Raw genomic sequence first — 98,425 nt, 5'->3', positions numbered from 1 at the left:
TCGTCGGCGGTCTCGCCGTCGTTCGTGCCGTCCTCGACACCCTGATCGTCGGCGGTCTCGCCGTCGTTCGTACCGTCCTCGACGGCGGGATTGGAGGATGCGGGTGCGGGCGAGACCACCGATGTGGTGGCGGCCGATGCGGGCAGGGCCATGGCGGCGACCCCTCCTGCGCTGAACAGGACGAGCGTTGCGACGCCGAGTCCGGCGCCCACCCCCTTGCGTTTGACAGTGCTCATGTCGTTCCCTTCTGCGACTCTCGGTGAGCCCTGAAGAGATGGTCCCTGGCGGCCTCTAAGAAACCGCGAAGGCTCAGAACTGCCCCACGCGCGGCGCTTCTGTGTGATTTCTTAGAGCGCACGAGGCAGGCTCGACCGAGTCAACGACCGTACTTCCGTTGACGTCCAACGCTCACGAAAAGCCAGAGTGCGACGCGATTGAGGGCGCCGACGAGGGAGAGACAGAATGGCCGACACGGTAGCGACAGCGCCGACACAACCCCGCCTTCTGCTGATCGAAGATGATCCCCAGCTCGGCCCTTTGATGGCGCAGGTCCTTGCGGAGGTTTACGACGTGACGCTCTGTGCAGATGGCGGCGAAGCATTCGATATCGCCATGGAACAGTCATTCGATGCGATGGTGGTCGATCGCCGGCTGCCCACTGTCGACGGGCTCACCCTCGTTGAGTCCCTCCGCAGAGCAGGGTCACAGGTGCCGATGCTCATCCTCACGGCCATGGGAACCGTACAGGACAAAGTCAGAGGACTGGACGCCGGAGCCGCTGACTACCTGGTTAAGCCGTTCGAGTTCGACGAATTGTTCGCCCGGCTCCGCGCCATCAGGCGCGTCACCAACGGAGAAGGCCCGTTCGTTCGCATCGGCGAATGGGAGTTCTATCCGGACTCACGCGCGGTCTACTCGCCCTACGACGGCCGCACCATCCTTACGGAACGGGAAAGTGCGCTCCTGCGATTATTAGCAACAAACCCGCAGCAAACCTTCACTCGCGCTGCAATCCTTCGAGCCGTTTTCTCTTCCGACGACACTCCGGGGACCGTCGACACGTACGTGCATTATCTGGCTCTTCGCAGTTGAGGGTGTAGCCCGGGACCGCCGGCTGGTTCGCGGATGGGCGTCGAGGTCTTCCAGGATGGAAGTTCTCACGCTCACCATCCGCCGGAAGACCTCGACTTGCACCACCCTACGTTCGCGACCCCTGACCTGACCACGTTCTGCCGTCTTGACGAGCTCGGCCTTCAAGCCGTCGGGCAGCTGCTCGAGCCTGATCGGGCGGTGCTGGAGTGCCGCGTCGTCGAGGACGACCCGTGGTGTCGGAAGTGCGGCGCGGAGGGCGTGCCGCGTGACACGGTGACGCGGCCGCTGGCGCATGAGCCGTTCGGGCATCGGCCGACGACGCTGCTGGTCCGGGTGCGCCGCTACCGGTGCACGCACTGCCGCCGGACCTGGCGGCAGGACACGTCGAAGGCGGCGGCGCCGAGGGCGAAGATCTCCCGCGGCGGGATCGGGTGGGCACTCACGGCGATCGTGGTCGACCACCTCACCGTCTCCCGCGCCGCAGCAGGGCTCGGGGTGTCGTGGCATACCGCGAACACCGCGATCATCGCCGAAGGCAAGCGTCGCCTGATCGACGACCCGGCGAGGTTCGACGGGGTCACCACGATCGGTGTCGACGAGCACGTCTGGCGTCACACACGGTTTGGCGAGAAGTACGTGACCGTGATCATCGACCTCACCCCCGCGAGGAACAAGACGGGCCCGGCCAGGCTGCTGGACATGGTCGAGGGCCGCTCGAAGCAGGTGTTCAAGGAGTGGCTCGCCGCCCGGCCTGCGGAGTGGTCGAGCCGGATCGAGGTGGTCGCGATGGACGGGTTCTCCGGGTTCAAGACCGCCGCGGCCGAAGAGCTCCCCGACGCGGTCCCGGTGATGGACCCGTTCCATGTCGTCCGTCTCGCGGGCGACGCGCTGGACCGCTGCCGGCAGAGGGTTCAGCAGGACACTCTCGGGCACCGCGGTCACGCCGGCGACCCGCTCTACGGGGTCCGCCGCACCCTCCACACCGGCGCGAGCTTCCTCACCGAGAAGCAGACCGCGCGGCTCGACGCGGTGTTCGCCGCCGAGGAGCACGTCGAGGTCGAAGCGACCTGGGGCATCTACCAGCGCATCGTCGCCGCCTACCGCGAACCCGACAAGAACAAGGCGAAGGAGATGATGCGGGCGGTGATTGACTCTGTCAGCAACGGCGTTCCCGCGCTGCTCAAAGAGGTCCGTCGCCTCGGCCGCACGCTGAAGCAGCGCGCCGCGGACATCCTCGCGTTCTTCGACCGCCCCGGAACGAGCAACGGCCCAACGGAGGCCATCAACGGCCGGCTCGAGCACCTTCGCGGCTCCGCCCTCGGCTTCCGCAACCTCACCCACTACATCGCGAGATCACTGCTCGAAGCCGGAGGCTTCAGACCCGCGCTACACCCCTAATTCCGAAGAGCCCATTATCTGCGGAAGAAGACCGAGCCAAGCATCGTCCAAACAATCCACGGCCGCGGCTACCGGCTGGGCCTGGTGTGATGATCAGACGACGCCCCACGCAAGACCCAGACGCGCAGCTCATCCGCTCCGCCGCGCGACGGGTCGCCCTCACCATCTCTCTGGCAGTTTCCGCACTCGTCGTTGCCGTCCTAATCGCAGCATTCGCCGTTGTCTTCACCCAGATCCCCCTGCCCGACCTGCTCAACCCGCAGCAGAAAGAAACAGTCGTGGATATTCAGGGTCTCGACATCATCGTGGGTGGAGTCAGCATCGGTCTCATCGCGATCGCCCTCGCCGGCCTCTTGGGATGGCTCGTCACGCGCCGGGCAGTCCGGCCTTTGGTGGATGCCCTCAGACGACAGAGGCAATTCGTTGCCGACGCTTCACACGAACTTCGAACGCCGCTGGCTGTATTGGATGCACGTATCCAATTGCTGCAACGCAGCTCGCGCGCATCAGATCCCCACCAGGAACTCGTGACACAACTCCGCCACGACACCCTATCCGTCATCGGAGTCGTCTCTGACCTCCTGCACGCGGCCGAAGTCCCCACAGAATCAGAGGCAGAACCAACCCCCGTGGCAACATGCGTCGCATCAGCGATATCGGCCATGTCCATCCTCGCGCGCGAACGACGCGTGCGCTTGATGGGCGCCCACATCGCACCCGACTTGTCTGCCTCGATCCCTCACACAAGCCTGCGGCGAAGCCTCATCGCCCTTCTCGACAATGCGATCAAACACTCCCCGGTGGGAACAGTCGTCACCGTAAGGGCGAGCCAGGTGGGCCGTCGGGTTCATATCAGTGTGACCGATCAAGGTCCCGGTATCCGAGGCATCGAACCGAGTCGTGTCTTCGACAGATTCGCTCGGTCCGCGGATGCCGTTGATGGCGGTGGCTCATCAAGAACCGGGTTTGGAATTGGATTGTCGCTCGTACAGGACACGGTGAGCCGCTACGGCGGGTTGGCGCGGGTGTCGTCATCGACCAACGAGGGAACCACGATGACGCTCATAATCCCAATGCCTCGGCGACGAGCTGAGATCCACTCCCGTCCTGCCTGAGACGTGGCTGGGCCTCTGCGCCGACATGCCGCACACAGCGGAAACAACCGCCGATCGGAGCAAGCTTGAGGTACCGCCCTTCCCTTCGTGTGGCTGGCCCACCTGCGGCGCGATAAGGGCGACATTTATCGCCGCAGTTCACAGCCAGGACCTCGGCAACGTCGGAGAAGCCCTGCCACGTCCTCTTCTCGGGCGCGTCCAGCCTAGAGCCGGACGGGCGGACGCGCCCCCGCGGCCTGCCGCGCGTGCGATCAGGGCGCGACGGCCCCCCTCACCGGGAGTCGTGGCGCGCGACGGGCAGGGCGTCGCCCCGGGCATCCTTCCGCGTCTTCAGGAGGCTCGCGATCGTCGCGACGGCGACGGTGGCAGCGATGAACAGCAGCGACAGCCAGATGGGGATCTCGGGAATGAACGTCACGTGCTCGCCGCCGTTGATGAACGGGAGCTCGTTCTTGTGGAGCGCGTGGATGAGCAGCTTCACGCCGATGAACGCGAGGATCACGGCGAGTCCCTGGGCGAGGTACACGAGGCGCTCGAGAAGACCGCCGATGAGGAAGTAGAGCTGGCGCAGACCCATCAGTGCGAAGGCGTTCGCCGTGAAGACGAGGTAGGCCTCCTCGGTGAGCCCGTAGATCGCGGGGATCGAGTCGACGGCGAAGACGAGGTCGATGAAGCCGATCGCGACGATGACGAGGAGCATGGGGGTGACGAAGCGGCGACCGTCCTTCTTCACCGTGAGCCGGTCGCCGTCGTACTCGTCGCTGACCGGCAGCACGCGGCGCACGAGGCGCATGAACCAGCCGTCGGCGGGGTTGGACTCGCCGTGCGCGAACGCCTGTCGGTAGGCGAGGAACAGCAGCAGGGCGCCGAAGAGGTAGAACACCCACGAGAAGTTCTCGATCAGCGCCGCCCCGACGGCGATGAACGCACCGCGCATGATGAGGGCGATGACGATGCCGATCATCAGCACTTTCTGCTGGTACATCTTCGGCACCGCGAACCCGGTCATGACGATGAGGAACACGAACAGGTTGTCGATCGACAGGGCCTTCTCGGTGAGGTAGCCGGCGAAGTACTCCCCGCCGTATCCCCACCCCGAGAAGACGCCCACGCCGACACCGAACAGAAGCGCGAGACCGATGTAGAAGGCCGACCAGCGCGCGGACTCGCCGACAGTCGGCTCGTGCGGCTTGCGCACGTGCGCGAAGAACTCCCACACGAAGAAGGCGATGGTGACGGCGATCGTGATGATCCACACGAGGGGGGTGATGTTCACAGGAGGCTCCCGAAGAATGGCGTGACGTGGTCGACGCCAGAGTCTCCCCCATCCCTTGCGGGACCGGTCGGCCCGGGCCTCGATGCGACCGTATTGACGAGCCGTCCGTATCGGAGTACTCCCCCTGGACTGCTGACACAGTAGGGCAGCGAAGTGACGCGAAGCTGGGAAGTCGCCGGATGCCGCGGCATCCGGCCGCCGCCGGCGATCAGGATGCCGTGCGGATGCGCACTTCGCGCTCCATCCGCTTCTCGTGGCGGGCGCGTCCCTTGACCGCCTCGGCCTCACGGTTCTTCGGCGGTGCGGTCGTCACGAGCGCGTCGAGCAGGCGACGTGTGGCGGCAGCGACAGAGGTGGCGCCGCGCGCGGGCAGCCCGATCAGCCCTGCGCGGCCGAGCCGTAGGCGCCGGCGCGGATCTCCTCGAGCAGCGGCGGGCGGGCGGGTATCCAGCCGAGGGAGCGCGCCTTCTCGCCGCGTCCCTGCTGGTCGAGCATGAGCGCATCGGCGAAGGGGGCGCCCAGGCGTGCGCGCGAGGCCTCGACGCCCTCCGCAGCGACCGGACCGTCGGCGAGCGCTTCGCCGAGCTCGGTGACCGTCGCGTTGTGGCCGCTGAGACCCAGCACGCGTCCGACCGGCGCGGAGCGCTCGATCACCCGCACGTACAGTTCGGCGAGGTCGTCGACGTGCACGGTCGCCCAGTGCGGGGTGCCGTCACCGATGACGGTGAGGCGACCCTCGGCGTCGCGCGGAGCGGAGCCCAGCATGGCGGGGATGCCGGCACCGTGACCGTGGACGATCCCGGGTTCGACGATCGTGAGCGCGAGATCGGCGGCGGCGAGCCGGGACTCCACTCCCTCACGCCAGGCGACGATCGCGGGCGGGTGGAACGGGGTCTGCTCGGTGAGGTCGTCGGACGGGCCGTGGATCCACAGGCCGCCGGTGTGGATGTAGGGCTTGCCGGTGCCGCTGAACGCCGCGATGACGGCTTCGGCGACCGCAGCGTCGAACTGCGGCGCGGTGCCGTCACTCGGTGCGGCGGTGTGGATCGCGGCATCCACTCCCTCGAGGAGCGGAGTGAACCAAGCGACGTCGGTGATGTCGCCGACGACGGCGGTCGCACCGGTCGCCGTGGCCTTCTGCGCGGCGTGTGCACTGCGCACCGGCGCGACGACGTCGTGACCGTGGGCGCGCAGAACGTTGAGGACGGACGAGCCGATGTAGCCGGTGGCGCCGGTGAGGAGGATCTTCATTCCGTCATCGTAGGCACGCCGCCGGGGGGCGAGGGCGGTCTCGGAAAGCTCGTCAACCCCGAGATCGGATGCCGCGCCCTCCGTATGCTGGCCGCAGGCGACGGCGCGACGGGGGACCCCGGACGCGTCCGACGACGAGAGGCGGAGCGGCGATGCACGACGTGGTGGTGATCGGGGCGGGACTTGCCGGCCTGCGGTGCGCTGCGGTGCTAGCGGCGCGCGGTCTCGAGGTCGTCGTGCTCGAGGCGGCGGACGAGGTCGGCGGCCGCCAGCGCACCGACATCGTCGACGGCTTCCGCCTCGATCGGGGCTTCCAGGTGCTGAACCCCGCCTACCCCGCGCTCCGGCGCAGTGTCGATCTCGATGCCCTCGCGCTGCGATCGTTCCCGGTCGGCGTGCAGGTGCGCACCGATCGCGGGGTGGCCGCGGTGCGGCATCCGCTACGCCATCCGTCGTCGATCGCGAGCACGCTCCGCAGCGGGCTGGTGAGCGCCGCGGATGCCGTGGCGTTCGCGCGCTGGCTCGCACCGGCGTTCACGCGGCGACTGTCAGACCGCGCGCGCGATGACCGCCCGCTGCGCGAGGCGTGGGATGCCGCGGGCCTGCGCGGACCGCTGCGCACGGCCGTGCTCGAGCCGTTCCTTGCCGGTGTCGTCGCCGAGGCCGATGGGGTGACCTCGAACGCGTTCGTGCAGGAGTTGGTGCGGTACTTCGCGCGAGGGCGGCCGGGGCTTCCCGCACAGGGGATCGCGGCGGTGCCGGCGCAGCTGGCCGCGCGGGCGCGTGCCGCGGGAGCGGAGATCCGGCTCGGGGCGCGGGCGGAGCGCGTGGAGAGGGACGGCCCGATCGTCGAGGTCGGTGTCGCGGGCGGCGAGGCCCTCCGCGCCGGGCGGGTCGTGGTGGCCGTCGGGCCCGAGACGGTGGCAGAGCTGGCGCCGGTGCCGCGACCGGCGACCAACGGACTGCAGACGTGGTGGTTCGCGGCGACGCACGCGCCCTCGGCATCCGCTCTGCTGCGCGTGGACGGACGCGGCGCCGCCCGCCGCGGACCGGTCGTGAACACGGCGGTCGTGTCGCACACCGTGCCGTCGTACGCACCGGCGGGCCGTCACCTGATCGAGGCGACCTGCCTGCTGCCGCGGGGCGTTGCGACCGCCGGCGAGGACGAGGTGCGCCGGCACCTCACCGAGCTCTGGGATGCCGAGGTCACGGACTGGCAGCTGCTGCGCCGCGACGACATCCCCGATGCGCTGCCCACACAGCCGTCGCCGCTGCGCGCACCCCGCCGGCCGCGCGTGGCTGACCGGGTGTACGTCGCGGGCGACCACCGCGATGCGGCGTCGATCCAGGGTGCGCTGGCGTCGGGCGAGCGCGCCGCTCGCGCGGTGCTCGTGGACGCGGGGGTGTGATGGGCGCCGCGGAGCCGCTGCGGTCGGCGGGGCTCATGGTGCTGCAGGTGATCGTCTCATTCATCGCGTACGCAATGGTGGTGATGCAGACATTCAGCATCGATGGCTGCGGCGACCGGTGCGACTTCACCCTCGTGACCGTGGCGTCTCGCGGCGCGCTGGTCGTGTCTGTCGTCGCGGCGCTGGTGAGCGCGGTGATCGTGGTGGCGCGCGGCTTCCGCCCGAGCTGGTGGGCGCCGGTCGGCGGGATGGCGCTGGTGGTCGTGACCACAGTCATCGCGATGTACGCGATTCGCGTCGCGACGCAGTGACGTGCGCCCCTGGACCTCGCTCCCCCACCGGTAACCGGGTGCGCACCGCACACCGGCGCGGTCCGGAGGCCGAGCAGACCATCCCCGTGGCTCATCGCTGTGAGAATGGCACCGTGAAAGCCGTCCGACACGTCGTGCTGGTCGTTGCGCTCCTCAACCTCGCCTTCTTCCTCGTCGAGTTCACCGTCGCACTCACCATTGGGGCTGTGTCGCTGTTCGCGGACAGTGTCGACTTCCTCGAAGACGCGCTCATCAACCTGTTGATCTTCGCGGCGCTGCCATGGACCGCGGCGCGCCGGCGGACCGTGGGTTCTGCGCTGGCATTCGTGATCTTGATTCCGGCGATCGCGACGATCTGGATGGCCGTCGCGAAGGCATTCGACCCCGTGCCCCCGCCGCCGGGAGCTCTCACGATCACCGCCATCGGAGCCCTCCTCGTCAACCTCACCGCGGCATTCCTGCTCGTGCGTCACCGCCACCACCGCGGCAGCCTCACGAAGGCGGCATGGCTCTCCGCCCGCAACGACGCCCTCGCCAATCTGGCGATCATCGCCGTCGGCATCCTCACGTTCTGGTTCGCCACCGGCTGGCTCGACATCATCGTGGGCGCTGGCATCGGCCTCCTCAACGCCGATGCCGCCCGAGCTGTCTGGATGGCCGCCCGCGCCGAAACCGACCCCACGCTCTGACGGGCACGAGCACCGTGCGCCCGCAGGTCATCGTGCAGCGGCCGATGAGCTTCGAACGCTGATCAGGAACTCGTCGACGTGGGGCAGGTGCGCGCGGATGCTTGCCTCGGCGAGGCCGCCGATCTCGGTGCGCTCCGGGTCGGCGGTGACGATCGCGTCGCCTTCGAGGCGATGACCGACCCACCGTAGCCGGATGCGCTCCACGCTATCGATGCCGTCGACGTGGGCGAGAGCGTGCTCGGCGCGTTCGAGAAGCTCTGGTTCGATCGCGTCCATGAGTCGGCGTCCAATCGAGCCGATCGTGCCGAGCAGCAGGACGAAGATCGCGATGGAGATGATGATGCCGACGATCGGGTCCGCGAGGGGAAAGCCGAGCAGCACTCCGGCACCGCCGATGACCACGGCGAGAGAGGTGAAGCCATCGGTACGCGCGTGGACGCCGTCCGCGACCAGAGCTGCCGACCCGATTCGTCTCCCGATGCGGATCCGGTAGATCGCGACAAGCTCGTTGCCGGCGAAGCCGATCACACCGGCGACGACCACCCACCAGACGTTCTGCAACGGTTGCGGGTGCAGGAGCCGGTCGATCGACTGCCACGCCGCAACAACCGCAGACAGGGCAACGACCACGACGATGAAGAGGCCAGCGAGATCTTCCGCGCGACCGAACCCGTACGTGTACCGGCGGTTCGCGGCACGCCGACCGAGGATGAACGCGACCCACAGCGGGATCGCGGTGAGAGCATCCGAGAAGTTGTGCACGGTGTCGGCCAACAAGGCCACCGAGCCGCTGAACAGGAACACGACGGCCTGCAGAATCGTCGTCACCAACAGGATCACGACGCTGATCACTAACGCGCGCACACCCTCGTGGCTAGCCTCCATCGCATCATCGATCGAGTCGGCCGCGTCGTGGGTATGCGGCACGAACAAGCCGCGCAAGAAGCCCTTCAGCCCCGAGGGGTGATCGTGGTCATGGAGATGCGCGCCACCGTCACTATGCAAGGCGTGGTCATGGTCATGGTGCGAGGAATGCACGTGCGACGGCGTCATCGGGCTTCGTCCTCGGCGTGATGGTGACGGGGGGTCCCGCCAAGCGAGTGCTCGGCTTGGAAGATCGCGTCGGCGACGAGCTGAGACGCGTGCTCATTCTCGAGTCGGTAGAACACACGCTGCCCCTCCTGGCGGGTCCCGACGATCCGGGCGAGCCGCAGCTTCGCGAGATGCTGAGACACCGCAGCGGGCGACTTGTCGACGATGTCGGCGATGTGATTCACCGAGAGTTCCCCGGCCGCGTCCAGCGCGAGAATGATTCGTACCCGCGTGGCGTCGGCAAGCATTCCGAAGACCTCGACCGCAAGCTCCACGTACGGGCTCTCGACCGAAAATCCGCATTGCTGCTTATCTGCACTCATACGCAGATACGTTACTTCATCGCGGGAGGCCACTCGCACCCTTCGGTGACGCCGGATGCCGCAGGCACGTCCCCTCCCTCACTCCCAGGTGGCGGTGTCGGGGTCGATGCCCGCGGCGCGCGCGCTCTCGTCGATCGCCCGGCTCAGCCACGCCGCCATCCCCGGCCGCACCGCGTCGTAGTGCGCCGTGAACCGCGGGTCGGCGACGTACATCCGCCCGAGGCACACCTGCATCTGCCGCGTGACCGGGAAGAAGTGCGACAACAGAGCGCGGTGCCGCTCGACGAGGCCGTCCGCCACGGCATCCCCGGGTGTCGCTCCGCCGTCGACCGCGGCGCCCATCTCGAGCTCGAACGCGGTCATCGCCTCGGTCACCGCCGCCCAGTCGCCGGCCGAGCGCGACGCCGCACGCTCGGCGTACTGCTGCCACTGCGTCGACTGCCCGTAGGCCTCGCGCGCCTGCGCGGGCCAGTCGGTGTTCCAGTCAGGGCCGAAGATCTCGCGCTGCTCGTCGTCGGAGAGCAGGATGCCGCGCTCCTGCGCCTCGATCATGCGCGCGAGGTCGTCATCGAGGTCGTTCAGCTGGGCGATCCGCTGCGCGAGCTGCGCCCGCTGCACCCGCAGCTGGTCGGCGACATCGCCCCCCGGCTCATCGAGGATGGCCCGGATCGCCTCGAGGTCGAGCCCGAGCTCGCGGTACACGACGATGCGCCGGAGGCGTTCGAGGTCGGCATCCGTGTACAGCCGGTAGCCGGCCCGCGATCTCGCTGCAGGGCTCGCGAGGCCGATCTCGTCCCAGTGGTGGAGCGTCCGCACGGTGAGGCCGAGGCGCGCAGCCGTCTCGCCCACCGGCAGTCCCTCGTCAGACATGGGACTCATTGTCGTCGGTGCCGATGCCGACCGCACGGAGGGTGCGGCCCTCGACGCTGTCGGGGTCGAACACCTTGGCCGCCGTGAAGATCACGCGGGTGTTCTCGGGGGTGATGACCTCGATGTCGCGGGTGTTCCACATCGTGTCGCGCGGGTGGGCGTCGACGCCGAGGGCGCGCAGGGCCTCGGCGATCGGATCGATCTGGTCGAGCACGCAGGCGAAGCTCACGCTCGCAGCCGGGGCGGTGTCGTCCGGTGTGCCGGCGACGAGCAGGACGTCCTGGAACGCCCACCGGCGCAGGTGCGTCATCTGCTCCGGAATGCCGAACAGCTCGAAGAAGCCGAGGCCGCGGGTCCAGAAGTCGATGGATGCCGCGAGATCGGCCGTCGGGATCGTCACGAACATGGGCATGCCGTAAATGCCGCGGAACAGGGGCGGGGCGACGGCGTCGGGTCCCGGGGCAGGGACGGGGCTGATGTCGAAGGCGTCGGGAAGGTCGGTCATGAGACCACGATCGAGCCTCACGTCGCGTGAGGGTCAAGCCCGGGATGCGATCCGTGTCTGCAGCGTGCGGATGGTCGATCCCAGGATGCCGCGGGCCAGCAATCCACCGGCGCCGAACGGACCCGCGGCATCCTCGCCGACCGATGGAAGCTGACGGAGGGCGGCACGGACCGCCGGGGTCATGCGCTGCAGTTGCCATTCGATCTCGGCATCCACGTCGTCGGGCCGGGCGGTGCTGACGGCCTTCACGGCGTAGGCGGCGGCGCCCAGGGCGTGCGCGCCCATGTGCGCGACGCCCGAGGCCTGCGCCGCCGACCGGGCCGCCGCGATCGCGGCGGATGAGGTGACCGAGGCGGCGGCGCGGCCCGCAACGAACCGGCGGCGGATCTCGCCCGCCGAGTCGAGCTCGCCGCGGGCGTACGCGCGGGCTCTCGCGATGGCGTCACGCGGGCGATCGTCGTCGGGAGCCTCGCGTTCGAACAGAGGGAGCACGCGGTCGGCGCAGTCCGCGGCCCACGCGGCGACGAGGCGCCGGTCGGGCTCGCTCAGGGATTGCGGGGAGAGCATCTGCCCATGCTGTCACCGGAGTTCTTCGCGCGGCGGCCCCGGGCGGCGGCGCGCCGGGGAGAATGGCGGGATGACACGTCGCGCGAAGAGGCCCGCCGCCACCGTTCCCTGGATCGTGATGGTGCCGTTCGCGGTGTCGGGCGTCATCCACCTCGTGCGACCGGGCGTGTTCACGCCGATCATCCCGCGGGCGCTGCGCCGGTGGGATCGGCCGCTGGTGGTCGCATCGGGCATTGCGGAGCTGGCATGCGCGGCGGGGCTGGTCGCGCCCTCGACGCGAGCCGCCGCCGGGCGAGCGAGCGCGGTGGTGCTGGCCGCGGTCTGGCCCGCGAACATGCAGATGAGCATCGACCTCGGGCGTCGGGCGGCGCGCCGTCGCACGCCGAAGGCATGGGCCGCGTTCGTGGTGTCGCTGGTGCGGCTGCCGCTTCAGGTCACGTTGATCCGGCGGGCGCTGGGGAGTTCACGCTGATCCTGGTCTTCGTCGCGGCGCCGACGCGATGCGCGGTCAGACCCAGACGAGGAATCCGAGGATCGCGACTGCGACGGCCAGCAGCAGCAGAACCAGATTCATCGGCACCACCCGGGCTTCGCCTCGACGCAGGTGGAAGATGACGGCGCCCAGCTGCACGAGCGCGAGCCCGATGGCGGCGACGGGCCCCAGCACCGGAGCGATGCCCGTGAGCGGCGGCAGGATCAGACCGAGCGCTCCCAGCACCTCGACCACACCGATGACGCGGACGAGCGGCAGCGATACGTCCTTCGCCCAGGCGATGCCCCCGGCGACAAGGGCATCGGGAGAGCGGAAGGCCTTCATACCCCCGGCGGTGAGGTAGGCCAGGGCGAGCAGACCGGCGATGATCCAGTAGGCGATCGACATGAGTGAGTCCTTCGGTTGTGGTGTGGTGATGACGGGTGGAACAGTGGGCAGCGCGGCGCCCGCGCGTTCCAGATCAGCGACGCCTGGCGCAGCCAGGTGTCGTCCTCCAGGGAGTCGAGAAGGAACCCGGCGACGTCGGCGCGGCTGATGGTGAAGCCCGGCTTCGCCTGCTCCACCTGAGCGGCGCGCACCGGCCCGCGAGGGGTGGCATCAGACAGTGCGACGGAGCGGACCATGACCCACTCGGCATCCGAAGCACGAACGACGGCGTCGACGCCGTGGTGGTCGTTGTAGCCGTGGCGAATGCCGGAGCTCTTGATCAACGCTTTGAACAGCGGGTTGAACGAAGCCCAGGAGTCGCCGGCGCCCATGGTGGAGGCGACGGCGATGCGACGGATGCCCTTCTCTCTCATGACCGCGAGGGTGTCGCGGGTGGCATCCGTCATGAAGCTCGGCGGGCTCACCGCCTTGGACCAGGGGTTGTCGCTCGCGCGTGAGTTGTTGAGCGCACTCACGACCGCATCGGCGCCCTCTGCCGCCGAGAACGAGGACGGTGGTCACAGAAGAGTCCCTTCGGGACATACGCACTGATGGTGTGGCAACATATCTTTCAGTCGGTAATCAGGAGCGGCGGGGGCGAAAGATGGCGTCAGCGAGGACGATCAGCGGTCCGTGCCGGGCATGGCCGGCCGAGAGCGACTTCATCCGCGAGGTGCTCGACCGTATCGGCGACAAGTGGACAGTGCTGGTGGTGAGCACACTCGGCGGCGGACCATTGCGCTATTCGGATCTGCAGGCGAGCATTCCGGGCATCTCGCAGCGGATGCTGACCGTCACACTCAAGGCCCTTGAGCGTGACGGCCTGCTCACCCGCACGGCCTACCCCGAGGTGCCGCCGCGGGTGGAGTACGAGCTGACAGATCTGGGGCGGTCGCTGCTGGACGCCGTCATGGCGCTGGCCGGCTGGGCGGCCGCCCACCACGAGACCGTGGCGGCGAACCGCCGCGATCACGAGGTCACGGGTGTCGGCCGCGTTGGGGCGCATGCCATTCTCGCTTCCGTCGGCCAATAGCGCTCGCTCTACTTCTTGACGACCAGCTCGTGCACCGCGCGAGTGTGATGCATGTCCCAGTACAGGGGGGCGATGTCGGCAGCGGGGAGGAAGTCGAGTCCGGGCGCGGGTGCGTGCTCGGCGATCATGAGCGCGATGGCGACATGGGCGACATGGACGCCGCTGCCGGCGAGGGCCTGACCGAGGTTGAGCGCCCAGTTGCGCAGTGCCGCACCACCGGCGGTGACGTTGCCGTACTGGGCAACCGGGTACATCGATCCGGCGCCCGTGGTGAACAGCAGCGTGCCGGCACCGATCGCGAGCATCTCGGGCAGAACGACGTCGGCTGCCGTCATGGCGCCGTACAGGTAGTACTCGATCTGCGGCTGCACGTTCTCCGGGGTGGCTTCACGGATGTCGACGGGAGCCAGGGGACCTGCCGACGCGTCGGCCGGCGAGTACTCCAGCACGTCGATGCCGCCGAAGTGCGCCGTTGCGGCGGTCAGCGCTGCGCGGAGGGTGGGCCGGTCGAGCACGTCGGCGGCGAAGCCGGCGGCAGTGATCCCGTCGGCGGCGAGTTGGGCGACCAGGCTGTCGAGCTTCGCCTGGTTGCGGGAGATGAGCGCGACGTCGAATCCCTGGGCACCGAAGCTGCGCGCGATAGCGAGTCCCAGGCCGGGGCCGGCTCCGATGATGGCGATGGTGGGCACAGTCTTCCTCAGATTCGTCAGTGTGTGGGGGTCGGTGGGTTACGGGCGGGTGGCTGTGGGCAGGGCGCACGCTTCACCGTTGGGATCGCACGCGGCCGCGGCGGGGTCGCCGAAGGTGAGCAGGACGGGCTTCGCGGTGTCGTCGGTGCTCATGCCACACCGTCCGTGGCGTCTGTCACGAGGTTGTCGAGCACCTGCCCGTATGCCTCGACGGACTGGGCGCCCGACGCGGCGAAGCGGCGGTCGAAGACGGTGAAGGGCATGCCTTGGATGCCGAGTGCTTGACCTTCATGGGTGTCGGCGCGCACGGCATCGGCGTATTCGTCGCTGGTCAGCACCGTGCGAACGCGGTCTGCCGACAGCCCCACCTCTGCGGCGACCTGTGCGAGCACCTCGGCATCGAAGGGGTTGATCTCTCCGGCGAAGAATCGGTCTTGCACTCGGGAGAAGAACTCGAGGCCCTTGCCCGCCTCCTCGGCGTAGTGCACGACGCGATGGAAGTCGAAGGTGTTGGCGTTGAGCCGGTCGAGCGAGAAGGGCAGACCCTCGCGCTGCGAGAGCGCCTGAATCTGACGCTCGGCTTGAAGGACGACGTTCGCGTTGCCGCCGTGCGAGCGGATGAAGGCGCTCTCGATGGTCTCCGGTGTGTGCGGCGCGTTCGGGTTGAGCTCGAACGAGCGCAGCTTCACCTGGAACCGATCGGCATCCGCGCGGGAATCAATGGCTCGCTGCAGTCGATGCTTACCGACGTAGCACCACGGGCAGCTGAGATCCGCCCACACCTCGATGACGATCGGGGCCGCCGCATTGGTCTCCTTGGACGACATGATCATTACCTCACTTCTGATTCGTAACCACATTGTGAGTGAGTAAGGTGAGGCCTACAAAAGGCACTTCGAGGTGCGTTTCGTGAGGGCTCAGAGTCGCCGCCCGCTCCTGCGGCGGTGGTCCCTGGCTATGCGATACTTCCCGCATGTCGACACCGCCGCCGGACTTCCCTTCGTCTGTGGCTCCGGGCGCTCAGGCACCCGTGAGGCCACCCACATCGGGTGCTCGCATCGCCGACGTGATCTCCTCGGTGATCCTCATGGTCGCCGGCTTCCTCGGCTTCGCGGTGCTCGCGTTCATGTCGCTTTTTCTCGTCATGATGTCGGACGGGTGCTTCGGTGACCGGTGCAACACCGGCCTCATGTCGGTGGGCTGGCTGATCGCTCTCGGCGTGCCTCCCGTCGTGTTCCTCGCCGCGGCGGTGTGGGCGATCATCCGCCTCGTCCGCCGCAAGATCAGCTGGTGGGTTGCGGCGGTCGGCGCGGCGTCGGGAGTAGCGATCTGGTTCGCGGGTGTAGGCATCATGAACGCGAGCCTCGGTCGCTGACCCTCGAGGCTCGAACTACCCCTCGGGAGCAGTTCACGTGGCGACGGATCCCGACGTCTTCACGTGGAACCTGAATGCGACTCCTACTGTAGGAACCGCTCGGAGATGTCCATATGAGGCCCCAGCCGCGGGCATCTCGCGGCGGAAATGTCCCTCGCCCCCTCACTGCCCTGGGTCAGGACTTGTCCTCCCAAGCATTCCAAGGCGGGTTGCGGTTTGCCACTGCTCGGGCCGACGTTGCGTCCTGCAGGACGGGACAGTACCTGGCTTCGAGGAAGGATGCTCCGTACACGTGACCTTCGATGAAGAGCGCCTCGACTCTCAAGCAGAAGCGACTCGAACCAGCGCAAAGCTGGTCTTACCTGCGCAAGCGATCCCTACGACGTTGTCGAGCTCGAGGACTCTAGTCGGTGTGTGGCGATCTAGTTGCGTCCCATCGCCAAGCTGGCCATGATCGTTTCGGCCCAGTAGTGCCCCTTAAGGTGGTGTAGCCCACGGTGGCCGGCTCGTCGTTCACGACGTAGGCGCGGTCACCGTGTGATCCTTCGAGGAAACTCTCACATCCCACTCGAAAGGCATCATCACGATGACCGCACTTCATATTGTCGACCCTGCGAGCGTGCTCGCTGAAGCCTTGACCGACGCGTCGCCGGATCTGATGCGCAGCCTGCTGCAGACCACGATCAACGCGCTCCTCTCCGCTGACGCGGATGCCGTCGTGGGCGCGGAATGGGGAAAGCCCAGTCCCGACCGGACCGCGCAACGCAACGGTTACCGGCACCGCGACCTCGACACCCGTGTCGGGACGATCGACGTAGCGATCCCGAAGCTCCGCCAGGGCACGTACTTCCCGGAATGGCTGCTTGAGCGCCGCAAGCGGGCCGAGACCGCGCTGATCACCGTCGTCGCGGATTGCTATCTCGCCGGCGTCTCGACCCGCCGGATGGACAAGCTCGTGAAGACCCTCGGGATCCATAGCTTGTCGAAGTCTCAGGTCTCACGGATGGCCGCAGACCTCGACGAGCACGTCGACCAGTTCCGGCACCGCCCCCTGGGTGACGCGGGGCCGTTCACGTTCGTCGCCGCCGACGCCCTCACGATGAAGGTCCGTGAGGGCGGGCGGGTGATCAACGCGGTCGTGCTCGTCGCGACCGGCGTCAACGGCGACGGGCACCGGGAAGTCCTCGGCCTCCGGGTCGCGACCAGCGAGACGGGGGCCGCCTGGAACTCGTTCTTCGCTGACCTGGTCGCCCGCGGTCTCGGCGGGGTCCGCCTCGTCACCAGCGACGCCCATGCCGGGCTCGTGGACGCGATCGCGGCGAACCTGCCCGGCGCGGTCTGGCAACGCTGCAGAACCCACTACGCAGCGAACCTGATGAGTGTCTGCCCGAAGAGCATGTGGCCGGCCGTTAAGGCGATGCTGCACTCCGTCTACGACCAACCCGACGCCGACGCCGTCAACGCGCAGTTCGACAGGCTCCTGGACTACGTCGAGGAGAAGCTCCCCGACGCGTTCGAGCACCTCGACAACGCCCGCGCGGACATCCTCGCGTTCACGGGGTTCCCCGACGGGCTCTGGCAGTAGATCTGGTCCAATAACCCCAACGAGCGGTTGAACAGGGAGATCCGCCGCCGCACCGACTCCGTGGGCATCTTCCCCAACCGCGACGCGATCATCCGCCTCGTCGGCGCCGTCCTCGCCGAGCAAACCGACGAATGGGTCGAAGGCCGCCGCTACCTTGGCCTCGAGATCCTCACCAAGAGCCGCCTCGCCCTCGTCCCCGACACCGGAAGCGAGGTGAACACCGACACCGTCCTCGAACTCAGCGCCTAACCGAAAACAACAGCAGAAGGATCACCGACCGCTACACCACGTACTGGGGCTTGACCTTCGGCCCCAACCCCAGACGGACCCATCGCGCGCGACGGCAAACGTGGATTCGCCGCTGGTTGCAATGAGGCCCACCTCGCCGAGACCCTTCACCCGAGCCGGTAGCCCTCTGGACGCTTCAAGCTCGCCGTTTGCGAGTTGCCCGAACTCGTTGCTTCCCCACGCCCACACTGCTCCATCACGTGTAAGAGCAAAGGCACTCGAACCTCCCGCGCAAATCGAGACGACGGGACTGCTGCACGGATAGGTGACAGGTTGTAGTCACGCCGCCAGTGCGACGGTCGTGTTCATGATGGTCTCGAACTCGATGGGCGTCAAACGGCCCAGGCGGGCCTGCCGTCGTCGGCGGTGGTAGGTGCGCTCGATCCAGGTCACCATCGCGATGCGCAGCTGCTCGCGGGTGGTCCAGGGGCGGCGGTCGAGGACGTTCTTCTGAAGCAGCGCGAAGAACGATTCCATGGCGGCGTTGTCGCCGCTCGACCCGACTCTTCCCATGCTCCCGACCATGCGGTGTCGGCTGAGGGCGCGGAGCATCTTCCGGCTGCGGAATTGAGATCCCCTGTCCGAATGCACGACGCAGCCGGCGACGTCGCCGCGCATCAGGGCGGCGTTCTCGAGCGCCTGGACGACCAGACGGGACTTCATCCTCGAGTCGATCGAGTACCCCACGATCCGGCCGGAGTAGACGTCCTTGATCGCGCAGAGGTAGAGCTTGCCCTCGGCGGTCTTGTGCTCGGTGATATCCGTCAACCAGAGCTGGTTCGGGGCGTCGGCGGTGAACACGTGCCGGGTTCGGCCGTGCTCGTCGATGACGGCGCAGCGGTCGTCGTGGACGGGCGGGCCGGGCCGGCGGGCCTTGCTCCGCTTGGGCTTGCCGAACGCGCTGAACCAGCCGTTGCTGGAGGCGATCCGCCACGCGGTCCGGTCCGCCATCGCCTCCCCGTTGTCGCGGGCCTCGTCGGCGAGGAGCCGATGGCCGAACTCGGGGTCGTCCTGGTGGGCGTCGAACAGCGCGTTCGCGCGATACGCCTCGACCACCTCACTTGGGGTGATGGGGTTCGTCAGCCACCGGTAGTAGGGCTGGCGGGAGAGCTTGAGCACCCGACACGTCACCGTCACAGGGATCCCTGCGTCGGCGAGCTCGCTCACGAGCGGGTAGAGCCTTTTCCCGGCAGGTTCGCCTGCGACAGATACGCCGCCGCGCGGCGGAGGACCTCGTTCTCCTGCTCGAGCAGACGGTTCCGCTTCTTCAGCTCACGGATCTCCGCCGCCTCGGTCCGGGACTGGCCGGGCTTCGCACCTGCGTCGATGTCGGCGCGACGCATCCACTTCTGCAGCGTCATCGGGTGAACACCGAAGTCTTTCGCGATCTGCTCGATCGTCACTCCGGGCTCACGGTTACTCGCGACGCGCACGACGTCGTCACGGAACTCGGACGGGTAGGGCTTGGGCACAGCAACATCCTTCCAGGCCCACCCCCGCGGGCAAGCCAGATCAGATGTCACCTATTCGTGCAGCAGTCCCGACTTCAGACAGCGACGCGATGGGTGCGGGCGACAAGCCGTGGCTGTCGAAAGTGGACAGCTCGCGCCGTGCGCCGTTTCCGAGTTGCCCCGACTCGTTGTTTCCCCACGCCCAGACAGTGCCATCCCTTTGCAGTGCATACGCGGTGTGGTCACCCGCGGCTATCGCCACGGTGCCAAACGGCACCTGTGTGCGTGTTGGCACAAGGCGTTGCGCGACCATTCCCGACAGCGATGGGCCGGGGACGAGGATCGTGCCATCACCTATCTCATTTCGCTGACTATCCCCCCAGGCCCATACGGAACCATCTTCTCGCAGCGCAAACTTGGTACGACGGCAAGCCGCAACTGCCGTCACGTCTGCAAGCTCGCCGACACGGAGGGGTCGAGACTCGTCTGCGTTGCCAGAACCTGTTTCCCAGACCGCGCCGTCACGGGTGACAGTCACGGTGATTCCCGAACCTGATGCCGTCGATACAACATCGCGAAGCGCAAAGAGGTTGTCCCAGACGACTTCTGATTCCTCCTCGCGTGTGAGAGCAAGTTTGTTGAACTCGTTGCTTCCCCACGCCGACAGAGATCCATCCGACCTGATCGCGAACGAGGTGTCATGGCCCGCGATCAGGCCAGCGGCATTGCCGACCGCGTCTATGACAGCGGGCACGAGTCGGTGTCTACCGTCTCCGCTTCCGAGTTGCCCGCGCGACCCCGCTCCCCACGCCCAGACCGAGCCGTCCTCGCAGACGGCGAAGTAGGTTCCAAGCGAGTTGCACACGCTGGTAGCTCCGCTGACAACTTCCACGCGCTCGGCGGTGCGAGAGTACCTGCTCCCGAGCTTTGTTGGCTCCCAGCCCCACATCCACACCGACCCGTCGCTGCGGAGGGCGATACTTCGTCGACCAGCCGCGACCGCGATGGTGTCGTCGAGACCCGAAACCAGAGCGGGCGAACTCGGAGTCAAGGAACCGGCGTCCCAGTTCCACACGGCACCTCCGGCCGTCAACGCGAGCACACACCCCTCTGCGATCGAGATTGAACGGACGCCACTAAGGTCTGCCATCGGCTCCGGCACGGCGATCCCGCTCTGAGTCGGACGCCAACGCCAGACCGCACCCGCCTCCGTGATCGCGTACATCCACGGCCAGATGTTGCTGGCCATCCTGGGTTCCGCGACCAAGCTCACGATGCCGGAGAGTCCACCGAGCTGCGCGGGTCTGCTCCGAACTTCCGTGGAGCCGTCACCGAGCTGGCCAGCGTTGTTCGCACCCCAACCCCAGACGGATCCGTCCTTGCGGAGGGCGTAGACGGAAATGGGATGATACCCCCCACCACCACTGATCACGACGTCCACCACGTCGGACAGAGGCCTCTCGACTTCGCTTAGCTTTCCGAACCACGAGCGCTTCTCGGCGAGTATTGTCACTGCGGTCGGAACACTCGGGTCGGCGTCTGTCTTTCCGTACCCACTTCTCGTTCCATTGCCAATTTGGCCGTATTGATTGCGCCCCCAACTCCGGACCGTGCCGTCGCGCAGAAGTGCAAAGTAGGTGTGACTCGCCCCGGCGTGTCCGGAGACAGGATTCCTTGGAAGGATCTGTCTCATGGGACGTCCCAGTAAGTACCCGCGCGAGCTTCGTGAGCGCGCTGTCCGTATGGTCGCCGAGGTGCGATCCGACTATCCGAGCGAGTACGCCGCGATGACCGCTGTCGCGCAGATGCTCGGCGTCGGGTCGCCAGAAACGATCCGCACCTGGATCCGCAGGCAGCAGGTCGACGCGGGCGACCGGCCCGGAGTCACGACCGACGCCGCGGTGGAGATCAAGCGACTAAAGCGGGAGAACGCGGAACTGCGGCGGGCGAACGAGATCTTGAAGGCGGCCTCGGCTTTCTTCGCGGCCGAACTCGACCGGCCACACAAGCGATAGTCGGCTTCATCGACGCGCACAAGGACCGCGCCGACGGAGGGCTCCGATGGGGTGTCGAGTCGATCTGCGCCGTGCTCACCCAGCACGGCGTGAAGATCGCCCCATCGACCTACTACGACGCGAGAGATCGCGGTCCGTCACCGCGGATCGTGTCGGACGAGAGGTGGAAGCCGATCATCCTGACCACGTGGCAGACGCACCGGAAGGTGCTCGGGGCCCGGAAGCTCTGGCTGCGGTTGCGTCGCGACGGGCACGACATCGCCCGCTGCACGGTCCAACGCCTCATGCGCGAGCTCGGGATCGCCGGTGTCGTCCGCGGAAAACGGAAGCGTCCCGTGGATGCGGATCTGCGGGAGACCAGGCCCGCCGACCTCGTCGACCGGCACTTCGCCCGGTTCCGCACGAACCAGCTCTGGGTCGCCGACTTCACCTACGTCTGGACGTGGTCCGGATGGGTCTACGTCGCGTTCGTGTTCGACGCGCACTCCCGCCGCATCATCGGGTGGAGAGCGGCGACCTCGATGACAACTCCGCTCGTGCTCGACTGCCTCGACATGGCTCTGTTCACCCGCCGCCGCGAAGGCGTCACCGGGTTCGCCGGGCTCACGCACCACACCGACGCCGGCAGCGTCTACACCTCGATTGCCTTCACGGACCGGCTCGTCGACGAAGGCATCGACCCCTCGGTCGGGTCCGTCGGCGACGCCTACGACAACTCCCTCGCGGAATCGCAGATCGGGCTCTACAAGTCCGAGCTCATCCACCACGACGGGCCCTGGCGCGACATCGACCAGGTCGAGGCGGCAACCGCGTCCTGGGTGCTGTGGTTCAACACGGAGCGCACCCACGGCTCCATCGACGACCTCACACCCCTTGAGGTCGAGCAGCTCGACTACGCTCGCAACGAACCGGTCGGAAAAGCCGGCTGACACCAGTAAAACGCTCTCCGGACACGCCGGGGCGAGTCAGTGTGATCGTCGTGCTCGACGCGTACGACACCGCCCAGCAAGCCCGGGTGAACCAATTTGGGCTCACCGTCGACGGCGTCCTCCCACGACCACACCGCGCCATTCTCAGACACGGCCATCGGCCCTCGCGTTATCGCCGTGATACCTCGCAAAGATGGGATCCTCGTCGGCGCATACCGGTCAGTACGAGTTCCGTCGCAGAGTTGACCTTTGTCGTTTCCGCCCCAGCCCAAGACGGTCCCGTCGAAGCGAAGCGCAAAGACAGTGTTCTGAAGAGTGACGACTCGTGATACGTGGTCGACGCCCGGAACTCTGACCGGAACAGCACTACTCAGTTTGGGGACGAAGGCCAGTAGACCGTCATCGGTGCTACCCCATCCCCAAACGGAGCCCGCGGGCAATCGCGGCGGCTCGGCATCACTCTGTCGGCGCGGCTCTTCCACGAATGAGTGGGCAGCTGATCGATCGGGAACTGAGGTCTGCCAATGGTCATTTCGGCCCCACGCCAAGACGCGACCGTCGTTCGTCAGGACCACGTTATGCTCGCCACCTGCTGCGACTGCTCGCGCCTCCGCGCCGGCAACCCACGACGGCACGTCATTCTGGCGAAACTCGTCGTCGCCCCATGCAAGTACCTGTCCGCCTTCGGCTAGCGCCAAGCCGTGCCAGTAGCCGCCGGATACAGCGACGATGTCATGGCGCTCAGGCAAGCTTGTCTGGCCGTTCTCACCCTCACCCCAGGCGACCAACTCACCATTTCGCCTCAACGCGAACCCTTGCCAAGCGCCGGCGCTGATTGCTACTACGTCTCCGAGATCCTCGGGCACGTCGCACTGTCCTTTGTCGTTGCTTCCCCAAGCGACGACGGTTCCGCTCTTCAGGAGGGCGAGACTGTGTTCATAGCCCGCATCGATCGCCACCACGCCTTCGAGTCCCTCGGGGACCGTCGCCGCACCCCAACTATCCCGTCCCCACGCCACGACGGTGCCGTCCTCGCGAAGCGCGAGATTGTGCCAATGGCCCGCGGCGATGGACGTCACGGAAACAGCAATCGCGGGAACTTCGCTCTGCCGGAAGATATTGCCGCCCCAAGCAGCGACGGTGCCATCCTCACGGAGGGCGAGACTGTGAAACCCTCCAGCCGAGATCCCTTTCACACCACTTAGCTGCCTCGGGACGTCGCACTGGCCATCTTCGTTGTTACCGAACGAAAGCACGGCTCCGTCGTCATAGAGCACCAGTGAGTGGTCCTTACCCGCGGCAACCGCTACCGCGTCGACTCTGAGGACCCCGGGCGACTCCTGCGGTGTGTTCACGGGTTCAATCTAGTGATCACTGACCATCGCTTTGTGCGGCGGTCGAATTCGTGTCGAGGTGGCACGCGCGCGACATCCACCCAACCACGGTCTACTCCCACTACTCCGAGACGCCGCTCGCGTGAGCACTTCCCGCGGCGCCGGGCGCGTGCTCGGGACCACCCTGCTCGCTCCTCAAAGCGTGGTAGTACGGAGTGAATGCGAGCAGGAACGCGAGCCACCATGCGTAGAGCGCCGCGTCACCGCAGGACTCAGCCTCACCTAGGAGACCGTGCGCGACCCGGTTGCGCAGGTTCGGGCCAGTCGGCCCACAGAAGAGCGCCCGAATGTTCCACGCAAGATCTACGCCGAGAACCTCATCCGCCTCCGGGAGCTCCAGGAGTGCGCTCAGTCCCGGCTCGATCTCCGTGTCATTGGTCTTCACGTTGCGCGTCTCAACCGCGCTCGCCTGGAGGGCGCTCCTCACGCAGGCCTCGATCGTGGGAGCGAGTATGAACAGTGACTCGGTCACTCGCCCGTAGTAGCCGTGATGGAGTCCGCGCGCATAGAGACTCTTGCGATCCGCCGGTACGAATCCTGATGCAGAGACGATCACCTCGAAGTCTCGGATGTCGAGGCGATAGTTCGTCGAGAACTGCATGAGTGCTGGCCGAATGTGCCCGGTTGCGATCGCCGTGATATGGAGTGAGTAGTTCTTCACCATCCGTGCCCAACGACTCGGGTCGACACCCGAGCGAAGTCTGTCCTCGTCCGTGCTGTGGACCTTTCTGGCATCGTCCGTGATTGTCGAAGTCGTCACTAGGCTGAGCAGCCCACTCTGATCGGCGGACTGGAGCGCATCTTCGAAGGTCTGGAGCGGGGCCGCCGAGAACCATCTCGCCAGACCCCGGATGACGTCCGTGTCGTTCGCGATCGCTTCCGCCTGCTCAACGATGGGCGACAAATCGATCGGACCGCCGCGGACCTTCTGCATCTCGCCCAGCGCGCTCTCGCCAGCTACTCGGATCAGCCTTGGGAGCTTCCCGACTCGCTTCCGAGTGCGCTCACTGCGGAGATGCCGCGGCACGGCGCGGTAAGCACTGTACGCATTACCCAAGAAGTTTCGCGCGACGAGACTCGAGTCTTTCCGTTGCTTCGCTTCTTGCCACCACGCGTCACCGATCGCCTCTCGACTCGGAGCCGCCCGCTCTTCGGCGTCGCTACCTCGTCGCCACCGGATCGACTCTTCCAGGAGCTGAACCTTCGCATGAGCATTGGGCTCGGCGCTTGCCAATGCATTGAGCCTCTCGGCTATCTCCGTGGAATGGCCACCGAAGTATCGTGCGCGGCGCATCGCCTGCGCCACGTGCCAAGCGACCGTTGGCGTGCCACCTCGAAAGCCTTCGAGGGCCCGAGCGGTAAGCGCCTGAACGCCGTCATCGAGGCGGTAGCGACCAGCGATCTCAGCGGCTCGGATCCATGTCTGAATGGATTCGTCGTCGGGATCAGGGAGCAGCGAGAGTTCGGCGACGATATCGGTGTGCCGCTTGGCGAGTGCGTACCGCGAAGCTCGCTCAGTTTCACGAACGAACAAGATGTCACACATGCGTGCCGCGAGCCCGGACGAAGGAACCTCATCCAGCAATAGGCGAAAGAAGCCGAGCGCTTCGTCGTCCAGGTCGTCGGGCAACGCCGTGCGCTTGCCTCCGAGAGACATCAGCGGCGAGTAAGGACGGTCCCAGTCGGCACCGTCGAGCATCATTCCGGCTATCGCCGAGAGGTTTCGGTACGCGTGCGCCCCTGCGGACTCACCGTCGAACTCATCTGCAATTGACTGGAAGCGACTGTGCGCGTCGATGAGCGTTGCGTCACCCGCGATTACGTCCGGATCAATCGCCGCAAGCATGTCTTGCGCCGTCTTCGTCACCGGCCGAGCGTATCGAGTCTTCGCGACATCTCAGAGACGACTCTGTCGTAGCCGGTCAAGCCAGTTCGGGATGTCATCGAAGCCAGGAATCGAGATTGCCATACAGATTAGGCCATACCGAACCGACTACGCGATGACGCTGGGTCGGTGGCGAAGCGCACGAGACCCGAGGACGAGTCCTGGAGCGACTATGCGTCACAGATTGCCACGAACCTCCGGCGGCTCCGCGCTGAGGCGCGACTCAGCCAGGAAGACGTCGCCTACCGCTCCGGGCTGACGCGCTACACCTACCAGAAGTATGAGAAGGGCGAGTCGAAGCCGGGCACGCCGGCGAACCCGACGATCCGTACTCTGCTCGCGATGTCGCAGGCGCTGGGGGTCGAGCTCACTGAGATCCTTCCGGCGGACGCGCCGGATCTTCGGCTTCGCTGAACTCAAAGGCGCGCGCCAACTCGAGACGCACCTCAACGCCGAGCTCGGTGAGTGCCAGGGGCTGACCTCGAAACGCACGCTGGATCAGCGGGCCGCCGGCATCCACCCCGATGCGTCTCATCTGATTCGCCAGGATGCTGAGGGTCACGCCGATCTCGTGGGCGGCTGCCGTCATGGTGTCGTGACGGGCGACGATGAGGAACCGCTCTGCTCGCTGCGTGGCATCCTGGCCGACGAGAATGCGGCGCAAGAGCGGCGAGTCTCCGGCGCGCGGGTTGACGCGGATCGCTGTTGCTCGGCTCGCGCTCCCGCGAGCACGACGGGGGATACCGGCGGCCTCGAGGTGGCGATTGATGGTGGTCATCGTCACTCCAACCTCGGCCGCGATCTCGGGGATCGTGTGGCGGTCGACGATGTACCGCTCCCGCAGCCACTCCGGGTCGATCACAGTGCTTCTGCGACCGCGGCGCGTCTCCACTCCCTCGGCCGCCAGCACACGACCGACAGTCTGACGGGCGACACCGTGGTCGAACGCGATCTCGCTGACCGAGCGCCCTGCGGAGTAGGCCGCGACCGCACGAACCGAGTTCACCGCAGCCCGGGCGGGCCGGGCTTGCGGCCATCGTCCTTCATTCGGGCTGGCGACCTCGTCTGAGACCCCGACCACCTCCAGCTCCGGCACCCACGAGACGGGCTCGTCGACGCCGTGCAGCCTCAGGAAGTCAGCGCCAGCCGCGTCGAGTGCCGCCGCGACGGCAGCCGGCATGCCGGCTCGAAGTTCCCGTACCGCCGCGAAAGGAGGGATCCCGGGCTCGTCGGCGAACGGAGCCCGCGCCACCCTGTTGCCGCTGAGCAGCACGTAGAGGTGTGCTCGAGCGACCTGCCAACGGCGAACCCCACCCGGCAGCACGTTCCTGCTTCGGCAGATCTCGCGCCACTCGTCACGAGGCAGGATGCCGGAGTAGTCGATCGTCCGCCGGCGTGCGAAGTCGATCGGCGTCGAGGTTTCGTCGAGGAACGCAGCGAGCCGTGCGATCGCGCGGATCGTGTCGGCTTCGGGTGCATTGCGGCCAAGGGAGCGCATGACGTGGCTGACTTGACGTCCCTTGGCCTCCTGATCGAGGAGCTTGATCGCTGAACCGTGAGTGAGTCGCGTCCCGACGAAGACCGCCGCCGCCGCCAAAGCACCGCCGGCGATCTCAGCGTCGAGCCGCCGTGGTGCGAGCCGAGCGGCCCATTCGGGCCAGAGAACCGCTGGGAGCTTCGCAGCGCGAGCTTCCGGGTCGGTCGCCCACACCTTCACGGCCTGAAGGGTCGCGGTGGGGCGTCTCGTTCGGCCGAGCGCACGACTCACGTGGTCTCGCAGGGGTGGGGAGTAGTGGTCGAGTGCAGTGTGGATGCTGACGCGTCCGCGCAGCAGGTCGGTGATTCGTTCACCGGCCTGCAGCGCCTCGAAGGCGATGGTGTTGCCGAGCGCGACCTCTCGGGCGGTGCTTGGCCGCAGATCTACCTTTCCGGTACGTCGGTGGGACGTGATCGGGCTCGCGTCGGCCTGGCCTTCCGGCATCCACTCGAATCGCTCTCCGTCGACGAGCGCCTGTCGTCCCGCGCGAGACAGCAGCAGCATGTCGGACAGGACCTGGATCGTGCTCGGTCGACCGTCTGCGTAGATGCCGAACTCGCCGATGCCGGTGGCTACGACCCTCAAGATCAGTCGTTGCGCTTCGCGCGTCTCGGAGTGCGCCGCCACGAACTCTTCGCTCGAGGTCAGGTCCGCACCGCAACGCGCCCGCAACACGGTCGATTCGGTTGCTGGTCGGTTGTGGCAGCGTCCCGGCTCCGGGACAAGCGTGAGGGGATGTCCGATGAGCCGCGGAAGCTGGCCGCATCCCGGGCACGCGTCGACGAGGAGACGCTTGTGGCGGAGGCAGGCGAACCCGAACGGGAACTGCCAGGACAGGCGCCATCGACCTCCCGAGTCGGCGAGGCACTCCGGGCAGTACCGAGCAGCGACTCCCGTGGCCGGGCATGACGCGCTGATGCGCCCCTGAGGCGTGAGGCGGATGGCGTTCGCCGCGAACGTGGTGCGCGTCATCGCCCGATACTCATCGCCCGACCGCCCGGTCGTGAGTTCGAGGTTGCGGAGTTGCTGCGGTTCGAGCGCGGTGGACCACGCCCGTGAGGATTGCGCTCCCACGGCAGGGACCCCATTCCCACCGATCAGTCCCAGTGCTCGCGCCATCTCGCCGACAGTGGCCCCGTAGCTGTGGGCCATGAACTCGACCCACGAGTCGAGAGGTTCATCTGGAAGTGGCATGGCGACGTGCAGCAGGCGGCGGAGGCTCATGCGATGGCCCGCGTCGTGCTCCGCTTGGCCGCCGCACGCTTCATCTCCTCGAGCTCTTTCGCGACAATCTCCCGAGCGTCTTCGGCTGCGACATCGATGTCGATCTCGTCGAGCACCTCTCGAGTCAGCTCTTCGATGCCGTCCCGCATCGCATGCACCGCCCCGAGGGTGATCAGCTTGAAGAGCGAGCCGATCATGCCGGTCGAGCGCTCGTGGAGATAGTCCGCCTGTTCGCGCAGCATCCGGGGCTTTGCGTTGGCAAGCACGAGGTGGGTCTCGATCGTGCCGAGGAGCGAGAGCCAGGCTTTTCGGTGCTCATCAACGGGGTGCGCGAACGGGGGAAGGGCAAGCCTGGTCCAGCGTCGCGCGATCTGTGACATTGCCAGCTTCTTGGTGGTCTTGCTCTCGCTGAGCAGGCCCGTGTCGGTCATGTTGACGCCGGTGAACAGGAAGGTCGCGGGGTACTCGTTGGCGAGCCACTTCAGCTCGTTGGCCAGCGCGATTCCCTCGTCCGTGTGGATCTTCAAGAAGTGCACGTCATCGACGATGATCAACCGCGTGCCATGACGACGGACCGATTCCGCCGCGAGAGTAGCAAGGTTGCGGTTTCGCAGATGCCGAGTCTCCGCCGCGTCGGCGGAGGGGTGGTTGTAGAAGTTCAGGATTGCCTCGTTGAGCGCACGCGTGGTCGTGTGGCCCTTGAATGCAACGTGGCAGACCGGGATGTGGAGCGTCTGCCCGTCGTCGAAGTCACGCCCGTGCCTCAAGATCTGCCGTCGATGAAAGGCTCGCCCGAACGCGTCCACGGCAGTGGTCTTGCCCAGCCCTGGGGGCGAGTCGATGACCGCCGCCCCCTTGACTCGTGAAGGCCCCTGCTGGTTTGCGTCGAGAAGGTCCCACAAACGCACGTTGAGCCGCTTGACCTGAGGAGTCGTGACGAGGAAGTTCGCGTGATACCGCTCGCGCTGGTAGTCATAGGCGACCCGATCATCCTCCCCGAGCCTCTTGATCTGCTTCGCAGACAGATGCTCGGGCTTCTCGAGCGCCGGCCCCTCAGCGAAGTGTCGCCACCCCTCCCAGCGAGAGAGGAGTTCGTCGCGCTCGAGCGGAAGGATCACAGGTCCTCCAGGAGGTCGATGTCGTCGAGGTCCTCGTCGATGAGCTCGTCAGCGGTGAGGGCGAGAGGATCGTCGTTTCCGCTCGCCGGTGCTGGTGCGAGCGAGACCATGCCCAGCTCCTCGCTCAGATCCGGTCCAGCCATTTGCTGCGCGATCTGCTTGGCGATGTGCGGGAAGAACGGGCTGTCCGGGCCGTCCGCGGTCTCAGCGAGCTGGGCGGCAAGTCGCGCGCTGATGCGCTTCTCGGCGGGCGTGCTCGCACGACCGGCACCCCACCGTTCGAGGAGTTCACCGAGCACTTCGGACACATTCACACCGTTGCGACGGTCGAGAGCGATGCCCTTGGCGTACTCGAGGGCGTCGAAGCTGAACGGCACCGGGACCTTCGGCGCGTGCTCCCAGCGCAGCACGTGCCAGGAGTTGTCGTCGGGGTCGTTGAAGTAGATCTGCGAGAAGTCGTCGGGGTTCACCGAGAACTGCCACTTCCGCTTGCTCTTCGCCATCGCCCGCGATCGGTCGTAGTACTTCCCGACGATGTCACCGTTGTATCGGAGGGTGCCGACCTCGACGCCATAGTGGTTGAACTTGCGCTTCACGACGGGGAGCATCTCGAGTAGCAGGTCCGGGTTTGACGGCACACGGATGCGGCCGGCGACCGCGATCCCCTGCTCGAACTTCTGAGCGGGGCTCATCTTGGCCGCGGGCAGCTGCGAGTCGACAAGTCCGTCGTGCGGGCGAACGTGGTAAATCGTCGCGATCCACTCCCGCAGGATCTGCTCCAGTTGCGGGATCGTGTAGACGGCTTCCACCTCGGGCGCCTCACCCCTAGACGCGATGTCTGAGCCCTTGTAGCCGGGTAGCTCTTGCAGCACCTCGTTGATGGTGCGGAACCACCGTTCCACCCACGCCTTGTCGGTGCCGGTATAGACGTGCGCGGGCTGGATGGAGATCCCGAGTCGCTGGCACACGCTCGCGACGTGGATCGACATGAACGGCTTACCGTGATCGATGATGATCGTGTCGGGAAGGGTGCCGGGACGCCGGAACCGCAGCGCCTTGAGGTTCTCGACATCGATGACGATGTTCTCGGGTACGCCGTGGAACGGCCAGGTCGCTCGGTCGCCCCACTCCGCCGGCATCTCGCGCGGCATGAGCGCCTCCATCAGCACTCCCGCGACATCCACCGCCTTGGTCGAGACGGGCGCAAGGCGAAGCCCGAGGATCGACCGGTCGTAGAGGTCGAGGGCAACGGTCAGCTCGGCGCGCATCCACTTGCCGGTGACCGGCGCGACGCCGAAGACATTGAGGGGTGTGGTGTCGAGGACGACGTACTCACCGGGTCTTGTCGCAACCAACCGTCCGTACGGCACGGGCGGCCGTGTGTCGATGGATCGTTGCGCGCGCATGCTCGCGCCGAACGTCCCCTTGCCACGGGTGAGTTCGGCGACCGCGTCGCGAGCGGTCGACTCGGAGGGGATCCGCACATCGGCATCCGGGTACTCCCGGTTGACCCTTGCCAGCACGATCGCGAGCGTGGTCGTGACGCTGCGCTTGGCGCCGCGCACGTTCTCCTCGACGACGCGGCGGCACATGTCGACCCAGCGCGGATCGAGGCCGGAGAGCGCCGGCGTCCACGATGTCTTCCGGAAGTCGAGCAGCGCGAGCTCTTCACCTTCGTCGAACCGACCTTCCCAGCGCCTCAACGTCTTCGGACTGACACCGAGCTCGGCAGCCTTGGAACGGCGGCGCTCGTGGATAGTTGTGAGCTTCGGGTTGTACTCCGGTCGAGGCTCGTGCGGCTGAGCGAGCGTCGGTAGCCCCGACGCGAAGCCCGTGCGCATCTCGCGGATGTGCGCGGCCTTTCGTCGCGCCTCGTCGCGTTGAGCCTCCGTCGCGTCCGCCCAGATCAGCGCGAGTGGTGTGAGTGCGGCCTCCTCCGACGGCAACCCAAATGCGTCCGACGCGTCGCGAAGGAGTTCGACCAGTCGAACCCGCCGTGCCCTCTTGGCGGCATCGACGAGCACGACGGCATCACCGGCGATCTCGATAACCGTGCAGTGGCCGCCGTCGTACGAGACAGTGCTGCCGACGCGGATATCGAACGTATGGCTCATGGCTTCTCCAGCTGGGTGTGGTTGGAAAGGGCGGACGTGAGGTCGCAGAGAAGCGAGCGGCGCCAGAGCAGGTGAAGCACGACCGCTCGCGCATAGGGAGCGTCGTTCAAGACGGCGCCAGCACTCCGCAGACCCGCGCCGAGTGTGGGTGCCTCGCGAGTGGCTTCCTCGACCAGGTCGACGTCTCGCTGAGGGAACTGCCAGCGACGCCTGTAGCCCGCGAGGAACCGGATGTTGGAGAGCAGTGCAGGGGCGGGTTCTGTGACGATCCGGTATGCCCACCCGCGCGACTGGATGATGTCGCCCGCCCACCGGAGAGCACCCGCGATATCAGGATCCTCGAGCCGGCGCTTGGGCTTGACCTCGATGACCGTGAAACGGTGGTCGTCGTGCTCGATCAGATAGTCCGGCACGTAGCTTCGCTCGACGCCGTCGCGGTCGGCGATCAGCTCGAACGGCTGCGAGGCGATGCGAACGACTCGGTGGTCGAAGTCCTCGAGGAGCAGCGCCGCAAGTTCGAGGCGACTCTCGTATCCGACGAAACCGTCCGTCGTGGCGGACCAGTAGCGCCCTGGGTAATGGCGCTGGCCCCGATGCCAGCGGAACGTCCGCCGGGGTTTGGCCTCGAAGACATGGGGGGCGTCCAGGTCCGATAGCTCGCCCCGTTCGAGGTCATCCCGATCGAATCTCAGCGTGTAACGCGGCACCGCCTCGCCGAGTGCGCCGCGACGGAACGGCTCCTTGAAGGCGGTTGATCAGTGGACCCTCTCCGAGCTGATCGCCGTGAGCCGCGCGCTCGGAGTACTCAGCGAGGATGTCGCGCGGCACGCCGATCAGGTGAGGAACTTCCGGAACTACATCCATCCGCGTCAACAACTCCGAGAGAATTTCGAACCGCGCATGGAGACTGCCCGGATCGCTCAGCAGGTCCTCCGCGGAGCCCTCGTCGACCTGAACCACATCGCAACATCGAGCTGAACGGGTATCGTCCGGCAGAAGTTGCTTGCCTCGGCCGAGTCACGCCGAAATGTCCAAATGGACACGTGGTGGACATTTCGATTGCGAAATGGACAACTTCAAAAAAAACCTACACCTACCCGAAGTCCCCCGGCGCCATGTCGGTGAAGCGCGAGAAGTGGCCCTGGAAGGCGACGGTGATCGTGTCGGTGGGGCCGTTACGGTGCTTGGCGACGATCAGGTCGGCCTCGCCGGCGCGGGGGCTGTCCTTCTCGTAGGCGGCCTCGCGGTGCAGCAGCACCACCATGTCGGCATCCTGCTCGATTGAGCCCGACTCACGCAGGTCGCTCAGGGCGGGCTTCTTGTCGGCGCGCTGCTCAGGACCACGGTTCAGCTGCGACAGCGCTATGACCGGAACCTGCAGCTCCTTCGCGAGCAGCTTCAGCGCACGCGAGAACTCCGAGACTTCCTGCTGACGGCTCTCGACGCGCTTGCCCGACGTCATCAGCTGCAGGTAGTCGATGACCACCATCTTCAGACCCACCCGCTGCTTGAGCTTGCGGCACTTCGCGCGGATCTCGACCAGCGTCATGTTGGGGCTGTCGTCGATGTACAGCGGCGCGTCGTTGATGCGACCACGGGTGGCGGCGATCGTCGTCCAGTCGCGGGAGTCGAGCGTGCCCTTGCGCATGCTCTGCAGCGGAATCGCACCCTCGGCGCTCATCAGACGCATCGCGATCTCACTGCGCCCCATTTCGAGCGAGAAGACGATCGTCGGCTGCTGCGCCTTGATCGCCGCGGCCCGCGCGAAGTCGAGCGCGAGCGTCGACTTACCCATGGCGGGTCGCGCCGCGATGATGATCATCTGCCCGGGGTGCAGACCGTTGGTCAGCTGGTCGAGACCCGAGAAGCCCGTCGGGATGCCGGTCATCTGACCGTCGCGCCCGCGCGCGGCCTCGATCTCCTCGACGGCCGCGTTGACGGCGACCTCGAGCGGCACGTAGTCCTCGGCCTGCTCCGCACCGGTGACCGAGTAGATCTCCGCCTGCGCGTTGTTGACCAGGTCGAGCGCATCGCCCTGACCGTTGTAACCCATCTGCACGATGCGCGTTCCGGCCTCGACGAGCCGTCGCAGCAGCGCACGTTCGCGCACGATCGACGCGTAGTAGGCGGCGTTCGCCGCCGTCGGCACGATCGAGGTCAGCGAATGCAGATAGTCGGCGCCACCCGAACGCTGCAGGTCGCCAGTCTTGATCAGCTCATCGGTGACGGCGACCACGTCGGTGGGCTCGCCGTGCGAGTAGAGCGACAGGATCGCTTCGAAGATCAGCTCGTGCTTCGGCACGTAGAAGTCAGTGCCGCGGAGGGCCTCGATGACGTCGGCGACGGCATCGCTCGACAGCAGCATGCCGCCCAGGGTGCTCTGCTCGGCGAGGAGGTCATGCGGCGGCGTGCGCTCGGGCCCGCGGCTCTCCAGGGGTCCACCGAAGCGATCCTCGGAGATGTCCGCGATCGACATGCAGCCCCCTTCACACGCTCGATGACCGGTCCCGCCGCGAGACCACACGTCACGTTAGGCACGGGTTCCGACAGTCGCAAACAGGCCTGTGGATAACTCTGTGGATGATCTGCGCGAAACGCCGGGCTCCCTGTGCACAGTGCCTGTGGAAACACGCCGATCAACCTCAAGATCTGCTGTCGTAAACGAGTCTTGACCGGGGATTTCCTGATTCACACCCTGTGGATGCGCAATGTGGTTGAAGTTCCGCTTGAAGGTTGGCGCTGTGAGTGAGGGTTGGGGACAACCATGGGGATGGATGCGCCCTTGTCAAGTCGAGATGTCCGCTCTGGCGCGTCGTATCGCACGACGCGGGGGTCTGGACACGAGTGATATATCGGCGTATCTTCTGTCATCCAGGCACTCCATGGGTGTCGGCGTGCGCCGGCATCCCGACACATCGTCGTGGGAGGTGAACATGGCAACAATCGCAGTCCCCCCGCTGCGCCGCGGACGATCGACCACCGAGTCGACACGGCGATGGGCGGTGCTGGGCGCCCTCGGCGTCGGAGCCGCGTTCGCCTGGTTCACCATCTCCCTCTTCTCCGGTCCGTCCGCCCACGCCGCCGACGATACGAACAATCCGCTCGGCTCCCTCGTGAGCGGCGTTTCGAGCACGCTCGAGAAGGCCACCACCCCCGTCCTCGACCCGGTCGCAGAGATCCTCTCTCCCGTCGCCGAGACCGTCGCCCCCGTCGTCGAGAGCGCGTCTCCGCCGGTGGGCGGCATCGTCAGCTCCGTCGCTCCCGTTCTCGAGCCGCTCGCTCCGGTCGGCGAGGTCGTCGCCCCCATCGGCTCGGCGGTCGGCGAGGTCGTCAGCCCCCTCGCTCCTGTCATCGCGCCCGTGACCGGCGCGGTGAAACCTATCGTGGATGCCGCGGCCCCCGTTACCGACGCTGTGATCTCACTCCCGGTCGTCGGCGAGCTCGTGACCCCCATCACGAACGTCGTCGTCCCCCCTGGCGGGGCCCCGGCATCCTCCCTCCCTCCGTCCACCGACGCACTCGAGCCGACCGAGGCGGCACTGGCCGTGCTCTCGGCGACCTGGGACCAGGCGATGCACGGTGTCACGACGACCGCGAACGCGGCCGCGATGTCGCTCGGCACCGCTGTCAGTTCGTTCGTTCCGGGTGCGGGGGCTCTTGCCCGAAACGGGTCCGTCCCCACCGGCGCTCCCGGCGGCTGGGGACTTCTCGGTCCCACCCTGGACGCCACCTCGTTCTTCTCCAGCGGAGCTGGATTCTCGTTCGGCGCGGGCGCTGTGCTCGCCTTCGGTCTGTTCGCTGCACACCGTGCCTGGGTGCTGCGACGCCGACCGGAGGACGACTCTGCCCTCCCCGCGCCGGTGTTCGCCACCGACGTCTGCCCTGACTGACGGGGGTTCGGCCGCCTTCCGAGCGGCACGATCCCGCGCGCTGTGCGCGCATACCCCCCAACACTCTCAGGAGAGAAATCATCATGAACACCAACCTCAAGCGCGCCCTGTGGGGCACGCTCCTGGCCGGAGGCATCACGCTCTTCGGCGCAACGGTCGCCCAGGCGGCCGAGACAACGGGTGACGACGGTCTGCTGTCGGGCACCCAGGGGCTCATCTCCGTCGCGGTGCCCGTCACGGTCGCCGGCAACGGCATCTCGGTGCTCGGCGACGCCACCAGCACCGACGCCCAGACCTCCAGCCCGTCTCCGTCGGTCTCCGTCGGCGGCGGCGACGCCTCCACCAGCGGCTCCGACGGCACCGGCTCAGGCACGCAGGCGTTGGTCGATGTCGTACTGCCCGTGAACCTCGGCGGCAACGCCGTCTCGGTGCTCGGCGACGCTACCACCACGTCTGCCGCCACCTCCCAGCCCACCACGGCCGCCGCCCCGACGGCGGAGCCGTCCACCACCGCCGCCGCGTCCTCCACCGGGGGTGCTGACAGCATTCTGGGCGGTACGCAGGGCGTCGTGGATGCCGCGGCCCCGGTGACCGTGGGCGGCAACGCCGTCTCGGTGCTCGGCGACGCCGAGAGCACCAACGCCGCCACCGCCGCACCGGCCGACACGAGCGGCACCGCATCGTCGGGTGGCGCCACCACCGACGGCACGGACGGCATCCTCGGCGGCACGCAGCTGGGACTGCCGGTCAGCGCTCCGATCACGCTCGGCGGCAATGCCATCGCCGTCGCCGGCGACGCCACCACGACCCAGCCGGCCACCGGTGGCACCACCACACCCGGCACGACGGTCCCGGGCACCACCACACCCGGTACCACGACACCGGGCACCACGACCCCGGGCACCACGACACCGACGACCACGAACCCCGTCGCCGGCGGGAGCTCGGTGACAGGCATGGTCGCCGCCAGCGGCCCGGTGCGCACCCTCGCGAGCACCGGCGGCATGTTCGACATGCTCCCGCTGCTGGCCGGTCTCGCCGCGCTCACGCTGGGGGTGATGCTCACCGCACGCCGCCACAGCCGCACCGAATGAGCCCCGACGCGAGGGGCCGGCGACCGTGCCTGGCACCTGTCCCTCCGCCCCGGGACCGTAAACGACGGATGCCGTGACCTCACCTTGGGGGAGGTCACGGCATCCGTGCGGCGTTTCGACTCGGCGCTGCGCGCCTCGCTCAACGACCGGGAAACCCGGCGGGTCTTACTTGGCGGCGACCACCTGGAGGGTGATCACAGCGGTGAGGTCGTCGCGCAGACGCACGGTCGCCTCGTGCTCACCGACGGCCTTGATGGGCGCGGTGATGTGGATCTTGCGCTTGTCGAGGTCACCGAGACCGGCCGCCTTGACGGCGTCGGCCACATCGGCGGTCTTGACCGAACCGAAGAGGCGGCCTTCCTTGCCAGCCTTGACCGACAGCTTGACCTTGTTCGACTCAAGGGTGTCCTTGAGCGCGACGGCCTCTTCGTGGTCGTGGATCGCGCGCGACTCGCGGGCGGCGCGGATCGACGCCACCTGCTTCTCGCCACCGCGGGTCCACGCCACAGCGAAGCCCTGAGGGATGAGGTAGTTACGGGCGTACCCGTTCTTGACCTCGATGACGTCGCCGGCGCTTCCGAGCCCGGCAACCTCGTTCGTGAGAATCAGCTTTGCCATGATGGGTGCTCCTTAGCGGCCAGCGCCGGCGTAAGGCAGGAGCGCCATTTCGCGCGCGTTCTTGATCGCCTTGGCGATCAGACGCTGCTCCTGCACCGAGACACCGGTGATACGACGGGCGCGGATCTTGCCGCGCTCCGAGATGAACTTGCGAAGCGTTGCGACGTCCTTGTAGTCGATGACGCCGACGCGGATCGCCTTCGCGGGAGCGGCGTTCTTCGCGCCCTTCCGCGGCTTACGGCGATCGCCGGTAGCCTTTCCAGCCATTGTTTTCCTTAGGTGTGTGCGGATGCCGAGGCATCCAAGATTTTCTGCGTGAGGGTGTCGACTCGGCCCTGCGGGCCTCGCTCAACCCCCGGCGGCGACGATCAGAACGGAGTGTCGTCGCCGTAGGCGCCGGGTGCGCTCCAGGCGTCGGGGGCAGCAGAGCCGGGAGTGGCCCACGGCTCCTCCTGCTGCACCTGCTGCTGCGGACGCGACTGCTGGCCGCCTCCGAAGTTGCCTCCGCCGGACGCGGCACGCGTGACCTGAGCCGTGGCATACCGCAGCGAGGGGCCGATCTCGTCGACCTCCAGCTCGATCGCGGTCCGGTTGTTGCCCTCGCGGTCCTGGTAGGAACGCTGCTTCAACCGACCGGTCGCGATGACACGGGATCCCTTCGTCAGCGAACCGGCGACGTGCTCGGCGAACTCGCGCCACACCGACGCGCGGAGGAACAGCGCTTCGCCGTCCTTCCACTCGTTGGCCTGACGGTCGAAGTTACGCGGCGTCGACGCGATCGTGAAGTTCGCGACGGGCAGGCCGTTCTGCGTGTAGCGCAGCTCGGGGTCTGCCGTGAGGTTTCCCACGACGGTGATGACGGTCTCGCCGGCCATCGTCCTTACGCCTTCGCTGCCTTGCGGGCGGCCTTGGCCTCGGCGCGCTCCTTCTCGGCGGCGACCTGAGCGATCGCCTCCTCGGCACGCAGGACCTTGGTACGCATGATCTGCTCGTTCAGCTTGAGCTGACGGTCGAGCTCCTGCGTGGCCTCGCTCGTGGCGGTGAAGTTGACGACGGCGTAGATGCCCTCGTTCTTCTTCTGGATCTCGTACGCCAGGCGACGCTTGCCCCAGACGTCGACGTTCTCGATGGAGCCACCGTCTGCGGTGATCACCTTGAGGAACCCGTCGAGCTTGGGGGCGACCTGACGCTCGTCGATCTCGGGGTCGAGGATGACCATGAGCTCGTACTGGTGTGAGTGCGTCACTAACCCACCTCCTTCGGACTAGAACGGATGCCGGGCATTTCCCGGCATCAGGAGGGTTGATGCACGTGCCCGAGCGTTGTTCCGGAACGGAACGCAGACGGGCAACCACAACAGTCTACCCGACGACCGCTACGCTCTTGGACGACGGGGGCGACGGAAGGACGGTGGATGCCGGGCACGCACGTTCCCGCGCGCGCAGGCGTGGTCCTGACCGCGCTGCTGATGGCCGCAGCGGTCTGCAATCTGACCACCGGCGGCGCCAGCGTCGCCCTGCCCGACATCGCCGGCACCTTCGACGCCCCCCAGACGACACTCAACCTCGTCGCGCTCGGCACGGGCCTCGGCCTCGCGATGACCGTGCTGTACGCCGGCGCCCTCGGCGACCGCTACGGTCGGGTGCGGCTGCTGTGCATCGGGCTGATCGGCCTGCTCATCGCCGGCACCGCGGCAAGCCTCGCCCCGACGATCGAGTTCCTCATGGGCGCGCGCGTGCTCACCGGCATCGCGGCCGGCTGCGCGTTTCCGACGACCCTCGCCCTCATCACCGCCCTCTGGGCCGAGGGTCCGGCGCGCGTCCGCGCGATCGCCCTGTGGACGGCGACCGGCGCCGTCGCCACGGTCGCCGGTTCGGTGATCTCGGGTGCGCTCGTCGTCGCGTTCGGCTGGCGCATCGCCCTGCTGCTGCCCGTGCCGGTCGCCGCCGCCGCCCTTCTCATCGCCGCTCGGGCGATCCCCCGCGGTATGGAGGAGTCGGTCGAGCCGGTCGATCATCTCGGCGGCATCCTGTCGGTCGCCGCCGTGGCCGCACTGGTGCTCGGACTCGGGGTCGTCTTCGCCCCGGGGGAGACGGGCGCGGGGGCGGGCCTGCTCGTCGCGGCGGCGGTGCTGATCGCCGCTTTCGCGGCACGCCAACTGCGCGTCGCGGCACCCCTCTACGACCTGTCGATCGCGCGGCGGCGCCTGTTCTGGGTGCCGGCCGTCGCGGGAACCCTCGCATTCGGCGCGCTCGTGGGGGCGATGTTCGTGGGCCAGCAGTACCTGCAGAACATCCTCGGCTACGACGCGCTGCAGGCGGGCATCGCGCTCATCCCCGCCGCGATCGCGCTGCTCGTATGCGCACCGCTGGCAGCGATCCTCGTCGAACGCGGCACGCGGACGGCGATGATCGTCGGCTACATCGTGCTCATCGCCGCCTTCGGCACGATGCTCGCATGGAACGAGACCACGCCGCCGGTCGTCGTCGGCCTCGCGTTCGCCCTGGTCGGCGGGGGAGCCTCGTTCGTGATGACCGCGGCATCCCGCTCCCTGACCAGCAGCACCCCGGTGCGCCGCGCGGGCATGGCCTCGGCGACCAGCGACCTGCAGACCGACCTCGGCGGCGCCGTGATGCAGGCGCTGCTGGGCGCCGTTCTCGCCGGCGGGTTCTCCCACGTGTTCGCCGGCCTCATCGCCGCCTCTCCCGAGGCCGCGTCTGTCTCCGACGACGTCACCCGCGCCCTCCAGGCGTCGTACGCGTCGGCCGCCCACGTGGCCGCCAACAACCCCGCCTCCGCCGCGCAGATCCTCGAGGCGGCACGGTTGAGCTTCATCGACGGCGCCTGGGCGGCGTACCTCGTCGGGGGCGTCGCCCTCGTGCTGGGACTGATCGTGGTGGCCGTCGGGCTTCCAACCGTCGCCGTCGAGAAAGAGTTGCGAGGCCGTTATCGCGACGAGGACGCTCTGACGGCGCCCTGAAAGCTCGCCCGGGTAGCGTGACGATATGAGCACGCCCGCGGCATCCTCAGCCTTCGACGCGCGCCCGCTCATCGAGCCCGCCGACCCGGCGTCCGTGCGCGCATACGTGCGCGATCTGCGCGCGAGCGGGCGGGTACCGGCGTCGAACATCGCCTCGCGCGCCGTCTTCGCCGTGCTCGCCGTCGTGGCCGTGCTCTTCGTCTTCGGGTCGACGGTGATCGGTGTCGTGGGCGGCATGATGACGGCATCCGGGGGCGGGTTCTCGCCGTTCATGATCGCGCCGATCCTCGTGGCGGTCGGGGTCGTCGCGGTACTCGCGACCGCTCTGGTGCGCATGTTCGGCGCCCGCAGGGGCGAGCGGTGGTGGCGCCTCGACCGCTTCGCCCGGGCCAACGCCATGACCTGGTACCCGTCGGTGTCGAACCCGCCGCTGCCGGGAATGGTGTTCGGCATCGGACACGGCCGCGTCGCGAGCGACGTCGTCCGCGGCGAGAGGCCGCGCTTCGTCGAGTTCGGCAACTACGTGTACCGCACAGGGTCGGGCAAGAACGAGTCGACGCATCGGTGGGGCTACGTCGCCGTCAAGCTGTCGACCCCGCTGCCGAACATCGTGCTGGATGCCGTCGGCAACAACAGCCTGTTCGGCTCCAACCTGCCGGCGGCGCTCGAGGGGTCCCAGCGGCTGAGCCTGGAGGGCGACTTCGACCGTTCCTTCACCCTGTACTGCCCGTCCGGCTACGAGGCCGACGCGCTCTACCTCTTCACGCCCGACATCATGGCGCGATTCGTCGACCACGCTGCCGCCCTCGACGTCGAGATCGTCGACGACTGGCTCTTCCTCTACGCCCCGCGCGAGGCGTCGACGCTCGACCCCGCCACCTGGGCCTGGCTGTTCTCCGTCGTCGCGGCGCTGCTCGACAAGCTGGCGCAGTGGGAGCGCTGGCGCGACGAGCGCCTGGCCCCGTCCGCGCTCGACCCCGCCGCCGCCGTCGGCGACCCGGCGGGCGAGGCCGCGGGCTCGGCGACTCTGCCGTTCGCGGCACCGACGGCATCCCTCCGCCCGCCGCCCGGCGTCGCACCCGAGGGCCGGCGGCTGCGACGCCGGGTGCCGTGGGCCGCGATCATCGTGATCGGCGCCGCCCTGCTGCTGATGCTGTTCGGCCCGCTGGGCGTGTTCGCGTCGATCATCGAGAACCTGTCGAACTGACACTCGCCGTTGCACGTGAAACGGTGTGCGGCGCCGGTGAGGCGACGGCGAGGGCGGCATACGCGGCATCCACCTCTTCCGGGCAGCCCGCAGCGCAGCGCCGCGGGCCGCAGCGCAGCTCAGCCGCGGGCGGCGCGCCAGGCCTCGCGGCGCGCGGCCTGCTCCACCGGATCGGGCACCGGCAGCGACGCGATGAGCTTGCGGGTGTAGTCGTCCTGGGGGTCGCCGAGCACCTGCGCGGTCGGTCCGGTCTCGGCGATCGTGCCCTTGTGCAGCACCACGACCCGGTGGGCGAGCATGTCGACCACCGCGAGATCGTGGGTGATGAACAGGGTCGCGAACCCGAACCTCTCCTGCAGCTCGCCGAACAGTTCCAGCACGCGTGCCTGCACCGAAACGTCGAGCGCACTCGTGGGCTCGTCGGCGATGAGCAGCTTCGGGTCGAGGGCGAGGCCGCGCGCCAGCGAGGCGCGCTGGCGCTGTCCGCCCGACAGCTCGTGCGGGAAGCGGTCGCCGAACGCCTTCGGCAGCTGCACGGCCTCGAGCAGCTCGTCGACGCGGTCGCGCGCATCCGCGGCATCCCGAGCGCCGCCGTGCACGACCAACGGCTCGGCGACGTTCTGCGCGATCGTCAGCAGCGGGTTGAAGCTCGTCGCCGGATCCTGGAACACGAACCCGAGGTCCTTGCGGTGGGGCCGGAACGTGCTCTCCTTGACCCCGTTCATCTCGACGCCGAGCACCCGCAGCGAGCCGCCGGTCACGGGTGTGAGCCCGGCGATCGCCCGGCCGATCGTCGTCTTTCCCGATCCGCTCTCGCCGACCAGGCCCACGACCTCGCCCGGCGCGATCGAGAAGCTCACGCGGTCGACGGCACGGAAGCCGGCACGACGCAGACGCCCGGCGTACTCGATGACGAGATCCTCCGCCACCACGACCGGCGCCGCGTCGGCCACTCCCGCCGGCAGCTGCCGGTCGACGATCTCCAGGCGCGGCACGGCGGCCAGCAGGCGCTTCGTGTAGTCGTTCTGCGGGGCGGCGAACAGCTCCAGGGCGGGCGCCGTTTCGACGACCTCGCCATTCAGCATGACCCCGACGCGGTCGGCGAGGTCGGCCACGACGCCCATGTTGTGCGTGATCAGCACGATCGCGGTGCCGTCTTCGTCGCGCAGGCGCCGCAGCAGATCGAGGATCTCGGCCTGCACCGTGACGTCGAGTGCCGTGGTCGGCTCGTCGGCGATGATCACGGTCGGATCGAGCGCCAGCGCCGTGGCGATGACGATGCGCTGCTTCTGCCCGCCGGAGAACTGGTGCGGGTAGTCGTCGACGCGCCGCTCGGGATCGGGGATGCCGACGCGGCCGAGCATCTCGATCGCGCGCGCCCGCGCCTGCTTCTTCGTGTACGTCCCGTGGGCGCGCAGACCCTCGGCCAGCTGCCACCCCACGGTGAAGACCGGGTTCAGGGCGGTCGAGGGCTCCTGGAAGATCATCGCCGCTTTGGTGCCGCGCACCCGGCGCATCGCCTCGCGGTCGAGGCCGATGACATCGGTGCCGTCGAGCACGACGGCGCCCTGCGTGAGGGCGGTCTCGGGCAGCAGGCCCAGGATGCTGCGGGCGGTGACCGTCTTGCCGCTGCCCGACTCGCCGACGATCGCGAGCACCTCGCCGGGGCGCACGTCCAGGCTCACACCGCGCACGGCGTGCACGTCGCCACCGTCGGTCGCGAAGGTGACGTCCAGGTCACGGATGTCGACGGCGCGTGCGTCGGAAGAGGCCGCAGCCATCACTCCACCTCTCCCATCATCTCGCGGGACGCCGGCTGGCTCGCCGCGACGGCATCCGCCGGTGTCGGTGTCTTCTTCGCCGACCCTGCGCGGCGCCGCGCGCGCAGGCGCGGGTCGGCGAGGTCGTTGAGGCTCTCGCCGATCAGCGTGATACCCAGCACCGTCAGCACGATCGCGAGCCCCGGGGGAACCGCGGTCCACCAGATGCCCGCGGCGACGTCGCTGATCGACTTGTTGAGGTCGTAACCCCACTCGGCGGCGACGGTCGGCTGGATGCCGAAGCCGAGGAAGCCGAGAGCGGCGAGGGTGGCGATGGCCTCCGACGCGTTGAGGGTCACGATCAGCGGCAGCGTGCGCGTGGAGTTGCGCAGCACGTGGCGGAACATGATGCGCGGCGTCGAGGCACCGATCACCTTCGCCGATTCGACGAAGGCCTCCGTCTTGACCCGCACCACCTCGGCGCGCACGACCCGGAAGTACTGCGGGATGAACACGACGGTGATGGATGCCGCGGCCGCCATGATCCCGGGCCACAGCCCGGACTGTCCGTTGTTGATCGCGATGGCCACGACGATCGCGAGCAGCAGCGTCGGGAACACGTAGATCGCGTCGGCGACGACGACCAACGCACGGTCGACCCAGCCGCCGAGGTACCCGGAGACGAGACCCAGCAGGATGCCGACGAACACCGACATCGCGATCGCGACGATCACGACCATCAGCGCGGTCTGGGCGCCCCAGATGACGCGCGACAGCACGTCGTAGCCGCCGACCGTCGTGCCGAGCAGGTGCGCCGCGCTCGGCGGCTGCTGCGCGCCGAAGTTGCCGTCGGGTCCGTCGAGCTGGGCGTAGCCGTAGGGGGCGATGAGCGGCGCGAAGATCGCGCAGAACACGAAGATGCCGGTCAGCACGAGGCCGGCGACCAGCATGCCGCGCTGCAGGCCGACGCTCTGGCGCAGCTGATGGATGACCGGCATCCGGTCGATGAGGCGAGGCTTCGTCATGTCCGCATCCCTCCTCAGTACCGGACCCGCGGGTCGATGAACGCGGCGATGATGTCCACGGCGAAGTTGGTGACCGCGACGATGATGGCGATCATCGCGACGATCCCCTGCACGGCGACGAAGTCGCGCGAGCCGAGGTAGGCGGCCAGCTGGAAGCCGAGCCCCTTCCACTCGAAGGTCGTCTCGGTGAGCACGGCACCGCCGAGCATGAGCGCGATCTGCAGGCCGATGACCGTGATGATCGGGATGAGCGCAGGCTTGTACGCGTGCGTGCGCACCAGGCGTCCCTCCCGCACACCGCGCGAGCGGGCCGCGTCGATGTAGGGCATGTTGAAGGTGCCGATGACGTTCGTGCGCACCAGTCGCAGGAAGATGCCGGCGGTGAGCAGACCCAGCGTGAGAGCGGGGAGCACCGCGTGCAGCAGCACGTCCTGCACGTAGGCGGGGTTGCCGGAGGCGATCGCGTCGATGAGATAGATGCCGGTGCCGCCGTTGCGGCCGATGGCGAGCTCGGTGCGTACGCTCGCGCGTCCGGAGATGGGCAGCCAGCCGAGCCACACGCCGAAGACGAGCTTGGCGACCAGGCCCGCGAAGAAGACGGGCGTCGCGTAGAAGAGGATGGCGCTCACGCGCAGCAGCGCGTCGGGCCAACGGTCGCGCAGCGCCGCCGCGACCATGCCCAGCGGGATGCCGACGATGAACGCGATCACGAGCGAATAGAGCACGAGCTCGAGGGTCGCGGTGCCGTAGGTCGCGATGACCTGCACGACGGGCTGGTTGTCGGTGATGGTCGTGCCGAAGTCGAAGGTGAAGATGCGGCCGAGGTACTCGACGTACTGCACGAGGATCGGTCGGTCATAGCCGGCCTCGTGGATGCGCTCGGCCAGCTGATCGGCCGGCAGGCGTCCGCCGAGGGCGGCCGTGATCGGGTCGCCGGTGAGGCGGATGAGGAAGAAGACCAGCGTCACGAGGATCAGCACGGTCGGGAAGATCAGCAGGAACCGGATGAGGATGTACCGGCCCAGGGCTGAGCCGGATCCGGTCTTGCGGACCTCCAGCGCGGGAGGCGGCTCGGCGACGGAGGATGCCGTGGCGGTGCTGGTCATAGGTGCCTACTCTACGGATGACGGGCGTTTCGACTCGCTGCGCTCGCTCAACGACCGGGGGTGTGATCCCCCGGTCGTTGAGCGAGGAGCGCAGCGACGAGTCGAAACGCCCGGAACGCGTTACTTCGTGATCGGTGCGAAACGGAGCTTGAACGACGCGTCGAGCGTGACGCCCTTCACGTCGGCACCGGTCACCGCGACCTGAGCGCCCTGCAGCAGCGGGACGGTCGAGAGGTCCTTGGCCACGAGGTCCTGGATCTTCTCGATGTCGGACGTGCGCGTGGCGGCATCCGTTTCGACGGCCTGCTTGAGGATCAGGTCGTTGACCTCCTGGTTGACGTAGTGGTTGCCCAGGAAGTTCTTCTCCAGGAAGAACGGCGTCAGGTAGTTGTCGGCGTCGGAGTAGTCCGGGAACCAGCCGAGCTGGTAGGCCGGGTAGACGTCGGCGGTGCGGTCCTTGGAGTACTGCACCCACTCGGTCGACTGCAGGTCGACCTTGAAGAGGCCGTCCTTCTCGAGCTGCTGCTTGACCAGCGCGTACTCGTCACCCGACGACGGGCCGTAGTGGTCGGGGCTGTACTGCAGGTTCAGCGTGACGGGCGTCGTGACACCGGCCGCGGCCAGGGTCGCCTTCGCCTTGTCGGCGCTGGGGCCGCCGTTTCCATCGCCGTACAGGCCCTTCAGGGCGTCGGTCGCACCGGCGAACCCGGCCGGAACGTACGAGTACAGCGGGGTGTAGGTGCCCTTGTAGACCTGGTCGGAGATCGTCTTGCGGTCGATCAGATCGGCCACCGCCTGACGGACGGCGAGCGCCTTGGCCGGGTCGGCCTCCGTGGTCGTCGCACCGTACGGCTGGGTGTTGAAGTTGAAGACGATATAGCGGATCTCGCCACCGGGACCCTCGACGACTTTGACCTTGTCGTTGCCCGACAGGTCGGCCACGTCGGTGGAGGAGAGGCTGCGGTACGCCACGTCGACATCGCCCTGCTGGACGGCGAGCTTCAGGTTCGACGACTCGGCGAAGTAGCTGAGCACGGCGCCCGAGTTGCTGGGCGCCGCGAGCAGACCCTTGTAGTTCTTGTTGGGCGTGAACTCGACCGTCTTGTTGAAGTCCCACTTCGTGATCGAGTAGGGGCCGCCGAAGGCGTCGGCCTTCACGATGTCCTGGTCGGGCGTGACGGCATCGGCCGAGAACACCTCTTCGTCGACGATCGCGCCGGGGAAGGACGTGAGGATGAAGGGGAAGACCTGGTCGTTGTCGGTCTTGAGCTTGAAGACGACGGTCGTGGCATCCGGCGTGGAGACGCTGTCCAGGTTGTAGAGCAGGCTCGACGCACCGTTGGGGTCGGCGATCTTCAGGTTGCGGTCGAACGAGAACTTCACGTCCGACGAGGTCAGATCGTGGCCGTTGGCCCACTTCAGACCCGCGGGAAGCTTCACCGTGTACTCGTTGGGCGAGGTGAACTCGGCCGACGCGGCGAGGTCGGGAACGACCTCGTTGGAGTTGTAGTCGGTGTTCACCAGGTAGGGGAAGACCTGGGTCTGCACGGCGAGCGAGCCGTTGTCGTACGAGCCAGCCGGGTCGAGCGTGGTGACCTTGTCGGTCGTGCCGATGATGATGGGCCCGGATGCCGCGCCATCGGTCGACCCGCCCGTGGACCCTCCGCCGGCGCAGCCGGCCAGGAGCAGCGCGGAGACGGCGAGCGCGCCCGCTGCCAGAGCCGTGCGGGCGCGGGCGGAGCCCGGCGAACTGAAGTGCAGTGCCATATGTGAGTACCTCTGCTGTATGTCGGTCGGCTCCGCCGGACAGGCGAAGCTCAGGTCGCTATCCTGTCGTGCACTTCGCCGGCCTGCCTCGTGATCGCGCTTTTTGTAACAGGAATGAAACCCGGGACCACCCCGCGTGACGCGGGGTTTCGCCGGTCGGAACCGATCGCGACGTGTCAGTGATCGTGCGCGGCCGATGCTCCGGGCGGGAGCAGGCCGTCGTCGCGCGCGGCCTGGGCCAGCTCGGCTTTGGTGTGCACGGGACGACCGACGGCGGCGTACTTGGCCTTCACCCGGTTGAGGTACTTGCGGGCGGTGTCGCCCCGCACACCGAGGCGATCGGCGACCTCGCTGATCGTGTACCCGGCGGCGTAGAGGGTCACCAGACGCGTCTCCTGCGCACTCAGAGCGGGGCGCACGGCGAGCGCGTCGAGCTTCGCGCGTGTGTGGGGCGACCAGGCGCGCGCACCCCGGCGGACCGCATCGACGACCGCCAGCACGACACCTTCCGACTCCCGCGACGACACGATGCCCTCGACCCCGGCATCCATCAGCGCGCGAACGACGTGATCGGAGGCGCCGGCGGTGAGGGCGACCACACGCATCCCGGCGCATCGGTAGGCGGTGAGCGCCGACGGCTCGGGCTCGACACCGTCGGTCACGACCAGGAAGAGCAGCTGCGACGCACTCACGCCCGCCGCCGGCCGCACCACGATCTCGCCGAGCGTGGCGGCTTCGGCGACCACGCGCATGCCCAGCCGGCCCGCCAGCAGCTCGCGCGCGTGCGCCCTGCGGGCACGCGATGGGTCGACGATCGTCACGCGCCGCAGTGCCGCGCCTCCCGAAGCAGTCATGTCTCCTCCTTGCGCTCCACCGGTAGAGAGTGCGAAACCGGCGATTCGTCACGCGAGTACGCCGACGCTTTTTCGGCCGTGACGAATGTCATGGCGCAGTCGTGACGGCCGTGTGCGGTGCACAGGCCGGCACGCGGGCAGAGTCGGAGACATGGATGAGAACCAGGGACTGCTCGCGGTGGATGCCGCGGGCCTGCGCAAGAGCTTCGGCAGTGTCCGAGCGGTGGAGAGCGTCGATCTGCGGGTTCGCCCGGGCGAGATCGTCGCCTTCCTCGGCCCGAACGGCGCCGGCAAGACCACCACGATCGACATGCTGCTGGGCCTGTCGGACCCCGACGGGGGCGCGGTGCGCGTGTTCGGCGAGAGCCCGCGCGCGGCTATCTCGCACGGACTCGTCTCGGCGGTGTTGCAGACCGGCGGTCTGCTCAAGGACATCACCGTCAGCGAGACGCTCGCGCTCACGGCGAGCCTGTTCGCCGACACCCGCCCGGTGGAGGAGGTCATGCAGCGCGCCGGCATCAGCGAAATCGCGAACCGGCGCGTCGGGATGTGCTCCGGCGGCCAGCAGCAGAGGCTGCGCTTCGCGATGGCGCTGCTGAGCGACCCGGGTCTGCTGATTCTCGACGAGCCGACCACCGGGATGGACGTCGAGGGCCGCCGCGCGTTCTGGAGCGCGATCCGCGCCGACGCCGCGCGCGGACGTACCGTGCTCTTCGCCACGCACTACCTCGACGAGGCCGACGAGTACGCCGACCGCATCGTGCTCATGAGCCGAGGCCGCATCGTCGCCGACGGCTCCACCGCCGAGATCAAGAACCTCGTCTCCGGTCGCATCGTCCGCGCCACCCTGCCCGGCGCCGACCCGGCGCGGCTCGCCGGCCTTCCCGGCGTCGACGACGTCGAGTTCGCCGGCGACCGCATCAGCATCCACACGAAGGACTCGGATGCCGTCGCGCGCCACCTCCTCACCGAGACGGCGGCCCGCGACATCGAGATCACCTCCCAGAACCTCGAGAGCGTCTTCCTCGCCCTCACCTCCGAAGGAGCCTCCGCATGAGCACCGCATCCTCCGCGCCGTCGGCGCTGTCCGCCGATCGCGTCACCCTCGACCGGCGCGTCCCGCCGCTCGGCGGCTTCAACCTCACCTACCTCGGCATCGAGCTCAAGCGCCGCCTGCGCAATCGCCGCACCCTCTTCTTCACCATCGCGTTCCCGGTCGTGATGTACGTCATCATCGGTCTGCGTCTGCGCGATGAGCAGCTGACGGCGACGCCCGTCGCCGACGGCGGTGTCTCCGTCGCGGCCTACATCATGGTGTCGATGGCGATGTACGGCGCCATGATGTCGGCCACGCAGACCGGCGCTGCCGTCGCCCTGGAACGCACGCAGGGCTGGAGCCGGCAGCTGCGCCTCACCCCACTGAACCCGCTCGTCAACATCATCATCAAGATGATCGCGGGCATGGTGCTGGGCCTTCTCGCGGTCGTCGCCACATATGCAGCCGGCGCGATCAGCGGCATCCAGCTCAGCGTCGGTCAGTGGATCGGCACGGGGCTCGTCGGCTGGGTGCTCGCGAGCGCCGTGTTCACGACGCTCGGGCTGTTCGTCGGCTACCTCATGCCGAGCGAGAACGCCGCGCAGGTGACGAGCCTCGTCGTCGTGTTCCTGTCGTTCCTCGGCGGCCTCTTCTACCCGCTCAGCAGCATGCCCGACTTCATGCAGACCATCGCGAAGTTCACCCCGGTCTACGGCATCGGCGAGCTCGCCCGCTCACCGCTGACCGGCGAGAGCTTCGACGCGATGTGGCTGGTCAACGCGCTCGTCTGGCTCGTGCTGTTCGTCGCCGGCACGACGTGGGCGTTCCGGCGCGACACCAAGCGCGTCTGAGTCGGCGCGCCCTACAGTGAAGTCCGTGAGCGCGACACGAGACGATCTCGACGGGACCGGGTGGGACATCCCCCCGGTCCCCGCCTCGTCGACGACACCCACGGCGCGCAAGCTGCTGACCGCCCGCGCCGCCCGAGGCTGGTACGTCGGCGGCTCGATCTCGCTCATCTGGCTGTTCATCGTGGCCACCGAGGCCGTCGCCGCGGCGGACACCGCGGTCTCCAACGCCGTCGTGATCGCCCTGCTGGTGCTCTTCGCGGCATCCTTCCTCATCGCCATCCCCGTCTCTCGCCTTCTGCCCCTGCGCCTGCGACTGCTTCCGGCAGCCTGGCTGTTCCTCCTCTCCTTCACCCTCTTCCCGTGGATCGGGTGGGATGTCCGCGGCGTCTGGAGCTACGTGGGCGTCGCGATCGGCATGGCCGTGGTCCGACTGCGCACGACCTGGCTGCTGCTGATCGCCCTGGGAGCGGCCGCCCTCGTCACGGGGGTGCTCTCGGACGGGTGGACCGAAAGCGTGCTGTTCCTTCCCGCGATCATCATCTCGATCTCCGCGATGATGGCGGCGTTCGGACGCAACATCGCGGCCATGAACGCCCTGCGCGCGACGCGGGATCAGATGGCGCAGATGGCCGTCGAGCGCGAGCGCAGTCGGGTCGCCCGTGACCTGCACGACATCCTCGGCCACTCGCTGACGGTCATCACCGTGAAGTCGGAGCTGGCCGGACGGCTGATCGACGTCGATCCGGCGCGGGCACGGACAGAGATCGGCGAAGTGGAGGCTCTCGCGCGCGGCGCTCTGGCTGATGTGCGCACCACCGTCGCCGGCTATCGCGGCGTCACGGTCGCCGGCGAGCTCGCCGCGGCACGGGCGGCGCTGGATGCCGCGGGCATCGCGGCCGAGCTGCCCACCGCGACCGAGAACGTCCCCGCCGAGCGCCGCGAACTGGCCGGCTGGATCGTGCGGGAGGGAGTCACCAACGTGATCCGCCACGCACAGGCGTCGCGGTGTCGCGTGCGGCTGGGCCCCCGCAGCGTCAGCGTCGAAGACGACGGGGTGGGCCCGGCATCCGGCGCGGGGACGGCGGGCAGCGGACTGATCGGGTTGCGCGAGCGGGTGGAGGCGGCCGGCGGCCGACTGACCCTCGGGCGGAGCGAGCTCGGCGGATTCCTGTTGAAGGTCGCGTTGTGATCCGGCTGCTCATCGCCGACGACCAGGCGCTCGTGCGCGGCGCGCTCTCGGCCCTGCTCGGCCTCGAACCCGACATCGAGGTCGTCGCCGAGGTGGGTCGCGGCGATGAGGTCGTGGATGCCGCGGTTCGCACATCCGCCGACGTGGCGCTGCTCGACATCGAGATGCCCGGCAAGGACGGGATCGCGGCGGCATCCGCGCTGCGCAGCGCCCTGCCGACCTGCCGCGTGCTCATCGTGACCACGTTCGGGCGACCCGGGTACCTCACCCGCGCGATGCGAGCGGGGGCGGCCGGCTTCGTCGTGAAGGACACGCCCGCCGCGCAACTTGCCGACGCCGTGCGCCGCGTGGCGCAGGGGCTGCGGGTGGTCGATCCGGCGCTGGCGGCGGACTCGCTCGCCCAGGGCGAGTCGCCGTTGACGGGCCGCGAGACCGACGTGCTCGCCGTCGCACGCACGGGCGGCTCGATCGCGGATATCGCACAGATGCTGCACCTGAGCGAAGGCACGGTGCGCAACCACCTCTCCAGCGCGATCGGCAAGACCGGCGCCCGCAACCGCGCCGACGCCGTCCGCGTCGCCGACGAGAACGGCTGGCTCTAGCCCCGGCATCCGCCCCCTCCCCGACTCCCTGAACCTCGAGACACGCGCTGCGCACCGAGACACACGCTGTGCACCCGTGTCTCGGTGCGGGAGTGGTGTCTCGTGGACCGCGGCGCGACGCGGCCGGGGATGCCGCGCTCAGCGCAGGCCGAAGTGGTCGAGCTCGGCGTCGTCGAGCATCCGCGAGCGGATGAGGAAGCGCATCCCCGTCGGACCCTCCACGCTGAAGCCCGCCCCGCGGCCCGGGACGACGTCGATCGTGAGGTGCGTGTACTTCCAGTACGCGAACTGCGCCTCGGAGATGAAGACCTCGATCGGATCGTCGAGACCCACGTCGAGGTCGCCGAGTTTCACATCCGACGGCCCCGTCAGGAACATGCCCACGGGGTAGCACATCGGTGCGCTGCCGTCGCAGCATCCGCCGGACTGGTGGAACATGAGCTTCCCGTGCTGCGCCGTGAGCTGGCGCAGCAGGGATGCCGCGGCATCCGTGACCGCGACCCTGCTGAGTGTGGTGGTCATGACCGGACCCTTTCTCTGCCGAGACACGACCTGCCGTCCGAAACGCACGGGCGTCCGGGGCGGCAGGTCGTGTCTCGCCGTCGCGTGTCGGCTCAGAAGAAGCCCATCGCTCCTTCGGCATACGACACCAGCAGGTTCTTGGTCTGCTGGTAGTGGTCGAGCATCTTGAGGTGGTTCTCGCGGCCGATGCCCGACTGCTTGTATCCGCCGAACGCGGCGTGCGCCGGGTACTGGTGGTAGGTGTTCGTCCAGACGCGGCCCGCCTCGATGCTGCGCCCGGCGCGGTACATCGTGTCGGCCGAGCGGCTCCACACGCCCGCGCCCAGGCCGTACAGCGTGTCGTTGGCGGTGTGGATCGCGTCGTCGAAGCCGTCGAAGCTCGTCACCGAGACGACGGGACCGAAGATCTCCTCCTGGAAGATCCGCATGCTGTTCTGGCCCTCGAACACCGTCGGTGCCACGTAGTAGCCACCGCTGAGCTCGCCGCCGAGGTCCACCCGCTCCCCGCCGGCGAGCAGCTTCGCGCCCTCCGCCTTGCCGATCTCGATGTAGCTGAGGATCTTCTCCAGCTGGTCGTTCGAGGCCTGCGCGCCGATCATGGTGGCCGGGTCCAGCGGGTTTCCCTGGATGATCTTGCCGACCCGCTCCAGCCCGTCACCGAGGAACTGGTCGTAGATCGAACGCTGGATGAGCGCCCGCGACGGGCAGGTGCACACCTCGCCCTGGTTGAGCGCGAAGAAGGTGAAGCCCTCCAGCGCCTTGTCGTAGTACGCGTCGCGCTCGCGGGCGACGTCCTCGAAGAAGATGTTCGCGCTCTTGCCGCCGAGCTCCAGCGTCACCGGGATGAGGTTCTGCGACGCGTACTGCATGATCAGCCGACCGGTCGTGGTCTCTCCCGTGAACGCGACCTTGCGGATGCGCTTGTGCTGCGCGAGCGGTGCCCCCGCCTCGATGCCGAACCCGTTGACGATGTTCACGACACCGGCCGGCAGCAGGTCGCCGATGATGTCGAAGAGGAACAGGATGGATGCCGGGGTCTGCTCGGCCGGCTTCAGCACGACGCAGTTGCCGGCGGCGAGCGCCGGGGCGAGCTTCCACGTGGCCATGAGGATCGGGAAGTTCCACGGGATGATCTGGCCGACCACCCCGAGCGGCTCGTGGAAGTGGTACGCCACGGTGTCTTCGTCGATCTGGCTGAGCGTGCCCTCCTGGGCGCGCAGGACGCCGGCGAAGTAGCGGAAGTGGTCGATGGCCAGGGGGATGTCGGCGGCGAGCGTCTCGCGGACGGGCTTGCCGTTTTCCCACGTCTCGGCAACGGCGATCTTCTCGAGGTTCGCCTCCATGCGGTCGGCGATCTTGTTGAGGATGTTGGCGCGGTCGGCCGGCGTCGTCCGCTTCCACGATTCGAACGCCTTCCAGGCGACGTCGACGGCGCGGTCGATGTCCTCCGCGGTGCCGCGACCCACCTCGGTGAACGGCTTGCCGGTGACGGGCGTGATGTTCTCGAAGTACTGGCCCTTGATCGGCTCGACGAACTCGCCGCCGATGTAGTGCCCGTACCGCGGACGGTATTCGGCGACGGCGCCGCGCTGGCCCGGGGCGGCGTAGACGCTCGAGACGCCCTCTTCGACGATGGTCATGATGTCTCCTTCGACAGTGCATGGTCCGCGGCATCCCTCGCCGCGTTCGGATGCGCTGACGCTACGCACCGCAACGTTGCATCGCGTTGCGCGGGCGGCGGGCGCCGCGGCATCCGCGTGGCTTGCGCCGCGGCATCCGCCACGAGAAACACGTTGCGTGCCGAGAAACCCCTGCGTGGGGTGTTTCTCGGCGCGCGAGTGGTTTCTCGCGGCGGGGGCGGGGCGGGATGCCGGGGGTCAGTCGTGGGCGAGGGCGGCGAGCCAGCGGCGGGAGGCGTCGCGCAGGGCGTCGGCGTCGCCCGCAGGCAGGAGCGCGAGAAGGCGGTGCTCGTTGGCGAGGTGCGCCGTGAACGCACGGTCGATGAGGTCGACGCCCTCGGGGGTGAGGCGTACGAGGCGCCGACGGCGGTCGTCCTCGGCATCCGTGCGGACGACGAGGCCGCGGTCGATCAGGCGGTCGACACGCTTGGTGAGCCCGCCGGTGGTGACCATCGTGTGGTCGGCCAGTTCGCCCGCCGGCAGCTCGTACGGCGCACCGGCGCGGCGAAGGGATGCCAGGAGGTCGAACTCCGCCTCGCTGAGCCCGAACTGCGCGTAGACGGCAGTCAGCTCCGCCGTCAGCGCCGCGGCCAGGCGATGAAGACGGCCGATCACGCCCTGCGGCGACGGATCGAGATCGGGGCGTTCGCGGCGCCACTGCTCCTGGACGAGGTCGACGTGATCCTGCACGCCGTCGACTTTACCTTCCGCGGAAGCTATATTCTCTTCCGTGGAAGATAAAGGGCGTCGCTGGGTGCTCGTGACGGCGATCGCCCCCATCGCCTGGGGCAGCACGTACTTCGTGACGCGCCACCTACTCCCGCCCGATACGGCCCTGTGGGGGGCGGTCATCCGCTGTCTGCCGGCGGGTCTTCTCGTGCTGCTCGTCACGCGGCGCCTGCCGCGCGGCGCGTGGTGGTGGCGATCGTGCTGGGCACCCTCACCGTCGGCGGCCTCAACGTGCTCGTCTACGTCGCGGCGCAGCGACTCGCCACGAGCCTGGCGGCGACGATCATGTCCACGTCTGCGGCGGCGCTGCTCCTGCTCAGCTGGATGATGCTCCGCCAGCGTCCGACTCTTCGGGCCGCCGGCGGTGCCGTCCTCGGCATCGTCGGCGTGATCGTCATGCTCCAGCCCGGCGGCGGGGATGCCGACGGGTGGGGCATCGCGGCATCCGTCGTGGCGATGCTGTCGTCATCGCTCGGCTTCGTGCTGACGAGGCGATGGGGAGCCGACGTGCCACCGCTGACGATGACGGCGTGGCAGCTGATCGCCGGCTCGCTCGTCGTGATGCCGGTCGCGATCGTCGTGGAGGGTGCACCGCCGGCGCTCGACGGACCGGCGCTGCTCGGTTTCGCGTACATCATCCTCGTGGCGACGGCGGGCGCCTACGCCGCCTGGTTCACCGGTCTGTCGCGACTTCCCGGCGCCGTCGTCGGCGTGATCGGGCTGCTCAATCCCGTGACCGGTGTGCTCCTGGGCGTCGTCGTCGCGCACGAGCCGTTCGGTCCCGCGCAGATCGTCGGCCTCGCGCTCGTCGTGGTCGGGGTGCTCATCGGCACCCTCGCGCCCACCGCTCCGGGGCCTGGGCCGGCGCCCCAGCCGCTCGTCAGAGGTGGTCGTCGACGGCGCGCGTGAGCGCGTCGAACCGCGAGTTGTCCGCGAGCTCGTCCAGCAGCACCGCACGACCGTCCGGTCCCGCGAGCGGGATCTGCCAGTTGGGGTACTCGCGGTCGGTTCCGGGCTGGTTCTGCGCGCGGCGCTCCCCGACGGCATCCACCAGCGCCACCCCGAGCAGCTGCGAGGGGGATGCCGTGATCAGCACGTTGAGCGCCGCGATCACCTCCGCCTCGCTCGGGTCTGCGCCCAGCAGGCCGCGCTCCCGCAGCATTGCCAGCATGGTCGCCCGCTCGGCATCCGCGTCGGCCAGCTCCTCCTCGACCGGACGCGTCAGCAGACCGAGCCGTGCGCGGAGGGCGACGTGCTCGTCGGCCAGATACCCCGCGGTCGGCGGCAGGTCGTGCGTGTTCACGGTGGCCAGCAGCGCTCGGCGGTACTGCTCGGGCGGACGGAAACCGTCGCCCTCGCGCTCGAACCACAGCACCGAGGTGCCGAGCACGCCGCGCGCCGACAGGTACTCGCGCACCCACGGCTCGACGTTGCCGAGGTCCTCGCCGATGAGCACGGCCCCGGCGCGGTGGGCCTCGAGCAGCAGCACGCCGATCATCGCCTCGTGGTCGTAGCGGACGTACGTGCCGGCGGCGGGACTCAGCCCCTCGGGGATCCACCACAGGCGGAACAGCCCGATCACGTGGTCGATGCGCAGCGCGCCGGCGTGGCGCAGGAGCGTCCGGATCATGTCGCGCAGCGGGGCGTACCCGGCCTCGGCGAGCGCGCGCGGCAGCCACGGCGGCTGATTCCAGGTCTGGCCCTGCTGGTTGTACATGTCGGGCGGCGCGCCGACCGCCATGCCGGTCGCGTACATCTCCCGCAGCGACCACGCGTCCGACCCCTGCGGGTGCACCCCGACGGCCAGGTCGTGCATGACACCGATCGCCATGCCCGCCGCCTTGGCTGCGGCCTGCGCATCGGCGACCTGCTGGTCGGCGATCCACTGCAGCCACACGTGGAACGCGACGCGGTCGGCCAGGCGCGTGCGCAGCTCGGCGACCAGCGGGGAGCGGATGTCGTCGACCTCGGCCGGCCTCTCGCGACCGAGGTAGTGCTCCTCGAGCGCGCACCACAGGGCGAAGTCCTGCAGCGGCTGTCCCTCGCGCGCGGCGAAGGCATCGAGCTCGGCGCGACGCGACGGCGTCAGCGGCACCGCGAAGATCGCGTCGAGGCCGAGTCGTTTGGCGGCCCAGACCGCGTCGCGATCGATGCGGTCCGCGTCGTCGTCCATCGCTGCGACGGGGCCGCGGGCGGCCTCGACGACGGCGCGCTCGGTGGGCGTCAGGTAGGCGACCTCGCGGATGTCTTCGGGACGCACGTACAGCGGCGCCACGAAGCGGCGGGTCGCGGGGCGGTACGGCGACGGCTCGATCGGACTGGTCACCTCAGCCGCGTGCACGGGGTTGATCAGCAGGAAGTCGGCGCCGCGCTCGCCCGCGATCGCCGCGAGGTCGGCGAGATCGGCGAAGTCGCCGAGGCCCCACGATGCCCGGGAGCGCACGGAGTACAGCTGCGCCATGAGGCCCCAGCCGCGCGTACGCCCGCCACGGGCGGGCGGGTCGCCGAGGCGATCGGGCGTGATCACGAAGGGAGCGGATGCCGTGCGGTCGGCCTCGGCGCCGCCGAACGGGCGCTGCTCCGCGCGCACGGTGTGCCACCCCAGCGGCAGGTCGTCGGGCACCGGAATCTCGACCCGCCACCGCAGGATGCCGTCCACCAGCCGCGCTGCCGGGCGCTGCTCGGGGATCGTGAGCGCGCGCTCCGACCCCTCCTCGAGAGCCACCGTCACGGTCACGTCGTGCCCGTCGAAGACGTGCACCCACAGCACGCCGACGCCGGCGCGCGTCACGAACGAGGCGGGCAGCAGTTCGCGCCACACCCGCTCCTCCTCGGCGATGAGGGATGCCGTGACCGCGGCATCCGACGAGGCGTCGACGCGCATGGCCGCGAGCACCGCGCGGAGGGTGGATGCCGGGACCTGCACCCGGTCGCCGAAGAACGACCAGTACTCCGTCGCGATGCCGTGCACGGCGGCGAGCCGCACGAGGTCGGGGGTGGGCGCGTCGTCGGTCATGTCGATCCTCCCTCGGCGCCGGTGACGGCGTCTGCGCCCATCCTGGCATCCTCACCCGACCCTGTCGCGCCGGGGTCGGGTCGGACGCCGCCGCGCGCGCAACTCCGCCTCAACCAACCGCTCCGCGCCCCCAGCCCACCACCACCCGCGCTCAGGCGGAGTTACGAGCGCCGGCACCGAGCGCCGCGGGCGCTCAGGCCTCGAGCTTCTCGATCCGCGCGACGAGACCGGCGCGGCGGGGAGAGCGGGCCGGCAGCATCTCGAGGGCCAGACGCAGGACCTCGGCGTCGGCGGCTCCGTCATCGGTGTCGGCGTAGGCGAGCAGCACGTCGACCGATGCCTCCGTGAGCAGTGCGTCGCGCAGGGCGAGCCGCACCGAGTCGCGGAACTCCTCCACCCCCGGCGCGACCGAGTCGGGAAGCACCCGTCCGCGGTAGGCGGCGAGCGCCACCCGGTGGGCGCCGCGTCCGAGCAACGCGACCACCTGGTGGGCGTCGGTGTGCAGCTCTGCGGTGAGGCGGTAGGGCCGGGATGCCGGGACCAGGTGCGGCGCGACCCGCTCCAGCACTTTGCGGAGGCGGACGAGTTCCGGCCTCAGCGTTCCCTCCGCGGCATCCTCGCCGTAGACGAGCTGTCCGAGCCGCTCGGCCGACAGCCCCTCGCGGTGCACGGCGAGCATGAGGAGGATCTCGGCGTGCCGGGCCGACAACTCGGTCACCGTGGCGCTGTCGGGTCCGGCGACGTCGAGGAGCGCACGGTCGCGGCCGAGCACGCGCAGCATCGTCGTCGCGGTCGCCGCTGCCACCGCGGGCCGCTGCGTCCGCCGCGGCGCGGGAGGTTGGGCGCGGGCGCGGAGCCTGCCGACGAGCAGCTCGGATTCGACGGCGCGCGCCGTCGCGTCGACGAGCAGCTGCGCCTGCGGTGTGGCGGCATCGCTGTCGCCCGTGACATCGATGACGCCGAGTACCTGGCGCGTCTCGGGGTCGTAGACCGGCGCCGCCGTGCACGACCAGGGCTGCACGAGCCGGTTGTAGTGCTCGGCCCCGTGGATCTGCACGGAGCGTCCGAGGGCCAGCGCGGTGCCGGGCGCCGAGGTGCCCACCGCCTCCTCCGACCAGTTCGCGCCCGCGACGAAGCCCATGTCTCCCGTGAGGCTGCGCACCCGGCGGTCGCCCTCCACCCACAACAGACGGCCGACGGCATCCCCCACGGCGACCACGACTCCCGAGTCGCTCTCCCCACCCGGCAGCAGCAGGGCGCGGATCATGTCCATCGCCGCCGAGAGAGGATGCGCCCGCCGATACGCCTCGAGTTCGTCGTCACCCAGATCGAGCGGTGGCAGGCCCTCGGCGCCGACGAGGTGCGCGAGCGAGCGTCGCCAGGAGTCCTGCACGAGCGGGCGGATCTGATCGAGCCGCGGATCGCCGACGTTGCCCCCGACCAGCTCTTCGTGCGCGCGCTCGATCAGCAGACGCGACGTCTCTGGCGAGACCTCGCGGCGCGATGACCACGGCGAGGGCACGGCGACTCCGTTCGACGGTGAGGAGGTGCCGTCAGTCTAGATCGCGAGCCGCCAAGATTGCCCCGAGCCGCCAAGATTCGACGCGCCGGCGCATGGCGGCTCGGCACGAACGTGGCGGCTCGCGGAGGGGAAGAGGGGTCAGCGGGCGTCCCACCAGGCGCGCAGGCGCTGCTCGGCGGCATCCGCGCCGATCGGGCCCTCGTCCAGGCGCACCTCGAGCAGGAAGCGGTACGCCTCGCCGACCTCACGGCCGGGCGGGATGCCGAGGATCTCCTGGATCCGGTTGCCGTCGAGCTCGGGGCGGATGGCGGCGAGCTCCTCCTGCGAGGCGAGCTCGTCGATGCGCCACTCGATGTCGTCGTACGCCCGTCGCAGCCGCGTGGCCTTCTTCGCGTTGCGGGTGGTCACGTCGGCGCGGGTGAGGATGTGGAGCCGCTCGAGCTGATCCCCGGCATCCCGCACGTAGCGCCGCACCGCCGAGTCGGTCCAGGCGCCCTCGGCGTACCCGAAGAAGCGCAGGTGCTGCTCGATGAGCTGCGTGACCGCCGAGATCGTGTCACCGTCGAAGCGCAGCGCCTGCAGGCGCTTGCGCGCCAGGCGCGCACCCTTGACGTCGTGGTGGTGGAAGCTGACACCGCCGCCCGGCTCGAGCTTGCGCGTCGCGGGCTTGCCGATGTCATGCAGCAGGGCGGCCAGGCGCAGCGTCGTATCGGGCGCGGCTCCCGGATGCCGGGCGTGCTCCAGCTCGATGGCCTGGCGCAGGACCGTGAGCGAGTGCTCGTAGACGTCCTTGTGGTGGTGATGCTCGTCGACCTCGAGGCGCAGTGCGGGCACCTCGGGGAGGATCTCGCCCATCAGCCCCGTCTCGACGAGGATGCGGATGCCGCGCACCGGATCGTCGGTGGCGAGGAGCTTCACGAGCTCGGCCTGCACACGCTCGGGGCTGACGATCTCGATCGTCGCGCGCAGGCGCTCCATGGCCTCGAGGGTCGCCGGCGCGACCTCGAACTCGAGCTGACTGGCGAACCGGGCGGCGCGCAGCATGCGGAGGGGATCGTCGCCGAAGCTGACGTCGGGGTCGCCCGGGGTGCGCAGGACGCCCGCGATGAGATCCTCGACGCCGCCGGTCGGGTCGACCAGGGCGGGCACGGGCAGACGCAGCGCCATGGCGCCGACCGTGAAGTCGCGACGGGCGAGGTCGTCGTCGAGGCTGTCACCGAACGCGACGGTGGGCTTGCGTGTGAGCCCGTCGTAGCTGTCGGCGCGGTAGGTGGTGATCTCGACCTGCTCGGAGGTGCCGGCCGGGCCCGGCATCTTCGCGCCGATCGTGCCGAACGCCCGACCGATGTCCCACGTCGCGGTCGCGAGCGGCTTGACGATCCGCAGGATGTCGTCGGGGCGGGCATTGGTGGTGAGGTCGAGGTCGTGGGTCGGGCGACCCAGCAGCGCGTCGCGCACCGGACCGCCGACGATTGCCAGTTCGAACCCGGCCTGGGCGAACGCGGCGCCGAGGGTCGCCATGATCGGCGAGGTCGCGAGCGACCCGAGCCGGTCGAGGCCTTCGGCCATGTTGAGCATGGTTTCCAGCCTACCGGCGCACCCTCGCCGCCCCCGGGGTCACGCCAGCCGCAGCATCCCGATGAAGACGAGCTCGCGCACCCGCGGCAGCAGATCGGCGCGCAGGGCCGCGGCATCCACTTCGAGCAGCTCCGCGATCGCATCGGAGAGCTGGCCGACGGTGAGCTCACCGTCGGAGGCCCCGACGAGAGCGGCGAGGGCGGGGTCGACCTCGAGGGTGCGCCCGAGACCGCCGCCCTGGCGCAGTTCGATGACGCTCGGGGCTTCGGCGCCGGGCAGATGATGACGCGCCTCGGTGACGTCGTCGGCGACGATCGTGCGGGCGGCGGCGAGGGCCGCGTCGTCGAACTCCTCGAGAGCATCGAAGGCGGCGAGCGCGGCGCCCAGGTGCGCACCGAGGGCGCCGTCCTCGGGCAACGGGTGCGTGATGCGCTCGTAGCGGGCCAGCGCGGGAATCGCGGATGCCGGGCGCCGCAGCAGCAGGTAGCCGAACCCGACCGCATCGACCTCGCGGGCGGCGAAGTCGGCGAGCCACGCGTCGACGAGCGCGCCGTAGCCCGCCGTCCCCGGCGCGGTGCCGCCGTCGCGTACCCAGAGTTCGGCGTAGGCGAGAGGGTCGAGGCGCTCCCGCTCGATCACCCAGGCCTCCAGCGGCACCGGTGAGGCGGCGACCCACTCGCGCACGCGCTGCAGCCCATCCTGGCCCGCGCGGTACTCCCAGTTGCCCAGCAGCTGCGCGGTGCCGCCGGGTGCGAGCACCGCGCCGACCCCCGACACGAACGCCGCGACGAGGTCGTCGCCGGCGTATCCGGCGTCGCGGTACTCGTACTCCGGCACGCCCGCGACGCGCGGCGTGATGACGAACGGCGGGTTCGACACGACGCGGTCGAACTGCTCACCCGCGACGGGTTCGAAGAGACTGCCGAGGCGGGTCTCGATACCCTCCGCGTCGTTGAGGAGCGCGTTGATGCGGGTGAACAGGAGCGCACGGCCGGAGACGTCCGTGGCGACGATCGGCGCCTCGGCATCCGTCGGCGCCCCGCTGTGCGGGGCGGACGGGGCGGACAGGGCGAGGTGGGCGCGCAGGGCCTGGATGCCGCAGCCCGTGCCGACGTCGAGGACCCGGCGGGCCGGCGTCGTCAGCTGCAGACCGGCAAGGGTGAGGGAGGCGCCCCCCACACCCAGGACGTGGCCCGTGGGCAGCGCTCCGCCCAGTGCGGCCTCGTCGAGGTCGCTCGCGATCCACCAGCGGACCGTGTCGTGCGACGCACCCGCCGCGTCCTGAGGACGCACGAGCACCGACGGCACGACGGCATCCCCGTCGATGCGCGCGAAGCCGAGGTCGACCAGCCCGTGCGCCCCGAGCGTCGGCAGCACGCGTGCGACGGCGTCACGGTCGGTCCTTACCCCGAGGAACAGCAGGCGCGCGAGAGTGGCGAGCGCATCGGTGCGCGGGGCCAGGGCCGCCAGGGCGGGTCCGTGCAGGCCGTGGCCGACGGCGGTGTCGGCGACCGGGCCCCAGACCGAGCGCACGGCGTCGGCGCGGTAGCCGGCAGCGCTCAGGTCGCTGCGCAGCGCGGCGATGAGGGCGGGGTCGGGGTTCAGGGTGGGCTCCACAGCAACCCATCCTCACGCACGCCGGCGCGGTTCGCGGCAATCGGCGACGCGACGGATCGCGGCGATCGCGGCCGGTCACGGGATGCCCACAGCGCGAGGACCCTAGAATCACAGCTGATCGTGCGGTCAGGCATCGCACAGGAGCCGATTCCCGCTATGACTGTGTCTTTCCCCGCCGCCGCCCGCCGATCTCCCGACGGCGTGCGCGACCGCCGCCGCGCGCTCTCCGGCACGGCGCTGCGAAGCCTGCGGGCCGCCGCCGCGATCGCGGCCTCGGTCGGGATCGCGCTCGCGATCGTCGCCGCACCGGCTCCGGCCCCCGCGGATGCCGCGACCGGCGCCCCGGATGCCGGGAGCCTCTCGGTCGCGGTGGCTCCGGCCGGCAACGGCGTGGTCACCACGACGGTCGTCTCCGTCGCGGTCGCCGTCTCCAACACCGGCGACGCCGCCGCGGCGAGCGGAACGGTGAGCATCGCGCTGAGCCGGTCGCCGCTGACCACGAGCGCTGAGCTGACGGCCTGGCTCGACGCGCGGACTCCGGCCGACACCGCCGTGGCCTCGGTGCCGGTGACCGCGGTCGCCGCGCGCGGGACGGCGACCGCGACCGCCGCGGTCGACCTCGGGACCCTGGGCGCGCTCGCACCCGGGGTGTATCCGCTGAGCGCGGCGTACTCCTCCCCGTCGACCGGTGCGCAGCCGCTCGTCGCGCACAGCGTGCTGACGGTGCCGGATGCCGCGTCGGCCGGAAGCGGTGTGGGCGTCGTCGTGCCGATCACCGCTCCACCGACCACCACCGGCCTGCTCAGCGCGGATGATCTGAAGGCCCTCACCGCCGACGACGGGGCCCTGCGCACCCAACTGAACGCCGTCACCGGAACGCCGGCCATCCTCGCCGTCGACCCTGCGATCCCCGCGGCCATCCGCGTCCTCGGGTCAACCGCGCCGGCATCGGCGCGGCAGTGGCTCGCCGATCTGCTGGCTCTGCCCAACTCGCGCTTCGCTCTGCAGTTCGGTGATGCCGATCTGGCCACGCAGGTCGCTGCAGGCCTCCCGTCCCCCCTGAGCGTCTCCAGCCTGGATCCCTTCATGTCGGCGCGCAACTTCACGTCCACCGCGGCGGCCGCCGGCGCGGGCGCGAGCCCCACCGCCACCCCCGCACCCGACGGGCGCACGCTGCCCACCCTCGCGCAGCTGCTCGACGTCGGCGCGGCGCGCACCGACGTCTTCTGGCCTGCGACGGGATCCGCCACGGCGGCTGTCGTCTCGGCGCTGAAGAGCGCAGCCCCGTCCACCGATGCCGCCGACCCCGCTCCGATCACTCTCGTGGGAACGGATGCTCTCACCGGAGCCGTCGGTGCGCGGGCGGATGCCGCAGGCGCCGGCGTCCTCGCCTACGACGACGGCGCCTCGAGTGCCCTGCGTACCGCCTCGCTCGCCTCCGACCCCGTGCACCAGGGAGCGGGTCTCGCGGCGGCCTCGGCCTACGCGAGTCTCGCCACGCGCGGTGCCGCCGCCTCCGCGCCGCTGCTCGTCGTCGTCGACCGTGCGACCGGACGGTCCGCGACGGGCCTGCGGGCGGCGATCACGGCGGCATCCTCACTGGCCGGGCGCACGCCGTGGGATCTGAATGCACTGCTGGCGGCCCCGGCGGCATCCGTCTCCGTCACCGGCGGCACGGCGGATGATCCGACACGTGTCGACGCGCTCCGCGATCTGCTCGACCAGGAGACCCGCGTCGCCGCGTTCGCCACCGTGCTCGCCGATCCGACGCTTCTCACCGCGCCCAATCGGGCGGAGATCCTCCAGTTGATGGGGAACGTGTGGCGGGCGGCTCCCGATCAGTTCGCCACCGCACTGTCCGATCACCGCGATGCCACGACGACGACGCTGGGCTCCGTGGCGATCGTGCCCCCGAGCGACATCACACTGCTGGCGTCCTCGGCTCCGCTCACCTTCTCGGTGCGCAACGATCTGCCGTGGCCCGTCACCTTGACCCTCTCCGCCACCCCCAACGACCCGCGCCTCATCGTGCAGAAGACGGCGGATGTGTCGGCCGGCGCCGCCCAGAGCACCCGCGTGCAGGTTCCGGTGCAGGCGCGGGTGGGAAGCGGCGAGTCGACGCTCGACCTGCAGCTGCGCAGTTCGGCCGGCGTGGAGATCGGCCCCCGGGTACGCGTCGCCATCTCGGTGCGCGCCGAATGGGAGTCGGTCGGCATCGTCGTCATGTCGGTGCTCATCGGCGCGATGCTCGTGCTCGGCATCGTCCGCACGGCGCGCAAGATGCGCCGACGCCGCATCGCCGCCGCCACCGCGGCGCACAACCCCCAGACAGAGGACGTCGATGGCTAATCTCGGTCGCGCGAGCGCCATCATCGGAGCGGGAACGCTGTTCTCGCGCGCCACCGGGCTGGTGCGCTCTCTCGTGCTCGTCGCCGTGATCGGCTCCTACGGCAGCAAGGCCGCCGACGCCTTCAGCATCGCGGCGCAGCTTCCGACCAACGTGTACGAGCTCCTCGCCGCCGGTGTGATCACCGGCATCCTCGTCCCACAGATCGTGAAGGCCGCCGCGCACAGCGACGGCGGCTCGCGATACGTGTCGAAGCTGCTGACCCTCGGCAGTGTCGTGCTCGTCGCCGCGACAGCACTCATGATGGCGCTGGCCCCCGCGTTGATCTGGCTCTACACGGACGGATGGAACGGCACCCAGAAGGGCCTGGCCATCGCCTTCGCCTACTGGTTGCTTCCGCAGCTGCTGTTCTACGGGCTGTTCGCGCTGCTCGGCGAAGTTCTCAACGCGCGCAAGGTCTTCGGCCCCTACAGCTGGGCTCCCACCGTGAACAACCTGGTGTCGATCGCCGGGTTCGGGGTGTTCCTCCTGGTCTACGGGGGTCCGTTCACCACCGTCACCGACTGGGATGCCGGGATGATCGCGCTCCTCGGCGGCACCGCCACCCTGGGCATCGCGTTGCAGACGTTCGTGCTCCTGCTGTTCTGGAAGCGCACGCGACTGCACATCCGACCCGACTTCGGCTGGCGCGGCATCGGTCTCCGACACGTCGGCACGCTCGCATGGTGGACGTTTCTCGCCGTGGTCGTCGGCCAGCTCGCGGGAATCGTGCAGTCGCGCGTCGTCACGCAGGCCTCCGGCGAGGCGAGCGTCACCGTCATGGTCTACGCGTGGCTGATCTTCATGCTCCCGCACTCGATCGTGGCGATGTCGATCTCGACCACGTACTTCACGCGGCTCGCCGAGGAGGTCGCCGCAGGGCGGCTCGATCGCGTCACCCCCAACCTCGACGAGTCCATCCGCGCGATCGCGCTGTTCGGGTTCGGGTTCACGGCCGCGATCGGCGCGGCATCCGTCCCGCTGTCCCGGGTGTTCACGACCGATTCCGACGGTGCTGTGCCGATGGCGTGGGTGCTCTGCGGCTACCTCATCGCGCTCGTGCCGTTCGGCGTGCTGCTGATCATCCGGCGAGCGTTCTTCGCCTTTCAAGACACCCGCACGCCGTTCGTGTTCTCCTTCGTCCAGGCCGCCCTCGCCGCCCTCGGCGCCGTAGTGGCGGCGGCAGCGGTCGCGTGGGGTCTGCTGCCCCTGGCCTTCCTCGCAGCCGCCGTCGCCTTCACACAGTCGCTGTCGGCGTACGTGCAGCTCCCGGTCGCGCTGCGCCTGCTGCGGCGGCACACGGACACGACCGCACTGCGCACGACCTGGAGGGCACTCGGCCGCTTCGCCATCGCCGCCGTCCCCGCGTTCGCCGCCGGCTGGGCCGTGTTCCTGCTGGTCGGAGGACCGACGGGGTGGACCGTGTCCGACCGCCTGCTCGGTGCGATCGGTGGCGGCCTCGTCGGCGCGGCGTCACTCGTCGTCTACATCGCCGCACTGGCGCTGCTGCGCACCCCGGAGCTCGCGATCGCCGGCCGCCTCCTGCGGCGCATCACCGGGCGTTGACCGCCGGCGCGGAATGCCGCGCGGTTAGCATGGGTTGCACGCACTGGAGCCCGACAGGGGCTCGTGCGGAAAGGGAAGAGCACGTGCGACAGGTCATCATCATCGGTTCCGGCCCGGCCGGATTCACCGCCGCCATCTACGCGGCGCGGGCGAACCTCTCCCCCCTGCTCATCGCGAGCTCGGTCGAGGCCGGCGGCGAGCTCATGAACACCACCGAGGTGGAGAACTTCCCCGGCTTCCCCGAGGGCATCATGGGTCCCGACCTCATGGCGAAGATGCAGGAGCAGGCCGAGAAGTTCGGCACCGAGGTCGTCTACGACGATGTCGTGAAGCTCGAGCTCACCGGCGACGTCAAGAAGATCGTGCTCGGCAGCGGTGCCGAGCACGAGGCTGAGAGCGTGATCTTCGCGACCGGCTCAGCCCCCCGCAAGATCGGCATCGAGGGCGAGTCGCGCCTGTCCGGTCACGGCGTGTCGTACTGCGCGACGTGCGACGGCTTCTTCTTCCGCGAGCAGGCCATCGCGGTCGTCGGCGGCGGCGACTCGGCCATGGAGGAGGCGACCTTCCTGACCAAGTTCGCGTCGAAGGTGTACGTCATCCACCGCCGCGCCGAGCTGCGCGCCTCCAAGATCATGCAGGAGCGGGCGTTCGCGAACGAGAAGATCGAGTTCGTGTGGAACAGCGAGGTCGTCGACGTTCTCGGTGACGACGCGGTCTCGGGACTGCTGCTGCGCGACACGGTCGACGGCACGGAACGGGAACTGGCTGTGACCGGGGTTTTCGTCGCGATCGGCAACGACCCGCGTACGCATCTCGTGCACGATTCGCTGCAGCTGACCGAGCACGGCACCATCTGGGTGGACGGCCGCTCCTCGCGCACCTCGGTGCCCGGGGTCTTCGCCGCCGGTGATGTGGTCGACCCGATCTATCGCCAGGCGGTCACCGCTGCCGGCAGCGGCACCACCGCCGCCCTCGACGTCGAGCACTACCTCGCCGCCCGCGGCGATGCCGGAGCGCCCGAGAAGGATGCCGCCGAGATCGACGGCCTCGAAGACGCCGCCTGACCGAGCCCGTGCGTGCGGCGTCGGGAACATCCCGGCATCCCCCCGTGTTTCACACACCGGAGCCGAAAGAACCGCGGCTCACAACGAAGGAGACAGACATGACCGCCAAGGCCACGAGCGAGAGCACCTGGCAGCAGGACGTCATCGACGCTGAGGGACCCGTCCTGGTCGACTTCTGGGCCGCCTGGTGCGGTCCGTGTCGCATGGTCGGACCCATCCTCGACGAGATCCAGTCGGAGAACGGCGAGAAGATCACGGTCCTCAAGCTCAACGTCGACGAGAACCCCAACCTCGCCATGGAGTACCAGATCACCTCCATCCCGGCGATGAAGGTGTTCAACAAGGGCCAGGTCGAGAAGACGATCATCGGCGCCAAGCCGAAGTTCGCGCTCGAGCAGGACCTCGCCGCCTACCTCGGCTGAGCACTCCTCAGCCCGCGGCCGCCCAGCGCGGTACGCAAGCCCTGACCCGCACCGGCGTTCAGGATGCTTCGGCTCGCACCGACGCGTCCCAACGCCGGTGCGGTTCGCTTCCCAGCAGGCGCCACACCGCCCGCGTCAGTGGCGGATACTGCAGCGCGATCTGTCGCAGCACGCGGTAGTTGCGCGACGCGGTGGGCTTGTTGCCGCCGTCGGAGGCGATGTTCTCCGCTCGCAGCGTGAGCACGACCAGCTCGTCGACCGACGGCAGATCTTCCATGAAGTCCCACGGGTCCTCGCCGTCGCGGATGCGCTCCTCGACGAGCACCGACAGCTCGTCCGCCGCTTCGGCGCGCAACAGCTCCAGGCTGGCGCGACGCGGGAGCGAGGGGTCGTCTTTCACCCCTCCAGCCTACGCGCCGCTTGCGACGCCGTACCCGTCCTCACCGAGTTCACCGAGGATGCGGTTGAGATCCTGAACCGTGGCGAAATCAATGTTGATCTGGCCTTTTCTTGCCGTCAACGTGATCTTCACCTTCGTATTGAGACGGTCACCGAGGCGCTCGGCGACGTCGTCGAGGTGCGCACGTCGCGCCCCCGCCTTGGGTGCGATCCGACGTGAGCCCGCGTCCGCGATGCCCTTCGCGACGGCTTCCGCGGCACGCACGGAGAGATCCTCGTTGATGATCTTGTCGGACAGTCGCTGCATCGCGTCGGCGTCATCCAGCGAGAGGATCGCGCGTGCGTGGCCTGCGCTGATGACGCCCGCCGCGACCCGCTGCTGCACGGGCATGGGCAACTTCAAGAGTCGGATCGTGTTGCTGATCTGCGGCCGCGACCGACCGATGCGCGTCGCCAGCTGCTCCTGCGTGATGCCGAAGTCCTCGAGCAACTGGAGGTACGCCGACGCTTCTTCGAGCGGGTTCAGCTGCGAGCGATGCAGGTTCTCCAGCAGCGCGTCGCGCAGCAGGTCCTCGTCGGCGGTCTCGCGCACGATCGCAGGGATCGACGTCAACCCGGCTTCACGAGAGGCACGCGTGCGACGCTCCCCCATGATGAGCTCGTACTTTCCCTCGTCGTTGAGACGGACGACGACCGGCTGCAGCACTCCGAACTCGCGGACGCTGTGCACCAGCTCCGCGAGATCGTCGGGATCGAAGTTCGTGCGCGGCTGGCGGGGGTTGGGAACGATGTCGTTCGGGTCGATCGTGATCAGTCGCGCCCCCGGCACCGCCACGAGCTCGGCTTCCTCACCCCCCGCGGATGCCGCGGCTTCCGAGGCCGCGACGTCGGAGACCTGTGCATCGCGCGACTCGACCGTCGCGGCCGCAGCCGCGGCAGACGACGCACCGGGGAAGAAGACGTCGACCGGACGCGCCTCTGCACTGTCGCCGGTGGGGATCAGTGCGCCGATTCCGCGGCCGAGACCGGTACGTTTCGCCATCAGGAGTTCTCCTCGTTCGCGGGGGCGCGCTGAGCGCGTTGGACCAGTTCTACCGCCGCTTCGCGATACGACACGGCACCGGCCGACTGGCCGTCGTACGCGATGACGGTCTGTCCGAAGCTCGGCGCCTCCGAGACGCGCACCGAGCGGGGAATGACCGTCCGCAGCACTTCCTGCGGAAAATGCTGACGCACCTCATCGGCCACCTGCTGAGCAAGGCGTGTGCGGCCGTCGTACATCGTCAGAAGGATCGTCGACAGGTGCAGGCGCGGGTTCAGGTGCTTCTGGATCATGCGCACGCTGCCGAGGAGCTGGCTCAGACCCTCGAGCGCGTAGTACTCGCACTGAATGGGGATCAGCAGCTCGCTCGCGGCGGTGAAGGCATTGATGGTGAGCAGTCCCAGCGAGGGAGGGCAGTCGATGAGGACGATGTCGATGCGTTCCGACGTGGTGGCGAGGAAATCATCGAGTGCCGTGCGCAGGCGGTGCTCGCGCGCCACCTGCGACACGAGTTCGATCTCTGCTCCGGCGAGGTGGATCGTGCTGGGAGCGCACAGCAGATTCGGTGACTCCGGGCTCACCTGGATGATGTCCGCGAGGGGGAACTCGTCGATGAGCACGTCGTAGACGCTGGGGATGTCGGCGGAGTGCGGCACACCCAGCGCCGTGGACGCGTTTCCCTGCGGGTCGAGATCAATCACCAGAACACGCGCTCCGAGCGATGCCAGCGCGGCCGCGAGGTTCACGGTGGTGGTCGTCTTTCCGACGCCGCCCTTCTGGTTCGATACCGTGAAAACGCGGGTGGCGCCCGTGAACTCGACGTCGACGGCATCCAGTGCCTTTCGGCGCGACGTGAGGTCAGCGAGTTCGCGAGCGATCGGGCTGTCGTCGATAGAGAAGGGTGCGGGTGCGGTCGCGTTCTCCGATTCCGGCACCATCAACTCCTGTCTTTTCGGGACTCTTCTACTGTAGTCGAGCCGTCCGACGCGGCGGTCCTCGCCGGCCTCATCCGAGCATGTTTCACGTGAAACGAAGGGTGGCGCGTGACGTGGCTGCTGTTCGACGCACAGCGGGCGCTGCACTGACACCCCGCCGTCACGTTCTGTTTCACGTGAAACGGTGGCCTCCGCACACGGCTCACCGGAGCGCAAGCGTGCACGCGTCTCGATGCGTGCGCGCCCGCAGCTTCGAAAGCCAAGCATGAGCGCGAACCGTTCGACGCGGGTGTCCACCGTCTGCAGGGGGCTTCACACGACGACGCCGATGTTTCACGTGAAACCGACGTGACAGAACACACGACGGCGTCGATGCGCCGGCGCGTACGGAACAACAGGGACGCGTCGCGCCATCAGACCCTGCGTGTCAGCACCATTCGATCGCTCGACCTGCTCTCACTGCGCAATCTCGATGACAATCTTGATGCCGCATTCACTGACGCCGGGAGCGATGCCGCGCTCCATGACCCTGGGGCCGGCGTCGAGCGTTGGCGACGAGGCGGGGATCTCTTGCTGCCGCTCGCACCCGGTCGGCCCGCCATCCGCCGTGCGACGAAAAAGCTCGTCGAACCCGAGAAGGCCACCCGACGAAGCCGCCCGAGTATCGCCAGCATGATGACGCCGACGAGTGACCATCGCCACCACCCTCGGGTGATCGGGTGGCGAGCACGATCCCGATTGCCCGCACCGGAGGATCTCGCGCGTGCGCTCCAGTGCAGGAGCATCATTGTGCTCGCGAATCCGTGTGCACGCGAACCCGTCGTGAGGAGGATGTGTCGCACCGGCGTGGCGAGCACGTGTCGTCCTCCACGCGCAGCCGGCCGACCGAGACCACCTGCGTACGCTGGTGTTTCACGTGAAACGGCAATCACGCCGTCACAGACAGATCCCGTGCGGATGTTTCACGTGAAACAGCAGCAGCGAACAGTGCGCGATGCTCACGCAGCCCGCGTCGCGCGAAGGACCCGGGTGGGCTCAGCGATGATCCCTTCACCAACCGTTTCGACGCGCACATCGGTCAGCTTGTAGCGACGAATCACCTTCTCAGCGGCCGCGATCTCGTTCTCCGCATTGGCGCCTTTGAGGAGCACGAGTTCTCCGCCCGGGCGCAACAGGGGAGCGGTCAGCGGGATCAGTGTGCGCAGCGCGCTCACCGCGCGCGCCGTCACGGCGTCGAGAACGGGGCCACCGCTCCACTCCTCGCCGCGCGCGCGCACCACCTCGACGTTGTCCAGACGGAGCTCTGCCGTCTGTTCCTCGAGCCACGTGACCCGCCGCTCCATCGGCTCGACGAGCACCCACTGCACATCCGGCCGCGCAATAGCCAGAACCAGACCCGGAAGGCCGGCGCCCGACCCCACATCCGCCACGCGTCCACCGGTCGGGAAGAGTGGAGCGGCAATTGCAGAGTTGAGGATGTGGCGGTTCCACAGCCGAGGGGGTTCGAGTGGCCCGATCAGCCCGCGCTCTTCCCCGTGTGCCGCAAGGGCGGCGGCGAACCGGCGGGCGAGGGGCAGTCGGTCACCGAACACGACCAGAGCAGAGGCTGGCTCGGTCTCGACCCCGGTTGTTTCACGTGAAACGTCGTCCATGGGTGTCAGGCGCGACGGATCACCGTGTGACGGTCCGCCCCGTCGCCGTACGACTCTGACACCAAGCCCCGGTCGGCGACGATGTCATGCACGAGCTTTCGTTCATAGCTCGTCATCGCGGGAAGGGATGCCTGGGACGCGCCCTCGTCCAGTCGCGCGATGGCGCGGTCGACGAGCTTCTCCAGTTGCCGCTGGCGTGCGTCACGAGAACCGCCGACGTCGAGAATCAGCCGCGAGAAGCGACCGGTCTTCGTCTGCACAGCAATGCGCACGAGCTCCTGCAGCGCTTGCACCGTGTCAGGCTCGGAGAGCAGCCGAAGGGCGTCGGCATCATCGTTCTCGACCGACACGTAGGCACGGCCGGCGCGCACATCGAGTGCGAGGTCGCCATCGATGTCGGCGATGTCGAGAAGTGCCTCCAGGTAGTCGGCCGCGATGTCGCCTTCCTGCTCGAGTTGCTCGGCAGTCGCGACGGGACGCTCGGCGGCGTCACTCTCGGAAGTAGTGCTCATGAGGGTCCTCGGAAGATTGTCGATTCGATCAGGAATCGGTGGTGGGCTTGTTCTTCGGCTGCTGCGACTGCTTCTTCGCGCGCTGCTTGCTCACCGGCTGCTGTCGCTTGGGAGCTTCGGCCTTGGCCTTCTGCGCCTCTTCGTACAGACGCTGCTGCTCGGCCTGGTACTTCTCGAGCGGCACGATCTTTCCCTGTGCGTCGATGGCCTTGCCCTTGCGCGCAAGGCGCTCTTCGCGAGCCTTCGCCGCCTCGGAGCCGGGCGTTGGGAGGTTTCGAATCACGAGGAACTGCTGAACCATGGTCCAGATGTTCGAGGTGAACCAGTACAGCACGACGCCGAGCGGGAAGAAGACGCCCGAGAAGATGAAGGCGAGCGGCAGGATGTAGAGCATGATGCGCTGCATCTGGTAGGCCTGGCCGGTCTTGGCCTCGGGGGAGAGGTTCTTCGAGATGATCTGCAGCTGGGTGATGAACTGCGACGCGATCATCAGCACCACGAGAACGATCAGAATCGCGACCGTTGCTTCCCAGCCGGACGGCTTCTGATTGATGGCCTCGACCAGGCTGGTGTGCAGCGGCGCCACGCCGAAGAGCTTCGCCTCGTAGAACTGCCACGTGAGGTCCTTGTTGAGCAGCCCGACGCCGCCGAAGCCCCACTCGGCGTGCTTCTTGACGTCGCTGAGCGTGTAGAACATGCCGAGCAGAATGGGCATCTGCACCAGCAGCGGCAGACAGCTCGACACGGGAGTCGTGCCGTGCTTCTTGTACAACGCCATCGTCTCGCGGCTCATCGCCTCACGGGAGAGCTGATCCTTCTTGCCGCGATACTTCTCCTGAACTTTTCGCAGTTCAGGAGCGATTTCCATCATCTTGCGCTGACTCTTGATCTGACGCACGAAGAGAGGAATGAGAGCGCTGCGCACAACGATCACGAGGCCCATGATCGACAGCACCCAGGTGAGTCCCGCGTCGGCCTCGAGACCGATGGACGTGAAGATCCAGTGCCAGAACACCAGGATCGCTTCGACGATCCATTTGAACGGCCACATGATGGTGCTGAAGAAGTCGAGGCTCGACGACGGCGCCGGGGTGGTCGGCGTCGGCACGACGGGGGTCGGCGTCGCCGCAGCGGCGGCGTAGAGAAGATCCAGCACGGATCAGTCCTTTCTCGGCGACGCGTCGGATGACGCCTCGTCTGTGGGGGGCACGACGAAGCCGAAGCGGGTCAGCTCGTGTCGGAAGTTCGCGTGCAGGGGCACATCATCGATTCCACCATGAGCCCACGGGTGACAGCGTGCGAGGCGGGCGGCCGTGAGGGCCGAGCCTTTGACGAGGCCATGCTGCTGCACCGCTCCGACCGCATAGGCAGAGCAGGAGGGGTAGTACTTGCAGACATCGCCATACAGGTGGGAGATCGTCGCGCGATAGCCGTGCAGAAGAACGAGGCCTGCATTGCGCGGCAACAGCGGGATGGAGGCCAGCACACCGGATGCCGTGAGGTGTCCGGTGCCGAGGGAGTACGAGGGAAGGGTGGTCGTACTCACGGGGCGGCCCGTCGTGCCAGGCACCGGGCGACCTCGTCGCGCAGCTGCGTGAAATCGGCGGCCGCGGCGCTCGGAAGCGCGCGGATGACGATGTCCGCCCCCGGGCGGACATCGTCCATCGCCTGTGCACATACGGCCTTCAGACGCCGACGAACGGTATTGCGGACGACAGCGCCGCCCACCTGCTTGCTCACGATGAAGCCGAAGCGTGGCGGGCGGTTCTCCGTCGACGTCGTGACATACGTCACGGTGTGCGGCGCGGCACAGCGGACACCCCTGCGGACGACGGTCTTGTACTCCGCCCCGCGGGTGATGCGGTTCCCGCGCGCCAGCACTTTTGTCGGATCAGGCGGACAGCTCGGTGCGACCCTTGGCGCGGCGCGCCGACAGGATCGAACGACCGGCACGCGTGCGCATGCGGGCGCGGAAGCCGTGCTTCTTGGCGCGGCGGCGGTTGTTGGGCTGGAACGTGCGCTTGCTCATGAGGATCACTCCGGATCGGCGGTCACCCGAACGCTCTAGACCGGGGACACGGGGTACAGGGACTGTCCAAGAGCGTCCGAGGGCGCCCCAGGGCATAAGTCAACCGACTAAGGCTACGTCGAGAACCACAAGAACTCAAACCGAAGGACCCGGATGGATCATTATCCACCGACTGTGGATAGCGTGTGGTGAAGACACGCGGGCCGGATCTACAGTGGATTTTGCTCTTCGCGGGGTCGCTGACTACCGTGACTGCGATAGTTATCCACAGGTTCGATCATCGTCGATGTCGCCCTGTCCCGCACCGATCGCACCCCCGGAGGGGACATGTCACAGCACGAGATTCCAGATGTCCCTGTCTGGGCCGCCGTGCTGGAAGAGCTCTCCGGAGACGAGCGCGTCACTCCACAGCTGCAGGGCTTCATCAATCTCGCCGTCGCCCAGGGCGTCATGAGCGGCACCCTCTATCTGGACGTTCCCAACGACCTCACCGCGGCTCAGCTCAACAAGCGTCTGCGCGCTCCCATCATGGAGGCTCTGGCTCGCGTGGACGCGGAGCCGGCGGCATCCTCGTTCCGCGTGGTGGTCAACCCCGAGCTCGCCGATGCACACCTCACGGTGCCGGTGCCTGTTCAGTCCGTCTCCGCGCCGGTGCCCATCGCCCGACCCGCTGCCGAAGACTATGCCGAGACGGCGGCCTCGCCCTCGCGCAATGACACACGTCTGAATCCGAAGTACAGCTTCGACAACTTCGTCATCGGTCAGTCCAACCGCTTCGCGCACGCGGCGGCCGTTGCCGTCGCGGAAGCGCCGGCGAAGGCGTACAACCCGCTCTTCATCTACGGCGACTCCGGGCTGGGAAAGACCCACCTTCTGCACGCGATCGGCGACTACGCCCTCAGCCTCTACACCGGCATCCGTGTGCGATACGTCTCCAGCGAAGAGTTCACCAACGACTTCATCAACTCGATCGCCAACAACCGCGGCTCCGCCTTCCAGGCGCGCTACCGCGACGTCGACATCCTCCTGATCGACGACATCCAGTTCCTCCAGGGAAAGGCCGAGACCCAGGAGGCCTTCTTCCACACCTTCAACACGCTCCACGACCACGACAAGCAGGTCGTCATCACAAGCGATGTGCCGCCGCGCCACCTCACCGGCTTCGAAGACCGCATGCGCAGCCGCTTCGAGTGGGGCCTCATCACCGACGTGCAGGCGCCCGACCTCGAGACCCGCATCGCCATCCTGCGCAAGAAGGCGCAGTCCGAACGCCTTCTGGTGCCCGACGAGGTCCTCGAATACATCGCCACGAAGGTCTCGAGCAACATCCGTGAGCTGGAAGGCGCGCTGATCCGGGTGTCTGCGTTCGCGAGCCTGAACCGCTCGACGCTCGATATCTCACTCGCCCAGACCGTCTTGCGCGACATCGTCGACACCGACGACGCCAACGTCATCTCGCCCACCGACATCATCACGGCGACAGCGCAGTACTTCCGGCTGTCGGTGGACGATCTGTACGGTTCCAGTCGATCGCAGTCGATCGCGACGGCACGACAGATCGCCATGTATCTGTGCCGCGAACGCACGAGCCTCTCGCTCCCCAAGATCGGCCAGCTCTTCGGCAATCGCGATCACACCACCGTGATGTACGCGTACAAGAAGATCAGCGAGTTGATGAAGGAGCGACGCTCCATCTACAACCAGGTGTCGGAGATCACGACGCAGCTCGGCCGCGTCGGCCGCTGAGCGCTCGCTGCGCTGTCCTCCGAGAAGACCCCCGGTGTCGTCACCGGGGGTCTTCTCGCGCAGATCGTCCTTGACAGGCGCACACAAGCGGCGCCAATATACGCGTTCTGCACAATGTGGACAGGCTGTGGATAACTCGGCATCTCGGTGGACTCTTGTGAGTCGATGACGCTGTGCTGTGGATGACGTGAGGGCGATAACAGCGACGGAGCTCACGCCTCTCACCGACTCTCCGCAGCCCGCCCACAAGTTACACGCGTGTGGTTTCCCTGTCGCGACTGGGATCGGTCGAGTTCTCCACAGTTTCCACAGCCGTTAACACCATGACAAAGAACTTCATCTAGGAATCCGATCCGATCACCTCGTCGGTGCCGAGCGTGCGGACGCGGCATGAGGATGCCGGGACAATCCGGTCGGATCGTGGCACTAGCATGGGAGAGCCCTACTCGACGTCAAGGGAGCGCCAGTGAAGTTCCACGTGAATCGCGATGTGTTCAGCGAGGCCGTGTCGTTCGTTGTCAAGCTCCTGCCGCAGCGCAACCCGCAGCCGATCCTGGCTGGTGTGCTGATCGAAGCATCCGAAGACGGCCTGTCGCTCGCGGCTTTCGACTACGAAGCGTCGGCGCGCACGACCATCGAGGCGACGGTCGATGAGCCCGGCACGATCCTCGTGCACGGACGGCTGCTGTCGGAGATCGCGAGCCGTCTGCCCAACGCGCCGATCCAGATCGAGGTCGGGGAAGACGACGGCATCGTGCTCACGTGCGGATCCGCACGATTCACGCTCGCGTCGATGCCCGTGCAGGAATACCCGGCGATTCCCGAGGTCTCCGGTGAGTCGGGACTCGTCCCCGCGGAGGACTTCGCCACCGCGATCGCCCAGGTGGCCTTCGCCGCGTCCCGTGACGACGTCACCCCGGTGCTCACCGGTGTCCAGCTCGAGGTGGCCGGCAACGAGCTCAGCCTCGTGGCGACCGACCGCTATCGCGTCGCACTGCGCGACGTGAAGTTCGACGGCGGCGGTGTCGCGAGCGAGGAGTCGACGACAGCACTGGTTCCCGCGCGCACTCTCACCGAAGTCGGAAAGACCTTCGCGCACTCCGGCGACATTCAGATCGCCTTCTCGGGATCTGGAGATCGTGAGATCATCGCTTTCACCGCGGGCAACAAGACCGTGACCTCGCTGCTGATCAAGGGCAACTTCCCGCCGGTGCGCCGCCTGTTCCCCGAGCAGACCGACCACTACGCAGTCGTCAACACCGCTGAGCTGGCCGAAGCCGTGCGCCGCGTCGCCCTCGTCCTGGATCGTTCGGCCCCGCTGCGTTTCACGTTCACCGAAGACGGCGTCTCGATGGACGCCTCGGGCACCGAGCAGGCGCGCGCGACCGAGTCGGTCGATGCGACCCTCACCGGTGAGGACGTGACGCTGGGACTGAACCCGCAGTACCTCCTCGAAGCGCTCGGCGCGGTCAAGAGCGAGTTCGCGCGCATCACCTTCACCTCCAGCGACAACGCCAACAAGCTCAGCCCGGTCCTGATCACCCCGCAGACGTCGGGCACGCCGGAGAGCTTCAAATACCTGCTGCAGCCGAACCTGCTGCTGCGCTGATCGGCATCCGCCGGCTCGAGCGCGGCCGCGAAGCGTCGGCACCGCCGAATAGGCTGGGTCGGTGATCGTGGAGCAGCTCAGCCTCGTCGACTTCCGCAACTATGCGGCCGCCGACGTCTCGCTGGATGCCGGCGCCAACGTCTTCGTCGGCCGCAACGGTCAGGGCAAGACGAACCTCGCCGAAGCGATCGGGTTCTTCGCCACACTGGGATCGCATCGGGTGTCGCAGGATGCTCCCATGGTGCGCGACGGAGCGGACGCGGCGATCGTGCGCATGCGCCTCGCGTACGGCGAGCGGCGAGTGATGCTCGAGGCGCAGGTGAACCGAACGGGCAGCAACAAGGCGCGCGTCAACGGCTCGCCGGTGAAGACGTCGGAGCTTCCGCGATACGCCCAGGTCGTGCTGTTCGCGCCCGAGGATCTTCAGATCGTCCGATCTGACCCGTCTGCGCGGCGTCGCTTCGCCGATCAGCTGCTCATCCAGCGCGCACCGCGCATGGCGGGAGTGCTGTCGGACTACGATCGGGTGCTCAAGCAGCGCACGGCGCTGCTGAAGTCCGCGCGTGCGCGCGGCATCCGCGGGGAGGGCCTGTCCACCCTGGAGGTCTGGGACGACAAGCTCGTCCAGCTCGGCACCGACGTGATCCGCGCGCGACTCGCCCTCGTCGACGACCTGGCCGGCCCCGTCTCGCGAGCGTACACGGCGATCGCCGGCGCCGACCATCGCCCCGAGATGGAATGGATGCTCTCGATCGGCGGAACCGACCCCGACGACGACGGTGTCGAGGCCGTCGACGGTGCGCCATCGTCCCTTCGCGGACTCGGCGCCGAGGACATCCAGCGCATCTTCCGCGAGCAGCTCGTCGTGATGCGGGCATCCGAGCTGGAACGAGGGCTGACGCTGGTGGGCCCGCATCGCGATGACCTGCTGCTGCGCGTGCGCGGTCTGCCGGTCAAGGGCTACGCGTCGCACGGCGAATCGTGGTCGGTCGCACTCGCGCTGCGTCTCGCCTCGGCCGAACTGCTCCGCGCGCAGTCCCAGCTGGGCGATCCGGTGCTGATCCTCGACGACGTGTTCGCCGAACTCGACGCCGACCGCCGTTCGCGCTTGGCAGGCCTCGTCGAGGGCTACGAGCAGGTGGTCGTCACGGCCGCCGTCGAGGAGGATGTGCCCGCTGCGCTGCGCGCGCGGACGGTGCGCGTCGTCGCCGGCACGATCGTGGCCGCCGACGCCGACGCCGACGCCGACGCCGACGGCAACGGTGATGCGGAGGTCGACGATGAGTGACGACGTTCCGGAGACGATCGGCACGTACCTGCGCTTGCGCGGCCTGGAGCCGTCCCCCCGTACCGCGCGTCGCCGCAAGAAGCGCGCGCTCGATGACGACGACAAGCAGCCCTTCGCTCCCGGCCGCGACCCCAAGGGCGTCGCGGACGTGCTGTCCGATCTCACCCGTCAGTCCGGATGGGACGCGCAGCTGGCACGGGAGGATCTCGTCCTCCAGTGGACGGATGTCGCCGGCGAGGAGACCGCCCGCCACGCGCATCCGGTCGCTCTCGCCGATGGGCTTCTGACCGTGCAGTGCGACTCGACGGCCTGGGCGAAGAACCTCCAGTTGATGCGCGCGGAGATCGTGACGCAGCTGATGAGGCGGTTCCCTGATGCCGGGGTGCAGAATGTCCGATTCGTGGGGCCGGACGTCCCCTCATGGAAATGGGGCCCCAGAGCCGTTCCAGGGCGGGGTCCTCGCGATACCTACGGTTGAAGAGGGTCCGGCGGCATCCGGAACGATTTCAGGGCGCCACAGGGGCCTTCTCCGGACTTTCGGCGGCCGTGTGGGGGTAGAATGAGACGTCTCTGATCGACCATCCAGGAGCGCTCGAAACCTATGACGTCCGATACCCCCGACAGCGTTCCTCAGGAACTTCCTCCGAAGCAGTCACAGAAGGTCGAGAACGAGTACGGGGCCGACGCCATCCAGGTGCTCGAAGGCCTCGAGGCGGTGCGCAAGCGCCCCGGCATGTACATCGGTTCCACCGGTGAGCGCGGCCTCCACCACCTCGTCTACGAGATCGTCGACAACTCCGTCGATGAGGCTCTCGCCGGCTATTGCGACACCATCACGGTCACGATCCTCGAAGACGGCGCGATCCGCGTGGTCGACAACGGCCGCGGCATCCCCGTCGACATCCACAAGGCCGAGGGCAAGTCGACCGTCGAGGTCGTGCTGACGGTGCTGCACGCCGGCGGCAAGTTCGGCGGCGGCGGCTACGCGGTCTCGGGCGGCCTGCACGGTGTGGGCTCCTCCGTCGTCAACGCGCTGTCGACGCGGCTGGATGTCGAGGTGCGCCGGCAGGGACACGTGTGGCGTCAGTCGTTCCGCGACGGCGGTGTGCCGCAGGCGCCGCTGAGCCAGGACGAAGCCACGGAGGAGACCGGCACGACCATCACGTTCTGGCCGGACGACGGGATCTTCGAGACGATCGACTTCGATTACGACACCCTGCGCACACGCTTCCAGCAGACCGCGTTCCTGAACAAGGGGCTGCGCATCACGCTGAGCGATCTGCGACCCTCCTCGGCGTACGTCGTCGACGGCGAAGACGGGCAGGCCGTCGAGAAGCAGCCGTTCGACGACTTCCACTACGAGCGCGGCCTCGTCGACTATGTCGAGTACCTCAATAAGATTCGCAAGGCCGAGGTCGTCAACGACGAGATCATCGAGGTCGAGTCCGAAGACACCGAACGCCACATCTCGCTCGAGCTCGCGATGCAGTGGACGACGAGCTACACCGAGAACGTCTTCACCTTCGCGAACACGATCAACACGCACGAGGGCGGCACCCACGAAGAGGGCTTCCGCGCCGCGATGACGACGTACATCAACAAGTACGCGCGGGAGAAGGGCCTGCTCAAGGAGAAGGACGACAACCTCACGGGTGAAGACATCCGTGAAGGGCTCACCGCGGTCATCTCCGTGAAGCTGTCCGAGCCGCAGTTCGAGGGGCAGACCAAGACGAAGCTCGGCAACACCGAGGCGAAAGCGTTCGTGCAGAAGGTCGTCGGCGATCAGCTGACCGACTGGCTCGACCGCAACCCCGCCCAGGCCAAGCGCGTCATCATGAAGGCGATCGATGCCGCGACCGCGCGACTGGCCGCCCGCAAGGCGCGCGAGACCGCGCGACGCAAGAGCGTTTTCGAGTCGGCCTCCATGCCCGACAAGCTCAAGGACTGCACGAGCAAGGACCCGTCGATCAGCGAGATCTTCCTCGTCGAGGGCGACTCGGCCGGCGGTTCGGCTGTCCGCGGGCGCGACCCCGAGACGCAGGCGATCCTGTCGCTGCGCGGCAAGGTGCTCAACGTCGAGAAGGCGCGGCTGGACCGCGCCCTCGGCAACAACGAGATCCAGGCGATCATCTCCGCGTTCGGCTGCGGGATCGGCGAGGACTTCGACGTCGCGAAGGCCCGCTATCACAAGATCGTGCTGATGGCCGATGCCGACGTCGACGGGCAGCACATCACGACGCTGCTGCTGACGCTGCTGTTCCGTTACATGCGCGGACTCATCGAGGCTGGCTTCGTCTATCTCGCCATGCCGCCGCTGTTCCGGCTGAAGTGGTCCAACGCCGAGCACGAGTACGTGTTCAGCGATCGGGAGCGCGATGCGCTCCTGGCTGACGGTCTGGCCAACGGAAAGCGGATGCCGAAGGACTCCGGCATCCAGCGCTATAAGGGTCTCGGCGAGATGAACCCGAAGGAGCTGTGGGAGACGACCATGGATCACAGCACCCGCACCCTACGGCAGGTGACGATCGACGACGCGGCCGCCGCGGATGAGATCTTCTCGGTGCTGATGGGTGAGGACGTGGAGTCGCGCCGGAGCTTCATCCAGCGCAACGCCAAGGACGTCCGCTTCCTCGACATCTGATCCATTCCATTCACCTGCAGCGGTAGCACGGCATCCCCGTGAGAACGAGAAGACATGACTGACGAAGAACGCCCCGACCCGACCGCCGGCCACAACCACGGCAACATCGACCAGGTCGATCTCCAGGTCGAGATGCAGCGCAGCTACCTCGACTACGCGATGAGCGTCATCGTCGGCCGCGCGCTGCCGCGCGTCGAAGACGGTCTGAAGCCGGTGCACCGCCGCGTCATCTATGGGATGTACGACGGCGGGTACCGTCCCGACAAGAGCTTCAACAAGTGCGCCCGCGTCGTCGGCGAGGTCATGGGCCAGTACCACCCGCACGGTGACAGTGCGATCTACGACGCACTCGTGCGCTTGGTGCAGCCGTGGTCGCTGCGCTATCCGCTCGCCGACGGACAGGGCAACTTCGGATCTCCCGGCAACCAGGGCGCCGCCGCCCCTCGGTACACCGAGACGAAGATGGCCGCGCTGGCGATGGAGATGGTCCGCGACATCGACGAGGACACCGTCGACTTCGAGGACAACTACGACGGCAAGACCCAGGAGCCCGTCGTCCTGCCCTCGCGCTTCCCGAACCTGCTGGTCAACGGCTCGGTCGGCATCGCGGTCGGCATGGCTACCAACATCCCGCCTCACAACCTGCGGGAGGTCGCCGACGGAGCGCTGTGGGCGCTGGAGAACCCGGATGCCACCCGCGAGGAGCTGCTCGAAGCGCTCATGGGCCGCATCCACGGTCCCGACTTCCCGACGGGCGCCCAGATCCTGGGCACGAAGGGCATCCGCGAGGCTCAGCGCACCGGCCGCGGCTCGATCACGATGCGTGCCGTCGTGAACGTCGAGGAGATCCAGGGCCGCACGTGCCTGGTGATCACTGAGCTCCCCTACCAGGTGAACCCCGACAACGTCGCGCTGAAGATCCGCGACCTCGCCCGCGACGGTCGCATCACCGGCATCGCCGACATCCGCGACGAGACGAGCGACCGCACGGGCCAGCGCCTCGTCATCGTCCTGAAGCGGGATGCCGTCGCCAAGGTCGTCCTGAACAACCTGTACAAGCACACGCAGCTGCAGGAGAACTTCGGCGCCAACATGCTGGCGATCGTGGACGGTGTGCCGCGCACCCTGGCCCTCGACGGCTTCATCTCCTACTGGATCGACCATCAGGTCGAGGTCATCGTGCGGCGCACGCGCTTCCGTCTGCGCAAGGCCGAAGAGCGCATGCACATCCTGCGCGCGTACCTCAAGGCGCTCGATGCGCTGGACGAGGTCATCGCACTCATCCGCCACTCGCCCACGGTCGACGAGGCGCGCGAGGGTCTGAAGTCGCTGCTCGCGATCGACGATGTGCAGGCCGATGCGATCCTCGCGATGCAGCTGCGCCGCCTGGCGGCGCTCGAGCGTCAGAAGATCATCGACGAGGCCACCGAGCTGGAGGCGCAGATCGCCGATCTGAACGACATCCTCGTCACGCCGGGTCGTCAGCGCACGATCATCGCCGCAGAGCTCACGGGCATCGTGGACAAGTTCGGCGACGAGCGGCGCACGACGATCCTGCACGGCTTCGATGGCGACATGTCGATGGAAGACCTCATCCCCGAAGAGGAGATGGTCATCACCGTCACCCGCGATGGGTACATCAAGCGCACGCGCAGTGACAACTACCGTTCGCAGCACCGCGGCGGCAAGGGTGTCAAGGGCGCCCAGCTGCGGGCGGACGATGTGGTCGAGCATTTCTTCGTGACGACCACGCACCACTGGCTGCTGTTCTTCACCACGAAGGGTCGCGTCTACCGGTCCAAGGCGTACGAGGTGCCCGAGGCCGGCCGCGATGCGAAGGGTCAGCACGTCGCGAACCTGCTGGCGCTGCAGCCGGGTGAGGAGATCGCGCAGATCCTGGACATCCGCGACTACAAGGTCGCGCAGTACCTGGTGCTGGCCACCCGCGACGGCAAGATCAAGAAGACCTTCCTCAGCGAGTACGACACCAACCGTCAGGGCGGGATCATCGCGATCCGCCTGCGCGGGCAGGACGAGGAGGACGGCGACGAGGTCGTCAGCGCGCTGCTCGTGGACGACACCGACGACATCCTCCTCATCTCGCGCCAGGGCATGTCGCTGCGGTTCACCGCGACCGACGAGTCGCTGCGCCCCATGGGACGCTCGACCGAGGGTGTGAAGGGGATGTCGTTCCGTGAGGGCGATACGCTCCTGTCGGCATCCGTCGCGAAGGATGACGCGTACGTCTTCGTCGTGACCGAGGGCGGTTACGCCAAGCGCACGGCCGTCGACCAGTACCGCCTCCAGGGGCGTGGCGGACTGGGCATCAAAGTCGCGAAGTTGAACGAGGATCGCGGCGATCTCGCGGGCGGTCTGATCGTCGGTGAGGACGACGAGGTCCTGGTGGTTCTTGCCAGCGGCAAGGTGGTACGCTCTGCCGTGGCCGAGGTGCCTGCGAAGGGTCGCGACACCATGGGAGTGGTCTTCGCCCGTCCCGACGACGACGATCGCATCCTCGCGATTGCAAGGAACTCGGAGCGAGCGCTCCGAGCGGAGCAGGACCCGGCCGAGACCACCGAAGCCGAAGACTCCCCCGCTTCGCGCCCCGAAGGAAGTGACACCGACGCATGAGCACGGTAGCCGACAAGCTCGCCAAGAAGTCATCCAGTAAGACCAGCGCCAAGCAGGTGCGTCTGCGCCTCGTCTACGTGGACTTCTGGTCTGCGGTGAAGCTGTCCTTCCTCGCCGCGGTCGCCATCGCGATCGTCACCGTGGTGGCCAGCTTCCTGATCTACACGGTGCTCAGCACGACGGGACTGATCGGCAAGCTCGATGACCTGTTCAAGGCGTTCGATGACAACTTCACGTTGAGCGATGTGATCAACCTGCCGCAGGTCATGGCGTTCTCCTCGGTGGTCGCCATTTTGAACCTGATCGTGATCACGGTGCTGGGTGCCGTCGTCGCCGGGATCTACAACCTGATGGTCAAGGTGACCGGCGGACTGCTCGTCGGCTTCACGTCCAACTGACCGATTTTTTGTTTGCCCGCTCGTCGGGTAAAGTCTTGGAGGTTGACGGCGGCAACGCCGCCTCCGGACGGGGCTATAGCTCAGGCGGTTAGAGCGCTTCACTGATAATGAAGAGGTCCCAGGTTCAAGTCCTGGTAGCCCCACCAAACACCCGTCCGGGGCCTTAGCTCAGTTGGTAGAGCGCCTGCTTTGCAAGCAGGATGTCAGGAGTTCGAATCTCCTAGGCTCCACAGGACAGAACCCCCAGATCAGCGAGATTCTCTCGGAAGACCTGGGGGTTCTTTCGTTCTCGCACCATGGGCTCGCGGTCCATCCACGTGCCACTACGCGCCGGAGACTGCCTGGCGGGGATCCTGGCCCGCACGCGCCCTGGCCGTGGCGGAGGTCGTCTCCACAGTCACAGACGGCCCTCGGTCCTCGCGACCGACGCCTCGGTCCGGAGCGTCAGCGCCATGGTGGCGAAGCCGATCGCGGCAACGATAGCCGGGAGGTACGTCAGGTATCCCGCCCCGAAGTCCGAGCCCCCCCAGCACACTGCGACAGAGATGCCCCCGATGAGGAACGCCAGGGTGTCGAGGCCGAGTCGTGGCTTCGACGTGGCGACCACGACGCAGAGGGGGACGATTGCGACGATCGTGGCCGCGGCGCTCACCAACGCAGGCGCTTCGAGGCTTCCGGTCAAGGCGAGCGCCGCGTACGCGACGAGGGCCGGGATCAGGAGTGCGGCGACAATGCGGCGAGTTCGTGCGTAGAAGGTCTGCATGGGATTCTCCTTCGAGTCAGACGTCAGGCCCCGTGATTCCATGCGAAGGCGAGCCTCTCGACTCGTGGTCGCCTGTTCCCGCAACGCTCCATTGTGTCCACAGTCTCCCTCATCGCCGCGCGCGTTACCGAGGTCTCGTCCGCGAGGATTCAGGATGCCGCGCCGAAGCGGCGCCGCGTCTCGGCATCCGCGACGTAGACGACGAGCTGCAGATCGAGGTGGTCGGAAGGTCGCAGCTGGTGGTGCTCGAACACGAGCCGGCCGAGCTGGGGATGGCGGAACACGCGTTCGCGTGAGACGAAGCCGCCGACGCCGTGCTCGTTCCACCGCGCTCGGAACTCCGTGCTCGCTGCGCTCAGCCGGGAGACGAGATCGCGGTAGCGTCGGTCGCCCAGGCGCGGTCCGGCCTCGGCACGGAACTCGGCGAGGAATCTCCTGCTCGTGTCGTCCCAGTCGTCGAGCAGCGATCGCACCGAGGGGTCGGTGAAGACGAGCCACAGCAGGTTGCGGTCTTCCGACGGGGTCGTGGCCACCCCGGGGTACAGCCGCTCGTACGCGTTGTTCCATCCGGCGATCCCCCAGTCGGGGGCCAGAGCGTAGGCGGGGTGCTCGTCGAGGGCGTCCAGGAAGCGCTGCACGTGCTCGGGAGCGGTCTCCACGGCATCCGCCCGCGCGGCCGGTCGCGGCGCCAATCCCACGAGACTGAGCACGTAGTCGTGCTCGGCGTTGGTGAGGCGAAGCGCCGTCGCGACGGCATCCAAGACCTGCCGCGAGGGATGGATGTCACGTCCCTGCTCGAGCCACGTGTACCAGGTGACGCTCACACCCGACAGGTACGAGACTTCCTCGCGCCGCAGTCCCAGGGCACGACCGCGGCCGGCCGGCGGCAATCCGTAGGCGGTGCGGTCGAGGCGCTCGCGCTGTCTACGCAGAAACGATCCGAGTTCCTGCCGCTGCTGACGGCCGTCGTCGCGGGCGTTGTCGTCAGTCACTCCACAAACCTAGTACTGCCACTACTAGGAGCAACGCAGACTTCCGGAGGTGCGCCCCGGCATCCAGAGTGGAATCATGCCCACCCCTCTGCGTTCCCGCACCGTCACGCACGGCCGCAACGCCGCCGGTGCCCGTGCCCTGTTCCGCGCCGCCGGCGTCAATGCGGCCGACTTCGGCAAGCCGATGATCGCCGTCGCCAACAGCTTCACCGAGTTCGTGCCCGGCCACACGCACCTGCAGCCGGTGGGTCGCATCGTCTCGGACGCCATCTCCGCCGCCGGCGGCATCCCGCGCGAGTTCAACACGATCGCCGTCGACGACGGCATCGCCATGGGCCACGGCGGCATGCTGTACTCGCTGCCCTCACGCGACCTGATCGCCGACTCCGTCGAATACATGGTCAACGCGCACCAGGCCGACGCGCTGGTGTGCATCTCCAACTGCGACAAGATCACCCCCGGCATGCTCATGGCGGCCCTGCGCCTGAACATCCCGACCGTCTTCGTCTCGGGCGGCCCGATGGAGTCGGGTCGGGCGACTCTCGTCGACGGCACGGTGCGCACCCTCGATCTCGTCGACGCGATCTCAGAGGCGGCGAACGACACGGTCTCGGATGCCGACATCCAGCGCATCGAGGAGAACGCATGCCCCACCTGCGGGTCATGCTCGGGCATGTTCACGGCCAACTCGATGAACTGCCTCGTCGAGGCGCTCGGCCTCGCCCTCCCCGGCAACGGGTCGGTGCTCGCGACGCACACGGCCCGTCGCGCCCTCTACGAGAAGGCCGGCGAGGTCGCGGTGCAGATCACGCGCGCGTTCTACGACGAGGACGACGCCTCGGTGCTCCCGCGCGCCGTCGCCAGCCCGGCCGCCTTCGCCAACGCGATGGCCCTCGACATCGCCATGGGCGGATCGACCAACACGATCCTCCACCTGCTGGCCGCGGCTCACGAGGCCGGCATCGACTTCGGCCTCGATGAGATCGACGCCATCTCGCGTCGCGTGCCCTGCCTTGCGAAGATCGCGCCCAACCCGGCCTACGGCCGCATGTACTACATGGAGGACGTCCACCGCGCCGGCGGCATCCCCACGATCCTCGGCGAGCTGCACCGCGCGGGACTGCTCAACTCCGACGTGTCGTCGATCCACTCGCCCTCGCTCGAGGCGTGGCTTGCCGAGTGGGACGTGCGCGGCGGTACGGCGTCTGAGACCGCCCACGACCTGTGGCATGCGGCGCCCGGCGGGGTGCGCTCCTCGAGTGCGTTCTCACAGTCCGAGCGCTGGGCGAGCCTGGATGAGGATGCCGAGAACGGCTGTATCCGCTCCGCCGCACACGCCTATTCCGCCGACGGCGGTCTCGCGGTGCTGCGGGGCAACCTCGCCGTCGACGGCGCCGTCGTCAAGACCGCCGGCGTCGACCCGTCGATCCTCGTCTTCTCGGGCCCCGCCGTCGTGTGCGAGTCGCAGGAGGAGGCGGTGGCGAAGATCCTCGGCAAGAAGGTGCAGCCCGGCGATGTCGTCGTCATCCGGTACGAGGGGCCGAAGGGCGGACCCGGCATGCAGGAGATGCTGCACCCCACCTCGTTCCTCAAGGGGCGAGGCCTGGGCAAGGTCTGCGCGCTGGTCACCGATGGCCGCTTCTCGGGCGGCACGTCGGGCCTGTCGATCGGTCACGTGTCGCCGGAGGCGGCGAGCGGCGGCATCATCGCCCTCGTCGAGGACGGCGACATCGTCGACATCGACATCCCCTCACGCTCGATGAGCCTGCGGGTCGACGATGACGAGTTGGAGCACCGCCGCGCCCGGCTGCTCGACGCGGGCGGCTACGCACCGAAGGATCGGCAGCGTCCCGTGTCGCTGGCGCTGCGGGCCTACGCGGCGATGGCGACCTCGGCCGATCGTGGAGCGGTCCGCGATGTCGAATCCGTCGAACGCGCGCTGCGCGAACGCGAGCTGCGCACCGCCGCCGTCTGAGCCTCGGACGCGACGTTCAGTATTCAGTCTCCGCCATCCAGCCGCCGCAGAGCTCGCCCGTCATTCCGGTATGCCCGGCCGGTGCTCATCGCACCGGGACTGAGTACGGAACCGAGGGAAGAGGACTCCCGTGCGACGTAGCCGCGACCGCTAGGCTCACCGCATGGACTTGCGGGTCGCCGCCTACGCCGTCGTCGTCGACGAGTCCGACCGCGTGCTGCTCGCTCACTGGCACCAGGGGCGCCGCGGAGCGTGGACGATGCCCGGAGGCGGCTTGGAAGACGGCGAGGATCCGGTGGATGCCGCGCGCCGCGAGGTCTGGGAGGAGACGGGGTTCCGCGTGCGTATCGGGGCGCTTCTCGGCATCCACTCTCGTGTGATCCCCGCGAACCGCCGCATCTTCGCGGACGACCCCGAACCGCTGCACACGCTGCGCATCGTGTACCGGGCGGAGGTGACCGGCGGGCAGCTGCGTTACGAGCGGAACGGATCGACCGATCGTGCGGAGTGGTTCGCCCTCACCGCGCTCCCGGCGCAACGGGTGAAGCTCGTCGACATCGCACTCGAGATGGCCGGCCTGCCCGTCGCCAGGGCGAGCTGACCCGGCTGAGCGCCGCGCTCAGCCAGCCGACGCCGGTTGGGAGATGTCGGCGACCGTCGCGTCGTACGCACGGATGAGGTCGTCGGCGTCGACGAACAGGCTGTAGCCGTGTGCCCCGGCACCCATCGCGATACGCCGCCCCACGATCGACGCGTCCGCGTACACCGGCCAGTCGTTGGCACTGCCGATCGGCACGATCGTCCCGCGCTCGTAGCCGGTCGCGGCCAGAGCGAGCTCCGGCTCGGGGAGCCTCAGCTTGTTCACCCCGACGAGGGCCCGCAACTTCGGCCAGGAGATCGCGAGATCGCCGGGGATCAGCGCGAACAGGTACGTGTCGTCCGACTTCTTGACCACGACGGTCTTGACGATGTCGGCAGGCTGCAGGCCGAGCAGGCTCGCCGCCTCCGCAAGGCTGGATGCCGCGGGCCGCTCACGCAACTCGATGTCGAGACCGCGCGCCGCGGCGGCGGTGCGCACGCGTTCGAGCGGATCGGTCATGGCGTTTCGACTCGCTGCGCTCGCTCAACGACCGGGGGCTGCGGGAGCTCAACGACCGGGGGCTGCGCTCGCTCAACGACCGGAGGCTGCGGGAGCTCGACGACCGGGGGCTGATCAGGCATCCGGTGCGCGCAGCGGGTCGTCCGCCACCCACAGCTCGTCGTCGGCGCGCAGCGTCTGCCAGGCGGCGTAGACCACTCCGGCCGCTGCGGCGATGCCGAGGAGGATCGCGATGACGCCACCGGCGCCCAGGCTCTTCTTCGGAGCGGGGACGCTCAGCTGCTTCGTCGCCTTCTTGCCGTACTTGTCGGCCTTCTTCTGGATGGCGGCGAGGTCGATCGAGCCGAAGCCACGACCCGCGGCCAGATCATGACGCTTCTCGGTCGCGGCATCCCACACCGACAGCGCCGAACCGATCAGCGCACCCGCCGTCGGCACGACCTTGTCGTTGTAGACCTTCTTGGAGGTCGCGACGCCCTGCTCGACATACGGCGCCGCGTACTTCTCGTACGTGTGCTGCACGGTCGGCACGACCTGCTCGCGGTTGTAGTTGCCGAGCTGACGACCGGCCTCGCGGGCGACCTCGCCCGCCTGTCCGATCAGGACCTGCTGCGACTCCCACAGCGTGTTCGCCTGGTGCTGGAGCTTGCGGAGTTCCTTCTTGCGCTTGCGGCTGAGGCTCACGGTGCCCTCCCTGGGTTCCGGCTGGGTTTCATCCCATCTTGCCAGACCTGCCGGGCCTCGCGAGGGGTTGACAGGTGAGAGAATGCTAGGCATGCCGATCCACACCGCCGTCGCGACCATCCACACCAACCACGGCGACATCGTCGTCAACCTCTTCGGAGACCACGCACCGCGCACGGTGCAGAACTTCACCGGTCTCGCCGACGGCTCGCAGGCCTGGACGCACCCGGCGACCGGCAAGCCGGGCGAAGGCCCGCTCTACAAGGACGTCATCTTCCACCGCATCATCCCGAACTTCATGATCCAGGGCGGCGACCCGCTCGGTCAGGGTGTCGGGGGCCCGGGTTACAACTTCAACGACGAGATCCACCCCGAGCTCACGTTCGGTGCCCCCTACCTGCTGGCGATGGCCAACGCGGGCCTGCGCCGCAACGCCATCACGGGCAAGGCCGAGGGCACCAACGGCTCGCAGTTCTTCATCACGACCGATCCGACGCCGTGGCTCAACGGCAAGCACACGATCTTCGGCGAGGTCGCCGACGATGCTTCGCGTGCCGTCGTCGACGCGATCTCGGCCGTTCCGACCGCCGCGGGCGACCGCCCGATCGAGCCCGTGGTGATCAGCTCGATCGACGTCGTCCCCGCCTGAGCAGAGCGGAACCGGCCCGCGTGACCGACTCCGACATCCGCACCAATCCGGACAACTTCTGCTACCGGCATCCGGATCGGCAGAGCTTCGTGCTCTGTCAGCGGTGTCTGCGCACGATCTGCGGAGAGTGCCAGACACCGCTTCCGGTGGGAGTCATCTGCCCGGAGTGCCTCGCCGAACAGCGCAAGGCGGCGTCGGCGAACGTCACGCGGATGCCGCGGCGCCGCGTGGCCGGACTCGACGGAAAGCCCGTCGTCACCTACACGCTGGTCATCGTCACCAGCGTGTTCTACCTGATCGGACTGATCCCCGGCATCGGTCTCTATGTGCAGAACCTGCTCGCCTTCCACGCGCAGCTGGCGTACGTGCAGCCGTGGCGACTGCTGACGGTGACACTCGTTCACGCGAGCATCTTCCACATCGCCTTCAACATGCTCGCGTTGTGGGCGCTCGGACGCAGTCTCGAGCCGCTGCTCGGAAGGTGGCGCTTCCTCGCGCTCTACCTGCTGAGCGCTCTCGGGGGCTCGGTCCTGACGGCGCTGCTCGCCCCGAACACGTGGGTCGTCGGCGCTTCCGGTGCGGTCTGGGGATTGCTCGGCGCGATGTTCGTCATCGGCCGTCACCTCGGCGCCAACGTCACGGCGATCGCCGTGCTGCTCGGGATCAACCTGGTGATCACGTTCCTGCCGGGATCGAACATCGCCTGGCAGGCGCACATCGGCGGCGGTCTGGTCGGCGCCTTGATCGGCGTCATCTTCGCGCGCACGCGGAAGATCCGCCAGCGCGCGCTGCAGATCTGGCTGCTGGTCGCCGTGGGCGTCGGCCTGCTGGGTGCGCTGGCCGTTCCGCTCTACCTGTACGCCTAGGTGTACCCGGTCAGGACGTTGGTGCGGTTCGGCTTATCGGTGGGGTTCCGATGGCTGAGTGGATGCGTCGAGTGTTGTATCGCTCGATGAACGGCGCAAGTGCCGCGGCCCGGGCAGCGTTGGTTTCGAAGGGTTGCCGGTAGGCCCACTCGGTCTGCAGCGTCCGGTTGAAGCGTTCGACTTTGCCGTTCTGCCAGGGGCAGTGCGGACGGATGAACTTCTGCCGGATGCCTCGTTCAGCACAGACCTGCCGCAGTGAGAATCGGTATGCCCAGGCGTTGTCGGTGATCAGCTGCTCGATGCGGGCGATGCCGTGCTCGGCGAAGTACTCGATCGCGCGTTCCAGGAATCCCGCGCAGGTCGGACCCTTCTCGTCCGGGAGGATCTCGGAGTAGGCGAGCCGGGAATGGTCATCGACGAGGGAGTGGACGTAGTCGAACCCGACCGGCGTGTCCCGGTGCCGGTCGGCGACGGCGCGGCCGAGGGAGCGCCAACCGCCGCCGTCGGGGATGCGGCCGAGCTTCTTCACATCCATGTGGACCAGTTCGCCTGGGCGGTCGCGTTCGTATCGGACCGCGGTCGTCTTCGATGCTCGGATCACCTCGCCGGTCATCGGGTCGAGCCGGGACAGGTGCGGCTGACCGCGACGAGCCAGGACCCGTGACGCGGTCCGCGGCGATACTCCGACCGCTGCCGCGAGCTCGTCACGGCCCCAGCGTTGCTCCCGCCGCAACCGGAGCAGTTCAATCTCGACGCGTTCCGGGGTACGTGACGGCGACGACACCGGTCGAGACGACCGGTCGTTCAATCCGGCGACGCCCTCGGATCGATGTCGAGCGATCCAACGCTGCACGCAGCGACGGGAGACACCCATCGCGGCAGCGATATGCGCATGTTTCCAGCCTGCAGCAGCACGCTCAACGATCAGCAACCGACCCCGCGGAGTCAGCCGAGCATTACGGTGGGGCACGAGAACCTCCGGTTTGTGAAGACGTCAGACATCTCCACTCAGCCGGAGGTTCTCCCCATCCACAAGCCCCAACCAGCCACCAACGTCCTGACCCGGTACACCTAGGCCGTCAGCCGAGAGTTATCCACAGGTTCATCCACAGATGGGGATGAATCACACCCGTGTAATTCACAGGCCATGACACCTGTGGAAAGACCGCGGATGCCGGCGATCAGCGCCAGCGCGTGGTCATGAGGAACCCGATGAAGGCGATTCCGAAGCCGATGACGAGGTTCCACCCGGCGATTCCGGGGATCGGCAGCGCCTGGTTGCTCAGGTAGAACACGATCACCCACAGCAGACCCAGGATCATGAGCCCGAGCATGATGGGCTTGAACCACACCGGGTTGGGTGCAGATTCCCCCTCGCCGTATTCCGCGACCTGCTCGTCGTGCTTTCCTGAACGCGCCATGGCCACGATTCTACCTGGCAGGTCTCCCTCAGCCACGCTGTGCGACAATCACAGCGTGAAGGACCGCACCGGCGACAACGCAGCTGAGGGTATCGGCTCGCTCGAGCACACGTCTCGGCGTGCCCGCCGTCTTGCCGCGCAGTCGGAGGAATCGGGGCCGACCACTCCGGCAGAGCCGAGCACCCAGGAGCCGGAGGGCGCGTCTGCGCCAATGCGCGCGGCGAGGCCGCGACGGCGGGCCTCGTTCCTCGGCGTCCTCGGCGAGCTGCTCATCACGGCGGGCGTCATCGCACTGCTCTACGTCGCGTGGCAGATGTGGATCGGTGACTGGATCATCGGCTCGCAGAAGCACACGGAGGCCAGCGCCCTCTCGCAGAGCTGGCTGCAGCAGGCATCGCAGAGCCCGACGGCATCCGACACCCCCACGCCGTCGCCGAGTGCGAGTTCCTCGCCCGCGGCTGCCGCACCGGTCGTCCCGGTGATGGCGCAGAAGGCCTACGGTCAGCAGTTCGGGGTGATGTTCGTGCCCCGCTTCGGACCGAACTGGCAGTTCACGGTGGCCGCGGGAACGGGTCGCCACGACATCCTCGACGCCGGTGAGATCGGTCACTACACCGACACCGCCATGCCCGGAGCCGTCGGCAACACCGTGTACGCCGCACACCGGTGGACCTCCGGCGCACCGTTCGACCCGATCGACAAGCTCGTGATCGGCGACGCGATCGTCATCCAGACCCCGGACGGCTGGTACACCTACCGCTTCCGCACCCTCGAGTACGTGCAGGCGACGCAGGTGGAGGTCCTGCTGCCCGTTCCGCAGCAGGTGGGCATGGCAGCCAACGGCCGCTATCTCACACTGACCAGCTGCGCCCCGAAGCTCAACATGCTCGAGCGCATCATCGCGTACGCCGTGTTCGAGATCTTCACTCCGACCTCGGCGGGACCGCCCGCCTCGCTCACCCAGGGAGTGTCCGCCTGATGTATGCCGCCCTCTGGCGTGTTCTTCCCGGCCCTGCCTGGGTGCGCATCCTCATTCTGCTGGTTCTGCTCGCCGCCGTGCTCTACGGGCTGTTCTGGTACGTGTTCCCGTGGGTCGGTCAGTTCGTCAATCCGCAGGATGCCACGGTCGGCGGCTGACGGGGGACGAATCCTCGTCGTCGACAACCGCGACAGCTTCGTCCACACGCTCGTCGGCTACCTGCACGAGCTGGGCGCGACGACCGACATGGCCGAAGCGGATGCCGTCGAGGACCCCGTGGCCTTGGTAGCCCCGTATGCGGGAGTGCTGATCTCGCCCGGACCGGGCTCTCCGGAGGAGGCCGGGGCATCGATCGGGATCGTGCATGCGGTCGCGGCCGCGGGCATCCCCCTGCTCGGGGTGTGCCTGGGCCACCAGGTGCTCGGGGCGGCGTTCGGCGCGACGGTCGCCGAGGCCCCGCAGCTGCGCCACGGCACGACATCGCGGGTCTGGCATGACGGCGCGTTCCCCTTCGCCGGACTGCCGTCGCCCTTCTCGGCGACGCGCTACCACTCTCTCGCGGTCGTTCCGCACTCGCTGCCCGCCGAGCTCGAGGTGACCGCGCATACGTCGTCCGGAGTCATCATGGGCCTCGCCCACCGTGAGCTGCCGCTCTGGGGTGTGCAGTTCCATCCCGAGTCGGTGCTCACCGAGGGCGGGCACCAGTTGTTGGGCTCATGGTTGGAGCGCGTCGGGATCGCCGGCGCTGCAGCGCGCGGCCGCGGGCTGCAGCCGCTGCGGGGATCACTTACCGGTGCAGACGCGGAGCTCGACCGTCGAGTGGATCGGCACATCGCCCGGGGGCAGTGACTGTCCGGCGACGATCGGCGTCGAGCCCACGGCGGGACACGACGGGTCCTCGACGACGCTCGCGGTGAGTTTGAGGTCGGCGGACGTGAGGTCCCTGGTCGCCGCATCGACGGTATAGCCGACGAGGTTCACCAGAGCGACCTTGCCGCTGGCGACCGTGAGGTTGACGCGCGTTCCGACCGGGATCTGCGTGCCCACGGTCTGGTCGGCCGAGATGACGATGCCCTGGGCGAGGTCGGGATCGCTGCGTGTCGTCACGGCGCCCAGCTGCAATCCGACGGCCTTCAGAGCGGCTTCTGCGTCTGTCGACGACTTTCCGGTGATGTTGGGCATGGCGCTGGTCTGCTGCCCCGTCGAGACGTAGACCGTGATCGTCTGGCCGGGAGCCACGATGGTGCCCGCGGCGGGATCGGTGCGGATGACGTTGCCCGAGACGATCGCGTTGTCGCTCTGGTCGACGCGCTTCGCCTGCAGATCCTGACCCACCAACTTCTCGCTCGCGCGGTCCCACGACATGTCGACGACGTCCTCGACGACGCGCGAGTTCTGCGGTACCGCGGCGCCGGGACGAATCGTGATGACCCAGATCAGCACCGAGATCAGCACGACGGCGAGCAGCGCCACCCCGGCCCAGATCCACGCGGCCGGGGGTCCTGCCTGCGTCCGTCGCATGGTCGTGTCGGCGGTCAGCTGGCGCAGCGACCGGGCCGTCTCTGCGGCCTGCCGCGGGTTCGCGCCGTAGAGCTCGCTGGCCAGCGCGCCGACCTGCTTCTTCGTCGGGGTGTGACCGTCGACCGTGGCGTCGAGCGCCTGGCGGAACGATGCCGCGTCCTGGTAGCGCTGGAACGGGTCCTTGGCCAGAGCGCGCAGCGCGACGGCGTCGATCGAGCGGGGGATCGCGTCGACCAGTTCGGAGGGGGGAAGAGGCGTCTCGCTGACGTGCTGATAGGCGACCGCAACCGGAGACTCGCCGCGGAAAGGCTGGCGACCGGTGAGCAGCTCGTACAGCACGATGCCGGCCGAGTAGAGGTCGGCGCGCGCATCGACCGGCTCACCCTTCGCCTGCTCCGGCGACAGGTAGGCCGCGGTGCCGATGATGGCTGTGGTCTCGGCGACGGTCGAGGAGGAGTCGGACACGGCGCGGGCGATGCCGAAGTCCATCACCTTCACCTGGCCGCCGGCGGTGATCATGACGTTGCCGGGTTTGATGTCGCGATGGACGACGCCGGCGCGATGCGAATACTCGAGCGCTTCGAGGATGCCGTCGACGTAGCGGATGGCCTCACCGACCGGAACGCCGCCGTCGCTGACGACATCCTTCAGGAGGGTGCCCTCCACGAGTTCCATCACGATGTACGGAACGGGGTGCGTCGACCCGTCGGGGTCGGTCTCGGCATCCTCACCGGCGTCGTAGACGCGGACGATCGCGGGGTGCGACATTCGCGAGGCCGACTGCGCCTCGAGCCGGAATCGGGTGCGGAACGCGCTGTCTTCGGCGAGCTCCCGCTTGAGGATCTTGATGGCCACCTGACGCCCGAGGGTCAGGTCCTGCCCGCGGTACACGGTGGCCATGCCTCCGCGGCCGATGAGTTCATCGACGCGGTACCGCTCGGACAGCACACGCGGATCTGCAGACACTTCTCTCCCCTGGGCTGACTCATAGCCAGCCTAATAGAACCCTCCTGTGCGACCCCTGGACCCTTACGCCCGCGACCCCCACCCCGAGGACGCGGGCCGCGCTCTCAGGGAGCGACCGGCGTGCCCGTGGGCGTGCTCGTCGTCGGGATCGGCGCCTGACCCTCCTGGGAATCCGGGCTCGTGCGGTCGCCGCACTGCGCGCTGTACTTCACGAGGATCAACGATCCCGGCTGCACGTTCTTGTCGGCCGTCACCTGAAGGCTCCGCGGCGCGGTGGGCGACTGATACGTCGTGCTGTTGTTCGCGTTGAAGGTGCCGTTGATGACGGTGAAGTTGTACGCGGTCACCGACGATCCGGCCGGGCATCCACTGAACGCCTCCCAGGTCACGGTGAAGGTCTGCGACCCCTTCGGGTCGTTCGTCACCGTCGGCGGGTTCGGCGTGCCGATCGGGCTCATCTCGTCGTAGAAGGTGACCGTGATGATGGTGCCGAGTGGAACATCGCCGCGCGTGGGGTTGGTCTGGTAGATCTTTCCGACCTGGTCCTGGCTCGGCGCGGCCGAGCCGCGCTCGCATGTCACGTCTACCTTGGCAGCCTTGGCGGCGGTCTGCGCCTCGTCACACGTCTTGCCGATGAGCTGGAGGCTGTCGATGGCCACTGTCGTGGGGCTCGCCGAGGGTGACGGGGGCGTCGCGGAGCGGCTGGGCGTCGAGGATGTCGAGGAACTCGTCGTCGGCGCGGGCTGCGCGCCCTGATTCGCGAAGAGGGCGAACAGGGTGCCGCCGAGCACGATGAGCAGCAGCGCGATGAGCGCGACCAGCGGCCACGTCCACGGGCTGCGCTTCTTCTTCTGTGGCTCGTCTGCGGCATCGACGGCCGCGACGGCGCCGGCCGCTCCCGCGGTCGGCAGCAGGCGCGTGGCCTCCTGGGTCGCGAGTCCCGGGGTCAGCAGCTTCGTCGCCTCGTCCATGGCCAGGCCACCGGCGATGGCGGGGACGATGGCCGCCGCTCCGGCGACGTCACCGCGACGAAGCGCGGTCGCCGCTCGGGCGACGGCGGATGCGGTCGCGGGCCGGTCCTCCGGCTTCTTCGCGATCATGCTCATCACGAAGTTGCGCACCGGCTCGGCGATGGTGGCCGCCAGCGGCGGCGGGGTGTCGTTGATCTGCGCCATCGCGATCGCCACCTGCGACTCCCCGGTGAAGGGGCGCTTGCCGGCGAGGCACTCGTAGGCGACGATGCCCAGCGAGTAGATGTCGGTCGCGGGGGATGCCGCGTGCCCCGACGCCTGCTCGGGCGAGAGGTACTGCACGGTTCCCATCACCTGACCGGTGGCGGTCAGCGGCACCTGGTCGGCGATGCGGGCGATGCCGAAGTCGGTGATCTTCACCCGTCCGTCGGGGGTGATGAGCAGGTTTCCCGGCTTGATGTCGCGGTGCACGAGACCGGCGGCGTGCGCGGCCTGCAGGGCGGCGGCCGTCTGCGCGACGATGTCGAGGGTCTTGTCGGTGGACAGTGATCCCTCGCGCTCGAGGATGGTCGACAGTGCTTCCCCGGGGACGAGCTCCATCACGAGGAAGGCGGAGCCGTTCTCCTCGCCGTAGTCGAAGACGCTCGCGATGCCCTCGTGGTTGACGAGCGCCGCGTGGCGGGCCTCGGCGCGGAAGCGCTCCAGGAAGCCCGGGTCGCCCATGTACTCGTCTTTGAGGATCTTGATCGCGACGGTGCGTCCGATCACATGGTCGGTGGCCTCCCAGACCTCGCCCATGCCGCCGATCGCGATCCGCGAATCCAGCTCGTAGCGTCCACCGAAGCTCACACCCTGTGTCGGTCTCATCTGCTCAGCACCGCCTCCATGACTTTCTTCGCGATTGGAGCCGCGATCCCGTTGCTCGTGCCGGACTGCCCGAGACCTCCGCCGTTTTCCACCATCACGGCGACGACCACTTTCGGGTCGTTGGCCGGGGCGAAGCCCGTGAACCAGAGAGTGTACGGATCCGAAGGTCCGTGCTCGGCGGTACCGGTCTTTCCGGCCACGTCGACCCCGTCTATTGTTGCACCGCTGGCCGCGCCGTCACGGACATTGGAGATCA

Annotated in this window: 96 protein-coding genes, 2 tRNA genes and 2 pseudogenes (1 of these 100 cut by a window edge); 42 read left to right on the top strand and 58 right to left on the bottom strand. The window is 68.2% G+C overall.

Features of this window, described 5'->3' with window-relative positions; all coding sequences use genetic code 11:
• A partial coding sequence (locus HMPREF1529_RS04665) for a hypothetical protein (RefSeq protein WP_016463897.1) occupies positions 1-236 on the bottom strand: 236 nt, incomplete at its 3' end.
• Positions 237-462: 226 nt separating this feature from the next.
• Here HMPREF1529_RS04665 and HMPREF1529_RS04660 point away from each other — a divergent pair.
• The 3 genes from HMPREF1529_RS04660 to HMPREF1529_RS15545 all read left to right on the top strand — a co-directional run bounded on the left by HMPREF1529_RS04660 (position 463) and on the right by HMPREF1529_RS15545 (position 3,605).
• Positions 463-1,092: a response regulator transcription factor gene (locus HMPREF1529_RS04660; RefSeq protein WP_016463896.1), complete on the top strand. Its 630-nt coding sequence runs from the start codon at positions 463-465 to the stop codon at positions 1,090-1,092.
• A 96-nt stretch (positions 1,093-1,188) separates the two neighbouring features.
• Positions 1,189-2,490, top strand: coding sequence for an ISL3 family transposase (locus HMPREF1529_RS04655; protein ID WP_016463282.1), 1,302 nt, complete (start codon positions 1,189-1,191; stop codon positions 2,488-2,490).
• An 89-nt stretch (positions 2,491-2,579) separates the two neighbouring features.
• A complete protein-coding gene (locus tag HMPREF1529_RS15545; protein ID WP_016463895.1) occupies positions 2,580-3,605 on the top strand; it encodes a sensor histidine kinase in 1,026 nt (341 codons plus the stop codon).
• 271 nt (positions 3,606-3,876) lie between these two features.
• Here HMPREF1529_RS15545 and HMPREF1529_RS04645 read toward each other — a convergent pair whose 3' ends face one another.
• Complete coding sequence (locus tag HMPREF1529_RS04645) at positions 3,877-4,881, bottom strand: TerC family protein (protein WP_016463894.1); 1,005 nt, start codon at positions 4,879-4,881, stop codon at positions 3,877-3,879.
• 378 nt (positions 4,882-5,259) lie between these two features.
• Positions 5,260-6,132, bottom strand: a complete 873-nt coding sequence (locus HMPREF1529_RS04640) for an NAD-dependent epimerase/dehydratase family protein (RefSeq protein WP_016463893.1) — start codon at positions 6,130-6,132, stop codon at positions 5,260-5,262.
• 152 nt (positions 6,133-6,284) lie between these two features.
• On the opposite strand from HMPREF1529_RS04640, the gene HMPREF1529_RS04635 reads away from it, so the two are divergent.
• The 3 genes from HMPREF1529_RS04635 to HMPREF1529_RS04625 all read left to right on the top strand — a co-directional run bounded on the left by HMPREF1529_RS04635 (position 6,285) and on the right by HMPREF1529_RS04625 (position 8,541).
• Positions 6,285-7,541, top strand: a complete 1,257-nt coding sequence (locus HMPREF1529_RS04635) for an NAD(P)/FAD-dependent oxidoreductase (RefSeq protein ID WP_016463892.1) — start codon at positions 6,285-6,287, stop codon at positions 7,539-7,541.
• Positions 7,541-7,852: a hypothetical protein gene (locus HMPREF1529_RS04630; protein ID WP_016463891.1), complete on the top strand. Its 312-nt coding sequence runs from the start codon at positions 7,541-7,543 to the stop codon at positions 7,850-7,852. Before HMPREF1529_RS04635 ends, HMPREF1529_RS04630 begins: the two co-directional genes overlap by 1 nt.
• Positions 7,853-7,965: 113 nt before the next feature.
• Entirely contained in the window at positions 7,966-8,541 is a 576-nt protein-coding gene (locus HMPREF1529_RS04625) for a cation transporter (RefSeq protein ID WP_016463890.1), read from the top strand.
• 27 nt (positions 8,542-8,568) lie between these two features.
• On the opposite strand, the gene HMPREF1529_RS04620 is transcribed toward HMPREF1529_RS04625, so the two are convergent.
• The 5 genes from HMPREF1529_RS04620 to HMPREF1529_RS04600 form a co-directional block, all read right to left on the bottom strand.
• Positions 8,569-9,594, bottom strand: a complete 1,026-nt coding sequence (locus HMPREF1529_RS04620) for a cation diffusion facilitator family transporter (protein ID WP_016463889.1) — start codon at positions 9,592-9,594, stop codon at positions 8,569-8,571.
• On the bottom strand, positions 9,591-9,956 hold the full coding sequence (locus tag HMPREF1529_RS04615; protein WP_016463888.1) for an ArsR/SmtB family transcription factor: 366 nt from the start codon (positions 9,954-9,956) through the stop codon (positions 9,591-9,593). Before HMPREF1529_RS04615 ends, HMPREF1529_RS04620 begins: the two co-directional genes overlap by 4 nt.
• Positions 9,957-10,034: 78 nt before the next feature.
• Positions 10,035-10,826, bottom strand: coding sequence for a MerR family transcriptional regulator (locus HMPREF1529_RS04610; RefSeq protein ID WP_016463887.1), 792 nt, complete (start codon positions 10,824-10,826; stop codon positions 10,035-10,037).
• Positions 10,819-11,331: a VOC family protein gene (locus HMPREF1529_RS04605; protein WP_016463886.1), complete on the bottom strand. Its 513-nt coding sequence runs from the start codon at positions 11,329-11,331 to the stop codon at positions 10,819-10,821. Before HMPREF1529_RS04605 ends, HMPREF1529_RS04610 begins: the two co-directional genes overlap by 8 nt.
• A 33-nt stretch (positions 11,332-11,364) precedes the next feature.
• Positions 11,365-11,898, bottom strand: a complete 534-nt coding sequence (locus tag HMPREF1529_RS04600; RefSeq protein WP_016463885.1) for a putative immunity protein — start codon at positions 11,896-11,898, stop codon at positions 11,365-11,367.
• Positions 11,899-11,968: 70 nt separating this feature from the next.
• On the opposite strand from HMPREF1529_RS04600, the gene HMPREF1529_RS04595 reads away from it, so the two are divergent.
• Positions 11,969-12,370, top strand: a complete 402-nt coding sequence (locus tag HMPREF1529_RS04595; protein WP_016463884.1) for a DoxX family protein — start codon at positions 11,969-11,971, stop codon at positions 12,368-12,370.
• 36 nt (positions 12,371-12,406) lie between these two features.
• Here the strand turns inward: HMPREF1529_RS04595 and HMPREF1529_RS04590 are convergent, their stop codons facing one another.
• Complete coding sequence (locus HMPREF1529_RS04590) at positions 12,407-12,778, bottom strand: DoxX family protein (RefSeq protein ID WP_016463883.1); 372 nt, start codon at positions 12,776-12,778, stop codon at positions 12,407-12,409.
• Positions 12,712-13,308 (bottom strand): annotated as a pseudogene (locus HMPREF1529_RS15540) (NAD(P)-dependent oxidoreductase); the annotation flags it as partial. The gene HMPREF1529_RS04590 and the pseudogene HMPREF1529_RS15540, both read right to left, overlap by 67 nt.
• Before the next feature lie 113 nt (positions 13,309-13,421).
• On the opposite strand from HMPREF1529_RS15540, the gene HMPREF1529_RS04580 reads away from it, so the two are divergent.
• Entirely contained in the window at positions 13,422-13,850 is a 429-nt protein-coding gene (locus HMPREF1529_RS04580; RefSeq protein WP_016463881.1) for a winged helix-turn-helix transcriptional regulator, read from the top strand.
• Between the two features lie 8 nt (positions 13,851-13,858).
• Here the strand turns inward: HMPREF1529_RS04580 and HMPREF1529_RS04575 are convergent, their stop codons facing one another.
• Both HMPREF1529_RS04575 and HMPREF1529_RS04570 read right to left on the bottom strand, forming a co-directional pair.
• On the bottom strand, positions 13,859-14,539 hold the full coding sequence (locus HMPREF1529_RS04575; protein ID WP_016463880.1) for an SDR family NAD(P)-dependent oxidoreductase: 681 nt from the start codon (positions 14,537-14,539) through the stop codon (positions 13,859-13,861).
• A 149-nt stretch (positions 14,540-14,688) separates the two neighbouring features.
• Complete coding sequence (locus tag HMPREF1529_RS04570; RefSeq protein WP_016463878.1) at positions 14,689-15,366, bottom strand: DsbA family oxidoreductase; 678 nt, start codon at positions 15,364-15,366, stop codon at positions 14,689-14,691.
• Between the two features lie 146 nt (positions 15,367-15,512).
• Here HMPREF1529_RS04570 and HMPREF1529_RS04565 point away from each other — a divergent pair, with 146 nt between their 5' ends.
• Complete coding sequence (locus HMPREF1529_RS04565; protein WP_232212052.1) at positions 15,513-15,914, top strand: DUF6264 family protein; 402 nt, start codon at positions 15,513-15,515, stop codon at positions 15,912-15,914.
• 321 nt (positions 15,915-16,235) lie between these two features.
• On the opposite strand, the gene HMPREF1529_RS16480 is transcribed toward HMPREF1529_RS04565, so the two are convergent.
• Positions 16,236-16,382, bottom strand: coding sequence for an RCC1-like domain-containing protein (locus HMPREF1529_RS16480; protein WP_084675237.1), 147 nt, complete (start codon positions 16,380-16,382; stop codon positions 16,236-16,238).
• Positions 16,383-16,500: 118 nt separating this feature from the next.
• Between HMPREF1529_RS16480 and HMPREF1529_RS04560 the strand changes: the two are divergent.
• Positions 16,501-17,748: pseudogene (locus HMPREF1529_RS04560) on the top strand (IS256 family transposase).
• A 21-nt stretch (positions 17,749-17,769) separates the two neighbouring features.
• On the opposite strand, the gene HMPREF1529_RS16475 reads toward HMPREF1529_RS04560, so the two are convergent.
• From HMPREF1529_RS16475 to HMPREF1529_RS15525, 3 genes are all read right to left on the bottom strand, one after another.
• On the bottom strand, positions 17,770-18,024 hold the full coding sequence (locus HMPREF1529_RS16475) for a hypothetical protein (RefSeq protein ID WP_084675223.1): 255 nt from the start codon (positions 18,022-18,024) through the stop codon (positions 17,770-17,772).
• Between the two features lie 42 nt (positions 18,025-18,066).
• Positions 18,067-19,259, bottom strand: a protein-coding gene (locus tag HMPREF1529_RS04555; RefSeq protein WP_157533859.1) for an IS3 family transposase whose coding sequence is annotated in 2 segments (ribosomal slippage) — positions 18,067-18,972 and positions 18,975-19,259 — 1,191 coding nt in all. Because the reading frame shifts where the segments join, the coding sequence is not laid out codon by codon here.
• Between the two features lie 40 nt (positions 19,260-19,299).
• Entirely contained in the window at positions 19,300-20,931 is a 1,632-nt protein-coding gene (locus HMPREF1529_RS15525) for a hypothetical protein (RefSeq protein ID WP_016463872.1), read from the bottom strand.
• On the opposite strand from HMPREF1529_RS15525, the gene HMPREF1529_RS04540 reads away from it, so the two are divergent.
• A protein-coding gene (locus HMPREF1529_RS04540) for an IS3 family transposase (RefSeq protein ID WP_157533856.1) occupies positions 20,930-22,182 on the top strand; the annotation gives its coding sequence in 2 pieces (ribosomal slippage) (positions 20,930-21,212 and positions 21,212-22,182; 1,254 coding nt in all). The two genes, HMPREF1529_RS15525 and HMPREF1529_RS04540, sit on opposite strands and share 2 nt — an antisense overlap.
• On the opposite strand, the gene HMPREF1529_RS15520 is transcribed toward HMPREF1529_RS04540, so the two are convergent.
• Both HMPREF1529_RS15520 and HMPREF1529_RS04530 read right to left on the bottom strand, forming a co-directional pair.
• On the bottom strand, positions 22,146-23,537 hold the full coding sequence (locus tag HMPREF1529_RS15520; protein ID WP_084675222.1) for an RCC1-like domain-containing protein: 1,392 nt from the start codon (positions 23,535-23,537) through the stop codon (positions 22,146-22,148). The genes HMPREF1529_RS04540 and HMPREF1529_RS15520 overlap by 37 nt on opposite strands.
• Before the next feature lie 100 nt (positions 23,538-23,637).
• Complete coding sequence (locus HMPREF1529_RS04530; RefSeq protein ID WP_036282716.1) at positions 23,638-25,443, bottom strand: DUF4209 domain-containing protein; 1,806 nt, start codon at positions 25,441-25,443, stop codon at positions 23,638-23,640.
• A 147-nt stretch (positions 25,444-25,590) separates the two neighbouring features.
• Here HMPREF1529_RS04530 and HMPREF1529_RS04525 point away from each other — a divergent pair, with 147 nt between their 5' ends.
• Positions 25,591-25,875 (top strand): helix-turn-helix transcriptional regulator, encoded by a 285-nt coding sequence (locus HMPREF1529_RS04525; RefSeq protein WP_016463868.1) that lies wholly within the window; start codon positions 25,591-25,593, stop codon positions 25,873-25,875.
• Here HMPREF1529_RS04525 and HMPREF1529_RS04520 read toward each other — a convergent pair.
• Genes HMPREF1529_RS04520 through HMPREF1529_RS04500 form a run of 4 tightly spaced genes read right to left on the bottom strand, consistent with a single transcriptional unit; the run spans position 25,829 to position 32,161 of the window.
• A complete protein-coding gene (locus HMPREF1529_RS04520) occupies positions 25,829-28,222 on the bottom strand; it encodes a TniQ family protein (RefSeq protein WP_016463867.1) in 2,394 nt (797 codons plus the stop codon). The two genes, HMPREF1529_RS04525 and HMPREF1529_RS04520, sit on opposite strands and share 47 nt — an antisense overlap.
• A complete protein-coding gene (locus HMPREF1529_RS04510) occupies positions 28,219-29,340 on the bottom strand; it encodes an ATP-binding protein (RefSeq protein ID WP_016463866.1) in 1,122 nt (373 codons plus the stop codon). The genes HMPREF1529_RS04520 and HMPREF1529_RS04510 overlap by 4 nt, the downstream gene beginning before the upstream one ends.
• A complete protein-coding gene (locus tag HMPREF1529_RS04505; protein WP_016463865.1) occupies positions 29,337-31,454 on the bottom strand; it encodes a DDE-type integrase/transposase/recombinase in 2,118 nt (705 codons plus the stop codon). Before HMPREF1529_RS04505 ends, HMPREF1529_RS04510 begins: the two co-directional genes overlap by 4 nt.
• Positions 31,451-32,161, bottom strand: a complete 711-nt coding sequence (locus HMPREF1529_RS04500) for a TnsA-like heteromeric transposase endonuclease subunit (protein WP_016463864.1) — start codon at positions 32,159-32,161, stop codon at positions 31,451-31,453. The genes HMPREF1529_RS04505 and HMPREF1529_RS04500 overlap by 4 nt, the downstream gene beginning before the upstream one ends.
• A 34-nt stretch (positions 32,162-32,195) precedes the next feature.
• On the opposite strand from HMPREF1529_RS04500, the gene HMPREF1529_RS16060 reads away from it, so the two are divergent.
• Positions 32,196-32,432, top strand: coding sequence for a hypothetical protein (locus tag HMPREF1529_RS16060; protein WP_016463863.1), 237 nt, complete (start codon positions 32,196-32,198; stop codon positions 32,430-32,432).
• A gap of 115 nt (positions 32,433-32,547) precedes the next feature.
• On the opposite strand, the gene dnaB is transcribed toward HMPREF1529_RS16060, so the two are convergent.
• Positions 32,548-33,930, bottom strand: a complete 1,383-nt coding sequence (gene dnaB, locus HMPREF1529_RS04490) for a replicative DNA helicase (RefSeq protein ID WP_005054601.1) — start codon at positions 33,928-33,930, stop codon at positions 32,548-32,550.
• Between the two features lie 457 nt (positions 33,931-34,387).
• Here dnaB and HMPREF1529_RS04485 point away from each other — a divergent pair, with 457 nt between their 5' ends.
• The gene (locus HMPREF1529_RS04485) at positions 34,388-35,344 is read left to right on the top strand and encodes a hypothetical protein (RefSeq protein WP_016463862.1); all 957 of its coding nucleotides are present in this window, start codon (positions 34,388-34,390) and stop codon (positions 35,342-35,344) included.
• A gap of 83 nt (positions 35,345-35,427) precedes the next feature.
• Entirely contained in the window at positions 35,428-36,438 is a 1,011-nt protein-coding gene (locus HMPREF1529_RS04480; RefSeq protein ID WP_016463861.1) for a hypothetical protein, read from the top strand.
• Positions 36,439-36,603: 165 nt separating this feature from the next.
• On the opposite strand, the gene rplI is transcribed toward HMPREF1529_RS04480, so the two are convergent.
• From rplI to rpsF, 4 genes are all read right to left on the bottom strand, one after another.
• Complete coding sequence (gene rplI / locus HMPREF1529_RS04475) at positions 36,604-37,056, bottom strand: 50S ribosomal protein L9 (RefSeq protein WP_016463860.1); 453 nt, start codon at positions 37,054-37,056, stop codon at positions 36,604-36,606.
• A 12-nt stretch (positions 37,057-37,068) separates the two neighbouring features.
• Positions 37,069-37,323, bottom strand: a complete 255-nt coding sequence (gene rpsR, locus HMPREF1529_RS04470; protein ID WP_005054609.1) for a 30S ribosomal protein S18 — start codon at positions 37,321-37,323, stop codon at positions 37,069-37,071.
• A gap of 101 nt (positions 37,324-37,424) precedes the next feature.
• Positions 37,425-37,931: a single-stranded DNA-binding protein gene (locus tag HMPREF1529_RS04465; RefSeq protein ID WP_005054611.1), complete on the bottom strand. Its 507-nt coding sequence runs from the start codon at positions 37,929-37,931 to the stop codon at positions 37,425-37,427.
• Between the two features lie 5 nt (positions 37,932-37,936).
• A complete protein-coding gene (gene rpsF, locus HMPREF1529_RS04460; protein ID WP_036282987.1) occupies positions 37,937-38,275 on the bottom strand; it encodes a 30S ribosomal protein S6 in 339 nt (112 codons plus the stop codon).
• Between the two features lie 195 nt (positions 38,276-38,470).
• Here rpsF and HMPREF1529_RS04455 point away from each other — a divergent pair, with 195 nt between their 5' ends.
• Both HMPREF1529_RS04455 and HMPREF1529_RS04450 read left to right on the top strand, forming a co-directional pair.
• Positions 38,471-40,036 carry an MFS transporter gene (locus tag HMPREF1529_RS04455; protein WP_016463859.1) on the top strand — a complete coding sequence of 522 codons (1,566 nt, stop codon included), beginning with the start codon at positions 38,471-38,473 and terminating at the stop codon, positions 40,034-40,036.
• A gap of 25 nt (positions 40,037-40,061) precedes the next feature.
• Positions 40,062-41,243, top strand: coding sequence for a hypothetical protein (locus HMPREF1529_RS04450; RefSeq protein WP_016463858.1), 1,182 nt, complete (start codon positions 40,062-40,064; stop codon positions 41,241-41,243).
• Between the two features lie 119 nt (positions 41,244-41,362).
• Here HMPREF1529_RS04450 and HMPREF1529_RS04445 read toward each other — a convergent pair whose 3' ends face one another.
• From HMPREF1529_RS04445 to HMPREF1529_RS04425, 5 genes are all read right to left on the bottom strand, one after another.
• A complete protein-coding gene (locus tag HMPREF1529_RS04445; protein WP_016463857.1) occupies positions 41,363-43,024 on the bottom strand; it encodes a dipeptide ABC transporter ATP-binding protein in 1,662 nt (553 codons plus the stop codon).
• Complete coding sequence (locus HMPREF1529_RS04440) at positions 43,024-44,028, bottom strand: ABC transporter permease (protein WP_016463856.1); 1,005 nt, start codon at positions 44,026-44,028, stop codon at positions 43,024-43,026. Before HMPREF1529_RS04440 ends, HMPREF1529_RS04445 begins: the two co-directional genes overlap by 1 nt.
• A 14-nt stretch (positions 44,029-44,042) precedes the next feature.
• A complete protein-coding gene (locus tag HMPREF1529_RS04435) occupies positions 44,043-45,134 on the bottom strand; it encodes an ABC transporter permease (protein WP_005054622.1) in 1,092 nt (363 codons plus the stop codon).
• A gap of 120 nt (positions 45,135-45,254) precedes the next feature.
• A complete protein-coding gene (locus HMPREF1529_RS04430; protein ID WP_016463855.1) occupies positions 45,255-46,901 on the bottom strand; it encodes an ABC transporter substrate-binding protein in 1,647 nt (548 codons plus the stop codon).
• Positions 46,902-47,077: 176 nt separating this feature from the next.
• Positions 47,078-47,755 (bottom strand): helix-turn-helix transcriptional regulator, encoded by a 678-nt coding sequence (locus HMPREF1529_RS04425; protein ID WP_016463854.1) that lies wholly within the window; start codon positions 47,753-47,755, stop codon positions 47,078-47,080.
• Positions 47,756-47,906: 151 nt separating this feature from the next.
• On the opposite strand from HMPREF1529_RS04425, the gene HMPREF1529_RS04420 reads away from it, so the two are divergent.
• Genes HMPREF1529_RS04420 through HMPREF1529_RS04405 form a run of 4 tightly spaced genes read left to right on the top strand, consistent with a single transcriptional unit; the run spans position 47,907 to position 51,433 of the window.
• Positions 47,907-48,812: an ABC transporter ATP-binding protein gene (locus HMPREF1529_RS04420; RefSeq protein WP_016463853.1), complete on the top strand. Its 906-nt coding sequence runs from the start codon at positions 47,907-47,909 to the stop codon at positions 48,810-48,812.
• A complete protein-coding gene (locus HMPREF1529_RS04415; RefSeq protein WP_016463852.1) occupies positions 48,809-49,642 on the top strand; it encodes an ABC transporter permease in 834 nt (277 codons plus the stop codon). Before HMPREF1529_RS04420 ends, HMPREF1529_RS04415 begins: the two co-directional genes overlap by 4 nt.
• A 25-nt stretch (positions 49,643-49,667) precedes the next feature.
• Positions 49,668-50,831 carry a sensor histidine kinase gene (locus tag HMPREF1529_RS04410; protein WP_232212051.1) on the top strand — a complete coding sequence of 388 codons (1,164 nt, stop codon included), beginning with the start codon at positions 49,668-49,670 and terminating at the stop codon, positions 50,829-50,831.
• Positions 50,828-51,433: a response regulator transcription factor gene (locus tag HMPREF1529_RS04405; protein WP_016463850.1), complete on the top strand. Its 606-nt coding sequence runs from the start codon at positions 50,828-50,830 to the stop codon at positions 51,431-51,433. Before HMPREF1529_RS04410 ends, HMPREF1529_RS04405 begins: the two co-directional genes overlap by 4 nt.
• Before the next feature lie 138 nt (positions 51,434-51,571).
• On the opposite strand, the gene HMPREF1529_RS04400 is transcribed toward HMPREF1529_RS04405, so the two are convergent.
• From HMPREF1529_RS04400 to HMPREF1529_RS04390, 3 genes are all read right to left on the bottom strand, one after another.
• Positions 51,572-51,955: a DUF779 domain-containing protein gene (locus tag HMPREF1529_RS04400; protein WP_005054638.1), complete on the bottom strand. Its 384-nt coding sequence runs from the start codon at positions 51,953-51,955 to the stop codon at positions 51,572-51,574.
• A gap of 92 nt (positions 51,956-52,047) precedes the next feature.
• Positions 52,048-53,595 carry an acetaldehyde dehydrogenase ExaC gene (exaC, locus tag HMPREF1529_RS04395; protein WP_005054642.1) on the bottom strand — a complete coding sequence of 516 codons (1,548 nt, stop codon included), beginning with the start codon at positions 53,593-53,595 and terminating at the stop codon, positions 52,048-52,050.
• Positions 53,596-53,832: 237 nt separating this feature from the next.
• Positions 53,833-54,324 carry a MarR family winged helix-turn-helix transcriptional regulator gene (locus HMPREF1529_RS04390; protein ID WP_036282708.1) on the bottom strand — a complete coding sequence of 164 codons (492 nt, stop codon included), beginning with the start codon at positions 54,322-54,324 and terminating at the stop codon, positions 53,833-53,835.
• Between the two features lie 228 nt (positions 54,325-54,552).
• Between HMPREF1529_RS04390 and HMPREF1529_RS04385 the strand changes: the two genes are divergently transcribed.
• Positions 54,553-55,272 (top strand): DMT family transporter, encoded by a 720-nt coding sequence (locus HMPREF1529_RS04385; RefSeq protein ID WP_232212050.1) that lies wholly within the window; start codon positions 54,553-54,555, stop codon positions 55,270-55,272.
• Here HMPREF1529_RS04385 and malQ read toward each other — a convergent pair.
• The 4 genes from malQ to HMPREF1529_RS04365 all read right to left on the bottom strand — a co-directional run bounded on the left by malQ (position 55,244) and on the right by HMPREF1529_RS04365 (position 62,096).
• On the bottom strand, positions 55,244-57,379 hold the full coding sequence (gene malQ / locus HMPREF1529_RS04380) for a 4-alpha-glucanotransferase (protein WP_016463847.1): 2,136 nt from the start codon (positions 57,377-57,379) through the stop codon (positions 55,244-55,246). The genes HMPREF1529_RS04385 and malQ overlap by 29 nt on opposite strands.
• Before the next feature lie 193 nt (positions 57,380-57,572).
• Positions 57,573-58,901, bottom strand: coding sequence for a GAF domain-containing protein (locus HMPREF1529_RS04375; RefSeq protein WP_016463846.1), 1,329 nt, complete (start codon positions 58,899-58,901; stop codon positions 57,573-57,575).
• A gap of 138 nt (positions 58,902-59,039) precedes the next feature.
• On the bottom strand, positions 59,040-60,479 hold the full coding sequence (locus HMPREF1529_RS04370; RefSeq protein ID WP_016463845.1) for a CCA tRNA nucleotidyltransferase: 1,440 nt from the start codon (positions 60,477-60,479) through the stop codon (positions 59,040-59,042).
• A 39-nt stretch (positions 60,480-60,518) separates the two neighbouring features.
• Positions 60,519-62,096 carry a DUF7059 domain-containing protein gene (locus HMPREF1529_RS04365; RefSeq protein ID WP_016463844.1) on the bottom strand — a complete coding sequence of 526 codons (1,578 nt, stop codon included), beginning with the start codon at positions 62,094-62,096 and terminating at the stop codon, positions 60,519-60,521.
• Positions 62,097-62,252: 156 nt separating this feature from the next.
• Here HMPREF1529_RS04365 and HMPREF1529_RS04360 point away from each other — a divergent pair, with 156 nt between their 5' ends.
• The 4 genes from HMPREF1529_RS04360 (at position 62,253) to trxA (ending at position 67,534) form a co-directional block, all read left to right on the top strand.
• Entirely contained in the window at positions 62,253-64,445 is a 2,193-nt protein-coding gene (locus HMPREF1529_RS04360) for a DUF6049 family protein (protein WP_016463843.1), read from the top strand.
• Positions 64,438-66,048 carry a murein biosynthesis integral membrane protein MurJ gene (murJ, locus tag HMPREF1529_RS04355; protein ID WP_016463842.1) on the top strand — a complete coding sequence of 537 codons (1,611 nt, stop codon included), beginning with the start codon at positions 64,438-64,440 and terminating at the stop codon, positions 66,046-66,048. The genes HMPREF1529_RS04360 and murJ overlap by 8 nt, the downstream gene beginning before the upstream one ends.
• 83 nt (positions 66,049-66,131) lie before the next feature.
• A complete protein-coding gene (gene trxB, locus HMPREF1529_RS04350; protein WP_016463841.1) occupies positions 66,132-67,112 on the top strand; it encodes a thioredoxin-disulfide reductase in 981 nt (326 codons plus the stop codon).
• Between the two features lie 98 nt (positions 67,113-67,210).
• Complete coding sequence (gene trxA / locus HMPREF1529_RS04345) at positions 67,211-67,534, top strand: thioredoxin (protein ID WP_005054661.1); 324 nt, start codon at positions 67,211-67,213, stop codon at positions 67,532-67,534.
• Between the two features lie 58 nt (positions 67,535-67,592).
• Here the strand turns inward: trxA and HMPREF1529_RS04340 are convergent, their stop codons facing one another.
• The 10 genes from HMPREF1529_RS04340 to rpmH form a co-directional block, all read right to left on the bottom strand.
• Positions 67,593-67,934 carry a hypothetical protein gene (locus tag HMPREF1529_RS04340; protein ID WP_005054663.1) on the bottom strand — a complete coding sequence of 114 codons (342 nt, stop codon included), beginning with the start codon at positions 67,932-67,934 and terminating at the stop codon, positions 67,593-67,595.
• A 9-nt stretch (positions 67,935-67,943) separates the two neighbouring features.
• Positions 67,944-68,975, bottom strand: a complete 1,032-nt coding sequence (locus HMPREF1529_RS04335; protein WP_016463840.1) for a ParB/RepB/Spo0J family partition protein — start codon at positions 68,973-68,975, stop codon at positions 67,944-67,946.
• Entirely contained in the window at positions 68,975-69,910 is a 936-nt protein-coding gene (locus HMPREF1529_RS04330) for a ParA family protein (protein WP_016463839.1), read from the bottom strand. The genes HMPREF1529_RS04335 and HMPREF1529_RS04330 overlap by 1 nt, the downstream gene beginning before the upstream one ends.
• A 456-nt stretch (positions 69,911-70,366) precedes the next feature.
• Positions 70,367-70,606, bottom strand: coding sequence for a hypothetical protein (locus tag HMPREF1529_RS04325; RefSeq protein WP_157533857.1), 240 nt, complete (start codon positions 70,604-70,606; stop codon positions 70,367-70,369).
• Between the two features lie 302 nt (positions 70,607-70,908).
• Entirely contained in the window at positions 70,909-71,562 is a 654-nt protein-coding gene (rsmG, locus tag HMPREF1529_RS04320; protein WP_005054669.1) for a 16S rRNA (guanine(527)-N(7))-methyltransferase RsmG, read from the bottom strand.
• 5 nt (positions 71,563-71,567) lie between these two features.
• The gene (locus HMPREF1529_RS04315) at positions 71,568-72,074 is read right to left on the bottom strand and encodes a Jag family protein (RefSeq protein ID WP_005054670.1); all 507 of its coding nucleotides are present in this window, start codon (positions 72,072-72,074) and stop codon (positions 71,568-71,570) included.
• A 28-nt stretch (positions 72,075-72,102) separates the two neighbouring features.
• A complete protein-coding gene (yidC, locus tag HMPREF1529_RS04310; protein ID WP_005054672.1) occupies positions 72,103-73,230 on the bottom strand; it encodes a membrane protein insertase YidC in 1,128 nt (375 codons plus the stop codon).
• Between the two features lie 3 nt (positions 73,231-73,233).
• On the bottom strand, positions 73,234-73,620 hold the full coding sequence (gene yidD / locus HMPREF1529_RS04305) for a membrane protein insertion efficiency factor YidD (RefSeq protein ID WP_232212049.1): 387 nt from the start codon (positions 73,618-73,620) through the stop codon (positions 73,234-73,236).
• Positions 73,617-73,955, bottom strand: coding sequence for a ribonuclease P protein component (gene rnpA / locus HMPREF1529_RS04300; RefSeq protein WP_016463837.1), 339 nt, complete (start codon positions 73,953-73,955; stop codon positions 73,617-73,619). Before rnpA ends, yidD begins: the two co-directional genes overlap by 4 nt.
• 10 nt (positions 73,956-73,965) lie before the next feature.
• On the bottom strand, positions 73,966-74,103 hold the full coding sequence (gene rpmH, locus HMPREF1529_RS04295; RefSeq protein ID WP_005054680.1) for a 50S ribosomal protein L34: 138 nt from the start codon (positions 74,101-74,103) through the stop codon (positions 73,966-73,968).
• Positions 74,104-74,430: 327 nt separating this feature from the next.
• Between rpmH and dnaA the strand changes: the two genes are divergently transcribed.
• The 9 genes from dnaA to HMPREF1529_RS04250 all read left to right on the top strand — a co-directional run bounded on the left by dnaA (position 74,431) and on the right by HMPREF1529_RS04250 (position 84,646).
• Entirely contained in the window at positions 74,431-75,849 is a 1,419-nt protein-coding gene (dnaA, locus tag HMPREF1529_RS04290) for a chromosomal replication initiator protein DnaA (protein WP_005054681.1), read from the top strand.
• 466 nt (positions 75,850-76,315) lie between these two features.
• Positions 76,316-77,458 (top strand): DNA polymerase III subunit beta, encoded by a 1,143-nt coding sequence (dnaN, locus tag HMPREF1529_RS04285; RefSeq protein ID WP_005054684.1) that lies wholly within the window; start codon positions 76,316-76,318, stop codon positions 77,456-77,458.
• A gap of 61 nt (positions 77,459-77,519) precedes the next feature.
• Positions 77,520-78,746: a DNA replication/repair protein RecF gene (recF, locus tag HMPREF1529_RS04280; RefSeq protein ID WP_016463836.1), complete on the top strand. Its 1,227-nt coding sequence runs from the start codon at positions 77,520-77,522 to the stop codon at positions 78,744-78,746.
• Positions 78,739-79,224, top strand: coding sequence for a DUF721 domain-containing protein (locus HMPREF1529_RS04275; protein ID WP_005054691.1), 486 nt, complete (start codon positions 78,739-78,741; stop codon positions 79,222-79,224). Before recF ends, HMPREF1529_RS04275 begins: the two co-directional genes overlap by 8 nt.
• A 123-nt stretch (positions 79,225-79,347) precedes the next feature.
• Positions 79,348-81,387, top strand: coding sequence for a DNA topoisomerase (ATP-hydrolyzing) subunit B (gyrB, locus tag HMPREF1529_RS04270; protein WP_005054695.1), 2,040 nt, complete (start codon positions 79,348-79,350; stop codon positions 81,385-81,387).
• Between the two features lie 54 nt (positions 81,388-81,441).
• Positions 81,442-84,018 carry a DNA gyrase subunit A gene (gene gyrA / locus HMPREF1529_RS04265; RefSeq protein WP_016463835.1) on the top strand — a complete coding sequence of 859 codons (2,577 nt, stop codon included), beginning with the start codon at positions 81,442-81,444 and terminating at the stop codon, positions 84,016-84,018.
• Entirely contained in the window at positions 84,015-84,416 is a 402-nt protein-coding gene (locus HMPREF1529_RS04260; protein WP_005054699.1) for a DUF3566 domain-containing protein, read from the top strand. Before gyrA ends, HMPREF1529_RS04260 begins: the two co-directional genes overlap by 4 nt.
• 69 nt (positions 84,417-84,485) lie before the next feature.
• Positions 84,486-84,562, top strand: a tRNA-Ile gene (locus tag HMPREF1529_RS04255).
• A gap of 11 nt (positions 84,563-84,573) precedes the next feature.
• Positions 84,574-84,646, top strand: a tRNA-Ala gene (locus HMPREF1529_RS04250).
• Between the two features lie 167 nt (positions 84,647-84,813).
• Here the strand turns inward: HMPREF1529_RS04250 and HMPREF1529_RS04245 are convergent.
• Complete coding sequence (locus HMPREF1529_RS04245) at positions 84,814-85,179, bottom strand: hypothetical protein (protein WP_016463834.1); 366 nt, start codon at positions 85,177-85,179, stop codon at positions 84,814-84,816.
• 149 nt (positions 85,180-85,328) lie between these two features.
• Entirely contained in the window at positions 85,329-86,171 is an 843-nt protein-coding gene (locus HMPREF1529_RS04240) for a helix-turn-helix transcriptional regulator (protein ID WP_016463833.1), read from the bottom strand.
• A gap of 76 nt (positions 86,172-86,247) precedes the next feature.
• Between HMPREF1529_RS04240 and ilvD the strand changes: the two genes are divergently transcribed.
• Positions 86,248-88,146, top strand: coding sequence for a dihydroxy-acid dehydratase (ilvD, locus tag HMPREF1529_RS04235; RefSeq protein WP_016463832.1), 1,899 nt, complete (start codon positions 86,248-86,250; stop codon positions 88,144-88,146).
• 163 nt (positions 88,147-88,309) lie between these two features.
• Complete coding sequence (locus tag HMPREF1529_RS04230; protein ID WP_016463831.1) at positions 88,310-88,747, top strand: NUDIX hydrolase; 438 nt, start codon at positions 88,310-88,312, stop codon at positions 88,745-88,747.
• An 18-nt stretch (positions 88,748-88,765) separates the two neighbouring features.
• On the opposite strand, the gene HMPREF1529_RS04225 is transcribed toward HMPREF1529_RS04230, so the two are convergent.
• Together HMPREF1529_RS04225 and HMPREF1529_RS04220 are read right to left on the bottom strand one after the other, a co-directional pair.
• Positions 88,766-89,245, bottom strand: a complete 480-nt coding sequence (locus tag HMPREF1529_RS04225; protein ID WP_016463830.1) for an aminoacyl-tRNA deacylase — start codon at positions 89,243-89,245, stop codon at positions 88,766-88,768.
• A 114-nt stretch (positions 89,246-89,359) separates the two neighbouring features.
• Positions 89,360-89,929 carry a hypothetical protein gene (locus tag HMPREF1529_RS04220; RefSeq protein ID WP_016463829.1) on the bottom strand — a complete coding sequence of 190 codons (570 nt, stop codon included), beginning with the start codon at positions 89,927-89,929 and terminating at the stop codon, positions 89,360-89,362.
• 91 nt (positions 89,930-90,020) lie between these two features.
• Between HMPREF1529_RS04220 and HMPREF1529_RS04215 the strand changes: the two genes are divergently transcribed.
• Entirely contained in the window at positions 90,021-90,578 is a 558-nt protein-coding gene (locus tag HMPREF1529_RS04215; RefSeq protein ID WP_036282703.1) for a peptidylprolyl isomerase, read from the top strand.
• 20 nt (positions 90,579-90,598) lie between these two features.
• Entirely contained in the window at positions 90,599-91,444 is an 846-nt protein-coding gene (locus HMPREF1529_RS04210; RefSeq protein ID WP_005054717.1) for a rhomboid family intramembrane serine protease, read from the top strand.
• A gap of 10 nt (positions 91,445-91,454) precedes the next feature.
• On the opposite strand, the gene HMPREF1529_RS15515 is transcribed toward HMPREF1529_RS04210, so the two are convergent.
• Both HMPREF1529_RS15515 and HMPREF1529_RS04195 read right to left on the bottom strand, forming a co-directional pair.
• Positions 91,455-92,414 (bottom strand): IS481 family transposase, encoded by a 960-nt coding sequence (locus tag HMPREF1529_RS15515; protein WP_084675221.1) that lies wholly within the window; start codon positions 92,412-92,414, stop codon positions 91,455-91,457.
• Between the two features lie 211 nt (positions 92,415-92,625).
• A complete protein-coding gene (locus HMPREF1529_RS04195; protein ID WP_005054721.1) occupies positions 92,626-92,865 on the bottom strand; it encodes a cell division protein CrgA in 240 nt (79 codons plus the stop codon).
• A 55-nt stretch (positions 92,866-92,920) separates the two neighbouring features.
• Here HMPREF1529_RS04195 and HMPREF1529_RS04190 point away from each other — a divergent pair, with 55 nt between their 5' ends.
• Genes HMPREF1529_RS04190 through HMPREF1529_RS04180 form a run of 3 tightly spaced genes read left to right on the top strand, consistent with a single transcriptional unit; the run spans position 92,921 to position 94,693 of the window.
• Positions 92,921-93,844 (top strand): class E sortase, encoded by a 924-nt coding sequence (locus HMPREF1529_RS04190; RefSeq protein WP_198013022.1) that lies wholly within the window; start codon positions 92,921-92,923, stop codon positions 93,842-93,844.
• Positions 93,844-94,002: a hypothetical protein gene (locus HMPREF1529_RS16055; RefSeq protein WP_005054725.1), complete on the top strand. Its 159-nt coding sequence runs from the start codon at positions 93,844-93,846 to the stop codon at positions 94,000-94,002. The genes HMPREF1529_RS04190 and HMPREF1529_RS16055 overlap by 1 nt, the downstream gene beginning before the upstream one ends.
• The gene (locus HMPREF1529_RS04180) at positions 93,983-94,693 is read left to right on the top strand and encodes an aminodeoxychorismate/anthranilate synthase component II (protein ID WP_016463826.1); all 711 of its coding nucleotides are present in this window, start codon (positions 93,983-93,985) and stop codon (positions 94,691-94,693) included. Before HMPREF1529_RS16055 ends, HMPREF1529_RS04180 begins: the two co-directional genes overlap by 20 nt.
• Here HMPREF1529_RS04180 and pknB read toward each other — a convergent pair.
• The 3 genes from pknB to HMPREF1529_RS04165 form a co-directional block, all read right to left on the bottom strand.
• The gene (gene pknB, locus HMPREF1529_RS04175; protein WP_005054728.1) at positions 94,628-96,331 is read right to left on the bottom strand and encodes a Stk1 family PASTA domain-containing Ser/Thr kinase; all 1,704 of its coding nucleotides are present in this window, start codon (positions 96,329-96,331) and stop codon (positions 94,628-94,630) included. The two genes, HMPREF1529_RS04180 and pknB, sit on opposite strands and share 66 nt — an antisense overlap.
• 104 nt (positions 96,332-96,435) lie before the next feature.
• Positions 96,436-98,169 carry a serine/threonine-protein kinase gene (locus tag HMPREF1529_RS04170; protein ID WP_005054730.1) on the bottom strand — a complete coding sequence of 578 codons (1,734 nt, stop codon included), beginning with the start codon at positions 98,167-98,169 and terminating at the stop codon, positions 96,436-96,438.
• Positions 98,166-98,425: the 3' portion of a peptidoglycan D,D-transpeptidase FtsI family protein gene (locus tag HMPREF1529_RS04165; RefSeq protein ID WP_016463825.1), read on the bottom strand. It continues 1,201 nt past the right edge of the window; the window shows 260 of its 1,461 coding nt (coding positions 1,202-1,461); its start codon lies beyond the right edge, outside the window; its stop codon occupies positions 98,166-98,168. The genes HMPREF1529_RS04170 and HMPREF1529_RS04165 overlap by 4 nt, the downstream gene beginning before the upstream one ends.

It is taken from the genome of Microbacterium sp. oral taxon 186 str. F0373, assembly GCF_000411455.1.
Classification (GTDB): domain Bacteria; phylum Actinomycetota; class Actinomycetes; order Actinomycetales; family Microbacteriaceae; genus Microbacterium.
Note: the sequence above shows the minus strand (reverse complement) of the source record. Positions and strands in the feature narration are given on the sequence as shown.

Coding starts and splice junctions, on each gene's coding strand:
- HMPREF1529_RS04660 (WP_016463896.1), top strand. CDS start 463: ATGGCCGACACGGTAGCGACAGCGCCGACACAACCCCGCCTTCTGCTG.
- HMPREF1529_RS15545 (WP_016463895.1), top strand. CDS start 2,580: ATGATCAGACGACGCCCCACGCAAGACCCAGACGCGCAGCTCATCCGC.
- HMPREF1529_RS04640 (WP_016463893.1), bottom strand. CDS start 6,132: ATGAAGATCCTCCTCACCGGCGCCACCGGCTACATCGGCTCGTCCGTC.
- HMPREF1529_RS04635 (WP_016463892.1), top strand. CDS start 6,285: ATGCACGACGTGGTGGTGATCGGGGCGGGACTTGCCGGCCTGCGGTGC.
- HMPREF1529_RS04630 (WP_016463891.1), top strand. CDS start 7,541: ATGGGCGCCGCGGAGCCGCTGCGGTCGGCGGGGCTCATGGTGCTGCAG.
- HMPREF1529_RS04620 (WP_016463889.1), bottom strand. CDS start 9,594: ATGACGCCGTCGCACGTGCATTCCTCGCACCATGACCATGACCACGCC.
- HMPREF1529_RS04615 (WP_016463888.1), bottom strand. CDS start 9,956: ATGAGTGCAGATAAGCAGCAATGCGGATTTTCGGTCGAGAGCCCGTAC.
- HMPREF1529_RS04610 (WP_016463887.1), bottom strand. CDS start 10,826: ATGTCTGACGAGGGACTGCCGGTGGGCGAGACGGCTGCGCGCCTCGGC.
- HMPREF1529_RS04605 (WP_016463886.1), bottom strand. CDS start 11,331: ATGACCGACCTTCCCGACGCCTTCGACATCAGCCCCGTCCCTGCCCCG.
- HMPREF1529_RS04600 (WP_016463885.1), bottom strand. CDS start 11,898: ATGCTCTCCCCGCAATCCCTGAGCGAGCCCGACCGGCGCCTCGTCGCC.
- HMPREF1529_RS04595 (WP_016463884.1), top strand. CDS start 11,969: ATGACACGTCGCGCGAAGAGGCCCGCCGCCACCGTTCCCTGGATCGTG.
- HMPREF1529_RS04590 (WP_016463883.1), bottom strand. CDS start 12,778: ATGTCGATCGCCTACTGGATCATCGCCGGTCTGCTCGCCCTGGCCTAC.
- HMPREF1529_RS04580 (WP_016463881.1), top strand. CDS start 13,422: ATGGCGTCAGCGAGGACGATCAGCGGTCCGTGCCGGGCATGGCCGGCC.
- HMPREF1529_RS04570 (WP_016463878.1), bottom strand. CDS start 15,366: ATGTCGTCCAAGGAGACCAATGCGGCGGCCCCGATCGTCATCGAGGTG.
- HMPREF1529_RS04565 (WP_232212052.1), top strand. CDS start 15,513: ATGTCGACACCGCCGCCGGACTTCCCTTCGTCTGTGGCTCCGGGCGCT.
- HMPREF1529_RS15525 (WP_016463872.1), bottom strand. CDS start 20,931: ATGAGACAGATCCTTCCAAGGAATCCTGTCTCCGGACACGCCGGGGCG.
- HMPREF1529_RS04520 (WP_016463867.1), bottom strand. CDS start 28,222: ATGAGCCTCCGCCGCCTGCTGCACGTCGCCATGCCACTTCCAGATGAA.
- HMPREF1529_RS04505 (WP_016463865.1), bottom strand. CDS start 31,454: ATGAGCCATACGTTCGATATCCGCGTCGGCAGCACTGTCTCGTACGAC.
- dnaB (WP_005054601.1), bottom strand. CDS start 33,930: ATGTCGATCGCGGACATCTCCGAGGATCGCTTCGGTGGACCCCTGGAG.
- HMPREF1529_RS04485 (WP_016463862.1), top strand. CDS start 34,388: ATGGCAACAATCGCAGTCCCCCCGCTGCGCCGCGGACGATCGACCACC.
- HMPREF1529_RS04480 (WP_016463861.1), top strand. CDS start 35,428: ATGAACACCAACCTCAAGCGCGCCCTGTGGGGCACGCTCCTGGCCGGA.
- rplI (WP_016463860.1), bottom strand. CDS start 37,056: ATGGCAAAGCTGATTCTCACGAACGAGGTTGCCGGGCTCGGAAGCGCC.
- rpsR (WP_005054609.1), bottom strand. CDS start 37,323: ATGGCTGGAAAGGCTACCGGCGATCGCCGTAAGCCGCGGAAGGGCGCG.
- HMPREF1529_RS04465 (WP_005054611.1), bottom strand. CDS start 37,931: ATGGCCGGCGAGACCGTCATCACCGTCGTGGGAAACCTCACGGCAGAC.
- rpsF (WP_036282987.1), bottom strand. CDS start 38,275: ATGGTCATCCTCGACCCCGAGATCGACGAGCGTCAGGTCGCCCCCAAG.
- HMPREF1529_RS04455 (WP_016463859.1), top strand. CDS start 38,471: ATGCCGGGCACGCACGTTCCCGCGCGCGCAGGCGTGGTCCTGACCGCG.
- HMPREF1529_RS04450 (WP_016463858.1), top strand. CDS start 40,062: ATGAGCACGCCCGCGGCATCCTCAGCCTTCGACGCGCGCCCGCTCATC.
- HMPREF1529_RS04445 (WP_016463857.1), bottom strand. CDS start 43,024: ATGGCTGCGGCCTCTTCCGACGCACGCGCCGTCGACATCCGTGACCTG.
- HMPREF1529_RS04440 (WP_016463856.1), bottom strand. CDS start 44,028: ATGACGAAGCCTCGCCTCATCGACCGGATGCCGGTCATCCATCAGCTG.
- HMPREF1529_RS04435 (WP_005054622.1), bottom strand. CDS start 45,134: ATGACCAGCACCGCCACGGCATCCTCCGTCGCCGAGCCGCCTCCCGCG.
- HMPREF1529_RS04430 (WP_016463855.1), bottom strand. CDS start 46,901: ATGGCACTGCACTTCAGTTCGCCGGGCTCCGCCCGCGCCCGCACGGCT.
- HMPREF1529_RS04425 (WP_016463854.1), bottom strand. CDS start 47,755: ATGACTGCTTCGGGAGGCGCGGCACTGCGGCGCGTGACGATCGTCGAC.
- HMPREF1529_RS04420 (WP_016463853.1), top strand. CDS start 47,907: ATGGATGAGAACCAGGGACTGCTCGCGGTGGATGCCGCGGGCCTGCGC.
- HMPREF1529_RS04415 (WP_016463852.1), top strand. CDS start 48,809: ATGAGCACCGCATCCTCCGCGCCGTCGGCGCTGTCCGCCGATCGCGTC.
- HMPREF1529_RS04400 (WP_005054638.1), bottom strand. CDS start 51,955: ATGACCACCACACTCAGCAGGGTCGCGGTCACGGATGCCGCGGCATCC.
- exaC (WP_005054642.1), bottom strand. CDS start 53,595: ATGACCATCGTCGAAGAGGGCGTCTCGAGCGTCTACGCCGCCCCGGGC.
- malQ (WP_016463847.1), bottom strand. CDS start 57,379: ATGACCGACGACGCGCCCACCCCCGACCTCGTGCGGCTCGCCGCCGTG.
- HMPREF1529_RS04370 (WP_016463845.1), bottom strand. CDS start 60,479: ATGCTCAACATGGCCGAAGGCCTCGACCGGCTCGGGTCGCTCGCGACC.
- HMPREF1529_RS04360 (WP_016463843.1), top strand. CDS start 62,253: ATGACTGTGTCTTTCCCCGCCGCCGCCCGCCGATCTCCCGACGGCGTG.
- murJ (WP_016463842.1), top strand. CDS start 64,438: ATGGCTAATCTCGGTCGCGCGAGCGCCATCATCGGAGCGGGAACGCTG.
- trxA (WP_005054661.1), top strand. CDS start 67,211: ATGACCGCCAAGGCCACGAGCGAGAGCACCTGGCAGCAGGACGTCATC.
- HMPREF1529_RS04335 (WP_016463840.1), bottom strand. CDS start 68,975: ATGGCGAAACGTACCGGTCTCGGCCGCGGAATCGGCGCACTGATCCCC.
- HMPREF1529_RS04325 (WP_157533857.1), bottom strand. CDS start 70,606: ATGGTCACTCGTCGGCGTCATCATGCTGGCGATACTCGGGCGGCTTCG.
- rsmG (WP_005054669.1), bottom strand. CDS start 71,562: ATGGACGACGTTTCACGTGAAACAACCGGGGTCGAGACCGAGCCAGCC.
- HMPREF1529_RS04315 (WP_005054670.1), bottom strand. CDS start 72,074: ATGAGCACTACTTCCGAGAGTGACGCCGCCGAGCGTCCCGTCGCGACT.
- rpmH (WP_005054680.1), bottom strand. CDS start 74,103: ATGAGCAAGCGCACGTTCCAGCCCAACAACCGCCGCCGCGCCAAGAAG.
- dnaA (WP_005054681.1), top strand. CDS start 74,431: ATGTCACAGCACGAGATTCCAGATGTCCCTGTCTGGGCCGCCGTGCTG.
- HMPREF1529_RS04275 (WP_005054691.1), top strand. CDS start 78,739: ATGAGTGACGACGTTCCGGAGACGATCGGCACGTACCTGCGCTTGCGC.
- gyrB (WP_005054695.1), top strand. CDS start 79,348: ATGACGTCCGATACCCCCGACAGCGTTCCTCAGGAACTTCCTCCGAAG.
- gyrA (WP_016463835.1), top strand. CDS start 81,442: ATGACTGACGAAGAACGCCCCGACCCGACCGCCGGCCACAACCACGGC.
- HMPREF1529_RS04260 (WP_005054699.1), top strand. CDS start 84,015: ATGAGCACGGTAGCCGACAAGCTCGCCAAGAAGTCATCCAGTAAGACC.
- HMPREF1529_RS04245 (WP_016463834.1), bottom strand. CDS start 85,179: ATGCAGACCTTCTACGCACGAACTCGCCGCATTGTCGCCGCACTCCTG.
- ilvD (WP_016463832.1), top strand. CDS start 86,248: ATGCCCACCCCTCTGCGTTCCCGCACCGTCACGCACGGCCGCAACGCC.
- HMPREF1529_RS04230 (WP_016463831.1), top strand. CDS start 88,310: ATGGACTTGCGGGTCGCCGCCTACGCCGTCGTCGTCGACGAGTCCGAC.
- HMPREF1529_RS04225 (WP_016463830.1), bottom strand. CDS start 89,245: ATGACCGATCCGCTCGAACGCGTGCGCACCGCCGCCGCGGCGCGCGGT.
- HMPREF1529_RS04215 (WP_036282703.1), top strand. CDS start 90,021: ATGCCGATCCACACCGCCGTCGCGACCATCCACACCAACCACGGCGAC.
- HMPREF1529_RS04195 (WP_005054721.1), bottom strand. CDS start 92,865: ATGGCGCGTTCAGGAAAGCACGACGAGCAGGTCGCGGAATACGGCGAG.
- HMPREF1529_RS16055 (WP_005054725.1), top strand. CDS start 93,844: ATGTATGCCGCCCTCTGGCGTGTTCTTCCCGGCCCTGCCTGGGTGCGC.
- HMPREF1529_RS04180 (WP_016463826.1), top strand. CDS start 93,983: ATGCCACGGTCGGCGGCTGACGGGGGACGAATCCTCGTCGTCGACAAC.
- HMPREF1529_RS04170 (WP_005054730.1), bottom strand. CDS start 98,169: ATGAGACCGACACAGGGTGTGAGCTTCGGTGGACGCTACGAGCTGGAT.